This window comes from Mesorhizobium sp. dw_380 (assembly GCF_018588885.1).
Taxonomy (GTDB): domain Bacteria; phylum Pseudomonadota; class Alphaproteobacteria; order Rhizobiales; family Rhizobiaceae; genus Mesorhizobium.
Genome location: NZ_JAFFIW010000025.1, coordinates 1 through 83,785 on the forward strand (window position 1 = coordinate 1; position 83,785 = coordinate 83,785).

The 83,785-nt window shown below is 62.5% G+C and carries 87 protein-coding genes and 1 pseudogene; 48 read left to right on the forward strand and 40 right to left on the reverse strand.

Going from position 1 to position 83,785, the window contains the following annotated elements; genetic code table 11:
• Positions 1-93: 93 nt before the first annotated feature.
• The gene (locus tag JT360_RS21930; RefSeq protein ID WP_214473982.1) at positions 94-705 is read right to left on the reverse strand and encodes an LOG family protein; all 612 of its coding nucleotides are present in this window, start codon (positions 703-705) and stop codon (positions 94-96) included.
• A 123-nt stretch (positions 706-828) separates the two neighbouring features.
• On the opposite strand from JT360_RS21930, the gene JT360_RS21935 reads away from it, so the two are divergent.
• The gene (locus JT360_RS21935) at positions 829-2,175 is read left to right on the forward strand and encodes a LysM peptidoglycan-binding domain-containing protein (RefSeq protein ID WP_214473984.1); all 1,347 of its coding nucleotides are present in this window, start codon (positions 829-831) and stop codon (positions 2,173-2,175) included.
• A 13-nt stretch (positions 2,176-2,188) separates the two neighbouring features.
• Here the strand turns inward: JT360_RS21935 and JT360_RS21940 are convergent, their stop codons facing one another.
• Positions 2,189-2,986 carry an NAD(P)H-dependent oxidoreductase gene (locus tag JT360_RS21940; protein WP_214473986.1) on the reverse strand — a complete coding sequence of 266 codons (798 nt, stop codon included), beginning with the start codon at positions 2,984-2,986 and terminating at the stop codon, positions 2,189-2,191.
• A gap of 93 nt (positions 2,987-3,079) precedes the next feature.
• On the opposite strand from JT360_RS21940, the gene JT360_RS21945 reads away from it, so the two are divergent.
• The 4 genes from JT360_RS21945 (at position 3,080) to JT360_RS21960 (ending at position 6,895) form a co-directional block, all read left to right on the forward strand.
• A complete protein-coding gene (locus JT360_RS21945; RefSeq protein ID WP_214473988.1) occupies positions 3,080-4,012 on the forward strand; it encodes a LysR family transcriptional regulator in 933 nt (310 codons plus the stop codon).
• Between the two features lie 67 nt (positions 4,013-4,079).
• A complete protein-coding gene (locus JT360_RS21950) occupies positions 4,080-4,421 on the forward strand; it encodes an ArsR/SmtB family transcription factor (protein ID WP_214473991.1) in 342 nt (113 codons plus the stop codon).
• A gap of 24 nt (positions 4,422-4,445) precedes the next feature.
• Positions 4,446-6,329 carry an ABCB family ABC transporter ATP-binding protein/permease gene (locus tag JT360_RS21955; protein ID WP_214473993.1) on the forward strand — a complete coding sequence of 628 codons (1,884 nt, stop codon included), beginning with the start codon at positions 4,446-4,448 and terminating at the stop codon, positions 6,327-6,329.
• Positions 6,330-6,547: 218 nt separating this feature from the next.
• Entirely contained in the window at positions 6,548-6,895 is a 348-nt protein-coding gene (locus JT360_RS21960; RefSeq protein WP_214473994.1) for an antibiotic biosynthesis monooxygenase, read from the forward strand.
• A gap of 2 nt (positions 6,896-6,897) precedes the next feature.
• On the opposite strand, the gene JT360_RS21965 is transcribed toward JT360_RS21960, so the two are convergent.
• Positions 6,898-7,761: an SMP-30/gluconolactonase/LRE family protein gene (locus JT360_RS21965; RefSeq protein WP_214474119.1), complete on the reverse strand. Its 864-nt coding sequence runs from the start codon at positions 7,759-7,761 to the stop codon at positions 6,898-6,900.
• Between the two features lie 295 nt (positions 7,762-8,056).
• Here JT360_RS21965 and JT360_RS21970 point away from each other — a divergent pair, with 295 nt between their 5' ends.
• The 3 genes from JT360_RS21970 to JT360_RS21980 all read left to right on the forward strand — a co-directional run bounded on the left by JT360_RS21970 (position 8,057) and on the right by JT360_RS21980 (position 11,159).
• On the forward strand, positions 8,057-9,349 hold the full coding sequence (locus JT360_RS21970) for a DMP19 family protein (RefSeq protein ID WP_214473995.1): 1,293 nt from the start codon (positions 8,057-8,059) through the stop codon (positions 9,347-9,349).
• A gap of 289 nt (positions 9,350-9,638) precedes the next feature.
• Entirely contained in the window at positions 9,639-10,337 is a 699-nt protein-coding gene (locus JT360_RS21975; protein ID WP_214474001.1) for a phosphatidylserine decarboxylase, read from the forward strand.
• Positions 10,338-10,340: 3 nt separating this feature from the next.
• Positions 10,341-11,159 carry a CDP-alcohol phosphatidyltransferase family protein gene (locus JT360_RS21980; protein WP_214474002.1) on the forward strand — a complete coding sequence of 273 codons (819 nt, stop codon included), beginning with the start codon at positions 10,341-10,343 and terminating at the stop codon, positions 11,157-11,159.
• Positions 11,160-11,209: 50 nt separating this feature from the next.
• Here the strand turns inward: JT360_RS21980 and JT360_RS21985 are convergent, their stop codons facing one another.
• From JT360_RS21985 to JT360_RS21995, 3 genes are all read right to left on the reverse strand, one after another.
• On the reverse strand, positions 11,210-11,803 hold the full coding sequence (locus JT360_RS21985; RefSeq protein ID WP_214474003.1) for a TetR family transcriptional regulator: 594 nt from the start codon (positions 11,801-11,803) through the stop codon (positions 11,210-11,212).
• Between the two features lie 13 nt (positions 11,804-11,816).
• Positions 11,817-12,617, reverse strand: coding sequence for an SDR family oxidoreductase (locus tag JT360_RS21990; protein WP_214474004.1), 801 nt, complete (start codon positions 12,615-12,617; stop codon positions 11,817-11,819).
• A gap of 183 nt (positions 12,618-12,800) precedes the next feature.
• Positions 12,801-15,023 carry an AMP-binding protein gene (locus JT360_RS21995; protein WP_214474006.1) on the reverse strand — a complete coding sequence of 741 codons (2,223 nt, stop codon included), beginning with the start codon at positions 15,021-15,023 and terminating at the stop codon, positions 12,801-12,803.
• A gap of 236 nt (positions 15,024-15,259) precedes the next feature.
• Here JT360_RS21995 and JT360_RS22000 point away from each other — a divergent pair, with 236 nt between their 5' ends.
• Both JT360_RS22000 and JT360_RS22005 read left to right on the forward strand, forming a co-directional pair.
• Positions 15,260-15,748, forward strand: coding sequence for an Xre family toxin-antitoxin system antitoxin (locus tag JT360_RS22000; protein ID WP_214474007.1), 489 nt, complete (start codon positions 15,260-15,262; stop codon positions 15,746-15,748).
• The gene (locus tag JT360_RS22005) at positions 15,745-16,251 is read left to right on the forward strand and encodes an RES family NAD+ phosphorylase (protein ID WP_214474009.1); all 507 of its coding nucleotides are present in this window, start codon (positions 15,745-15,747) and stop codon (positions 16,249-16,251) included. The genes JT360_RS22000 and JT360_RS22005 overlap by 4 nt, the downstream gene beginning before the upstream one ends.
• A 13-nt stretch (positions 16,252-16,264) precedes the next feature.
• Here the strand turns inward: JT360_RS22005 and JT360_RS22010 are convergent, their stop codons facing one another.
• Positions 16,265-16,672, reverse strand: coding sequence for a tautomerase family protein (locus JT360_RS22010; RefSeq protein ID WP_214474012.1), 408 nt, complete (start codon positions 16,670-16,672; stop codon positions 16,265-16,267).
• 113 nt (positions 16,673-16,785) lie between these two features.
• Here JT360_RS22010 and JT360_RS22015 point away from each other — a divergent pair, with 113 nt between their 5' ends.
• Positions 16,786-17,649 carry a LysR substrate-binding domain-containing protein gene (locus JT360_RS22015; RefSeq protein ID WP_214474014.1) on the forward strand — a complete coding sequence of 288 codons (864 nt, stop codon included), beginning with the start codon at positions 16,786-16,788 and terminating at the stop codon, positions 17,647-17,649.
• A 166-nt stretch (positions 17,650-17,815) separates the two neighbouring features.
• Here the strand turns inward: JT360_RS22015 and JT360_RS22020 are convergent.
• From JT360_RS22020 to JT360_RS22030, 3 genes and pseudogenes are all read right to left on the reverse strand, one after another.
• A pseudogene (locus tag JT360_RS22020) lies at positions 17,816-18,720 on the reverse strand (DMT family transporter).
• 60 nt (positions 18,721-18,780) lie between these two features.
• Positions 18,781-19,668: a DMT family transporter gene (locus tag JT360_RS22025; RefSeq protein WP_214474016.1), complete on the reverse strand. Its 888-nt coding sequence runs from the start codon at positions 19,666-19,668 to the stop codon at positions 18,781-18,783.
• A gap of 171 nt (positions 19,669-19,839) precedes the next feature.
• Complete coding sequence (locus JT360_RS22030) at positions 19,840-21,357, reverse strand: S10 family peptidase (RefSeq protein WP_214474017.1); 1,518 nt, start codon at positions 21,355-21,357, stop codon at positions 19,840-19,842.
• Positions 21,358-21,628: 271 nt separating this feature from the next.
• Between JT360_RS22030 and JT360_RS22035 the strand changes: the two genes are divergently transcribed.
• Positions 21,629-22,336 carry a helix-turn-helix transcriptional regulator gene (locus JT360_RS22035; RefSeq protein ID WP_352128061.1) on the forward strand — a complete coding sequence of 236 codons (708 nt, stop codon included), beginning with the start codon at positions 21,629-21,631 and terminating at the stop codon, positions 22,334-22,336.
• Between the two features lie 16 nt (positions 22,337-22,352).
• Here the strand turns inward: JT360_RS22035 and JT360_RS22040 are convergent, their stop codons facing one another.
• The 3 genes from JT360_RS22040 to JT360_RS22050 are packed head-to-tail and all read right to left on the reverse strand — an operon-like array spanning position 22,353 to position 24,838.
• A complete protein-coding gene (locus tag JT360_RS22040) occupies positions 22,353-23,456 on the reverse strand; it encodes a polyamine ABC transporter substrate-binding protein (RefSeq protein ID WP_214474019.1) in 1,104 nt (367 codons plus the stop codon).
• Between the two features lie 45 nt (positions 23,457-23,501).
• Positions 23,502-24,608 (reverse strand): agmatine deiminase, encoded by a 1,107-nt coding sequence (aguA, locus tag JT360_RS22045; protein WP_214474020.1) that lies wholly within the window; start codon positions 24,606-24,608, stop codon positions 23,502-23,504.
• A gap of 41 nt (positions 24,609-24,649) precedes the next feature.
• Positions 24,650-24,838, reverse strand: coding sequence for a hypothetical protein (locus JT360_RS22050; protein WP_214474021.1), 189 nt, complete (start codon positions 24,836-24,838; stop codon positions 24,650-24,652).
• Here JT360_RS22050 and JT360_RS22055 point away from each other — a divergent pair.
• A complete protein-coding gene (locus JT360_RS22055; RefSeq protein WP_214474022.1) occupies positions 24,813-25,319 on the forward strand; it encodes an OsmC family protein in 507 nt (168 codons plus the stop codon). The genes JT360_RS22050 and JT360_RS22055 overlap by 26 nt on opposite strands.
• A gap of 159 nt (positions 25,320-25,478) precedes the next feature.
• Here the strand turns inward: JT360_RS22055 and JT360_RS22060 are convergent, their stop codons facing one another.
• From JT360_RS22060 to rpsF, 12 genes are all read right to left on the reverse strand, one after another.
• A complete protein-coding gene (locus JT360_RS22060) occupies positions 25,479-25,697 on the reverse strand; it encodes a hypothetical protein (RefSeq protein WP_214474023.1) in 219 nt (72 codons plus the stop codon).
• Between the two features lie 189 nt (positions 25,698-25,886).
• Positions 25,887-26,627 carry an SDR family NAD(P)-dependent oxidoreductase gene (locus JT360_RS22065; RefSeq protein ID WP_214474024.1) on the reverse strand — a complete coding sequence of 247 codons (741 nt, stop codon included), beginning with the start codon at positions 26,625-26,627 and terminating at the stop codon, positions 25,887-25,889.
• Positions 26,628-26,659: 32 nt separating this feature from the next.
• Complete coding sequence (gene purF, locus JT360_RS22070; protein ID WP_214474029.1) at positions 26,660-28,129, reverse strand: amidophosphoribosyltransferase; 1,470 nt, start codon at positions 28,127-28,129, stop codon at positions 26,660-26,662.
• A gap of 171 nt (positions 28,130-28,300) precedes the next feature.
• Positions 28,301-28,960, reverse strand: a complete 660-nt coding sequence (locus JT360_RS22075; protein ID WP_214474031.1) for a CvpA family protein — start codon at positions 28,958-28,960, stop codon at positions 28,301-28,303.
• 47 nt (positions 28,961-29,007) lie between these two features.
• Positions 29,008-30,426 carry a DNA repair protein RadA gene (radA, locus tag JT360_RS22080; protein WP_214474033.1) on the reverse strand — a complete coding sequence of 473 codons (1,419 nt, stop codon included), beginning with the start codon at positions 30,424-30,426 and terminating at the stop codon, positions 29,008-29,010.
• 236 nt (positions 30,427-30,662) lie between these two features.
• Complete coding sequence (locus tag JT360_RS22085) at positions 30,663-32,153, reverse strand: replicative DNA helicase (RefSeq protein WP_214474034.1); 1,491 nt, start codon at positions 32,151-32,153, stop codon at positions 30,663-30,665.
• A 226-nt stretch (positions 32,154-32,379) separates the two neighbouring features.
• Positions 32,380-33,342 carry a small ribosomal subunit Rsm22 family protein gene (locus tag JT360_RS22090; protein WP_214474037.1) on the reverse strand — a complete coding sequence of 321 codons (963 nt, stop codon included), beginning with the start codon at positions 33,340-33,342 and terminating at the stop codon, positions 32,380-32,382.
• Positions 33,343-33,345: 3 nt separating this feature from the next.
• On the reverse strand, positions 33,346-33,516 hold the full coding sequence (locus JT360_RS22095) for a YnfA family protein (RefSeq protein ID WP_214474038.1): 171 nt from the start codon (positions 33,514-33,516) through the stop codon (positions 33,346-33,348).
• 90 nt (positions 33,517-33,606) lie between these two features.
• Positions 33,607-34,899: a cyclopropane fatty acid synthase gene (locus JT360_RS22100; protein WP_214474039.1), complete on the reverse strand. Its 1,293-nt coding sequence runs from the start codon at positions 34,897-34,899 to the stop codon at positions 33,607-33,609.
• A 165-nt stretch (positions 34,900-35,064) separates the two neighbouring features.
• Positions 35,065-35,649, reverse strand: a complete 585-nt coding sequence (gene rplI, locus JT360_RS22105; protein WP_214474040.1) for a 50S ribosomal protein L9 — start codon at positions 35,647-35,649, stop codon at positions 35,065-35,067.
• A 212-nt stretch (positions 35,650-35,861) separates the two neighbouring features.
• Positions 35,862-36,110 (reverse strand): 30S ribosomal protein S18, encoded by a 249-nt coding sequence (gene rpsR, locus JT360_RS22110; RefSeq protein WP_006203718.1) that lies wholly within the window; start codon positions 36,108-36,110, stop codon positions 35,862-35,864.
• Positions 36,110-36,610, reverse strand: coding sequence for a 30S ribosomal protein S6 (rpsF, locus tag JT360_RS22115; RefSeq protein ID WP_010915168.1), 501 nt, complete (start codon positions 36,608-36,610; stop codon positions 36,110-36,112). The genes rpsR and rpsF overlap by 1 nt, the downstream gene beginning before the upstream one ends.
• Before the next feature lie 452 nt (positions 36,611-37,062).
• Between rpsF and JT360_RS22120 the strand changes: the two genes are divergently transcribed.
• Positions 37,063-38,775: a pilus assembly protein gene (locus JT360_RS22120; protein WP_214474042.1), complete on the forward strand. Its 1,713-nt coding sequence runs from the start codon at positions 37,063-37,065 to the stop codon at positions 38,773-38,775.
• A gap of 48 nt (positions 38,776-38,823) precedes the next feature.
• On the opposite strand, the gene JT360_RS22125 is transcribed toward JT360_RS22120, so the two are convergent.
• Positions 38,824-40,785 carry an LTA synthase family protein gene (locus JT360_RS22125; RefSeq protein ID WP_214474043.1) on the reverse strand — a complete coding sequence of 654 codons (1,962 nt, stop codon included), beginning with the start codon at positions 40,783-40,785 and terminating at the stop codon, positions 38,824-38,826.
• Positions 40,786-41,031: 246 nt separating this feature from the next.
• Here JT360_RS22125 and fabD point away from each other — a divergent pair, with 246 nt between their 5' ends.
• The 8 genes from fabD (at position 41,032) to gmk (ending at position 47,885) form a co-directional block, all read left to right on the forward strand.
• Positions 41,032-41,973 (forward strand): ACP S-malonyltransferase, encoded by a 942-nt coding sequence (gene fabD / locus JT360_RS22130; RefSeq protein ID WP_214474044.1) that lies wholly within the window; start codon positions 41,032-41,034, stop codon positions 41,971-41,973.
• 60 nt (positions 41,974-42,033) lie between these two features.
• Positions 42,034-42,258 (forward strand): type II toxin-antitoxin system RelB family antitoxin, encoded by a 225-nt coding sequence (relB, locus tag JT360_RS22135; protein WP_214474046.1) that lies wholly within the window; start codon positions 42,034-42,036, stop codon positions 42,256-42,258.
• Positions 42,259-42,298: 40 nt separating this feature from the next.
• Positions 42,299-43,036: a 3-oxoacyl-[acyl-carrier-protein] reductase gene (gene fabG / locus JT360_RS22140; RefSeq protein WP_214474051.1), complete on the forward strand. Its 738-nt coding sequence runs from the start codon at positions 42,299-42,301 to the stop codon at positions 43,034-43,036.
• 211 nt (positions 43,037-43,247) lie between these two features.
• Positions 43,248-43,484 carry an acyl carrier protein gene (locus JT360_RS22145; RefSeq protein WP_127851501.1) on the forward strand — a complete coding sequence of 79 codons (237 nt, stop codon included), beginning with the start codon at positions 43,248-43,250 and terminating at the stop codon, positions 43,482-43,484.
• Positions 43,485-43,518: 34 nt separating this feature from the next.
• Complete coding sequence (gene fabF, locus JT360_RS22150; protein ID WP_214474057.1) at positions 43,519-44,781, forward strand: beta-ketoacyl-ACP synthase II; 1,263 nt, start codon at positions 43,519-43,521, stop codon at positions 44,779-44,781.
• A 102-nt stretch (positions 44,782-44,883) separates the two neighbouring features.
• A complete protein-coding gene (mltG, locus tag JT360_RS22155; RefSeq protein WP_214474064.1) occupies positions 44,884-46,158 on the forward strand; it encodes an endolytic transglycosylase MltG in 1,275 nt (424 codons plus the stop codon).
• A 158-nt stretch (positions 46,159-46,316) separates the two neighbouring features.
• The gene (locus JT360_RS22160; RefSeq protein ID WP_214474065.1) at positions 46,317-47,207 is read left to right on the forward strand and encodes a YicC/YloC family endoribonuclease; all 891 of its coding nucleotides are present in this window, start codon (positions 46,317-46,319) and stop codon (positions 47,205-47,207) included.
• A gap of 21 nt (positions 47,208-47,228) precedes the next feature.
• The gene (gene gmk, locus JT360_RS22165) at positions 47,229-47,885 is read left to right on the forward strand and encodes a guanylate kinase (RefSeq protein WP_214474120.1); all 657 of its coding nucleotides are present in this window, start codon (positions 47,229-47,231) and stop codon (positions 47,883-47,885) included.
• A gap of 137 nt (positions 47,886-48,022) precedes the next feature.
• On the opposite strand, the gene rsmA is transcribed toward gmk, so the two are convergent.
• From rsmA to lptF, 6 genes are all read right to left on the reverse strand, one after another.
• On the reverse strand, positions 48,023-48,862 hold the full coding sequence (gene rsmA, locus JT360_RS22170; RefSeq protein WP_214474067.1) for a 16S rRNA (adenine(1518)-N(6)/adenine(1519)-N(6))-dimethyltransferase RsmA: 840 nt from the start codon (positions 48,860-48,862) through the stop codon (positions 48,023-48,025).
• A 25-nt stretch (positions 48,863-48,887) separates the two neighbouring features.
• On the reverse strand, positions 48,888-49,904 hold the full coding sequence (pdxA, locus tag JT360_RS22175) for a 4-hydroxythreonine-4-phosphate dehydrogenase PdxA (protein WP_214474069.1): 1,017 nt from the start codon (positions 49,902-49,904) through the stop codon (positions 48,888-48,890).
• A 13-nt stretch (positions 49,905-49,917) separates the two neighbouring features.
• Positions 49,918-50,850: a peptidylprolyl isomerase gene (locus JT360_RS22180; protein WP_214474071.1), complete on the reverse strand. Its 933-nt coding sequence runs from the start codon at positions 50,848-50,850 to the stop codon at positions 49,918-49,920.
• A gap of 89 nt (positions 50,851-50,939) precedes the next feature.
• A complete protein-coding gene (locus tag JT360_RS22185) occupies positions 50,940-53,378 on the reverse strand; it encodes an LPS-assembly protein LptD (RefSeq protein ID WP_214474072.1) in 2,439 nt (812 codons plus the stop codon).
• Positions 53,378-54,463, reverse strand: coding sequence for an LPS export ABC transporter permease LptG (gene lptG / locus JT360_RS22190; RefSeq protein WP_214474121.1), 1,086 nt, complete (start codon positions 54,461-54,463; stop codon positions 53,378-53,380). Before lptG ends, JT360_RS22185 begins: the two co-directional genes overlap by 1 nt.
• The gene (lptF, locus tag JT360_RS22195) at positions 54,460-55,662 is read right to left on the reverse strand and encodes an LPS export ABC transporter permease LptF (protein WP_214474074.1); all 1,203 of its coding nucleotides are present in this window, start codon (positions 55,660-55,662) and stop codon (positions 54,460-54,462) included. The genes lptG and lptF overlap by 4 nt, the downstream gene beginning before the upstream one ends.
• 357 nt (positions 55,663-56,019) lie before the next feature.
• On the opposite strand from lptF, the gene JT360_RS22200 reads away from it, so the two are divergent.
• On the forward strand, positions 56,020-57,531 hold the full coding sequence (locus JT360_RS22200) for a leucyl aminopeptidase (protein ID WP_214474123.1): 1,512 nt from the start codon (positions 56,020-56,022) through the stop codon (positions 57,529-57,531).
• A 9-nt stretch (positions 57,532-57,540) separates the two neighbouring features.
• The gene (locus JT360_RS22205; protein WP_214474076.1) at positions 57,541-57,990 is read left to right on the forward strand and encodes a DNA polymerase III subunit chi; all 450 of its coding nucleotides are present in this window, start codon (positions 57,541-57,543) and stop codon (positions 57,988-57,990) included.
• Between the two features lie 154 nt (positions 57,991-58,144).
• Here JT360_RS22205 and JT360_RS22210 read toward each other — a convergent pair whose 3' ends face one another.
• The gene (locus JT360_RS22210; protein ID WP_214474078.1) at positions 58,145-58,615 is read right to left on the reverse strand and encodes a carboxymuconolactone decarboxylase family protein; all 471 of its coding nucleotides are present in this window, start codon (positions 58,613-58,615) and stop codon (positions 58,145-58,147) included.
• A gap of 85 nt (positions 58,616-58,700) precedes the next feature.
• Between JT360_RS22210 and JT360_RS22215 the strand changes: the two genes are divergently transcribed.
• The 7 genes from JT360_RS22215 to JT360_RS22245 all read left to right on the forward strand — a co-directional run bounded on the left by JT360_RS22215 (position 58,701) and on the right by JT360_RS22245 (position 63,843).
• The gene (locus tag JT360_RS22215; protein WP_214474079.1) at positions 58,701-59,378 is read left to right on the forward strand and encodes a TetR/AcrR family transcriptional regulator; all 678 of its coding nucleotides are present in this window, start codon (positions 58,701-58,703) and stop codon (positions 59,376-59,378) included.
• A gap of 19 nt (positions 59,379-59,397) precedes the next feature.
• A complete protein-coding gene (locus JT360_RS22220; protein WP_214474080.1) occupies positions 59,398-60,012 on the forward strand; it encodes a hypothetical protein in 615 nt (204 codons plus the stop codon).
• Positions 60,009-60,857, forward strand: a complete 849-nt coding sequence (locus JT360_RS22225) for a 23S rRNA (adenine(2030)-N(6))-methyltransferase RlmJ (RefSeq protein WP_214474081.1) — start codon at positions 60,009-60,011, stop codon at positions 60,855-60,857. Before JT360_RS22220 ends, JT360_RS22225 begins: the two co-directional genes overlap by 4 nt.
• 209 nt (positions 60,858-61,066) lie before the next feature.
• Positions 61,067-61,522 (forward strand): hypothetical protein, encoded by a 456-nt coding sequence (locus tag JT360_RS22230; RefSeq protein WP_214474082.1) that lies wholly within the window; start codon positions 61,067-61,069, stop codon positions 61,520-61,522.
• Positions 61,523-61,653: 131 nt separating this feature from the next.
• Entirely contained in the window at positions 61,654-62,235 is a 582-nt protein-coding gene (locus JT360_RS22235; protein ID WP_214474124.1) for a TetR/AcrR family transcriptional regulator, read from the forward strand.
• Complete coding sequence (locus tag JT360_RS22240) at positions 62,232-63,068, forward strand: EamA family transporter (RefSeq protein ID WP_214474084.1); 837 nt, start codon at positions 62,232-62,234, stop codon at positions 63,066-63,068. Before JT360_RS22235 ends, JT360_RS22240 begins: the two co-directional genes overlap by 4 nt.
• 160 nt (positions 63,069-63,228) lie before the next feature.
• Positions 63,229-63,843, forward strand: coding sequence for a LysE family translocator (locus JT360_RS22245; protein ID WP_214474086.1), 615 nt, complete (start codon positions 63,229-63,231; stop codon positions 63,841-63,843).
• 92 nt (positions 63,844-63,935) lie between these two features.
• On the opposite strand, the gene JT360_RS22250 is transcribed toward JT360_RS22245, so the two are convergent.
• Positions 63,936-64,247, reverse strand: coding sequence for a transcriptional regulator (locus tag JT360_RS22250; RefSeq protein ID WP_214474088.1), 312 nt, complete (start codon positions 64,245-64,247; stop codon positions 63,936-63,938).
• Positions 64,248-64,843: 596 nt separating this feature from the next.
• Here JT360_RS22250 and JT360_RS22255 point away from each other — a divergent pair.
• The 3 genes from JT360_RS22255 (at position 64,844) to JT360_RS22265 (ending at position 66,882) form a co-directional block, all read left to right on the forward strand.
• Positions 64,844-65,194 (forward strand): hypothetical protein, encoded by a 351-nt coding sequence (locus tag JT360_RS22255; RefSeq protein ID WP_214474090.1) that lies wholly within the window; start codon positions 64,844-64,846, stop codon positions 65,192-65,194.
• A gap of 425 nt (positions 65,195-65,619) precedes the next feature.
• Entirely contained in the window at positions 65,620-66,216 is a 597-nt protein-coding gene (locus JT360_RS22260) for a glutathione S-transferase family protein (protein WP_214474092.1), read from the forward strand.
• 324 nt (positions 66,217-66,540) lie between these two features.
• Positions 66,541-66,882, forward strand: coding sequence for a TfoX/Sxy family protein (locus JT360_RS22265; protein ID WP_250888993.1), 342 nt, complete (start codon positions 66,541-66,543; stop codon positions 66,880-66,882).
• A gap of 105 nt (positions 66,883-66,987) precedes the next feature.
• Here JT360_RS22265 and JT360_RS22270 read toward each other — a convergent pair whose 3' ends face one another.
• Positions 66,988-67,647, reverse strand: a complete 660-nt coding sequence (locus JT360_RS22270; RefSeq protein ID WP_214474096.1) for an outer membrane protein — start codon at positions 67,645-67,647, stop codon at positions 66,988-66,990.
• Between the two features lie 412 nt (positions 67,648-68,059).
• Between JT360_RS22270 and JT360_RS22275 the strand changes: the two genes are divergently transcribed.
• From JT360_RS22275 to JT360_RS22300, 6 genes are all read left to right on the forward strand, one after another.
• Entirely contained in the window at positions 68,060-68,824 is a 765-nt protein-coding gene (locus tag JT360_RS22275; RefSeq protein WP_214474098.1) for an SDR family oxidoreductase, read from the forward strand.
• Complete coding sequence (gene uvrC, locus JT360_RS22280; protein ID WP_214474100.1) at positions 68,821-70,890, forward strand: excinuclease ABC subunit UvrC; 2,070 nt, start codon at positions 68,821-68,823, stop codon at positions 70,888-70,890. The genes JT360_RS22275 and uvrC overlap by 4 nt, the downstream gene beginning before the upstream one ends.
• A 98-nt stretch (positions 70,891-70,988) precedes the next feature.
• Complete coding sequence (gene pgsA, locus JT360_RS22285) at positions 70,989-71,585, forward strand: CDP-diacylglycerol--glycerol-3-phosphate 3-phosphatidyltransferase (protein ID WP_214474102.1); 597 nt, start codon at positions 70,989-70,991, stop codon at positions 71,583-71,585.
• A gap of 1 nt (position 71,586) precedes the next feature.
• On the forward strand, positions 71,587-71,844 hold the full coding sequence (gene moaD, locus JT360_RS22290) for a molybdopterin converting factor subunit 1 (protein WP_214474104.1): 258 nt from the start codon (positions 71,587-71,589) through the stop codon (positions 71,842-71,844).
• A gap of 5 nt (positions 71,845-71,849) precedes the next feature.
• Entirely contained in the window at positions 71,850-72,329 is a 480-nt protein-coding gene (locus tag JT360_RS22295) for a molybdenum cofactor biosynthesis protein MoaE (protein ID WP_214474105.1), read from the forward strand.
• Positions 72,330-72,453: 124 nt separating this feature from the next.
• On the forward strand, positions 72,454-73,218 hold the full coding sequence (locus tag JT360_RS22300) for a YbaY family lipoprotein (RefSeq protein ID WP_214474106.1): 765 nt from the start codon (positions 72,454-72,456) through the stop codon (positions 73,216-73,218).
• Positions 73,219-73,222: 4 nt separating this feature from the next.
• Here the strand turns inward: JT360_RS22300 and JT360_RS22305 are convergent, their stop codons facing one another.
• A complete protein-coding gene (locus JT360_RS22305) occupies positions 73,223-73,828 on the reverse strand; it encodes a class I SAM-dependent methyltransferase (RefSeq protein ID WP_214474107.1) in 606 nt (201 codons plus the stop codon).
• Positions 73,829-74,117: 289 nt separating this feature from the next.
• On the opposite strand from JT360_RS22305, the gene JT360_RS22310 reads away from it, so the two are divergent.
• A complete protein-coding gene (locus JT360_RS22310; RefSeq protein ID WP_284731863.1) occupies positions 74,118-74,768 on the forward strand; it encodes a DUF6338 family protein in 651 nt (216 codons plus the stop codon).
• Positions 74,769-75,054: 286 nt separating this feature from the next.
• Here the strand turns inward: JT360_RS22310 and ndk are convergent, their stop codons facing one another.
• Positions 75,055-75,477 carry a nucleoside-diphosphate kinase gene (gene ndk / locus JT360_RS22315; protein ID WP_214474109.1) on the reverse strand — a complete coding sequence of 141 codons (423 nt, stop codon included), beginning with the start codon at positions 75,475-75,477 and terminating at the stop codon, positions 75,055-75,057.
• Between the two features lie 301 nt (positions 75,478-75,778).
• Between ndk and JT360_RS22320 the strand changes: the two genes are divergently transcribed.
• Positions 75,779-76,033 (forward strand): DUF2934 domain-containing protein, encoded by a 255-nt coding sequence (locus tag JT360_RS22320; RefSeq protein WP_214474110.1) that lies wholly within the window; start codon positions 75,779-75,781, stop codon positions 76,031-76,033.
• A gap of 76 nt (positions 76,034-76,109) precedes the next feature.
• Here JT360_RS22320 and JT360_RS22325 read toward each other — a convergent pair whose 3' ends face one another.
• Positions 76,110-76,802 (reverse strand): glutathione S-transferase family protein, encoded by a 693-nt coding sequence (locus JT360_RS22325; protein WP_214474111.1) that lies wholly within the window; start codon positions 76,800-76,802, stop codon positions 76,110-76,112.
• Positions 76,803-76,869: 67 nt separating this feature from the next.
• On the opposite strand from JT360_RS22325, the gene JT360_RS22330 reads away from it, so the two are divergent.
• The gene (locus JT360_RS22330) at positions 76,870-77,382 is read left to right on the forward strand and encodes a DinB family protein (RefSeq protein WP_214474112.1); all 513 of its coding nucleotides are present in this window, start codon (positions 76,870-76,872) and stop codon (positions 77,380-77,382) included.
• 47 nt (positions 77,383-77,429) lie between these two features.
• On the opposite strand, the gene JT360_RS22335 is transcribed toward JT360_RS22330, so the two are convergent.
• Together JT360_RS22335 and JT360_RS22340 are read right to left on the reverse strand one after the other, a co-directional pair.
• The gene (locus JT360_RS22335; protein ID WP_214474113.1) at positions 77,430-78,020 is read right to left on the reverse strand and encodes a GNAT family N-acetyltransferase; all 591 of its coding nucleotides are present in this window, start codon (positions 78,018-78,020) and stop codon (positions 77,430-77,432) included.
• A gap of 64 nt (positions 78,021-78,084) precedes the next feature.
• A complete protein-coding gene (locus JT360_RS22340; protein ID WP_214474114.1) occupies positions 78,085-79,044 on the reverse strand; it encodes a LysR substrate-binding domain-containing protein in 960 nt (319 codons plus the stop codon).
• Positions 79,045-79,156: 112 nt separating this feature from the next.
• Here JT360_RS22340 and JT360_RS22345 point away from each other — a divergent pair, with 112 nt between their 5' ends.
• The 5 genes from JT360_RS22345 to JT360_RS22365 all read left to right on the forward strand — a co-directional run bounded on the left by JT360_RS22345 (position 79,157) and on the right by JT360_RS22365 (position 83,780).
• Positions 79,157-79,990 carry a hypothetical protein gene (locus JT360_RS22345; RefSeq protein WP_214474115.1) on the forward strand — a complete coding sequence of 278 codons (834 nt, stop codon included), beginning with the start codon at positions 79,157-79,159 and terminating at the stop codon, positions 79,988-79,990.
• A gap of 45 nt (positions 79,991-80,035) precedes the next feature.
• Positions 80,036-80,959, forward strand: coding sequence for a DMT family transporter (locus JT360_RS22350; RefSeq protein WP_214474116.1), 924 nt, complete (start codon positions 80,036-80,038; stop codon positions 80,957-80,959).
• Positions 80,952-81,155 carry a hypothetical protein gene (locus JT360_RS22355; protein WP_214474117.1) on the forward strand — a complete coding sequence of 68 codons (204 nt, stop codon included), beginning with the start codon at positions 80,952-80,954 and terminating at the stop codon, positions 81,153-81,155. The genes JT360_RS22350 and JT360_RS22355 overlap by 8 nt, the downstream gene beginning before the upstream one ends.
• A 161-nt stretch (positions 81,156-81,316) precedes the next feature.
• Positions 81,317-81,766 carry a Ros/MucR family transcriptional regulator gene (locus tag JT360_RS22360; protein WP_214474125.1) on the forward strand — a complete coding sequence of 150 codons (450 nt, stop codon included), beginning with the start codon at positions 81,317-81,319 and terminating at the stop codon, positions 81,764-81,766.
• Between the two features lie 136 nt (positions 81,767-81,902).
• A complete protein-coding gene (locus JT360_RS22365) occupies positions 81,903-83,780 on the forward strand; it encodes an ABC-F family ATP-binding cassette domain-containing protein (protein WP_214474118.1) in 1,878 nt (625 codons plus the stop codon).
• Positions 83,781-83,785 lie beyond the last annotated feature (5 nt).

Consider the following 83,785-nt stretch of genomic DNA (forward strand, 5'->3'; position numbering starts at 1 on the left):
GCAGTAGGGCAGTAGGGCAGTAGGGCAGTAGGGCAGTAGGGATAGGCCTCGATGCGCCTTGATTTTCCCCTACTGCCCTACTCCCTTATTCCCCTACATCTTGTCGATCACCGACTGCACGCCCTCGGTCGGCGCATCGACGGACGAGCCTGCCACCATGATGGCGGCGACGATGGCCTCGGGGTCGTTGACCACCAGCGGCTTCACGCGGTGCGCGGTGTGGATGAAGCCTTCGTCTGCCATATGCTCGATGAGCGCCAGCATCGGGTCCCAGAAGTCCTTGACGTTGGCGAAGACGATCGGCTTGCGGTGATGGCCGAGCTGCGCCCAGGTCATGATCTCGACGATCTCCTCGACCGTGCCGATGCCGCCCGGCAGTGCCACAAAGGCGTCGGATTTCTCGAACATCTTGTGTTTGCGCTCGTGCATGTTGTCGGTGATCAGCAGCTCGTCGAGCCGGTCGAGCGCGGTTTCGGTCGCTTCCCTATTGATCAGGAAGCGGGGAATGATGCCGGTCACCTTGCCGCCGGCCTTGAGCGCGCCTTCGGCGACGGCGCCCATAATGCCCTTGGTGCCGCCGCCATAGACCAGCCGCAGGCCCGCTCTGGCGATTGAGCGCCCAAGCAGGTGTCCGGCCTTCGCATAGATTTCATCGCGGCCCGGAGACGAGCCGCAATAGACGCAGACGGATCGAATCGTGTTCATACGAATGATTGGTGATTGGGTCTGAAAGCGGGGTCAAGCCCCAAGGGTCAAGGCCGGGCTTTTTCTTGTCGGCTTTGGCAAAACACGCTAGACCGGCATTAGGTGGCTAAGGGGTAGGGAAATATGGCAATTAATCCATTGAAGGCGTTTCTGTTCGCGGCGGGTGGGACCGTCGCGGCCGCGGGAACCGCCTATGTATCGGGCGCACTCGACCCGTATCTTCATCCAACGCCGCCGGCGCAAGTAGCGGCCTTGGCGCCGAAACCGGCGGATCCAGGCACGCAAGGGCGACTGCCGGCGCCGGCCGCTCCCGCCGCGGCGCCGCAGGCCACCACCCCAGCAGCACCCGCAACCGATGCGGCGGCTCCGGCCGCGCCGGCGACGGCCGGCCCGATCGCGCCGACTTTCGATGTCGTGCGCGTCGAGGGCAACGGATCGATCGTCGTTGCCGGCAATGCGGCGCCCAATTCAAAGGTCGAGATCCTCAGCGGCACGGCCGTGCTTGGCTCGACAGTGGCGGGTCCCGACGGTGCCTTCGTCATCGTGCTCGACGATCCGCTGAAGCCCGGCGACTATACAATCGCACTGCGCTCGACGATCGGCACGGCCGTGACTGCCTCGGCGCAGACCGCCGTCGTCTCGGTTCCGGCCAATGCGGCCGGCCAGGTGCTGGCCATGGTCGAGGAGCCGGGCAAGCCGGCCGAACTGCTGACCGTCCCTGCGCCCGGGACCAAGCCGGCGGCACCTGCCACCGGCGACCAGGCTGCCGCTCCTGCGCCAGCGGCTCCGGCGACCGCTGCTCCAGCGCCAGCCGTCGAAGCAGCACCTGATCCAGCCGCACCGACAACGCCGCCCGCTGCACCCGCGGCCGAACCCAAGATCGTCGTCGAGGCGGTCGAGATCGACGGCCATAAGATCTTTGTCGCCGGCCTCGCCGATCCGGGCCGCAAGGTGCGCGCCTACGCCAACGACATCCTGCTCGGTGACGCGCAGACGTCGGCGGACGGTCATTTCCTTGTCGAAGCGACGCGCGACATCCCGGTCGGCAGCTATACCGTCCATGTCGACGGTCTCGATGCCGATGGCGTGAAGGTTGAGACCCGAGCGGCCGTGCCGTTCGAGCGCGAGCCGGGCGAAACGGTCTCCGCCGTGGCCGCGAATCCCAAGCCCGCGGAAGCAAAGCCGGCCGCATCCCTTGCAACGCCCGAGGTCGTGGCGCCCAAGCTCGAACATGCCGACGGCGCCGTCATCATCCGCCGCAACGACACGCTGTGGCGGATTTCACGCCGCGTCTATGGTTATGGCATGCGCTATTCGACCATCTATCTCGCCAACCAGGACCAGATCCGGAATCCCGACCGCATCTGGCCAGGACAGGTGTTCAAGGTCCCGGAAAAGTCCAAGGAAGGCGAAGCCGCCGACCTCAAGGCAATGGGCGAGCAAGCGACGACGGCGCCGAAGACGCAGTAGAAGCCCACATCGATCAGCCGGCATCGCCTGCGCGGCTGGAGTGAAGCGCGAAACCGGCAGCACTCGGATCGCCCAGTTCAGGGCGGAGATTCATACTTGGGATGACGTAATCTCCGCCATTTTGCCGGCGGTATGGGATGGGCGGCGTCGTTGCCAGTGTCCGCATCCTGTCACGCAGGAGTTCAGCCACGGGCCCGAAGCCGGCATCTTCGAGACGATCGACCTTGTAGACCACGAACGGCGGAAGCACGTCGTATCCAGGGTAATAGAGGATCCCGTGATTGATCGGGAAGAGCAGGTCGTCCATCGGCCCGTTGATCCCGCGCGCAGTGTAGTGTTCCTCCCAGCCGCCGGCGGTCACGATCAGCATCGCGCGTTTCCCGGCGAGGGTCCCCTCACCATAGCGGTCACCCCAACGCTGATCGCTATGCTCGCCAACGCCATAGGCGAATCCGTAGGCGAACACACGGTCGACCCAGCCCTTGAGGATCGCCGGCATGGCGAACCACCAAAGGGGGAACTGGAGGATCAAGGTATCGGCCCACAGGAGTTTCTCGATCTCGGCCTTTACATCGCCGGTCAGCGTGTCGGCCTCGAAACCCTTCTTGGAGGCCGCGACGGGTATGAATCGGGCATCATCTGCCAGCAACGGGAAGTCGGCGCGATCGACCGCGGATTTCCAGCCATCGGCGTACAGGTCCGATACACGCACCTCATGCCCTTGAGCCTCGAGCTCCTTGATGGCGACATCACGAAGGGCACCGCTAAGCGAACGTGATTCAGGGTGAGCGAAGACAAGCAGAACTTTCATGGGTCAGATCCAATATTGAGGGAACTGACGTGAAGGTAGCCAATGCCGATACGATCCACTATATGCAGCTAATGCATAATATTGTGCCGAATAATGGATAAGTCCGACATTACATTCGAGCGTATGCGCACCTTCATTCGGGTAGCCGAGCGTGGCAGCCTGTCGGGGGTCGCGCGGGAGTTTGGAGTCGGCCAGTCGACGATCACGCGGCACGTGCGGGAACTCGAAGAAGCGGTCGGCGTGCCTTTGCTCAGCAGGACGACCCGGCGTGTCACGATGACCGCGGAAGGCAGTCGTTATTACGCCAACAGCGTTCAGATCCTGCGCCTTGTCGAACAGGCCAGCGATGAGGCCCGAGGCACACGTGGCGCGCCCGCCGGCACGATCCGGATAACCTGCACGGCGGCTTTCGGAGTCTTGCACGTCAGCCGGCTGATCTTCGCTTTTCAGGACCGTCATCCCGACATCGGGGTTGACCTCAGCCTCACGGATGAGCGGGTGGATCTCGTCCGTGAGGGCATCGATATCGCGCTTCGCCTGGGGCCGCTCACCGACAGCTCGTTGAAGCTGCGGGCTCTCGGCCAGTCGCGGCGTCTGCTCGTGGCATCTCCGGCCTATCTGGCGGCGCGGGGAAGACCGGCTGCCCCTTCGGATTTGTCTCGGCACGAGGGCATCCGGATGTCGAACGTGGCGGGCAGCGAGACACTTGCTTTGCAGGGCGCCGGCGGCGAACGCCACACGGTGCCTTTCGCGGGACGACTGCGTATCGATCATGGACTTGCCGCCCGGCAGGCCCTGGTAGCCGCTCGAGGGATCGCGCCGGCCCATCGATGGCTTGTGGACGATCTTCTGACGGCGGGCTTGCTCGAGACGATATTGGCGGATTATTCGCTGCCGTCCGTCCCGCTGAACATGTTGATTGTCCCGGAGCGCGCTGGCATCGCAAGGGTCCGCTTGCTGGTCGAGTTTCTGGCGGAACAGATTGCCGATATTCCAGGAATCGAGAAATCCGTCTCGAAGCATTAGCCGCCGTTCGATCTGCCCGGAAGAGCAGCTTGCAGCGGTGCCGTCCATCGTCTATCGCCGATGAACGATGAAAGACAGCCGCTTCGAAGCCTACAAATTCCAGCTTGCGCCGTCGGGCCTCGACAGCCAGTCCGTCGCGGTGAAACTTGCGGCGCTTTCGCACCCCGCGCGCATCGAAATCATCAAACACCTCTCGGCCAGCAACTCCTGCTGCTGCCGCGAGGTCGTCGACCGCCTAGATTTGGCGCAATCGACCGTGTCCCAGCACCTGAAAATATTGGTCGAAGCCGGCTTGGTCCGGTTCGAGCCCGACCGCCAGCGCTCGCGCTACGCGGTTGATCGCGCCGCCCTCGCCGATATATCGGCATCGCTGAGCGCACTCGTCAATTCCTGCTGCTCCGGCCGCTGACCTCTCACCCAAAAGGCAAGAAAATTGGCCGAAAAAACTGTCTCCGCCGACACCTCAACACTCACCACATTGCGCAACCTGTGGCCCTATATGTGGCCTGCCGACCGCGCCGATCTCAGGGCGAGGGTGACCTGGGCGACGCTGCTGCTGGTCGTCGCCAAGGTGACGCTGGTCGCCGGTCCCTATTTCTTCAAATGGGCAACCGATGCACTGGCGGGCGGCTTCAAAACGCCGCCGCCGCTGCCTTCCTTCCTGCTTGCCCCGGTGATGCTGGTCATTGCCTACAATGTGCTGAGGCTCGTCCAGCTCGGCTTCAACCAGCTGCGCGATGCGCTGTTTGCCCGCGTCGGGCAGCATGCGGTGCGCCAGCTTGCGTTCCGCACCTTCGTCCACATGCACCAGCTGTCGCTGCGCTTTCACCTGGAGCGCCGCACTGGCGGCCTGTCGCGCATCATCGAGCGCGGCACCAAGGGCATCGAAACGATCGTGCGTTTCATCATGCTGAACACGGCGCCGACCATTCTCGAATTCGCGCTGACCGCCGGCATTTTTGGCTTCACCTATGGCTGGAAATATGTGGCCGTGGTCGCGGTCACCGTCTGCCTCTATGTCTGGTTCACGGTCAAGGCGAGCGACTGGCGCATCTCGATCCGCCGCGACATGAACGACAGCGACACCGACGCCAACACCAAGGCGATCGACTCGCTGCTCAACTTCGAAACGGTCAAGTATTTCACCAATGAGCACATGGAGGCCGAGCGCTTCGACCGCTCGATGGCGCGCTACGAGATCGCCGCCACGAAGACCTGGACCTCGCTCGGCTGGCTGAACTTCGGCCAGGGCTTCATCTTCGGTGTCGGTACAGTCGTCGTCATGTGCATGTCGGCGCTGGAAGTGCAGGCCGGCACGCAGTCGGTCGGTGATTTCGTCTTCATCAATGCGATGCTGGTGCAGCTCTCCGTGCCGCTCAACTTCATCGGCTTCATCTACCGCGAAATCCGCCAGGGCCTCACCGACATAGAGCACATGTTCGATCTGCTCGACGTGCCGCAGGAGATCGTCGATAAGGCTGACGCCAAAGCCCTGGTTGTCGGCCCCGGCAAGGTCGAGTTCCGCAACGTGCATTTCTCCTATGATCCAAACCGCAAGATCCTGAAAGGCGTCAGCTTCGAGGTGCCGGCGGGCAAGACGGTCGCCATCGTCGGGCCATCGGGCGCCGGCAAGTCGACCATCTCGCGGCTGCTGTTCCGCTTCTACGACGTCCAGGGCGGCCAGGTGCTGATCGACGGCCAGGACATCCGGGATGTCACCCAGGACAGCCTGCGCGCGGTGCTCGGCATGGTGCCGCAGGACACTGTGCTGTTCAACGACACCGTCGCCTACAACATCCGCTACGGCCGCGTCGGCGCCAGCGAGGAGGAAGTGCGCAAGGCCGCCGAACTCGCACAGATCGGGCCGTTCATCGAGAAGCTGCCCGACGGCTATAAGTCGATGGTCGGCGAGCGCGGGCTAAAGCTATCCGGCGGCGAGAAACAGCGCGTGGCGATCGCCCGCACCATCCTGAAAGCACCGCCGATCCTGATGCTCGACGAAGCCACCTCCGCGCTGGACAGCCACACCGAGCAGGAGATCCAGGCCGCGCTCGACCTCGTCAGCAAGGGCCGCACCACGATCGTCATCGCCCACCGCCTGTCGACGGTGATTTCGGCCGACGAGATCATCGTGCTCAAGGACGGCCAGATCGCCGAGCGCGGCACCCATATCGAGCTGATGCGAAAGCATGGCCTTTACGCTTCGATGTGGGACCGCCAGCGCGAGGCGACCGAAGCCGAGGAGCGCCTGCGCATCGCGCGCGAGAGCGACGAATTCGGTGTCATTGTTCGCCGGCGGACGTCCGAGATGTCGTAATCGGTGGAGCGCCAATCTCCCCCCTTGTGGGGGAGATGCCCGGCAGGGCAGAGGGGGGCGCTGTCCCGCGGTCATCTCCGGTTTTTTTCGGAGTAGGCGCCGCTATCTGAGCCTTTCCACAAATCAATCGAGAATCTTGCTTGACCTCAACTTAGGTTGAGATTGTACGCCGTTCCTGGAGCCCGCAGACACCATGATCCAGGAACGGAACAATCGAAATGAACGACGTAAATCAGAACGTTAACGGCGGCAGTGTGTTCAGGGTGGACAAGTTCGTCGTCCCGGCCGCCGCCCGCGAGGAGATACTCGCCAAGGTCAGGACAACGCACGAATTGCTGCGCCAGCAGCAGGGTTTCGTGCAGGATTTTCTGCTCGAGCAATTTTCGGGGCCGGGCGAATTCAACCTGGTGACGATCGTCGAATGGGAAAGCCAGGCGGCTGTCGACAAGGTCGTGCCGATCGTCAAGGCCGCGCATGAGCGCATCGCCTTCAACCCGCAGGAGACGATCACACGGCTTGGCGTGCGAGCCGACATTGCCAACTATCAGCGCATTCCCGGGATATAGGCTTACGGCCAGCCGACACCAGGTGCCGGCGCCTCGACGCTGAGCACCTGGCCGGTGCGGGCATCGCTGACCATGTGCTCGAAGCCGCGCCATTCGGCGGCGACGATGAACAGGGTTTGCCTGGCCGCGCCGCCCAGCATGCAGGCAAAGCAGCCGCGATCGGCAGTGACGGTCTGTAGAACCTTGCCGCCTTCGCGCACCCGCACGCAATGCTTGTTGGGAACATCCGCGTACCAGACCGCCCCTTCGGCATCGAGGCAGATGCCGTCGGGATAGCCGTCGAGTTCGGCCCAGACGCGTCGGTTGGACAAGGTACCGTCAGCGGCGATGTCGAAGGCGCTCAGCCGGTTGGCATGGGATTCGGCAATGATCAGTATCTTGTTGTCCGGGCTCACCGCCATGCCGTTGGCAAAGGCGATGTCTTCCGCCACTTGCCGGACCGCACCATCCGGCGTGACCAGCACGATGGTGCCGGGACCGAAATGCTGGCCCGGAGCCGGCACCGGCCCGCCGCCATTGACATAGATGTTGCCGCGCCCATCGACGACGATCTCGTTCCACGGACTTTTCGAGAGGCCGCGCAAATCCGCATGGGTGACGAGCGTGCCGTCGGGTTCCTGCCGCAGCAGCAAACCTTCGCGGCCCGAGACCACAAGCAGTCGCCCGCCCGGCAGCCAGTCGATGGAATAGGGCAGGACGGCCGGTACGGTGAGCACGACCTCGCGGTTGCCTTCGGGGTTGACGGCGATGATCTCGCCGGTGCCCCAATTGCAGAGCCACAGCCGTCCGTCATGCCAGCGCGGCGACTCGCCGAAAGCGAGGCCAGCGGTGATGAGATGCGTCTTAGGGACTAATGGTTTCTGCATCATGGGAAATTCCTTTTTGTTGCGCGCGCTGCATGGTCGAAGTTTTTGAGACGCTTTCGCCAAGGACGGGCGACAGAGCGCTTTGCCGACAGGCTCTGCATGAGAATTTCTGCTTTGCGGTCGCTACGCTGAGTTCCTCAAGACGCCTCGATGGAATGGTCTTCAAATTGCCCGCAAATCAGACACGGTGAAAATACGTTTCAAGGTGCCTTTTATTTGCTCTTCTAGTTGATATTCTGCCTGAGATAATCTGATCTACCGGTATTGCTTTCCTCCGGGCAAGAAGGCCTCTGGAATGTTCCGAATTTTTTCGCGAAAGAAAAGGCTGCAGCAGTCGACAGCGATTTCGGCTGACCAGCCGGAGCAAGCGACGGCCAGTCCGCGCGTGACTTCAATTATTGTCCCGTTTTCAGCAGTCGAGCGCGCCGCTAAGGAAAACTACGTTGCTGATCTCGTGACCGCAGTCATGGATTTCGTGACCGCAATGTTTGATCAGGGCCTCTACAAAGATCACGAAATACCAGCGTCAGCGAGGCAGTTTTTTCACACTTACCTATACGGCATGGAAGTGGCTAATGGCGGCCATAGCCAGTTTATTCGCAACTACCGTGGTCACCTCGACAAAATTACCTCGGATGCGCGTTTGGCCCTGGATGGAATGCGAGCAGAAAACCATTTAGCTATTTTGGAACAAATGGTTGATTGGGTCCGGGAACATCCCAAGGAGGCGGAGGAACAGACTGGATTCGAAGGTGGCCGCGCTGACTTCCTTGATGGACTCGACGATCTTTTTCAGGAGGAGGAACACAGAGTTCCGCTGCTTGCGCGCGCAGTAGGTTGGATCGCCTCGTGGCCTGAACTGGAGATTGTCGAGGAAGCCGAATGCGAGGAGGCCATTCTCGACATTGTCATGGCCAACCCCAGGCGCGAACCTCGACTGCGCCATCGTTCGGTGTTCCATCTGAAAGCCGTGATGACGAGCCGACTTGAGGTGGGCATCGGTCTCGCCTGTGCGGGATTGCCGCAACCCGAGGTCAAGCTCGGAATTGGCGAAGGAAGGATATTGCACATAGACGGTGGGAAGCAGATGGCTTTTCCTGTCGTAACCAATGCCGGTAGGGCGCTTTTGTGTGTAGTGACGTCGACGCATGCGGCTGCGTACCAGTACCTTGCTGCTGATGGCACGGAACTGCAACTCGACGTTGGACCGGTCGATAGAGTCGATGAGTTACTTGGCGAAGGTGCTCCACGTGTCGGTCTGAAGTTGTCGCATGTCGGCGCTGATTCAATAGCGACCGTCATCAAACTGGCTGATGCCTACCGGGCACCAGCAGCCCTCGACCTCCTATCGCGCAGGGTTGGAATTGATACGGCAGGCGCAGTTGCCTTGCCATCGATGCTGGTAACGAGAGAGGGAGAATCGGTCGTCAGTTGGACAGTTGCTGCTGGCAGTAAACTACTATTTTTGTTGTCCGCTCCCAACGGGAGCGCGCTCTTGAGATCGGGCGCCGAAGATCCGCTGGCGGATGCCCATAGGCTTGAGATCGAAGAACATTTTGTGCGCGCCGAAGCCGACGGTGCCAACTAATCTGGGGTGATCGTCTCGATTGTGCCGCAGTATTTTTCCAGCGCGGGATAGCGTACGCGGACCGTCGATTTCCGGCATTTCATCAGGTCTGTTTCCCATCCAGGCCGGAACTCTGACGGCAATGGCATGGGGCATGCAAGCCGGTCGCGGCTTCACGAACGGCGGAGTGTCCGGCCATCCGAATACGGCGAGCTCTTGACTGTTCGCCCACGCGGCCGATTGTTGCGTTGCGGCCAGGGGGGCTTTCGGCTATTGAGGCCGGACTTGAAACGGAGCCCGCCCCAGGCCGATGAACCTTGTCGATACGGTCAAGAACGCGTTCGTACCGATCCATCGCGAAGGCTATCCCTTCATCGCGGCCTTTGGCGCGGCAACGCTTTTCCTCGGCTATTTCTCTTCGATCCTGTTCTGGATCGGCCTGATCCTGACCGCCTGGTGCGTCTATTTCTTCCGCGATCCAGAGCGCGTCACCCCTGTCGACGATCGCCTTGTGGTGAGCCCCGCCGATGGCATCATCTCGGCGGTCGGACCCGCCGTGCCGCCGCGCGAACTTGGCCTGGGCAATGTCGAGATGACCCGCATTTCGGTGTTCATGAACGTCTTTTCCTGCCATGTGAACCGCGCCCCCGTGCGCGGCCGTATCGCCAAGATCGAGCATCGGCCCGGAAAATTCCTCAATGCCGAACTCGACAAGGCAAGCACCGAGAACGAGCGCAACGGCCTGGTTATCGAGAGCCCCAACGGCACGGTCGCTGCCGTCCAGATTGCCGGCCTGGTGGCGCGCCGCATCGTCTGCTGGGCCGAGGCCGGCGGCTCGATCGGGATCGGCGAGCGTTTCGGCCTGATCCGCTTCGGCTCGCGCGTCGACGTGTTCCTGCCTTTGGCCGCCACGCCGCGCGTTGCCGTTGGCCAGACTGCGGTCGGTGGCGAAACCGTGCTGGCCGAATTCGGCGGCGTCGCCGGCACGCCTCTCGTGCGGATTTCCTGAGCGGTGGGCACGCAGTACAAGAAGTTCGAGGCCCATGCCAGCGGCGGTCCGCGCATCCGTGAGATCCCGATGCGCATGGTGCTGCCCAATCTGGTAACCGTGCTTGCCATCTGCGCCGGCCTGTCCGGCATCCGCTTCGGCTTCGAAGGCCGCTTCGAGCCGGCGGTGGTGATGGTGCTGCTGGCGGCCTTTCTCGACGGCATTGACGGCCGCCTGGCGCGAATGCTCAAGGCGACCTCCAAATTCGGCGCGCAAATGGATTCGCTGGCCGACATCGTCAATTTCGGCGTGGCGCCTGCCTTGGTGCTCTATGCCTTCCTGCTCGATCGCGCCGGCTCGCCCGGCTGGATCGCGGCGCTCCTGTTCGCCATCGCCTGTGGACTCCGGCTTGCCCGTTTCAACGTGCTTGACGACGACAAGGCCGAACGCCCGATATGGCAGACCGAATATTTCGTCGGTGTGCCCGCTCCGGCGGGCGCGGTGCTGGTGATGCTGCCGCTCTATCTCTATTTCCTGCGGCTTGGGCTGGAGCCCAGCCGCCCGGCCGCCTTCGTCGCCACCGGCTTCACCGTCCTCGTCGCCTTCCTTCTGGTCAGCCGGCTGCCGGTCTATTCCGGCAAGAGCATCAAGATCCCTGGCGACAGGGTGCTGCCGGTCATTCTGGCCGTCGTGCTCTATATCCTCTTGCTGATGACCTATCCCTGGTACACGTTGACGGCGTCGGTCGCCGGTTACCTGATTTTCCTGCCGTTTTCCGTGCGCGCCTATTCGAAGCGCGCCAAGCTCGAGGGCGAGAAAGTGCCGCCTTCGGACATCGGCTAAGCCACGGCAATCCTGGCGGAAGGCCGCCAGGCACTTTTCCTGGAAATGCCCTAAATCCGCAGGCGCTGGAGCAACAGATCGCTCCAGGCGGATGCAAAGCGCTCATCGCTGATGTCGATCGCACGTTCGCCCCAGATCGCTTCGAAGACCCGGAACATGGCGACGCTGCCGACGATTACGGCGGCGACAGCCTCGCTGTCATGCGGGCGCAGTTCGCCCTGGCGCTGACGCTCCCGCAGCCATTCGGCGACGGCAAGGTACGTGCTTTGCATGATCTCGCTGCGCGCCGAGGCCTTCAACTCGGGGAAATGCTCCAGATCCCGCCATAGGATCCGAAGCATGTCACGATTGGCGCCGAGTTTTTCAAGCATGCTTTCCACCAGCCGCCGCGAACCCTCATCGAAGGAAAGCACGGTCTCCCCAAGTTCGGCTTGGGCTTGCCGTGCCGTGCCGACAAACTGTTCGACCGCAGTGGCAAGCAGGTCCTCTTTTGAGGAAAAGTGCTTGTAGAGCGCGCCGGAGCCGCGCGACAGGCCTGCCGCCTCCTGGATATCGGGAACGCTCGTGCGGTCGTAGCCGCGTTCGGCAAACAGGCGGATAGCCTCGCGCAGAATACGCTCACGTCCGGTTGTGGGGGGCTTCATGGCGGCTCCTGGCTCAGTGCCCGCGCTCGCGTTGCTGGCAAAGCCACGCCTTCCAGGTCCTTTCGCCAAGCCGTTCGCGGGTTGCCACCAAACCCATTTTGAGGCTCATCTTGCGGCCGATTGGCAGCGGCAGGACGAGACGCCTGAGCCCAAGCGCGTCGCGGTATTGCCGGGCGAAATCCGAGAAAGGCATCGTATCCGGACCGCCTATCTCCAGGCGCACGCCGCGTTTCCCATCGCTGACGGCCTCGGCCAGGTACCTGGCCACGTCGCGTGTATCCACCGGGTTTGAGGGCGAGGTCGGCAGGGGCCAGACTGGCAGCCATTTCAGCCCGCCAAGCATTTGCGCCAAAAGGTAATAGAACGGCGTCGCGCGGATGACCGACCAGGGAAGCGAGGACTTCCGCACAAGCTGCTCGCCCGCCAGTTTCACGCGGGAATAGGGCAAGGTGCTGAATTCGAGGCCGACGATGGACACGAAGATGAAGTGCGAGACGCCGCTGCGCTCAGCGGCGCAGAGCAGATGGCGCGTGCCGTCGACATCGACGCTCGATGGGCTCGAAAAGAAGTCGACCAGCCTCATCCCGCGCCTGGCGATCGGCGAGAGCGTCGCGGCATGAATGACCGTATCAACGCCGTGCAGGGCCTCGTCTATGCCATTTCCGGTCGCGAGATCGCCTGAGGCCCATTCCACGGAACTGTCCTGCCCAGCGCTCCGGGCAAACATCCTTACGGCGTGGCCAGCCCCGGTCAGCGCCGGCGCAAGATCGCGGCCGAGATGCCCAGTCCCTCCGGTGACAAGGATTTTTGACATTCGAGACCTCCTCGCTGTGCCAAGCAGTGTCCGAAGCGGGTGCAATGAAATGCGAAACCAGAGACACACTGCAGCTTCGGACGTGGAAGGGAGTGAATACTCACTCACCGACAATTTGTCGAGAGAGACGGTGCGCGGCGTGAGCGCGCACGTTGGCTCCGCTGGATCGAGATCCAGGGAGGGTCAGGCCGCAATGCCGAGCCCCAGCCTGTCGATCGCCAGCTTGCGGGCAGAGACATAGTCGGTCTTCCCGGAACCCAGCACCGGAATCTCTTCCACCTTGACGATGTCGTTCGGCACCATCAATTCGGCCGCACCCGCCTGTTTGCCGAACTTGCGCAATTCGTCGGGATTGGCGTCGCCGGCGGTGGTGACAAGCACGATGCGCTCGCCGCGCCTCTTGTCCGGTACCGCCACCGCCGCATGATGCTCCTCAGGCCATAGCGACTGCACCAGCATCTCGACGGCGCCCAGCGACACCATCTCGCCGGCGATCTTGGCAAAGCGCTTGGCGCGGCCGCGAATGGTGATGAAGCCTTCGCGGTCGACGGCGACGATGTCTCCGGTGTCGTGCCAGCCGGTCAGCGGCTGCAGCTCACCAGGACGGTCCGCGGTCATGTAGCCCATCATCAGGTTCGGTCCGTCGAGCCACAACTGACCGGCGTCGGAGATGCCTTCGACCGGCTCCAGCTTCATGCGCATCGCCGGCAGCAGTCGCCCGACGGTACCGTCCCGCCCATGGATCGCGGTGTTGACGGCAACGACCGGTGCGGCCTCGGTCAGTCCGAAACCTTCGATGATCTCGGCCTGGAAGCGCTCGCGATAGACGCGGCGCGTTTCCGACTTCACCGCCTCGGCGCCGGCGACGACGAAGCGCAGGCTGGAGAAATCACCGTCCTTGGCGGTGCGTGCATAATTGGCGAGGAAGGTGTCGGTGCCGAACATGACGGTCGGCTTCACCTTGCGCGCGATCTCGGGGATGATCTTGTAGTGGAGGGGCGAGGGGTAGAGGAACAGTTTTACCCCTGTGACCAAAGGCAGGATGGTGCCGCCCGTCAGGCCGAAGGAGTGGAATACGGGCAGCACGTTGAGCAGGATATCGGCCGGCGAGATGGTAATGCGCGCCTCAGCCTGCATGGCGTTGGCGAGAAGGTTCTTTTGCGACAGAACAACCGCTTTCGGCGTGCCTTCGGAACCCGAGGTGAACAGGATGACGCCCGGCTTGGCCGCATCCTGCCGCTGCAGCGGCAAGCGCCACAGCAGAGCGGCGGAAAGCTTGTCCAGCATGGTGACGCTTTCGCGGATATCTTCCAGCCACAAGAGCCTGGCGCCGCCCTTTTCGACCGCTGTGACGATATCGGCCAGGTCCGCCTTCTCGACGAAGGCGCGCGACGAAATGACGGTGCGGATGACGGCCGTGCGTACGGCAGCGGTGACGCTCGCGGGCCCGGCCGTATAATTGATCATCGCCGCCACCCGGCTCGCAGACAGAAGACCGATCAACGACAGCACGACGCCATTGGCATTGGGCAGCATCACCCCGACCGCTTCGCCCGGCGCCGTCGCCGCCTCGAAGCGTCTGCCCAGCACGCGCGCGCCGATGAACATCTTGCGGTAGCTCAGCGCGCCCGAGATGACATCCTCGATGATCGGATGCGAGGCGCCGACTCTGGTTGCTGCGTCGCGCATGGCCAGGAACAGGCCACGGTCGAGATCGGTGCCGAAAAGCCGCGCCTCCGCGACACGGTCGAACAGCGCGTTGGTGTTCGAGGCCTGGTCCGGGTTGCGCGCCACCAGTTCGGCGATGGTCATGGGCTCCAGCACGCTGATCGACATCCGCGGAAACCAGCGCCGTGGCGCCTTGTCCGCCGGCGTCAGCGATACCGGCAGGCTGCGCGCGCTGGCGACGAAGATCGGCACGATGCGGGCGTCGGCCTGCATGGCGATGCGGGTGACGGCGCGAAACAGGCGAAACGTCTTGACGTCGGGTTCGACCGCGTCCGGCAGATAGACGGCGAGCCGCCCCTTGCCCTTCAGCACGCGCACCAGCCGGCGGCTGACGAAGACATGTTCGGCATTGAACGCGATGGTGCGGCCAAGCTCGCGCCATGGTTCGAGCCAGGGCGAGCGCGCCGAGACCTCGTCGAGTATGTGCAGCGTGTCGTCGGGCAGCAGCGACAGCATCAGCGCCGGTTCGAAGCGCGACTGGTGCGAGATGACATAGATGACCGGAACCTGCGCCTTACGCGCGATCCTGATGCGGCTGTCGCTGACCCGGTAGGCAAGCTTGAACGGGACATAGAGCAGCGCCTGGGTGAAGCGCAGGCTGAGGCGGAATTTCTCCACCACGCCGATCAGCAGCCAAGCCAGAACGAGACCCGCAAGCAGCGCCAGTGTCAGGATCATGCCGCATCTCTCCCAACGATTTTTGTCATCGTGGCTCTTTCACGGCCGCTTCAGCGCAGAGCGTAGCGGAAGTGCGAGGAAGGTCAATGTGGGACAGGCTTCAGTGGAAATCGCAATGAGAATTCGATTCCGCGTCGAAGGCCCCCGCTTGGAACGACGGTGCGCGTTCGAAAATCACCACTTGAACTGCCGCGACACATGTCGTAAATAAAGTGACACGTGACGGAGTAGCGAATATGACCAATCCCCCAACGACACTTGCCATGGCGCCGATCGTGGAGACGGAGTTCGAAAAACTAGTCGACCTGTTTGGCGGGCCGGATGTCCTTGGGCAGTCCGTATCCAGCCCGATCGAGGCTCATGAAATGATCTTGCATGGAATTCCAAGCCAAGCCTTGGAAAGCCTTGTCACGCATTTGGCCGTGATCGACCTTGCCGATGCTTTTGAGAATGCGTTCGGCATGAGTGAGCGAACGTTCCAGAGGCACAAATTGGATCACTCCAAGACATTGAGCAAGGAGCAAGGCTCACGAACTTGGAACTTTGCAAGGACACTCACAAAAGCAACATCTGTCCTTGGATCTCAGGAGGAGGCTGAGAAATGGATGATTCAGCCTGCAATGGGTCTGGACAACCGGCGACCGATCGATTTGCTCGCCACTGCGGCAGGCACCGAGCTTGTACAGGAATTTCTGGAACGGCTTGACTACGGTGTCTACGCATGACGCCTTTGCCGGGTTCTCTCGGGAGGGGAGATATCCTCGGCTGGAGACTAGACCAGAAACGCTTCGGGCCCATATGGGACAGCGGCGAGGGCGCATTCAAGCTGGGGGCGAGATGGAACAGCAGGGGCGTCAGGGCGATCTACGCCTCGGCTGACCCCTCAACCGCCATTCTCGAAGTGGCGGTCCACAAAGGTTTTAGGACATTGGACACCGTACCTCATGTGCTAACGGCGTTTGAAGTCATTGATCCGTCGAAGATCCATGTGGTGCAGATTGGCGACGTTCCGAATATCAACTGGCTGCGTCCAGGTATCCCCAGCGCGGGACAGCAGCAATTCGGCGACCGTCTGTTGGCAAGTCATCCCTTCCTTTTGATCCCCAGCACTGTGTCCCAGTATAGTTGGAATCTGGTGTTCGATCCCAGCGGTGCGACCGGTCTCTATAAGCTACGCCTCCAGGAGGATTTTGCGCTGGATACGAGGTTGCATCCTCCTGCGTCATAGCGTTTAGAGATATTCATGCCGGCTTCAGCCGCCCGCTGATGAAGCGAAACTCCTGCGTCTTTCCGCCATAGCCATAGGCGGCGGCAGGCACTTCATGCACGAAGGCATAGCTTTCCTCGTGCACGCCGCCCAGCAGCCGGCCGAAGGCGTCGAAGATCGCCCTGAGATAGGCTTCCAGCTCGAGCTTGGTGTTGGTGCCGTCGACCACCTTGATATCCAGCCAGAACGTGTTGGTGCCATGCTCGGCCAGCGACTTGCCTCCGGCGAACCAATGTTGCGGATCGATGTAGGATACGGCAACGGCGGTGATCGTCGGATCCTTGCGCAGCTGCTTGGCGGTGATCTTGGTGACTTCCCCGGCGATGCTGGCGGACAATGCGGGGTTTGGCCTACCGGTGACGCTGATGTTGATGATGGGCATTTTCCTTCTCCTTGGTCTGAGCGGCGTCTGATCGCCGTTGGAGAGATCATGTCATTATCGCCGAATCAAAAAAATCAAATTGTTTCCTATAAAAGATTCGATAATATCGAACTATGGAAACGCTCGATCCGGATCTGCTCAAAACCTTCCTTGCCTTCGTCGACAGCGGCTCACTGGCGCAGGCGGCTTCAACTGTCGGCCGTTCGCCCTCGGCGGTGACTGCACAGATGCAGCGATTGGAGGAGATCGTCGGCGAGCCGCTTCTGGCGCCGCAGGGGCGGGGACGCGGCCTGACCCCGGCTGGTGAGGACCTTGTCGGCCATGCCAGGCGCATCCTTTCGGTGCATCGCGAGGCGTGGCTGGCGCTGAAGGGCGCGCGCGCCGCAGGCCATGTTGCCATCGGCACGACCCAGGATTTCGCCGACAGCGGCCTGCCGGACCTGCTGCGTGCCTTCGCCGCCAGCCATCCGCGCGTCAGGATCGAATTGCGGGTCGGCCGCTCCACCGAGCTGGCGCAGGCGCTGCAGGCCGGCGGCCTCGATCTGGCGATCGTCATGCGCCAGATCGCGGCGCCGGACGAGGTCGGCGTACTGCGCGAGCCGATGATATGGCTATGCTCGCAAAAGGGACTGGTCTCGCGGCAGGAAGAACTGCCGCTGGCGCTGCTCGATCCCTATTGCGGCTTCCGCGAGGCCGCACTCGCAGCGCTCGATGCCGCCGGCCGCCGCTATCGTATTGCCGCCGGAAGTGCCAGCCTGGCCGGCCTGCGCACCGCAGTGAATGCTGGTGTTGCGTTGACCTTGCGCACCGCCCGCTTTGCCCATTCCGGCCTTGTCGAGGCGCCGCGCGAGCTTGGCCTGCCGCCGGTTCCGATGGCTGAGTTCGCCATTCGGTTGCGCGCCGGCGCCGATACTGCCGCGCGCGATCTGGCGGTACTGCTCAGCGGCAGCCTGGCCCTCTCCGGGCCGCTTGGCTGATTCGCCAAGGCTGTGGGGTCCCGGCTCCCGTTTACGGCAAGAAAAAGCCGACCTTGCGGTCGGCTTGGAGTAAGACGGGCCGAGGGGTTTGGGGGGACTTGGGGGGTGGCCCGTCGCACCAACAATGCCTGAGCGCGATGATGGTTCCGTGACTGCGAAAATTTTTTCAAGAAATATTTGACGGCGCGTGCTGCGAGCGGGCCGCCAGCCAGTCGCGGCCGGCATGGGCAAATACCGCGCAGAGCACGATGGCACGCCGATCATGCTGGCCATCGGCGGTATTTCGGCGAGGAACAGGAAGGCGAACACGATCGCGAACGGCACTTCCGCTGAGCCGAGCAGGCCGGATTCAGGCGCTGGGATAAGCCGTGCGCCTTCCGTCCACAGGATGGAAGCCAGCGCGAAGGACGCGCCGAAGGTGACGAGGAGAACGGCATCCCTTGGCGATACCGCCAGGGGATCGGTGACGAACCAGCCGAGAATGAACAGAAGAAAGGCCGAAACCGCACCGGCCCACACCACGGGCGTGTCGCGGAAGGCGCGCACCATGATCATGTAGAGCGCGCTGCCGATCGTCATCAGCAGCGCCAGCCCGTCGCCGAACAGATTGCCGGTGCCGAAGCCGGACCAGACCATGATGGCCACGCCGCATAGCGACACGGCGGCCGCGACCATGGTCTGCAATCGGAAAGGCTCGCGCACCAGCACCCAGGCTAGTAGAGCGGCAATGAAGGGCGAGGTCGCGTAGATGACCGCGACGTTGGCGACAAAAGTGAACTTGAAGGCCGAAATGAAGGCAATGCTGGCCAGCGCGCCTTCCACAGCCAGCAGCCAGCCGCGCCAGCCAAGGCGCAGAGTGTCGCGGTTGCCCGAGCGGTGGCGGCGCCACAGCACATAAAGGCTGATCAGGATCGAGCCGACAAAGCCGCGCCAGCAGGTGATCGTCAGTGGGTCCGCCTGGATCGACTTGGTCAGAACGCCGGTCAGGCCGAACACCGCAGCCGACGATGACACCAATATGATGCCGAGCGTTCGTTCGGTGGTTTCGGGTGTGGCTGCCATGTCAGTCATGCCGGCAGCCTACGTCGTCCGGTCCTGACATCGTAGTGTCAGCAGTGACCGCCATCCACATCACAGCCGCTTGCGGAAATGCTCGCCGCCGACGATCAGCAGGCCGGCGGCAACGATAAGGGCGGCACCAAGGAAGACTTCACGGCGCGGCACGTCGCCCCAGATCGCAAAGCCGAGCGCGAACGCCCACAGCAGCGAGCTGTATTCGAGAGGGGCAAGGATCGAAGCCGGCGTGCGCTTCATGCCTTCGAAGAGAAGATATTGCGCCATGCCGCCGAGTGCGCCGACGCTTGCAAGCAGCAGCAATTGTGTCAGGTCCAGCGTCTGCCACCACAACAGCGCCGGCACGCTGGAAAACACCAGGAAATAGAAGTTGTTGAGGACGAGCTGGATCATCGAGCGTTCGGCAAGCGCGGTCTTGCGCAGGAGCACGATGGCGATGGCCCATAGAAGAGCGGCCGTCAGCACCAGCAGCACCGGCACGGACAGGCCGAGATGGGTGGGGTCACAAGCGACAAAGACGCCGACAAAGCCGATCAAAACCGCCAGCCAACGCAGCATCGGGACCTTTTCGCCAAGCAAGAACACCGAAAGCACGGTGACGATGATCGGGGCTGCGTAATAGACGGTGGTCAGTTCGGCAAGTTGCAGGCTGCGCGCGGCGTTGTAGTAACAGAGCCAGGCGGCAAGCGTGAAGGCGCTTCGCACCAGCATTGGTCGCACGATCGGCGAGCGCACCGTATCTGTAAACAGCCGCCGCCCGCCGATTGCCGCGCAGGCGCCGAGAATGGTGATGCTGCGGAAGAACATGATCTGCCAGACCGTCATCCCGGTAACCAGCAGCTTGATCGAGGCGTCCTGTGTCGAAAACAGCAAATAGGCCGCGCCGGTCAGCAGGATTCCGGCGAGAACCCTTTCGCGTGTTTCGAGAATGGCGACATCGGCCATAGGCGCGGACCAAAGGTGCGGGAAGCGACAGAAATACGAAGGGCAACTCGAGGACTCTGCGAAATCAGGCCTCGACCCCAAGCTATACGGGCGAAAATGGGCGCAGCGCTACGCCAGCCCTGAGCTTGCGTTGGGGCAGGAGGCCCGTGGCAAGCCGCGAAGTCGCAAAGCTCACTGCGTTGCCTGGTAGAGCTCCGAGGCGGCTTCCTTCAGAGCGCGTCGACCATCGGGTCTAAGATACATCATATGCCCACCCTCGATGACATCGAGATGGATGGGCTTTGCATCGGCGAGCGACGGGATTTGATTCACCAGATAGCGCGAGGTCAGATAGGGCGTGACCAGATCGGTGTAGCCGTTGATGATCACGACGCCGAGCGCAGGGTTCAGCGAGCGCGCCCGCTGCAGATCGTCCATCACCCCGACATAGCCTTGCCGCGAGGCGCTCGTGCCGTAATCCCAATTGTGGCTGATTTCGCCATTGAGCAGCCGATAGCTGATGTCGGTGCGGAAATTCAGTTCGTCGCGGACGTAGCCGGTGAAGGCCGAAGTGAGCGCCGGAACACTGCGGTCGAGCACCGGATCAGGACCGGCGATGCGGGCGCTCTCGGGTGAGATGTCGGCCGTGCCGATCGTGGCGTCATATGGGCTGAGCACCTTGCCGCTGGCGCGGGCGAACTCTCTTGCGAACAGGCCGGTCGGGATGCGGGCTGAGTTCCGCTGCACGAGTTCGAGCGGCAGGCCGGTGATGTCGGCCACACGCTGGCTCGCCAACTGCCCTCCGCGCTCCAGCCCGCTGGTGAGCGCCGTCAGGTAATCGCCCAGCGCATAGTGTTCGACTTCGGCCAGCTTCTGCCGCAACGCATAGCCGCTGACACCTTGCGCGCGCAGGCGCACGGCCGCCAGCGAAGGCAATTCGAGCGCCCAATGCAGCGGCTCGAATTCATCGGGCTGCACCAGCATGAACTCCAGCGCTGGCGAGATCAGCACGATGCCGTTCGGACTGATGCCGATATCTTCCTGCAGCGTCCTGGCGAGCAGCGCCGCACGGAACCCGCCATAGCTTTCACCGGCGAGGAAGAGCGGCGATCCGGTGCGGCCGTTTTGTGCAAGATAGAGCCGGATAAAGGCGCCCATCGACCTGGCATCCTGGTTGACGCCCCAGAAGTCGTGGGTGTCCTGGCCCGGTGCCTCGCGGCTGTATCCGGTTCCGACCGGGTCGACAAAGACGAGGTCGGTCATGTCGAGCCAACTGTCGGGATTGTCCATGAGCCTCTGCGGCGAAGGCAGGAACTCACCGTTGGCTCCCGTCGCTACTATGCGCGGACCAAGCGCGCCGATATGCAGATAGGCGGACGCTGCCCCGGGGCCGCCATTGAACACGAAGGTGATCGGCCGCTGCGGGTCCCTGGCTGCGCTTGCTGGTGGCTCCAGCATATAAGCGACATAGAAGATCTCCGCTGTGACGTCGCCCTTGCCGGAAAGCAGCGGCAAGGTGCCGGCCTTTGCCTGATAGTCCAGCTTGCGCCCGGCGAGACTGATGGAATGCTTGGTGGTCTGCGGCGACGGCAGCAGGGACAGCACACCGCCCGAGGGCGCCGGCCGCTCCGCTGTTTCGGCCAGGACAGGCTGCGCGAGGGCGCCAAGCATCAGCAGGATGAGGGCGATCAGATTGAGCTTGAGCGGCATGATGCCTCCGCGAGAATGGTCCCCGCATAGGTATGGCCTCGGCGATCGAAGTCAAAGCAAATGGCTGTATGGCTGGACAATTGCGGCTGCCGGTTTCTTCACGCCCGTCCTCTGCCGTGCCAGCGTCTCCGGGATCTCTACGGTCTTTCGCCAACCGCGCTGCTCGGCCGGACCGCCATTCGCTCGGTTGAACTTGCAGCGGCTTGCGCTACTGTGAGCCGGAATGCAGCCGAATTTTTCTCTCGAGCAGTTTGGACGCTGGAGTGGCGGCGTGGCCGCTGCGGCCATGGCCGCGACGCCTGAGGAATTGTCGGCTCGCTTCACGGCGGCGGCGAGCGGGCTGCTGGGCTCCGACCGCGTCTATGTCGGCTTCTACCGTCGCGATATAACGTCCCTGACCATCGACGACGCCGGGCCTGATCGCTGGAACCGTGACTACGACGCCCGCCTCTATCGCCAGGATCCCTTCTTCCAGAAGTTCGCCAGCACCCGGCAGGATTTCCTGTTGCCATTATCGGCTCTCCGCAATGGCGACTTCCAGCTCTCGCCCTACTATCGCGAATTCTATGGCCCCTCCGACAGCTTCGACGAGATAACCGGCGTGTTCAATCTCGACAGGCTGACCGCCGGCTATGTCACCTTTCTACGCCGAAACGGGGCATCACCCTTCGGCGAGCGGGATCTGGCGATTGCTTGCGCGGCAAGCAGCACGACGAAGGTTATCCTGCAGAAGTTGCTTCATCTATGCCGTTGCCGGGACAAGAGCGTAACCGTCGGTTCCGCACGATCGCGGTTGAGTAGCCGCGAGAGCGAGATCGCACGGCACCTGATGGATGGCGGCAATGCCAAGACTATTTCGCGAGCCCTCGCCATTTCGCCCGGCACCGTCCGCAATCACATCAAGCGGATCTATCGCAAGCTCGGCGTGCACTCCCAGGTCGAACTGCTGGCGACCATGCGCGAAGTCGTTCAGGACTGACGGCTCCCATACGGCTTTATTGTCCAGTCACGATGCGCGTCCACATGCGGTTTTGCGATCGCAGCAGTTTGGCATCGTTGTTGTCCACCACGAACAGCTTGGCCTTTACGTCATCGGCAGGATAGACGCCGGGATCGCTGGTTATCGCCTTGTCCATCAACGGCAAGGAGTCCGGTATCGCGTTGGCGTAGGAGACATAGCTGGAATTGGCCGCGGCGATATCGGGCCGCAAATTGAAGTTGATCCAGGCCTGGGCGTTTTCGGGATGCGGCGCATCCTTCGGCACCGCCATCATATCGAAGTTGATGAGCGTACCTTCCCTGGGAATGGAATAGGCGATCTCCAGCTTCTTGGCGGATTCAGCGGCGCGGGTTCTTGCCTGAAGTATGTCGCCCGACCAGCCAAGCACGACGCAGATATCGCCATTCGCCAAATCGTTGATGTATTTCGACGAATGGAAATAGCGGATGTAGGGCCGCACCTTGCCCATCAGCTCCTCCACCTTGGCGAGATCGTCGGAGCTGGTCGATTTGGGGTCGATATGAAGGTAGTTCATCGCCATCGGGATGACTTCGGCCGGCGCATCGATCATGGCCACGCCGCAATCGGAAAGCTTCTTGATCACGTCGACGTCGAAGACCATGGCGAAGGAATCCGTCGGCGCGTCCGGCAGCCGCTGTTTGACCGCAGCGACATTGTAGCCAATGCCGTCGGTGACGGCCATGTAAGGGACGGCATGCAGGTTCCGTGGATCGGCGCCGGCGATCAGCGAGAGGGCTTGCGGATCGATCTTCGAGCGGTTCGCAAGCTTCGATGTGTCGAGTTCCAGAAAAGCTCCCGCCTTCACCTGGTTCTTCAGGAACGGATAGGCCGAGGGATAGACCACATCATACCCCGAGCCGCCGGTCAGCAGCTTGGTTTCAAGCACCTCGTTGCCGTCATAGACATCGTAGCGGACCTTGATGCCTGTCTCCTTCTCGAATTTCTCGGCTGTGTCCGGCGCGATATAGTCGGACCAGTTGTAGACGTTGACGACCTTTTCCTCGTCCGCCGACGCCGCGCCTGTGCAGGTGCCACAAGCCAGCCCGGCAAGCACGGTTGAGAAGATCAGAGCGCGCATGAGTGTCCTCCTTTGTCAGCCGGTCCTGCCGGCCTATGTCGTTCGTCACCGTCGTTGTGGCGCGTAGACGGGCAAGGTGATGCAGGCGACATTGCCGCCGCCAAGCAAGATCTCGCGGGAGTTCTCGATGCCGACGATCCTGTGGCCGGGAAACAGCGCGGCCAGCTTCTCCTTGGCCTTCACGTCGAGATCGGAGCCGAACTCCGGCACGACAACGGCGCTGTTGCCCGGATAGTAGTTGATGTAGCTGGCCGCGATCCGGTTCCCGGCGGGTCGTGCCCAGGTCGAATCAAGCCGATCGACGCTTTCGCTTTCTTCCGGCGTCATCTCGATCGGCAAGGGATGGGGCAGCCGATGAACCTCCAGGGCCCGGCCCCGCGCGTCACGAGCCGAACGCAGCACCTCCTCGGCCTCGCGCACGATCTCATATTGGGGGTCGTCCCGGTTGTCGGTCCAGCTCAGCGCGACCACGCCCGGGCGCACGAAGCAGCAGACGTCGTCGACATGGCCGTCGGTCTCGTCGAAGGCAAGACCGCGCGGCAGCCAGATGATGGTGTCGACGCCGAGATAGTCTCCCAGCTGCCGCTCAACCTCGGCCTTGCCGAGACGGGCATTGCGATTTGGGTTGAGCAGGCATTGTTCGGTCGTGATGAGGGTGCCCTGACCGTCGCACTGCAGGCCGCCGCCCTCGGCGATCAGCGGCGCGCGGTAGCGGTCCATCCTTTCGACCTCGAGCACCTTTTGCGCCGCCAGGTCGTCCAGGTCCCACGGTGTGTAGAGCCCGCCATCGAACCCGCCATAGGCGTTGAAGATCCAGTCGACGCCGCGCACCTCGCCATGGTCGTTGACGACGAAATTGGGGCCGCTGTCGCGCAGCCAGGAATCGTTGGTGGACATTTCCACGACGCGCACATGGCTCGGCAATCGCGCTCTGGCATTCTGCCATTGGCGGCTTGATGCGGCGACCGTCACCGGCTCGCTTTGCGCGATCGCCGCGGCGACATCGGTGAACAGCTTTTGCGCAGGCTTGGCGCCCAGGCGCCAGGTGTCGGGACGCTCTGGCCAGATCAGCCAGCAGCCTGATTTGGGTTCGAATTCGCCAGGCGCGCGAAACCCATCCTGTTTCGGCTTCGTCGAGAGGGTACGTGGCATTGCGCGATCACCGGAAGAAGGAGCGAGGGCATTTGCCCCGATCAGACGTTTTTGGGGTCCGGTCCGTCAATGTCCCATTTGGGATAGCGGTGTCCGCGCGCCAGCAGCGGAAACGAATATCGTTTGCCTTCCAGTGCGATCAGGGCGAGTCTTGGCGAGGCGGCGTACGCCGACGACAGGAACAGCCGACGAAGAGGCAGCGGAATGGATGCGACCGGATTGAAGGCCATGCAGGCCCCACTGAAACAGGCCTATCGCGACGACCCTTCGCAGGCGCTGATCACTCTGAGAGCGAAGGGCTCGATCGACGACCAATCGGTCGCCTGCAAGGTGGAGACGGGCAGGGCGCTGGCAATTGCCGGTCTGCATCCGGCAACGGGCGGCTCAGGGCTCGAACTCTGCTCCGGCGACATGCTGCTGGAGGCGCTGGTGGCTTGCGCCGGCGTGACGCTGAAAGCGGTGGCGACGGCGCTCGAGTTCAAGCTCGGCGCCGCCACGGTGGAAGCCGAAGGCGATCTTGATTTTCGCGGCACGCTTGGTGTCGCCAAGGACGCGCCGGTCGGCTTTCGCGCCATCCGGCTCAATTTCGATCTCGACACGGATGAACCGCAGGAGCGCATCGATTCGCTGCTGAAGTTGACCGAGCGCTATTGTGTGGTGTTCCAGACCATCAGCCAGAAGCCGGAATTGACGGTAGGTGCCCGGCGCTAATGATCTCCCTCCTTGAGGGGGAGATGTCGTCGAAGGCGACAAAGGGGTCGGACGTCCTGACGCGACACCACTTTCGCGGCAGAGGAGGTCAGCGCTCCACGCGCGGCGACCCGTCTGGCCCGCCGGCCATCTCCCCCTCAACAGGGGAGATTACGCTCATCACTGCGCCGACGGCATTTCGGCGTCGCCCTCGTCGGTGAAGGGCGAGGCACTCGGCACACATTGTACAGACCAGCCGGCCGGGGTCGGCTGCTTCTGGTATTCGGTGATGGCGGCGGTGCACTGCTCGCGCTTGTCGAAGGTGCTGGGCAGCACAACCATGCCGCCCTGCGGGCCGGCGATTACGAGATACCAGACCAACGCTGCGGTTGTAGCCATGGGAATTTCCTTATTCTGCCCAGCGGGGCGCTTGTTGCGGAGTCGTTTCGATCCTAACAACTCTACGGAAATGACGAAAGCATGGCCGCGGCGCAGCGTTTTCACGCTCAGATCACAGCCGCGTGGCGATGCGGCGGTTCTGTCCGCGGTCTTGGCGTGCGATCTCAGTTTTATTCGGGTTGCCTAGGTTTATTCCGGCTGCCTGTAAGCGACGAAGCGGTTGTGCTTGGCCTGGAAGATCAGTCCAGTCTCTTTCAGGTCGGGGCTGGCCAGCGGCACGATGAGCTTGGCGATCTCCGAAGGATGCGGCAGCGTCTCCGGATCCTCGCCGGGCACGGCCTGGGCTCGCATGGCCGTGCGGGTGGCGCCCGGGTCGGCGGCATTGACGCGTAGCGGCAGACTTTGCGTCTCGTGCGCCCAGGAGCGCATCATGGTCTCGACCGCCGCCTTCGATGCCGCGTAAGGCGCCCAGAAGGCGCGCGCCGAATGCGCTGCGTTGGACGACATGATGATAGCCCGGCCGGCATCCGAAAGCCGCAGCAGCGGGTCGACGGAGCGGATCAGCCGCCAGGTCGAGGTGACATTGATGGTCATCACCTTCTCGAAGGTCTTCGCCTCGACATGGCCGATCGGCGAGATGACGCCAAGCACGCCCGCATTGGCGACGAGAATGTCGAGCTTGCCCCAGCGCTCATGAATGGCGCCGCCCAGCCGGTCGATGCCGGCCATATCGGCGAGATCGAGCGGCACCAGCGTCGCCTGACCGCCGGCCGCCTTGATCTGGTCATCGAGTTCTTCCAGCCCGCCCACCGTGCGCGCCACCGCGATGACGTGCGCACCGGCGGCGGCCAGTTCCCTGGCGATGAAATAGCCAATGCCGCGCGAGGCGCCGGTGACGACCGCAACGCGGCCGGAGAGGTCGAGGGTCATGCGAGAATTTCCGTGAGGTCGGCGTCCGGCACCTATGCCCCGCTCGTCGCCAGCAGCGACAGCGTGCGTACGTTGTCGTGGCCTTCGAAGTCGAGCAGGCGGGTCGGGTACTGGCCGGTGAAGCAGGCGTCGCAGAACTGCGGCTGGTCGTTGTCGCGGCTCGCCTCACCGACGGCGCGGTAGAGCCCGTCGATCGACAGGAATCCGAGCGAATCGACGCGGATGAACTCGGCCATTTCTTCCACCGACATGCGGGAAGCCAGGAGCTTCGACTTCTCCGGCGTGTCGACACCGTAGAAGCAGGAGGCGCTGGTCGGCGGCGAGGCGATGCGCATGTGCACTTCCCTGGCGCCGGCGTCGCGAACCATCTGCACGATCTTCTGGCTGGTGGTGCCGCGCACGATCGAGTCATCGACCAGCACCACACGCTTGCCCTCGATCATGCGGCGGTTGGCGTTGTGCTTCAGCTTGACGCCCATGTGGCGGATCGAATCGCCAGGCTGGATGAAGGTGCGCCCGACATAGTGGTTGCGGATGATGCCAAGTTCGAAGGGAATGCCGGCTGCCTGGGAAAAGCCGATTGCCGCCGGCGTGCCCGAGTCCGGCACCGGCACGACGATGTCGGCCTCGACCGGGTTTTCCTGCGCCAGCTCGGCGCCGATGCGCTTGCGCACCTCGTAGACGTTGCGGCCTTCGACCGAAGAATCCGGCCGGGCGAAATAGACATATTCGAAGATGCAGAAGCGGGTCTTCTGCGGCTCGAACGGGAACAGGCTTTCAATGCCCTTGGAGGTGACGACCACCATCTCGCCGGGCTTCAGGTCGCGCACGAAGCGCGCGCCGATGATGTCGAGCGCGCAGGTCTCGGAGGCGAGGATCCAGGCGCCGTCGAGATCGCCCAGCACCAGCGGGCGGATGCCGAGCGGATCGCGGCAGCCGATCATCTTCTTGGCCGTCATCGCCACCAGCGAGAAGGCGCCCTCGACCTGCCGCACCGCGTCGATGAAGCGCGAGTTGAGGTCGCGCTCCTTGCTGGTCGCAACCAGGTGCAGAAGCGTCTCGGTGTCGGAGGTGGAGGAGAAGATCGCGCCCTGCTTCTGCAGCGCGCGCTGCACCGTCATGGCGTTGGTCAAATTGCCGTTGTGGGCAACGGCAAAGCCGCCATCGGCGAGTTCCGCGAAGAAGGGCTGGATGTTGCGCATGCCGGCGCCGCCTGTCGTGGCGTAGCGCGTATGGCCGATGGCGCGGTTGCCTTGCAGGCTGTCGATGACGCGCTGCTTGGTGAAGGTGTCGCCGATCAGGCCGACATGGTGTTCGACATGGAACTGGGTGCCGTCATAAGAGACGATGCCGGCCGCTTCCTGGCCGCGATGCTGCAGCGCGTGCAGGCCGAGTGTGACGATGGCTGCCGCGTCCTGCCGGCCGAAAATGCCGAACACGCCGCATTCGTCATGGAAATGATCGTCGGCCTCGGCGGAAAGCACGTCGTCTGCGTCTGCCATCTTAAGCTCCGCTAAAATCGCCATATAAGGCGCTCACGCGTCGAAAGCAACGCAAACCGTGCGGTCGTTCATACCATCGTCCGCTCGGGCGCCCGTTCTGGCGCAATTCCAGGAAAAGTGTGAAACGGTTTTCCGTCCGGAATTGCGTCAAAAACAAAGAGCCTAGGCGCGTCAGTTTGCCGGTGCTGCCGGCGCCGGCTTGGCCGTGTTGTCCGCCGGGCCGGTGTCATTGTCGTCGGGAGCCGGCGCGTTGGCATCGTCACCTGTCGCCGGCACATCCGCCGCTGGCGCATCCGGGGCAGCCTGAGTGTCGCCGCCCGCTTTCGGGCTGAGCTTCTTCAGGATTGCGTTTTCGGTATCGGCGGGCAGCAGACTCTCAATCTTGGCGCCAATCGATTCCAGCAGCGGCCGCGACTTGGCCTCTGTCACCCAGGCGGGCGCCTTGGTGCCGGCCAGCCAGTTGAAGAACAGCAGGGCGACCGCGACGACCAGGATGCCGCGCGCGGCGCCGTAGAGGAAACCGAGCGTCCGGTCGAGCGCGCCGATCCGGGAATCGATGATCCAGTCGGCGAGCTTCATGGTGATGACCGAGACAACGATCAGCGCGATGATGAAAACGACACCGGCCGAGGCCGCCATGGCGATCTTCTCATTGTCGATATAGGGCTTCAGATAGGGCAGCACCGGCTTGTAGAAGAAGTAAGCCGCCGCCGCCGCCGCTGCCCACGAGACCACCGACAGGACCTCGCGCGAAAAGCCGCGAACCATGGCGAGCATCGCCGAGACCAGGGTGAAGCCGACGAGAATTCCGTCAAGCAGCGTAATCGGCATGTCTTTCGCCCCACTCCGATCTCTTGTTCACGGCCCGACGAGCCGCGTCACTCTTCATCGTCCACGCGGCTTCGGCGTGAGCCGGATATGCGCGCCACGAGGTCGGCAAGCTCGGTGGGCTGGAAAGCGCCGGCCCCGATCCCCCCGGCCCCATTGGCACCAACAAGTTCCTCGCTGCCCAAGGGCAGAACCGCGCTACCAAACCCCAGCTTTTCGGCTTCCTTGAGGCGCTGCTGCGCATGCGCAACCGGCCTCACCGCGCCCGAAAGGCTGATTTCGCCGAAATAGACGCAATCGGCGGGAAGGGCAAGGCCGGTGAGCGAGGAAACCAATGCGGCGGCGACCGCGAGATCGGCCGCCGGCTCGCTGATGCGGTAGCCACCGGCAACATTCAGATAGACATCATGCTGGCCGAAGCGAACGCCGCAATGCGCCTCCAGCACCGCCAGCACCATCGACAATCGCGCGCCGTCCCAGCCGACCACCGCCCGGCGCGGCGTGCCGAGCTTGGAGGGCGCGACCAGCGCCTGGATCTCGACCAGGACGGGCCTTGTGCCTTCCATGCCGGCGAAAACGGCCGCACCCGGCGATTTCGCATGCCGCTCACCGAGGAACAGCTCCGATGGATTGGAAACCTCGCGCAAACCTTTGTCCGACATTTCGAAGACGCCGATCTCGTCGGTCGGTCCGAAGCGGTTCTTCACCGTGCGCAGGATGCGGAAGTGATGGCCGCCTTCGCCCTCGAAATAGAGCACGCCGTCGACCATGTGCTCGACGACCCGCGGTCCGGCGATCTGGCCTTCCTTGGTGACATGGCCGACCAGCACGATCGCTGCACCCGTGGATTTCGCATAGCGGATCATTGCCTGGGCGGCGGCGCGCACCTGGGTAACGGTGCCGGGCGCCGAATCGGCAAGATCGGTCCACAGCGTCTGGATCGAATCGAGAATGACCAGATCCGGCCGCTTGCCGTCGGCGATCGTGGCAAGAATGTCCTCGACATTGGTTTCCGCCGCCAGCTCGACCGGCGCCGAGGCAACGCCGAGCCTCTGCGCGCGCAGCCTGATCTGGGCGACGGCCTCTTCGCCCGAGACATAGACGATGCGGTGGCCCTTGGAAGCAAGAGCCGCAGCGGCTTGGGTGAGCAGCGTCGACTTGCCGATGCCGGGATCGCCGCCGACCAGCAGCGCCGAACCACGCACAAAACCGCCGCCGGTGGCGCGGTCAAGTTCGCCGATGCCCGAGACGATGCGCGGCGCATCCTCGATGTCGCCCGACAAGGTTGTCAGCACCACCGCGCGGCCTTTGCGGGCATTGCGCGTGTTGGCTGGCCCCGAGCCGATGCCGCCGGACGTGCCTTCCTCGACCAGCGTGTTCCATTCGCCGCAGGCATCGCATTTGCCGGCCCAGCGCTGATGCACCGACCCGCAATTCTGGCAGATGAACTGGACGCGCGATTTAGCCATGGAGCGGCGCCAGTTCGGGAGAAAATGCAAACAACAACAGGCAGGTCGGAGGGACAGGCCCCCCCTCTGGCCTGCCGGCCATCTCCCCCTCAAGGGGGGAGATCAGCAGCTTCGATCCTACCGCCCATCTCGTTAGATTGGCAATTGGGGAAAGCCCGCGTGACATCAAATCTCCCCCCTTGAGGGGTCCGGCAGGACAGAGGGGGGTGGGACGGATCGAGGTCTGTTTCAAGAGGTCACTCAAACCTCTCCGCGATATGGTGCTCCTCAGCCAGATCGGAGAAGCGGGTGAATTCGCCGTGGAAGGCGAGCGTGACCGAGCCCGTCGGGCCGTGGCGCTGCTTGGCGACGATCACCTCGGCCTTGCCGCGCATCTCGTTCATCTCGTTTTCCCACTTGACGTATTCCTCCGTGCCGAGCTTCGGCTCACGGTTCTTGAGATAATACTCCTCACGATAGACGAACATCACGACGTCGGCGTCCTGCTCGATCGAACCGGATTCACGCAAATCGGATAGCTGTGGGCGCTTGTCTTCGCGGCTTTCAACCTGACGCGACAGCTGCGACAACGCGATGATCGGCACGGCCAGTTCCTTGGCCAGCGCCTTCAGGCCCGTGGTGATCTCGGTGATCTCCTGCACACGATTCTGCGAAGACTTGGCGCTCGAACCCTGCATCAGCTGGATATAGTCGATGACGATCAGGTCGAGGCCGCGCTGGCGCTTCAGGCGACGCGCGCGGGCCGACAGCTGTGCAATCGAAATACCGCCGGTCTGGTCGATGAACAGCGGGATCTTCTGCATGGTCTGCGAACAGGCGACCAGCTTTTCGAAGTCCATTTCGGTGATTTCGCCGCGGCGGATCTTCGAGGACGAAATTTCGGTCTGTTCGGAAATGATGCGGGTGGCGAGCTGTTCGGACGACATTTCGAGCGAGAAGAAGCCGACGACACCACCATTGGCCGCCTTGAACGAGCCGTCGGCCTGCTGCGCCGGCTCATACATCTCGGCAATGTTGAAGGCGATGTTGGTGGCGAGCGATGTCTTGCCCATGCCTGGACGCCCGGCGATGATGATCAGATCGGACGATTGCAGGCCGCCCATGCGGCGGTCGAGATCGCGCATGCCGGTGGCTAGGCCGGACAGATGACCGTCGCGCATATAGGCCGCGTTGGCCATGTCGACCGCGGTCTTGACCGCATCGGTGAAGCTCTCGAAGCCGCCATCATAGCGGCCGGTTTCGGCCAACTCGAACAGGCGGCGCTCGGCGTCCTCGATCTGCTCGGAAGGCGACATGTCGACCGGCGCGTCATAGGCGATGTTGACCATGTCCTCGCCGACGGTGATCAGCGCGCGCCGCGTCGCCAGGTCATAGATGGCGCGGCCATAATCGGTGGCGTTGACGACGGTGACCGCTTCGACCGCCAACCGCACGATATATTGCGCAACCGTCATGTCGCCGACCTTTTCGTCGGCCGGCAGGAAGGTCTTTAAGGTGATCGGCGTCGCCACCTTGCCCATGCGGATGAGTTCGGCCGCGATCTCGAAGATCCTGCGATGCAGGGGTTCGTAGAAATGGCCGGGCTTCAGGAAGTCGGAGACGCGGTAGAAGGCATCGTTGTTGACGAGAATCGCACCGAGCAGCGCCTGCTCGGCCTCGATGTTGTTCGGCGCCTCGCGGTAGAGCGGTTGCTCCGCCACGCCGAATTTTCGCGCTGCTTCTGCCATGATGTCCCCGATGTCGATCCCGGCCTCTCGATATCAGAACGGGAAAAGTCGGTGCTGACTTATCTGCAACAGTCCCTGCCCAACCGGCTTTGATGCCCACTGTTCACAGGAGGGGCACACCGTCCACAGGACAGAATTCCCGTGCTCCGATTCCGGTTGACTTGGCAAGGTTGTGATTCGTAGGAGGAATAGAACAAATAAAGAACGAAATCAAGGGATTTAGCCCCTAGGCGGAATCGCCCCAGTCCAGCCGCCGCGCCACCTTGAACAGTTCGCCGTCGCGTTTGGTGAAAAGCCTCTCGCGGGCGCCGCCGTCCGGTTCGCACAGTTTGAGCAGCACTTTGCCGGAACCGGATTTCGGCGGCGCGATCACGCGCGCCGAGCGGACCGGCGCTGCATGCCGCGACGCTGCGACATAAATGAACTTCTCGTCCTCCCACGGCACTTCCGCGTCCTTGGCCAGCCGGTGCAGGCGCGAGCGGGCGACGCGACGGGAAAAGTGGCACCAGTCGGGCGGGTTGAGCGGGCAGGGCGTTTGGTGTGGACAAGGCGCCAGCAGATGCGCGCCGGCCGCGATCAATTGCGCGCGCACCGCCAGAATTCGCTGCCAGCCCGCAGGCGTGCCCGGCTCGACGATCAGCAATGTGTCTGTCGTGAGCTGCCACAGCCGGTCGACCATTCTGGGCAGGGACGCCGGGATGATCTCGTCCAGCACATAGGCGCAGGTGACGAGGTCTGCCGGCTGAAGGCCGGCGAGGTCGATGGTGACGTCGCCGGCCTGCCAGACGGTCCTGGCCGTGATGGCATCGGCGGCAAGCGTTTCGCCGACCTTGCGGACCGCCGCACTCGCTTCCAGCAACAGGGCCCGTTCGAGATCGGGCCAGAGCTCGCAGGTGGCCCAAAGCACCGTACCAGGCCCGGCGCCGACATCGAGCAGGGTTCTCGGCATGAAATCCGGCCGGGCCTCGGCCAGCGCGTCGAGGCTGGCGCGGACCGCGGCATAGGTCGCCGGCAATCGCGTTGCCAGATAGGCTCTAACCGCAAAGTCCTGCGCCATGTGCAGACGGCCGTCGCGCAGTTCGGCGCGGTAGCGGTCCGACAGGGTTTTCGCTGCCTGCTTCAGCTCCGGCAGCGGGATTTTTTCCAGGATACGATCGACGGCTTGTCGAAGAGAGGCCGGCAGCTCCATGCCCTATGCCCCTCGCGGTGCGAGCAGGATCAGCGAAGCGCCGGCGATGCAGAGCGCCGCACCGCCAAAATCCCAGCGGTCGGGCCGCACGCCTTCCAGCCGCCACCAGGCCCATACCGAAAAACAGCCGGCGATCTCGGCCAGTGCCGCGGCGGTGTGGAGGAGATGGGTCATGAAAAGGGACTCGCGACGATCACGAGGCCTTTTTCAGGGCAGGGGCCGGGAATGGCAAGCGCCAAAGGCAACCGGCGTGCCTACGGCATTTTATTCCGCCACCTTGCGGCGGCGGGCGGGCTTGGCGGGCTTCTCGACGGGCGCCGCTTCGCGGCGGCCCAAGTCGCGCATCTCGAGCGACTTTTCGCATTTGGCCATATAGTCGCGGGTCATCGGCAGCGTGTCGTTCTGCTTGGTGATCTGGAACTGGAAGATGACCAGGTCCTGCCAGCGGAAGGCGGCTTCCGAAGCGGCCAGATAAAATTCCCACATGCGGCAGAAGCGCTCATCGTAGATGGCTTTCGCCTTGTCGCGATTGGCGGCGAAGCGCTGGCCCCAGTGCTTCAGCGTGTCGGCGTAATGGAGCCGCAGGATCTCGACGTCCGTGACCACGAGGCCGGACTTCTCGATCGCCGGCAGCACCTCCGACATTGCCGGGATGTAGCCGCCCGGGAAAATGTACTTGCGGATGAAGGCACTCGTCGCCCACGGCACGCCGGAGCGCCCGATCGTGTGCAGGAGCATGACGCCATCGGGCTTCAGCAACGTTGCCGCCTTGTCGAAGAAGGTCCGGTAATGGTTGACGCCGACATGTTCGAACATGCCGACCGAAACGATGCGGTCGAAGCGTTCGTTGAGTTCGCGGTAGTCCTTCAGCTCGAAATGGACGTGGTTTTCCAGCCCTTGCGCATGCGCGCGGTCGGTGGCGACGCCATGCTGTTCGGTCGACAGTGTCACGCCCTGCACGTCGACGTCGAAGGCCTTGGCGAGATAAAGGCCGAGCCCGCCCCAGCCGGAGCCGATATCGAGCACGGTCTGGCCGGCCTTCAGCCTGAGCTTGGCGGCGATATGGCGCTTCTTGGCGGCCTGCGCCTCATCCAGGGTCATGTCCGGCTGTTCGAAATAGGCGCAGGAATACTGCATGTCCTCATCAAGGAAGAGCCGGTAGAGATCGCCCGACAGATCGTAGTGGCGCTGCACGTTGCGGCGCGAGCGCGAGGCGGTGTTGATCTGCTGCAGGCGCCGGAAGGCGTGGCGCAGACCCTCGATGGCCTTCGACCATGTCGCGTCGATGCCGCCGCTGCCCATGTTCTGGAAGGCGATGCGCATCAGTCCGAGCACGCCGCCTTCGAGAATGTCGAGTTCGCCGTCCATGTAGGCTTCTGGCACCGCCAGCATCGGATCGAAGGTGATGGCGCGTTCGGCGTGTCGGGTTTTGATGTGCATGTGCACCGGCTCGCCGCTGCCGTCGCCGAAGGTAATTGTCGAGCCTTGTGGCCCGGTTACCTTGAGACTGCCGGTGCGCACCAGGCGGTCGAGAACGCGCTTCAACAGAATATTCATAGTCCGATGTCCCCTCACGGTCAGACAGGCTGTCCTACTCTGCATCAATATATAGGGTTTCGAAAAGTTCCTTTTGGCACAAAAATGCCCGGGCGAGAGGCCCGGGCATTGGTCCAGTATTGGAAACCGACGATTCGAAGCGCCGGTCCAGCACTCCGTGCGTTATCAGGCGTTGTCTTCGCCGCCTTCGAACTCGGCATTCGGATCGAAGAAGTTTTCCGGCCGCGCATTGTCGTTGATGTCCTCACCATAGATGGCTTCGGCCGTGGTCAGCGTCTCGCCCTTGGCCTGGCGCTCGGCTTCGTCCGCGGTGCGGGCGATGTTGAGCGTGATGGTGACTTCGACTTCCGGATGCAGCGCGATCGCCACATTGGTGAGACCGATGGTCTTGATCGGCTGGTTGAGCAGGATCTGGTTGCGGTTGACCGTAAACCCTTCCGCCGTCAGCAGATCGGCGATGTCGCGCGTCGATACCGAACCGTAGAGCTGGCCGGTCTCGCCTGCCGAACGAACCGCGATGAAGCTCTTGCCGTCGAGCTTTTCGGCAACCTGGCTGGCTTCCGACTTGCGCTCGAGATTGCGGGCTTCAAGCTGGGCGCGCTGGCCTTCGAACTTCTTCTTGTTGGCTTCGTTGGCGCGCAGCGCCTTGCCCTGCGGCAACAGGAAATTGCGGGCAAAGCCGTCCTTGACCTTGACGGTATCGCCCATCTGGCCGAGGCGGGAAACGCGTTCGAGAAGAATGACTTCCATGGTTTTGTTCCTTTTGGTTGGGCGTCCGTCCACAAGGCAGACACCGAATTTCTGGAACAGGTCAGGAAGCAAAAGGCGTTGCCGCCGGTGTCGCTGTCCTGCCTGTCGCGGCAGTTAGAGGTTTTGACCTCAACTCGGGATTTGGTGGCTAAACCGGCATGCCCGTCATGGCCGGAGAAAGGAACGGGCGGCGAACCGCCCGTTCGGGAGAATTAGCGGACCACGTAGGGCAGCAGGCCGAGGAAGCGGGCGCGCTTGATCGCCTTGGCGAGTTCACGCTGCTTCTTCTGGCTGACGGCGGTGATGCGCGACGGCACGATCTTGCCGCGCTCGGAAATGTAGCGCTGCAGGAGACGCACGTCCTTGTAGTCGATCTTGGGTGCGTTGGCGCCGGAGAACGGGCAGGTCTTGCGGCGACGATGGAACGGGCGCCGGGTCGGGATCTGGTTGATGTCGACCATTATTCTGCACCCCCTTCAAAGCCTTCGCGCGGACGGCGCGGACCACGATCGCCACCGGCGTCGCCGAACGAACGCGGCGGACGATCGCCACGGTCGCCGCGATCACGGTCGCCGAACGAACGCGGACCACGATCGCCGCGGTCGCGGTCGCCGAAGCTGCCGCGCTCGGAGCGCTCTTCGCGCTTCTGCATCATGGCCGACGGGCCTTCCTCATGCGCCTCGACCTTGATGGTCAGGAACCGAAGGACGTCCTCGGACAGACCCATCTGGCGCTCCATCTCGTTGAGCGCGGCCGGCGGGCAGTTAAGGTCCATCAGCGTGTAGTAGGCCTTCCGGTTCTTGTTGACCCGGTAGGTGAGGGACTTCAGTCCCCAGTTCTCGACCCGGCCGACGGACCCGCCATTCGCGGAGATGACGCCCTTGTACTGTTCGACAAGCGCATCGACCTGCTGCTGCGAGAGGTCCTGCCGGGCAAGAAACACATGTTCGTAAAGAGCCATTATGTCTTGTGCCTTTCTTCGTTTCTCTCCCGGTTCCCGGCGGCAAAAGCCTCTGCAACTTCTCTGACCCGGAAATCGGGGAAGAAAGGAGCATGACGAGACGGTCGAGAGCGGAGACACGGGAGGCGGAAGCACTTCTGGCTTCACGCGAAGGCTTTTGATAAAACCTCCGGCCCTCCGTTCAGCCCCCAGCTGGGACCGGCAGATTGGCGGCGTTCATACAGCAATCCGCTGATAAGGCAAGGGCAAGCGGCGTCCCTGATGTCGCGGGGAGCTGGAAAAGCAAGCGGCAGCGCCGGCAGGGCGTGGCGATTTTTACAGAAACCGGCCCTTAACCACAATGTCAGGTTGCACGGGGTTGGGTCCCGCCGTCAACCGTCGATTCATCATGGAAGGCGCAAAAGCCCGGGCAGCCCGCGCACGACAGGCGGCAAGCATTTCCGGGGGTAAGAATGCTTCTCAACAGGTTCTGGCGCTCGAAGAGCGGCAATTTTGCACTTCTGATGGGCTTGGGCCTGCCGGCCATCCTGTCTGCCGTGGCCTTCGCGGTTGACGTCTCCACCGTCATGCGGGCCAAGAGCAACCTGCAGAACGCGCTCGACGCCGCCAATCTGGCCTCTTCGCATCTCGGCGATCTCGAAATTAGCCGCACCGACGCGTTCAACCGCTATTTTCAGGCCAACATCGTCGGGCATGGCGAACTCGCGAACGCCCAGGCGACGCTAACCGTCGACAGGGGCGTTAACTTCATCAAGACCAAGGCGGTTGCCTCGGCGGACGTCAATCTGAACTTCGCCTTCCTGTTTGGCCAAAGCAAACACATCGTCGTCGGTGCCTCGGCTGTCGAATCGAACAATCAGCTCGAAGTCGTGCTGGTGCTGGACAACACCGGCTCGATGGCCGGTGCCCGGATTTCTGCCCTGAAGACAGCGACGAACAATCTGCTCAACTATCTCGAAGCGGTACAATCACCAACGCGCAAGGTCCGCGTGGCGCTGGTTCCGTTCGTGACCGCGGTCAATGTCAATGGCGATGGGTTCGATCCGTCCTGGGTCGACATGGATGGCAAGTCATCCACCAATGGGATCAATTTTCCCACCATCAGTAGCAAGCGTCCCAATCATATGGCGCTGTTCAAGCAGCTTATGAAAGATCCCGCCTCGGCTGCCAAGTTGACGGGGTGGAAGGATGACAAAGGGACGGATACGGGGTGGAAAGGCTGCGTCGAGGCGCGGCCTGGTAGCCTTAATATCTCCGACACGCCGCCGGACCCGTCCAACCCCGACACTCTGTTCGTGCCGTACTTCGCACCGGACAGTCCAGGGCTCGGCACGAAACCTTCCAGTAGCTATTCGAACAACGCTTCTTACTACAACAACTCTTTCGTCGACGACACCCCTGATCAGGCCAAGCTTGCCAAGAATGGGGGGCTGAATATCCTCGGAATAGATTTGAGCGGCTTGCTTGGAAGCACCTCCGATCCCTCGAAGAACGATCTCGAAACCGTCGCCAAGTATGTGGCACCGCAGAACATCGGCATTGACACCATCGCTGCCACAAACGATCCAAATGCCTTGCAATTGACGGTAGGGCCAAACCGGTCCTGTCCCTCGCCAATCGTTCCGTTGACGGAAGATTTCACAAAGCTTCGCAAGGAGGCTGGCAAGATGTTTGCGTGGGCAGGGTCCGGCACAAACGTCTCCGAAGGCCTGGCCTGGGGCCAGCGGGTGTTGTCGCCAACGGAGCCGTATACCGAGGGAACGCCATGGAACACGCCTGGAGTGAGCAAGATCGTCATGTTGCTCACCGACGGTGAGAACGTGGTCTACGGCGCCAGCAAGGAGACGACCAGATCCGACTATACGTCCTATGGTTATCTCGCGGGCTCAGCCTATGGCACCGCCGGTCGGCTTGGATCGGACAATCAGGCCACCGCCGCGCGCAATGTCGACGGCTGGACCAAAAGCGTCTGCACGCAACTGAAGAGCCAGGGTGCCGAGATCTACACCATGGTGCTGCAGTCCGACACCGCCGCCAACCGCACGCTCTACAGCGCCTGCGCCTCGGATCCCAGCGACTACTACGCAGTCAACGATCCAAGCAAACTGCCAAATGTGTTCGAGCAAATCGCCAACAAGTTCTCGAAGCTGCAATTGACGAATTGACGCTGGATCTCGCAGGGATCGACCTACATCTGAAGGAAGCCGCATCCGTCAACTCGTATGGGCGACAACCCTGGTGACCGTCTCGGGGAAGAAGTCGGGCGCAGCATGGCGCTTGCCGAACATCATGTCGTACTGAATGAGCCGGAAGTCGCGGATCGCCGGATCGATCTCCTTCTGACGCGACCAATCGGGCGTGGCCTCGCCAGCCGGGGTCAGCAGCAGGTTGCGGTCGACGACGCGATATCGCTCCCGCATCTCGCCCAGGAAGCCCGTGTAATAGGGATGGGTGATGCCCGCGGCGGTGAGGATATGATAGGGCAGGAATGCCGGGCTGACCGTGCCGACGTTCTTGACCGGACCGGAGCGGTTCGACCAGATGATCAGCGGCGTCTCGTGATGCTCCAGTGCCGCTTCCGGCGTCGGCTCCTTGCGTGGCGCGACGTTGTCCTTCAGGAAGCCGGTCTCGACATAGACCGGACCCAGCGGCGGCAGATGGTCACCGAAGAAGGCGATAATCGTCGGGCGCTCGCGCTTCTTGGCCCATTCGATCAGGCGCTCAAGGCCGCGGTCCGCGTCGGCTGAACCCTCTGCGTAGCTCAGCAAAGAGTCGTGTGCCCATTGGCTGATCGGCGCCTGCACCGAGTGGGTCGGGTTGTAATAGCGGTTCGGTTCATAGGGGCCATGGTTCTGCAGGCTGACGGCGAAGAAGAACACCGGGTCGTCGCTGGCGTCGGCCTCGCGGATGATTTCGTCCGTCATCGCCGCGTCCGATGCCAGCGGTCCGCGCTTTTCCATGGCCGGCAGCGTCTCCTCCGACTTGAAATCGTTGAATCCGAAATCGGCGTAGACCGCGCCCCGGTTCCAGAACCAGTTGGTGCCGGGATGGATGGCGCGCGCCTGGTAGCCCTCGCTCTTCAGGAAGGTTGCCATCGAAGGCGTCGGCGTGCGCACATATTGCTGGTAGGGGATGCTGCCGGCGGGCAGGAAGGCGTTGGAAAAACCGGTCAGCGCCTCGAATTCGATGTTGGCGGTCATGCCGCCGAATTCAGGCGAGAACATCGAACCGGAACGCAATGCCCGCACGGTGGGAATAGGATCCGGCGTGATGGCGACGCCGGGCAGCTTGGTTGGATCCCAGAAGGATTCGCTCATCACGACAATGATGTCGGGCTTTTCATTGGGCACCGAGGCGGTCACCTCAGGCTTCCCGATAGCCGCGATCGCCTTGTCGGAATAGCCGGGTGGTGCCGAGACATGCGCCATCGGCACGTTGAGCGCGAAGGCGAGCGCGAAGCCGTTGGAGGCGTAGTTTTCCTTTTGATCCCACATGATCGGGATGATCTGCAGCCGGTCCCTGGTCCACGAGAAGGTCGCGTAATCCATGATCGAGACAAAGAAAGCGAGCAGCGGAACCGCCAGCGTCAGCCGGGCAAGGCGGCCCTTGCGGCTGAGGGCGGGGACCCTGCGGCGCCACAGCCGCCAGCCATAGACGAGCAGCGACAGGCCGGCGACGATGCCAACGACCATGGCCAGCGCGGTCATCGGACGTTCCCGCACCAGCAGCGGCAGCAACGCGAAGATCTGGCGGGCGTAGAGGAAATCCGTCGGATAGAGCGGATCGCCGAGATAGTGCGATTTCTGGTGGCCGACAAAAGCCAGCGACAGGGTCAAGGGCGCGACGATCATCAGGCTCTGATGGCTCCGGCCGAGCACGGCGTCGAGACCGATCAGGAGCAGCGCGAATACGACGATCGTGGTCCAGCCCGGCTTGAACGGCTGCAGGAAGAAGGAAACGGTGCCGGCGAAATCGCCGCGCACGATAAGTTCGACGGCGAACACCAGGATAGCCGAGATCACCAGGCTGATCAGCCCGTAACGGATAACCGGCCATCTCCGCCCCGGCAGATAGCCGGTGGACGGATCGTCTTCCAGGAATTGCGGCGCAGCCTTGCCGCCGCGTTTCAAACTCTTTGCCACTTTGATTTCCCACCCAGCGACAACCCACGTCACTCGATTGTCATACAATTGTCGCGCAAAGCTAGCGCCTGTAGCGGAAATAAGAAGAGCCAGCGAACGATTCGTGAGCGGTTTTCATCAGGTGTGATCAAGTAAAAGCCCTTTCGGAACAGGTGCTCGGCGCACCGTGCGGACCTCGTGCCGGCTTGAACTGGGCTTGACTTGGCGGGCTGCCTTGCGCCACAGGCAGGGAAAATTCGTATTCTCAGGCAAGCACAACAAGTCTTCGGGAGCCCTCGCATGGCCGTTGCATTCACCTTTCCGGGACAAGGCAGCCAGGCTGTCGGCATGGGCAAGGATCTCGCCGAAGGCTTTCCCGAGGCGCGCAGGATCTTCCAGGAAGTCGACGACGCGCTCGGCGAAAATCTGTCGAAGCTGATCTGGGAAGGTCCGGAAGAGACGTTGACGCTGACGGCCAACGCGCAGCCGGCGCTGATGGCGGTGTCGCTGGCTGCGATCAGGTCGCTGGAAGCGCGCGGTTTCTCGCTGAAGGACAAGGTCGCGTATGTCGCCGGCCATTCGCTGGGCGAATATTCAGCTCTTGCCGCCGCCGGTTTCGTTTCCGTCGCCGATGCCGCGCGGCTGCTGCGCATCCGCGGCAACGCCATGCAGGCGGCGGTGCCGGCCGGCGAGGGCGCCATGGCCGCGATCATCGGGCTGGACCAGGCGGATGTCGAAGCTGCGTGTGCTGAAGCGGCGAAAGGATCGGTCTGCCAGGTAGCCAACGACAATGGCGGCGGCCAGTTGGTGATTTCGGGAGCCAGGGCGGCGGTCGAACTGGCGGCGAAACTTTGCACCGAAAAAGGCGCCAAGCGGGCGCTGATGCTGCAGGTCTCGGCGCCGTTCCACTCCGCGCTGATGACGCCGGCTGCCGAGATCATGCGCGAGGCGCTGGCTGGTGTTGCGAAGGCCGCACCGGTGGTTCCCATCGTCTCCAATGTCACCGTCACTCCAACCAGCGATCCGGACGAGATCGCGCGGCGCCTGGTCGAGCAGGTGGTTGCCCGTGTGCGCTGGCGCGAGACCGTGGAGTGGTTCGGCGCGAACGGCATCACCACGCTTTACGAGATTGGCGCCGGCAAGGTGCTTTCAGGATTGGCGCGGCGCATCAACCGCGACATCGCCACCGCGGCCGTGGGCTCTTCGGCCGAAGTCGAGGCGGCATTAGCGGCACTTGCTTGACTTGCGCAACTTGAATTCACCGACGCGTGGCCACATACATGCATCGTAACGAGGTGCGCCATGCCAACATCGATCCGTCTTTCTTATGAAGTCGAGCGACGGCTGGATTCGCTTCCGGCCAAAACCGGTCGCAGTAAGGCTCACTATCTCCGCGAATTCATTGAGCGGAGCCTTGAGGACGTAGAAGATTGCCATCTTGCCGCCGAGGTGCTGGTGCGGATCAGAAGCGGCGAAGAAGGTATTTTGAAAGCCGAGGACTTCTGGAACAGCGACGTCTACAGATAGCCAAATGTGACGGCTGTCCGACTTGAGAGAAGGAAAAGACATGTTCGAACTGACCGGCCGCAAGGCGCTCGTCACCGGCGCATCGGGAGGCATCGGCGAGGCGATCGCCCGCGTGCTGCATGCACAGGGCGCTATTGTCGGCCTGCACGGCACCCGCATCGAGAAGCTGGAGACCTTGGCGGGCGAACTCGGCGATCGGGTAAAATTGTTTCCGGCCAATCTATCGAACCGCGACGAGGTCAAGGCGCTCGGCCAGAAGGCGGAGGCCGAGCTCGAAGGCGTCGATATCCTGGTCAACAATGCCGGCATCACCAAGGACGGCCTGTTCGTGCGCATGTCGGACGCCGACTGGGATACAGTGATGGAGGTCAACCTGACCGCCGTGTTCAGGCTGACCCGGGAACTGACCCATCCGATGATGCGCCGCCGCCATGGCCGCATCATTAACATCACCTCGGTGGTTGGCGTGACCGGCAATCCCGGTCAGACCAATTACTGCGCCTCCAAGGCCGGCATGATCGGCTTCTCCAAATCGCTGGCGCAGGAGATCGCCACCCGCAACATCACCGTCAACTGCGTCGCCCCGGGCTTCATCGAATCGGCCATGACCGACAAGCTCAACGACAAGCAGAAGGAAGCGATCATGGCGGCGATCCCAACGCGCCGCATGGGCACCAGCGCCGAAGTTGCGTCCGCGGTAGCCTATCTTGCCTCCAACGAGGCAGCCTACGTCACCGGCCAGACCATTCATGTAAATGGCGGCATGGCGATGATCTGAACGGGGTCGGGCCGCGTTGCGCCCGGCCTGTGAAAAGAGAGCATTTCGCCTTGGACCTCAGCCATTTTTCGTGTAATGCGGCCCGCAACCCGGCGGTTCGGGCAAAAACCGGTCCGTGGCCGTGCGTTTCCGGCAGGACCATCTTTCAGCTTGATTAGCGGCATTCTGCCCGCTAACGAAGACAGACAAACAAAAGACGAGGATGCCCCAAATGAGTGATACCGCAGAGCGCGTCAAGAAGATCGTCATCGAGCACCTTGGGGTCGATGCCGAAAAAGTGACGGAGCAGGCGAGCTTCATCGATGATCTGGGCGCTGACAGCCTCGACACGGTCGAACTCGTCATGGCGTTCGAAGAAGAGTTCGGCGTCGAGATTCCCGACGACGCGGCCGAGACCATCCTGACCGTCGGCGATGCGGTGAAGTACATCGATAAGGCTTCGGCCTGACGCTTTCAGCAGTCATCACCGGGGAGGACCTGCGATGAGGCGTGTCGTCGTCACGGGCCTTGGATTGTTGTCGCCGTTCGGCATGGGCTTCGAGCACAGCTGGAAGGAACTTCTGACCGGCCGCAGCGCCGCCAAGCGCATCACCGAGTTCGAGGTGGAGGATCTTGCCTGCAAGATCGCACACGTCGTTCCACGTGGTGACGGCAGCAATGCCACCTTCAATCCCGAGGCCGTGCTCGAGCCGAAGGAATTGCGCAAGATCGGCGACTTCATCCTATACGGGATTGCAGCCGCCGACGAAGCGCTGAAGGATTCCGGCTGGGAACCCAAGACCCACGAAGAACAATGCGCCACCGGCGTTCTGATCGGTTCCGGCATTGGCGGCATCGAAGGCATCGCCGAGAACGCGATGATCCTCAAGGAGCGCGGCCCACGCCGCATCAGCCCCTTCTTCATCCCCGGCCAGATCATCAATCTCGTCTCTGGCCAGGTTTCGATCCGGCACGGGCTGAAAGGTCCGAACCATGCCGTCGTCACGGCCTGTTCGACCGGCGCGCACGCCATTGGCGACGCGGCCCGGCTGATCATGTGGGGCGATGCCGACGTCATGGTCGCCGGTGGCGCCGAGGCACCGGTGACAAGACTGTCGATCGCCGGCTTCGCCGCTTGCCGGGCGCTGTCGACCGAGCGCAATGACGCGCCGCAAACGGCATCGCGACCCTATGACCGCGACCGCGACGGCTTCGTCATGGGCGAGGGGGCCGGCGTTGTGGTGCTGGAAGAACTCGAGCACGCCAAGGCGCGCGGTGCGAAAATCTACGCTGAGGTGACCGGCTATGGTCTCACCGGCGATGCCTATCACATAACCGCCCCCGCGGAGGACGGCGACGGAGCTTTCCGTTGCATGACGGCGGCATTGAACAGGGCCAAGCTTACACCCGCCGATGTCGACTACATCAACGCTCACGGCACCTCGACCATGGCCGACACGATCGAACTCGGCGCCGTCGAGAGGCTTGTCGGCAATGCCGCGTCGAAGATTTCGATGTCGTCGACCAAGTCGTCGATAGGACACTTGCTAGGGGCGGCGGGTGCCGCCGAAGCGATCTTTTCGATCCTCGCCATCAGAGACAATGTCGCGCCGGCGACCATCAACCTCGACAACCCGGAGCGCGAAACCGCGATCGACCTGGTGCCGAACAAGCCTCGCTCCCGTCAAATCGACGTGGCGCTGTCCAATTCCTTCGGCTTCGGCGGCACCAACGCTTCGCTTGTGTTCCAGCGCTACAATGGCTGATCGCCCGGTTGCCGGGCGATGCTTCGGCACGTCGTCAATTTTGCCATATTCGCCCCTACTCTGCCGCAGGGGATTCGTTGAGAGATCAAACGGCAGGGCGAAATGAACACAGATCCGTCGGGCAACGGAGAATTCGGGCAACGGCCGGCGAGCACCGGACCCATTGTGCCGAAGACAGCCAGCGAGGCCTTGCGGCCGGAAGCCGGAACGCCGCCGCCGAAGCGCTCGCGCGCTTCGCGCAGCCAGGTCGTCGTGTTCATGAACTTCGTCATCTCCTCGGTGATGCTGATAGTTCTGGCGGCGGGCGTGGCGCTCTATTTCGGCAAGCAGGAATTCACTGAACCCGGTCCCTCGGCCAATGGCGACACCTTCCTGGTCAAGCCGAACACCGGCGTCCAGGACATCGCCGACCAGCTTGAGCGCCGCGGACTGATCAGCGATGCTCGTGTCTTCCGCCTTGGCGTGCGTGCCTTCGGCAACGATTCCGCGCTCAAGGCCGGCGAATACGAGATCAAGCCCCGCGCCTCCATGCGCGATATCATGGAGCTTTTGAAGAGCGGCAAGTCGGTGATGTACTCGCTGACGATCCCGGAAGGGCTGACCGTCGAGCAGGCCCTGCAGCGTATCGCCGACGAACCCGCCTTGAGCGGCGACATGCCGGCCAAGACGCCCCCCGAGGGCAGCCTTGCAACCGACACGCTGCGCTTCACGCGCGGCGCGACGCGCCAGCAGATGATCGACAAGCTGCTGGCCGATCAGAAGAAGCTGGTCGACGAGGTATGGCAGCGGCGCGCGCCGGACCTGCCCCTGGCCAACATCGAGGACTTCGTCACCCTGGCTTCGATCGTCGAGAAGGAAACCGGCAGGGGTGACGAGCGTTCGCGCGTCGCCGCCGTCTTCCTGAACCGGCTGGCCAAGGGCATGCGCCTGCAATCCGATCCGACCATCATCTATGGTCTGTTCGGCGGCAAGGGAAAGCCCGCGGACCGCCCGATCTTCCAGTCGGACATCCAGAAGCAGACGCCTTACAACACCTATGTGATCGGCGGCCTGCCGCCGACGCCGATCGCCAATCCGGGCCGTGCAGCGCTTGAGGCCGTGGCCAATCCATCGAAGACCGACGATCTGTATTTCGTCGCCGACGGTACAGGGGGGCACGTCTTTGCCGCGACGCTGGACGAGCATAACGAGAATGTCGCCCGTTATCGTGCGTTGCAGAAGAAGCAGGCCGACGACGCCGCCAAGGCCGCCGCTGCCGCTGGTACCGGCGGCAATGCCGACACGCCTGCTGCCGACAAGCCTGCCGACAATGGCAACAGCGACAGCACCGGTGGCGACAGTGGCGACGCCGGCGGCGATGCGGGCGATGCCCAGTGAGGCAAAGAAAGACGTTGCCCGGAAGGCGATAGCCTGACATTTGAAAAGAACGCCATACGTCCGATTTCGACGTACCCGCGGCGTGGTCATTTTAAGCAGCACTTGCCCCTGTCCGGAAAACTGGCTTCGGGGTAATGCGCCAGGGGTGTGCAGGCGACATGAATTTGCAGAGCATGACCGGATTTGCACGCGCCGTCGCCGAGCATGACGGCACCTCGATCGCCTGGGAGGTCAAGTCCGTCAACGGCAAGAGCGTCGAGGTGCGGCTACGGCTGCCGCAAGGTTTCGAGCGGCTGGAGCCGGCGGTCAGGCAAACGCTGCAGAAGCGTTTTGCCCGCGGCAATTTCCAGGCGACGCTGACCATCGGCCGCGCCGCCGGCGCGCAGGCACAACCCGTCGTCAACGAGGCGTTCCTGAAGGACCTCGCCGGCCTGGCCAAGCGGCTGCAGGAGCAATTCGGCGTTGCCCCCGCGACGGCTGACGGGTTGCTGTCGCTGCGTGGTGTGCTCGACATTCCCGAGACCGTCGAAACCGAAGAGGCGCGCGCCGTGCTCGACATCGCCATCATGGCTGCGCTCGACTTCGCGCTGGAAGGGCTGGAGCAGGCACGGCAGGGCGAGGGGGCGGCACTGGCTTTGCTGCTGTCTGGCCACATCGATGTCATCGAGGCGCTGACGCTGCGCGCCGAGGCGGATCCCTCACGCGAGACGGCGGCGATCCGTGAACGCATCGTCGAGCAGGTCAGGCTGCTGATGGACGCGTCCGCCAATCTGGATGCGAGCCGGCTGCATATGGAGGCGGCGTTCCTTGCGACCAAGGCTGATATCCGCGAAGAGATCGACCGGCTGAAAACGCATGTCGCGTCCGGGCGGGCCCTGCTTGAGGGCGGCGGAGCCGTCGGCCGCAAGCTCGATTTTCTGGCACAGGAATTTAACCGAGAATCGAATACGCTGTGCTCGAAGTCGAACGCCGCGGCCGTCACCGCGATCGGGCTGGAACTGAAGGCCGTGGTCGACCAGTTTCGTGAACAGGTCCAGAATCTGGAGTAGCCGATGGTTGCCAAGGAACCGATGGTTCCCAGGGATTTGGGGTCCCGCATTCGCCGCCGGGGGCTGATGCTCGTCCTGTCGTCGCCATCCGGTGCCGGCAAGTCGACGATCGCGCGCAACCTTCTGGAAAGCGACTCCAGCCTCGAACTGTCGGTCTCGGTCACCACCAGGCCGCGCCGCGGCAGCGAGATCGAAGGTGTTCACTACCATTTCCGCACGATGCGCGAGTTCGAACGGCTGCGCGATTCCGATGCGCTGCTCGAGTGGGCGGAGGTGCACGGCAATTGCTATGCGACACCGCGCGAACCAGCCGAACTGGCGCTGGCGCAAGGCCGCGACATGCTGTTCGACATCGACTGGCAAGGCGCCCAGCAGCTCAAGGAGAAGATGCGCGCCGATATCGTCTCGATCTTCATCCTGCCGCCGTCGATGAAGGAATTGAAGGCACGGCTGAAGCGCCGCGCCGAGGACCAGGAAGCGGTGATCGAGACGCGGCTGAAGAACGCCCGCAACGAGATCGAGCACTGGAAGGAATATGATTTCGTCATCGTCAACGACGATCTTGACCGCGCCTTCGCCGAGGTGCGCGGCATCGTTGTCGCCGAAAGATTGCGGCGGGACCGCCGGCCGGGCCTGTTCGACTTCGTCTCGGGGTTGTTGGACGAGAAGATCGAGTGATGTCTCTTCCTTCTCCCCGTTCACGGGGAGAAGGTGGCCCGTAGGGCCGGATGAGGGGCGGCGCCATTCCTTCGTTGGTTCGTGCTGCCCCTCATCTGCCTGCCGGCATCTTCTCCCCGTAAACGGGGAGAAGAAAGCTAAACCGCATTGGTCAGCCGCACGAATTCCTCCACGCTGAGCGTTTCGGCGCGTCGGGTCGGATCGATGCCGGCGCGTTCGAGCAATGCCTCCCCGCCGAGGCTTTTCACGCTCTGCCGCAGCATCTTCCGGCGTTGGCCGAAGGCGGCTTCGGTGACGCGGCCGAGTTTCTTCACATCGGCCGCCAGGGGTGTGGCGCGCGGCTCCAGATGCACCACCGAAGACGTGACCTTGGGCGCCGGTGTGAAGGCCTGGGGCGGCACATCGAAGGCGATCCTGGCCCGCGTGCGCCAGCCGGCCAGCACGCCAAGCCTGCCATAGGCGTCGCTGCCGGGCGCGGCGACGATGCGCTGGGCCACCTCGCGCTGGAACATCAACGTCATCGAGGCGTAGAAGGGCGGCCAGTCCACGACCGTCAGCCATCGCACCAGCAGTTCCGTGCCGATGTTGTAGGGCAGGTTGGCCACGATCCGCACCGGACCACTGTCCCCGGCGGCCGCCGAGCCGAGGGCAGCGAAATCGGTCTTCAGCGCGTCGCCGGAAACCACCTCCAGCCGGCCGGGATAATGAGCGGAGACTTCGGCCAGTGCTGCCAGGCAGCGCTCGTCGCGCTCGATGGCGACGACCCGGCGCGCACCGTTGGAAAGCAGCGCCCTTGTCAGCCCTCCGGGCCCGGGCCCGACCTCGATCACCGTGGCGTTTGTCAGATCGCCTGCGCTGCGAGCGATCTTGCCGGTCAAATTGAGATCGAGCAGAAAATTCTGGCCGAGCGCTTTCTTCGCTTGCAGCCCATGGCGCTCGATGACGTCGCGTAGCGGCGGCAGCCCGTCGATGCTCATGCGTTCGGACCCGATACGCGAGCGCTCATAAGGCCGCGGCCTTTTTGTCGATGTCGGCGAGCCTTCTGGCGAGCTTCAGGGCCGCAATCAGGCTGTCGGGCCGCGCAATGCCCTTGCCGGCAATGTCGAAGGCGGTGCCGTGGTCGGGCGAGGTGCGGATGAAGGGCAGGCCGAGCGTGACGTTGACCGCCTCGTCGAAGGCAAGCGCCTTGGCCGGGATTAGTGCCTGGTCGTGATACATGCAAAGTGCCGCGTCGTAGCCTGCCCGCGCCCGGGGATGGAACAACGTGTCGGCCGGCAGCGGGCCGAAGGCATCGATGCCGTCGGCGCGCAGGATGTCGACTGCGGGGCGCACGATGCGCTCATCCTCCAAGCCCATGGAACCGCCTTCGCCAGCATGCGGATTGAGGCCGGCAATGGCGAGCCTTGGCCTTGCGATGCCGAAGCGGCCGACGAGGTCGGCCGCGGTGATCCGTGCGGTCGCGACGATCAATTCGGTGGTCAGTACCTTCGGCACGTCGGCCAGCGCGATGTGGATGGTAACGGGAACGGTGCGCAGGTCGGGGCCTGCCAGCATCATCACCGGCATCACCTCCACGCCACTATGCAGGGCTGCCAGGTGCGCCAAATATTCGGTGTGGCCGGGAAAGCGGAATCCGGCATCATAGAGCGGCTTCTTGGCGATCGGGCAGGTGACCACGGCAGCGGCGTCGCCGGTAAGGCAGGCGGCGACAGCGCGGTCGATGGCCTCGATGGTACCGGCCGCATTGGCCGGGTCGGGCCGGCCGGGACTGTCGATGAACCGCGCCGCCAGCGGAACGATCGGCAGAGTATGGGCGAAAACCTGCGCCGCTTGCGCGGGCGTCGTCTCGACCATTGGCACCGACACGCCCACCTGGCTTGCCCGCGAGGCGATCAGTGCCGGATCGGCCAAAAGATAGAAGGCGGGCAAGCCGACTGCCTCGCGCGCCAGGAAGGCGGCGATGGCGATTTCGGGGCCGATGCCCGAAGGATCGCCGACGCTCAGCGCCAGCGCGGTCATGGCGCTGCTCACGTCAGCGCTTGACGACGCGGGCTTTCGCCTTCAGCTCGTCGACATATTTCTTGCTGAGGTCGTCGGCGGCCTTGTCGTTGGAGCCTTCGCTCTGGAACACCATCTGGGCAGTCTTGTCGTCGGACACTTCGCGCGATGAGCAGATGCCGATGAACTCGACGCCGCGCTCGGTCTCGCGCGTGACGGTGGCGCCGCCGACCTTGGTCGCCTTGATCTGCTCGGCCCAGTCCGGCGGCAATTGCGGCGCCAGCACCCGGCCCAGATCGCGAACGGTGACGTCGATCAGGCCCTTGGCGAACTCGCGCGTCGTGGTGCAGCCGTTGAAGCGGGCGCGCATGGCGTCGGCCTCGCGCTTGCGCTTGGCTAGCGTCGCGCTGCGTTCGGAGGCGGGCACAACGAAGATGACTTGCTGCAGCATGTACTCGGTGGCGCTTGGTTTTGCTCCGCCCTTGTCAAGCATGCGCCTGACCGCATCCTGTTCGGTCACGCTGCCGCCTTCGCCGGAACGGTAACGTGCGCTCAAGGCCTGGTTCCAGGCCATCTGGGCGCGGATGAACTCCTTGAAGTGATCCTTGCCGACACCGGATTTCTCCATCACGCCGTCAAGCTGGCCGAGCTGCATCTTGTTGTTGCTGGCAAAGCGCTGATAGGCCGCCTCGACCTGGGCGTCGCTGATACGGATGCCAAGCCGTCTGGCCTCGGCGACGCGCAGCGTCTGGTCGATCATTTCCTGGCCGGCATCGCCCTTCTTGTGCTGCAGTTTCAGGAAGGCGGCGCGGTGCGCGATGTCACCAGTGGTGATTGGCATGTCGTTGACGACATATTTGATCTCACTGGCGAAAGCCGGCGGCGTCATGATGGCCATCGACACGGAAGTCGCCGCCACAAGCAGCGCGAACCCTGCTGAAAAGAGGTATTTCCTCATCGTAAGCATCCCAATTCTATCCCGGTTCCGCCCAATTTCGTCCTCTTTCCGGGTGCGCGAATCCGTGCCAGCCCTATGCGGCGAAACGATGTCGCCGGCTACTGGATGGTGTCGACCGCGTTGGTCGACGAGCCGAAGTCGCCGAGGGTGCGGAACGACAGGTTGAAGCCGATGCTCTGCGTCACTTCCCTGGTGTTCAGGTCACGCGACTGCGAGTACGTCATCAGATAGGTGAAGCAGGAATCGTTGTAAGCGAAGCCGACCCCGTCCTTGACCAGCAGGCTTTCCTGCAGGTCGTAGGTTCCTGTCCCGAACACGCGCCAATTCTCGGCAAGATGCGTGGACGCACCGAGCGTCACCTCATGGCGGTCGGTCGTGAAACCATAGAGCGGCTGGGCTTGGATAAAGGCGTATTTGGCGCTGAGTGAGACCGGCAGGCCCGAATAGGCGGCTTTCACCTCGGCGCGGCGAATCTCGAAGCTTTGTTCATCGAAGCGGCCGCTTACCGAAGCCGCGAACCCATTGGGGCTGTTGATGCCAAAAAGGCCGACATAGTCGGACTTGGAGTTTTCAAGCCCTGAATTGGCACCGACATTGACCAGATCCGGCGCGGCGAAGGAGTTCTCGCCGCCAATCTGGTAGGACTGGCCGAAAATGGCGTTGGTGCCCCAGCCATTGATGTACGAGCCGGAATAGCGCAAGCCGACATTGGCGCGCGAACCGCCTTCCACGCGGTCGTAACCGGAGAACTTGTCGCGTTCGAACAGGGTGGTCGCATCGAAGACCATGCTCTGGGCGTCTTCGTTGGGGACGGCGAGACCGCCGACATATTGCTCGTTGGGGCGCATAAAGACCTGCGCCATCGGCTCGAAGACATGGCTGGATCCGCTGGCCATCGAAAACAGCAGCGGCCAACGCATTTCGAGGCCGGCGGTAGCCATGTAGCGGGCGAACGAGGAGCGCATGTCGTCCTGCTCACCCAAATTCGTCGCCATCTGGTTGATGGCGGCGAGCGAGCCCGATGATGCGTTGAGATAGTCGACGTCGCCCTGCAGCGCCAGCAAGGGTGTCAGCACCAGCCCGTCGTCGGTGACGAATGTCCGCTTCCACTCGGCCTCGGCGGTGAGGCGCCCGGATTCGCCTTCGATGCCGCGCACGCGCTGCGTGCCTGAAGCGGGCACGTAAGGGGTGAAATAGGTCTCATCGAGATCGTCGCGACGGATGACCCGCGTATTGACATTGAGCGACAGCTGACCGCCGGCGACCGACGCGTCGGGAATATAAGCGTAGTCGAGCGACGGCAGCACCCAGGGCTGCTGGCCGCTTCGCGCGGCGATATTGTCGTTCGGCGTATCTTCCTGAACCTCGAAATGCATGGCGCGCACGTCGAAATAGTTACGGTCGTTGAGACCCGTCAGATAGACCGACGACTGGTGGACGGCGGCATTGTACTTGTTGATGTTGTAGGTATTCGAGAAGTTCTTGTCGGTCTGCAGCAGCACGTCCCAGCCGAAATTCCAGCGCTCGTTGATCGCGAACTGCCCCTGCGTGCCCATCATGCCGCGGAATTTGTTCGGATCGCCTAACGCGCCCGAATCGACATTGTGGCCGGCGGTGGAGGGGAAAGCGGTGGTATCGAGGAAGGCGTCCGGATCCTGCTGCTGAATCCCGGCGATCTTCAAACTGTACTCGCCATTGTTGAAGCGCTGTCGCCACTCGGCCTCTCCGAGGAAGCCCTGCTTGGTATAGCCGCTTCCCGTCACCGTCAGGTCGTATGTCGGCGAAAGTGCGAAATAGTAGGGAATCTTGACGCTGTACCCCAGGTGGCTGTTGTAGCTGATGCTGGGGATCAGGAAGCCGCTCTTGCGCTTCACCGTCGGGTCGGCGATCTCGAACGCCGGCAGGTAGGCGAGCGGAAAGCCGAAGAATTCGAAATTCGCATTCTCGAAGCGAACCGTCTTCTTCTCGCCGTTCCAGATGATCTTCCTGGCCTTCACGCGCCATGTCGGCGCCTTGTCGGGCTTGTCCTCGCACGGTTCGCAGGCAGTGTAGACGCCATTGTGGAAGGTGGTCAGCACGCCGCCCATGCGTTCGGCGCTTTCGGCGGCGAAATAGGCCTTGTCGATGGTTTCAACGCGCAGCGCGTTGACGAAACCGTCGGCGAAATCGTCGGTGATGTCGATATGCTGCGAGTTGATCTTGGTGCCGTCGCTGTTGACGATTTCGACATTGCCGCTGGCAACCATCCGCTTGGTGTTGCGGTTGTATACGACCTTCTGGGCGACGAGGCGGTTGCCGCCATAGTCGATCTGCACGCCGCCGATGGCGGTCACGGTCTGGTTGTCGTTGTTGTACTCCAGCGTGTCGGCGGCCAGCAGCATCTGCGAGCCGGACGGAACCTTGGCCGCCATATTGCCGACTTCCTGCGCGAGCGCCGGCAACGGCATGCCGCAGGCAAACAGGCACGCCAAGGCGCTCGCCGCATAAAGGCGCGCCAAATTGGCCTGCCTGCCGCTGGGCAAAAACGCCTCCCTCACTAGCCGTCTTCCTTGTATAGCAGGAAAGTCACCCCGAAGAACATAGCTACCACGACCGGTACCGAGGCGGCTATCGCAGTCGGCACGAATCCCGCCACGCCGAACGCCTTCACCAGCACCGAAACGACATAAAGCAGAAACCCGGCAACGACGCCACCCAGAATCATCGTTGCCGATTGTCCCATCCTCGCAAATCGCATTGAAACTGTTGCCGCAATCAGCGTCATGGCGACGAGGAGGAACGGCAACGCCACCAGCGAATCAAACTGCATGGCAAACGCATTTGCCTTGAGGCCGAAGGAACGGGCAACCTCGATTTTTCCGGGCAGGTCGTAGAACGGAATGGTCTCCGGGCGCGCCAGCCGCTCCTGCACGAATTCGGGCCTCAGATTGGTCGGCACACGATCGCTTGCCGTCGGCTGGATGGTGCCGTTCCTGAAGGTCTTCACATCCTGCAATTCCCAGTAGCCTTCCCGCAGGTAGGCACGCGCGGCGTCCTTGCGTTCGACGATATTGCCTTGCTGGTCGAGGATGAAAAAGACGGCGTCGGCCATCTCCAGGCCCTGGTTGAGGATGGCCCGCGCGCCGATGATGGTGTCGCCGGAACTGGTTTTCTGGCGAATCCACGGGGCGGCATCGGCCGAAACCGTATTTGATTTGCCGGAGCGCAACTGGGTCTCGATCTGCTCGGACAAGGAGAAGGCGTGCGCGGCGAGTGGGTTGATGAGCCCGACCGACACGATGCCGAACAGCAGCGCTCCGATGCAGCATGGCAAAAGAAATTGCCAGGCGGAAACGCCGGCGGATCGCGCGATGACCAGTTCGTAGCGGCGGTTGAGTGAAACCAGCGTCGCCATCGCCGAGAACAGGCCGACAAACGGTACCGTCTGCAGCATGATCATTGGCATGCGAAGGCCCGAAATGGCCATCGCCGTTCCATAGGTGAAGCCGGGCAGGCCGGTGGTGCGGCCGGACAGTTCCGTGAAATCGATCAGGAACACCAGCGCCAGCAGGCCGATGAAGAACCAGATGGTGATCGCCACGTAGCGGAAGAAGAAATAACGGCCCAGCGTCCAGCCCATCAGCCCGCTCCCTGACCTGAGGTGCCGCGCCTGGACAAACGCAATTTGAGAGCATTCCAGCCGTCACCGGCGCGGCTGGCCAGATTTGTTATCCAGTCCGCCCAGGCCACCGGCAACTCCATGGTCCGATTGGAGACGATGAACCAGATCGCCACGGCGGAAGCCGCGATCGGCACGCCATAGACCATATAGGAGTATTGCGGAATCTCATCGGCCTTGCTGGCGGCGAAGAAACCCAGCCAGCGCACGAACAGGGATATGGCGATTGCCGTGATCAAAGGATTGACGCGCGCCTCGCGGTGGGAGCGCGCGTCGCCCGCGACCGCGAGTGCGATCAGCGCGAAGACCATGGAATAGGTCCATTCCGAAAACCGCTGGTCGATCTCGGCCCGGTATTCCTGGGGCCTTTGCTGAAAATTCTTGTCGTTGGCGCTTGGATTGAGCAGGTACTGGGTTGTCTGGTCCTTCGGCAGGAGCGTCACTTCGGAAGCCGCCGCCATGAAGGCCGACATGTCGAAGGCATAGGAGGTGAACCGGATGACACTGAGGTCACCGGTCAATGTTTTGCGGTGAATGACGCCGTCATTCATCATCAGCACCTTTTCGCCACCGCGTTCGACGATGCTGCCGGTCTTGGCGTAGTAGACGAGATTGACGCCTTCCTCGCGCGAATCGGCGACGAAGATACCGCCCAGCCGATTGTCTGGAAGCCGCTCGCCAATCTGCAGGAACAGCCCGTCCTCGATCTTGCGGAAGGTGCCTTCCTGGATGATCAGCGACAACAGGTCGGCGCGCGACTCCGCCACCAAGGCGCGGTTCTTCTGCCGCGCGTAGGGGTCGATGCCGTTGTCGACGGCAAAGGAAAAGACGCTGGCCGCAAGGGCGAGGAGCATGATCGGCCGCACGATCGTCCAGCGCGAGGCGCCCGCGGCGTTGACGACGGCGAGTTCGGAATCCGAATTCATGACACTGAGTGTCTGGGCGACCGCCACCACCAGCGCGAAAGGCACGACGATCGGGATGATCGAGGGAAGAATGAGGGAGGCAACCTCGAAGAAGGTCAGCGACGACTGGCCACTGTCGGTGACCAGATCGATCTTGGCCAGCACCTGCGTGGTCCACACGATGGCCAGCGTCCAGACCAGCGCTGCCATGAAGACCACGAAAGCGCGGCGCATGATGTAGCGTTCAACGACCTTCATGAAGGCTTTACTCGATTTTCTCGAACGGCATCATGCCACCACGTTAAGGGTAGCTGTCCGGCGACGGCCGCACAACTGGCTCCGATGGGCTCGAACAGGCAGGCGATCCGGTTCCCGTCCCACGTCGCATGCCGCAATGGGCGGAGTGTCGGCGTGAATGGATAAGAAAGGGCGAACATCGATGGTTAACAACAGGTTGCGGCATGAAGCGGGGCCGTGCCGCGACGAATCGCCATCGATTCCATGTGTCATATGGGTAGCCATTTTGGCAAAGTCTTGCCAAATGCCGGAAAACGACCAAATGTCGCGGATCGCTTCCCTCGCGCATCATCGCGCAATCCCCGAAAGCAGGACATGATGAATCCGAGACCATCGATCGCCTTTGCAAAATTCGCCGCGCCTCAGACGGCGGCGAACAGGAAGGGCACGGTCTTCGTGCTGTCGGCGAATGACGATGGCCTGAGCGAAAACGCCCGGGCTTATGATCCGGGCAAGACGCTGGAACGCGCTTTCCCAGTCGCCGAGTTCACGGGCAAGTTCGCCGGCGTCGTCGAAGTTCTGGCGCCGCAAGGAACGTCGCTCGACAGGTTGGTCGCGATCGGCGCCGGCAAGGCGGCGGGGCTCGATGAATATGCCTGGCTGAAGCTGGGCGGCACCATCGCAGCGTCGCTGCGAAAGGCAGCCGACGTGGCTGTGGTGCTCGACCTGGCCGGCGCCTCGGCCGATGGCAAGGATGCCGCCAACCTCGCGGCGGGTATTCTCCTGCGCAGCTATTCCTTCGACAAGTATAAAACCAGGAAGGACAAGGAAGACGCCAAGGCCGATCCGAAAAAGCCGGTCAAGGTAACCATCCATACCGCCGACCCGGCAGGCGCCAGGAAGGCCTTCGCGGATGCCGAGGCGGTGGTCGACGGCGTGCTTCTGGCGCGCGATCTGGTCAACGAACCGGCAAATGTGCTGGGACCGGTCGAGTTCGCGGCCCGCGCCAAGGAACTCGAGGCGCTGGGCGTCAAGGTCGAGATCCTGGCCGAAAAGGAGATGAAGAAGCTCGGCATGGGCTCGCTGCTCGGCGTCGCCCAGGGCTCGCCTCGCGGCGCCCGCATGGCGATCATGCAGTGGAACGGCGGCAAACCCAAGGACGGCCCGATCGCCTTCGTCGGCAAGGGCGTCACCTTCGACACCGGCGGCAATTCGATCAAGCCGGCGTCGGGCATGGAGGATATGAAGGGCGATATGGGCGGTGCCGCCGCGGTAACCGGGCTGATGCATGCCTTGGCCGCGCGCAAGGCGAAGGCCAATGTCGTCGGCATCATCGGCCTTGTCGAAAATGCCGTCGATGGCCATGCCCAGCGCCCAGGCGACATCGTCACCTCGATGTCGGGTCAGACCATCGAGGTGCTCAACACCGATGCCGAGGGGCGCCTCGTGCTGGCCGACGCGCTGTGGTACTGCAACGACCGCTTCGAGCCGAAATTCATGGTCAATTTGGCGACGCTGACCGGCGCCATCATGGTTGCGCTCGGTCTGCACCATGCAGGCCTGTTCTCCAACAATGACGAATTGGCGCAAAGGCTGGCGGCGGCGGGACAGGCGACGCAGGAGCGGCTGTGGCGCATGCCGCTCGGCAGCGAATACGACAAGCTGATCGATTCCAAGAATGCCGACATGAAGAACATCGGCGGCCGTTACGGCGGCGCGATCATCGCCGCGCAGTTCCTGCAGCGCTTTGTCAAGGATACGCCCTGGGCGCATCTCGACATCGCCGGCACAGCGATGGGTTCGCCGTCGAGCGAGATCAACCAGTCATGGGGTTCAGGCTTCGGCGTGCGGCTGCTCGACCGGCTGGTGCGCGATCACTACGAGAGCTGACCTCGATCCATGGCCGATGTGCTGTTCTACCATCTGACCGAATCGACGCTGGAGGATGCGCTGCCTGGCCTGCTCGAGCGCAGCGTCGATCGTGGCTGGCGCGCCGTGGTGCAGACCGGCACCGAGGAGCGGCGCGACGCGCTCGACCAGCATCTGTGGACCTTCCGCGATGATTCGTTTCTGGCGCACGCGTCCGATCGCGAGGCTTATCCCGGCGAACAACCGATCCTGTTGACCACCGGCGACGGCAATCCAAACGAGGCCAGGATAAGGTTCCTCGTCGACGGAGCGGTGCCGCCCGACCTTGCCGGTTACGAGCGTGCCGTGTTCCTGTTCGACGGCCATGACGCCGCCCAGGTCGAGGCGGCCCGGGCGCATTGGAAGACAATGAAAGACGCGGGCCACGCCGTGACCTATTGGCAGCAGACGTCGGACCGCCGCTGGGAGCGCAAGGCCTGAAGAAGGCCGCGCCTTCGACGCTACATCAGCGGTTGAGAGATGGCAGCGACGACCCGCAAACCGGGTCATCGCTATTTGCGTTTTCGTAACTGTCCGCCCATTTCCTCCTTGCCTGCAGGCTTACTGCCCGCCCATTTCCTTCTTGCCGGAGGGCTTACTGCCCGCCCATTTCCTTCTTGAACGTGTCGAAATCGACCTGCATGCCATTGAAGATGGTGCTCCAGTGGCGGGTCAGCGCGGCCATCGCCACGGCTTCCTGGATCTCCTCGTCGGTGGCGCCGGCGCGCTTGGCATCCTGCGTGTCCGACCAGATGCAATAGGTGCACGGAATCTGCGCCGCCACCGCCAGCGAGATCAGCGACTTGACCTTCGGCGGCAGCGCCGTCTTTTCGCTGAGCTCGATGGCCTTGACCTCAGCCCATGCTCCGGGCAGACCGGATTTCGGAAATTGCTTCACAAAGCTCGGCACGCCGCCCATGGTCGACTGAATGTCCTTGATTGTCGCATCATAGTCGTCGGCGTGCACGGGCGCCGTGGCGAGCGAGAGGATGCAGGCCGAAGCGGCGAGCAGGGACGCATGGCGGATGGAAGAATGTATGGATGAAAGACTGCGATAGGCAGACATGGTTTTCTCCTCTGGTCTTCGTTAGCCTTACGATGTAAGGTGACGTGGAAAATGAACCTTACAGTGTAAGTTGTCAAGCGGCGCCATGGACTCATCGATCAAAAAAAAGCGAGCGCGCGGGCGGCTGTCCCGCGAGATGATCGAGGACGCGGCCTTCGAAGTGATCGAGCGGGAGGGGCTTTCCGGCTTTTCGATGCGCAAGCTCGCGGCCGCCCTCGGCTGCGAAGCGATGAGCATCTATCATCACTTCCCGTCGCAAGCGCATCTCTATGAAGCGCTGGTCGATCGACAGGTCAGCACGATGGTGATTCCCGACGACAGCATGCCTTGGCGCGAGAGAATCCGTATCGCGATGCAGGAGTTCCGTCGTATCGCGACAGAGCATCCGGCCTTCGCGCCGTTCCTTGTCGTCTACCGGATGAATTCGCCGCCCTGTCTTGCCATGTTGAATGGCGTCATCGGCCTGTTCGAGGCAGGCGGCTTCGGTCCGGAAGTCAGCGCCCGGCTGTTCCGCACCGCCAGCTATTATCTGTCTGGTGCGATCCTCGACGAAACCGCGGGCTACGCCAAGGGGCCTTCGGCCGTAACCACCGTCGGCGACGAGCGGCTGGCGAAGGATTTTCCCAGCGTCATGAGAGCTGGAGCCTATTTCGGCACCGCTGGTTTCGACAAAACGTTCGAGATTGGTCTCGACATGCTGCTGGACGAGATGGAACGCCTGCGCGAGGGTGCCAACGCAAGCCCGCTGTCCGGCAAGGGGTGATTGCAAGGTGGCTGCCTGGATGCGCGTTCTATTTGTTCTGATCCTGCTCGCCGGCGCCGGCATTGGCGTCATCTATCCCTGGGCGATGACCAATTTTTCCGGTCGCGAGATCGGCGCCTGGCGTGTTTATGAACAAGGCCGCTTCAAGCCGCTGACCGTGTCGCTCTCAGGCCGCGATGCACCGGTGCGGGTGCTGGTGGACCTCACCGCGAGGGCCGAGCGCATCGTTTCGCAGCAGCGCACGGTGCTGACGCTGACCGCCGCCACCAACGGCCGCACGGTGCTTGCCTCGACGCTGCAGTTCAACCATGTGGACAATCCGCGCCAGGCCAGTCCTCAGCTGCCCGACAAGATCTTTCGCGACGAGGCCGGCTTGATTTCGACTGTCGGCCCTGGCCCCTATGTCTTCACCGTTGGCCCGGGCGATGCCGAGGATATCCCGATGCGGGCGGTCGATCTGATCTTGCGTTCCGGTGTCGGCGACACCGACGGACGTGCGCGGCCGGTCGGTTTCTCCCTGATGGCGATCGGTTTGATCGGCTTTCTGCTGTCCCTGCGTTCCGGCGGCGGCGGCCGGCCGGAAAATCCGAACTCGCAACCGCCGCCGCCGCGCTGGGGCAGGGGGCCCAAGTGAACTACCGCCACGCCTACCACGCCGGAAACTTTGCCGATGTCGTCAAGCATGTCGTGCTGACGCGCCTCCTCGAATATCTGAAGCAGAAGGACAAGGCGTTTCGCGTCGTCGACACCCATGCCGGCATGGGCCGTTACGATCTGTCGTCGCTCGAGGCGCAGAAGACCGGCGAGTGGCAGGGCGGCATCGGCAGGCTGATCGACGCCTCGTTCGACGCGAGGGCGGCGGCGCTGCTGGCGCCCTATCTGGACACGGTGCGGTCGCTTAATCCCGAGGGCGGCGTGAAGAAATATCCGGGCTCGCCGCGGCTCGCGCGCCATCTGCTGCGCAAGCAGGACCGGTTGTCGGCGATCGAGCTGCACCCGAAAGACGCCGTGAAGCTGAAGGCGGAATTCGCCGATGATTTCCAGACCAAGGTGATGGAACTCGATGGCTGGCTGGCGCTCGGGGCGCATCTGCCGCCGAAGGAAAAGCGCGGCCTGGTGCTCATCGATCCGCCATTCGAGGAGGAGGGCGAGTTCGGCCGGCTCGTCGACGGACTGGTGAAGGCGCACAAGCGCTGGCCCGGCGGCATCTATGCGCTGTGGTACCCGATCAAGGACCGCAAGGCGGTCATCGCCTTCAGGAAGGCGCTGAAACAATCCGGCATTCCGAAAATCCTCGATACTGAATTCGAGATCAGGCCGGCCTCTTCGGAACCCAGCCTCGATGGCAGCGGCATGGTGGTGGTCAACCCGCCCTTCACGCTGGAAGGCGAATTGCGAACACTATTGCCGGCGCTGCACAAATTGCTTGCCGTGGAAAAGCCGGCACACTGGTCGCTGGAATGGCTGGCCGGGGAATAAGGTCGCGGCAGCCTTGTCGCGGGCAATGGCATGCGAGGAGGCGGGCTTCTGAATGAACGGACGCGGCTCCGCTGAGGTCAAATGTTCCCGGGCCGGGCCATCCAAGGTCCTCCCCGTGGTTTCAAACCGGGAAACCATTGTTTCGACAACCGCTTGACCGACGCCAAGCGAATCCGCACAGTGCGTGCAGTCGACCTTGAGAGGCTGCCATGACTCGCTTCGCCAAATCCGCACTTGCTGCCCTGATTTCGCTCTGCACCCCGCTTGCCGCGCCCCTCGGCCTCACCCAGGCTGTACAGGCGGCCGACCTTGTTGGCGTCTATTCCGAGGACGACGGCGGCGTCTGCGGCCAGCCCTGGGTGCTGAACAAGATCACCCACCGCTTCTCCTACCAGGTGCATCATGTGCCGCATCTGCCGGACGTGCAGATCACCGATTTCCAGCGTATCCATCAGCACCGCTATCTGCCCGCCAACGACACCTGGCCGATCGGCCGCCGCTATTGCGGCGCCACAGTCAGTCTCTCCGACGGGCGCGACCGCACCATCTGGTATCTGATCGAGGAAGGCCAGGGCTTTGCCTCGATCGGCGACAATGTCGAGTTCTGCGTCTCGGGCTTCGACCGCTGGATGGTCTATAACGGCCGCTGCCGCGTCCTGCGCTGAACGCAGCGTTCCATTCTCGATTGCTTTAACGCCTGCAGCTTAATCAGCCGCAGGCGTTATTTGTTGTGTTGACAGAAAATGCGATCCACTGCACTTTGATGAGACAGACCTGTCTCATCACCTGGTGCATCATGACATCGTTACCCGCTTCCGGCAAACGTCAGCATGTCGTCGAAACCGCCTATGCGCTGTTCAAGCGCGCCGGCTTCCATGCCACCGGCATCGACCGGATCATCGCCGAGGCCGACGTGGCCAAGATGACGATGTATCGCCATTTCCCCAGCAAGGACGAGTTGATCGTCGCGGTGCTCGACTACCGCGCCAGGCGTTTTGATGATCAGCTCGACCGGCTCGCCCGGGAGAGCATCACGCCGGAGCAGAAAATCGCCAGGATCTTCGACTGGCATGGGCGCTGGTTCCGCAGCCCGGATTTCCACGGCTGCCTGTTCGCCCATGCGTTGGCCGAGTTCGGCGATCCCCAGCATTCCGTCTTCAAGGCGGTCGCGAAGCAGAAGAATGGCCTCAGGCAGCGCATGCAGTCGATCCTCGCGCCGGCGATGCCGCGCGGGCGGGCCGAGAATGTGTCCGCGACCCTGTTGATGCTGATCGAAGGTGCGACCTTGATGGCGCAGATGGGGCAGGCGGATACCGCACTTCGTGAAGCCCGCAAGGCTGCCCTGGACATCATCGCCGCCTCGCGCAGGCCGCAATGAGCCCGCTGGTCATCGGGCTCGCGCTCTTCGCGGCGATCCTGCACGCAAGCTGGAACGCCTTCCTGCGGACGGGCGCCGACAGGCTGTGGACCGTCACCGTCATGAGCTTCTCCAGCACGGCGCTCGCCATCCCCTACGCGATCCTCAACGGCTTTCCAGCCGCGCCCGCCTGGCCTTATGTCGGGCTCTCGGCGTGCCTGCAGGTCGGCTACAGCGTGTTTCTGGTTGCCGCCTACAGATATGGCGAACTGGGACAGGTCTACCCGATCGTTCGCGGCAGCGTGCCTCTGCTCGTCACGCTCGGCGGCTTCCTGCTGGCCGGCCAGCAGCTCACCGCCCTGGAAACCATAGGCGTTGCCCTGGTCGGTGGCGGCATCATGGGTCTTTCGCTCGGACGAGGAAGAGCCGCCACGACATCGATCCTCTATGCACTGGCGACGGGCGCAATCATCGCCGCCTATGCGACGGTCGATGCGATCGGTGTTCGTGCGGCGGGCAATGTCGGCGCCTACACGGCCTGGGTTCTGCTGGGCTACGGCGCATTGCTGCCGGCGGCCTTCGTCGCCTGCCGCGGCCGGCTCGCTGTCGACCCGCGGGCGCCGGAAACCTGGAAGGCGCTGGGCGGCGGCCTGTTCGCGCTTCTCGCCTATGGCGTCGTGGTGGCGGCGTTCGCCTTGGGCCCCGCTGGTCCGATCACCGCCATCCGCGAGACAAGTGTCGTCTTCGCCGCCTTTATCGGCCGGCTGTTTCTCGGCGAGACGCTGACGCCCCGGCGGGTCGGCGCCTGCGCCGTAGTCGCGATCGGCGCCATCTGCCTCGGCTATCAGCCGTGACGAGAATGCATGGGCCTCAGGCGACGCTCGGCCGGTGCGGTCTTGGCGCTTCCTGTCGCAACCCAAAATGAGAGACGATCCTGATTTTCCCTGGTGTCGGCGACGGCCGGATCGGGTAGACTGAACTCCCGAAAGCCACAAGCCACTTTCGGGAGCCTTCATGGACCTTGCCACCATCCTCGCCTTCGCGGCCGCCTTCTTCGTATTCGCCGCCAGCCCTGGTCCCGACAACATGACGATCATCGCCCGCACAATCTCCAGCGGTCCGGCGTCGGGCATCGCCTACGGAGCCGGCACGGTGATCGGCATCCTCGTCTTCCTGATGCTCGCCGCCTTCGGCCTGTCGATCATCGCCGCCAAGATGGCGTTCGTCATGACGCTGCTTCGCTATGGCGGAGCGGCCTATCTGATCTGGATGGGCATCAGGCTCTGGACGGCCGTGCCCGTCGTGCCGGAACTGCAGCCCGTCTCGGACCGACGCGGTTTGTTGACGATCTTCGCCACCGGCATAGCTCTCAACCTCGGCAATCCGAAAATGCCGCTGTTTTACATGGCGCTGCTGCCGAACGTCGTCGGAGCCTCGCTCACATCGGCACATCTCGGCATCCTGATCGCGGTGATCCTGGTTGTCGAATTTGTGGTGATCGGCGGGCACGTCATTCTCGCCGGCCGCGCCCGCGGTCTGCTGCGAACGCCCAGGATCGTGCGACGGGTCAATCGTGCGGCGGGCGGTGTGATGATCGGTGCCGGCGTCGCCGTGGTAGCGACGCGCTAAAGCATCCCAAGAAAAGTGGTGCCACGGTTTTCCGTCCGGAATTGCGTCAGCGAGAGCGCAACAGTTGGAGCGGCTGTTTCGCACACCCCGTGCTACTTCCTGCGTGGCGTCGCCTCGGCCAGATCGATGATTTTGCGAAGAAAAGCAACGTGGCCGCGAAAGGCCCGCCGCCCGATCGTTGTTGCCTTGACCCGGGTCCGCGGTCGTCGCCCGACGAAAAGCTTTTCAACATCGACATAGCCCGCCCTGGCCAGCGTATCGATGTGCGCCCCGAGATTTCCGTCGGTGGCTTCGACCATGGCCTTCAGCTGCGTGAACTCCAGCGCCTCGCGCCTTTCCAGCGTGTTGAGGATGGCCATGATCCTGAGCCGTGTGCTCTGGTGGATGATGTCGTCGGCGCTCATCAATGGACTCCGCTGCGGCAAAGCCTTGGGCTGTCGCCACTTGGCTCGGCGATCTCAAGCACGCTTCTTGTGCAGAATACTCTGCAATACAGAGTCATCTGTCAACAAGCATCAGGCGATGTAAGCGCGCTTGACAAGGTGATCTTCAGGTCGATCGTCGCATCGCGCTCGTGATCTGCACGGACCCGGCGGCTTGCGAAAGATGATCGCCTCGATGAAGTGGCAGGTCAGTGATATTGATGCCGCGGATCACGCGCGAAGTTGCTCGCTGGTCTTCTGAGCTTCATGATGGTCTCGCATCGAGAATGCCGGTGTCAAATTGTCGGCGCTATCAGAAGATCAGCAGCAAATTTTTGCGATGATGAGTGCGATCTTGTGTCGATAGCAACCAAAATTTAAGCTGAGAAAATCATACCATTGCTTCGCTGGCTAGCGAGCCGCGAGTCAGATATGCATTGCGCGCCGGGGTCATTCACGGCCATCGGCATAACGTGAAGGGGCATGACATGGCTAAGCAGTCATCTAAAGCGCCGGCATCCAAGGCACCGGCAAAGAAAGCACCCGCAAAAGCAGTCGCGGCGAAGGCCGCAACGGCAGTGAAGAAAGCAGCGCCTGCGAAGGCGGCGGCAAAGCCCGCGGCGAAGGCCGCACTGGCCAAGAAGCCGGCAGCCAAGGCTGCGGCGAAACCGGCCGTGAAGAAGGCGGCGCCCGCCAAGGCGGCGGCAAAGCCGGCAGCGAAGGCAGCACCGGCGAAGAAGCCTGCGGCCAAGGCAGCGGCAAAACCCGTGGCCAAGAAGGCGGCGCCGGCGAAGAAGCCAGCGGCCAAGGCTACGGCAAAGCCAGCCGCGAAAGCAGCAGCAGCCGCGACCAAGCCAGCGGTGAAGAAAGCCGCCGCGCCGAAGGCCAAGGCAGCGCCTGCGAAGGCGAAGGCTCCGGCCAAGAAGTAGACCGGGCCGTTGGGGCGTCGCGTGTCCTTCGGGGCTCGGTAAGGACGCTCTGACGCTCTGGATCGAAACATATTCGGCAGCGGGTTCAGCCTCCTTGGGCTGAACGTCGGCAAGGGACCGAGGGGCAAGCAAAGCGAGGCGCCGGTAAGGCTGCCTCGCTCGCTCTATAGGATTGTCTTCTTGCCGCGACGGCCGGAGATCCCGGCGCAATAATACCTAATCTCGCGAGGCGTGACCGCAGGGCTGAATTCCGTCAGCCTGCTGTCGTCGCTTGCCTGTGTTTCCAACGTAGAATCTGTTGGCTTGTCATCACGCCTGGAACGGAAACCGCGGCCGGTTTCTGGCAGCTGTTTTTTTGCGCTCTGGCGATTGATCGCAAGAGCCTGTCCAGTCAACACTGGATATCCGCAAACAGGAAACCGATCATGCCCAAGCTGCTCTACGCATCCACCTCTCCCTACAGCTCCAAGGTAAGGATGGCCGCGGCCTATGCTGGGATCGTGCTCGAACAGGTGCCGGTCAAGACCGAGGACAGATCGGCCGAACTGATCGGTGCCAATCCGCTCGGCAAGATCCCGGTGCTGGTGCTCGATGATGGTCGTTCGATTCACGACAGCCGCGCCATCACCCAGCACCTCAATCGGATTTCGAAGAACGCCCTGTTTCCACGCAATCCCGACAAGCGGCTAGAAGCGGAAGTGCTGGAGGCGTTGGCCGACGGTGTCTGCGATTGTGCGCTGTCGATGGTCTATGAGCGCCGCACCCGGCCTGAGGAGATGGTCTATCAGCCCTGGCTCGACCGGCAGTGGGCGAAGATCACCACCGCACTCGATCTGCTCAACGCCAATCCGCCGAAACTGCCGAAGAAGATCACGGTCGGTCAGATGGCGTTGCGTGCCTGCCTCGGCTATCTCTCTTTGCGCTTTGCCGGGAAGTGGGAAAAGGGTCGTGGCCGGTTGACCCGTTGGGCAGCGCGTTTCGACGAAAAATTCCCGGAACTGAAGTCGGCGGTTCCGGGCTGAGGACAACGTCAGGCCGCCTGGCGCAAAAGCTCTTCGACGATTGGCGGAAGCGGAAGCAACGGCCAATCTTCCCATTGTGGTGGAGATTCCCGGCAAAACAGAACCGTTCCCGCAACCGGTCCATCGGTTTGGTCTCCTGCACCGCCCCTGTCGAGAGACGATAAGGGCCGACGAGAGTTCCTTCGCGCCCCTCTGTCTTGCTGGACATTTCCTCCGCAAGGGAGAGGTTGGCAGCTTCGCCGTTTCGTGTTTCCCTAATGTCGCGCAAATTGCAAGCGGGCGGTGAACATGCCGAAATCAGCCAGCAATAGCACGGTGGATCCAATGCTCGAGCGTTTGCGCGCCGCCCTTGCCGGACGCGACTTCAGAGAACAGAGGATGTTCGGCGGCACCTGCTTCCTGATCAACGGCAACATGCTTGTCGGAACTTCGAAGCGCGGGCTTCTGGTCCGGGTCGGCAAGGCGGCGCATGCTCTGGCCGTCGCCCGGCCGCATGCGCGTCCGATGGAGATGGGCGGGCGTTCGATGGAGGGCTACGTCCATGTCGCGCCGGAGGGCACCGCGGCAGCAGCCGATCTTCGCGGCTGGCTCGATCTCGCGCTCCGTTTTGTCGAGACGCTGCCGGCTAAGGCCAAATCAGCCGGATCGCGAAAGAAACCGGAGTAGGGGTAGACGCCACACACACGCTCGCCGCGCCAACTGGTTGTTGCCTTCCGGCCATAAAAAAGCCGGGCGCGAGGCCCGGCTTTTTCGTGTCGTGGCTTGAACGACTTAGAACTTCATACCGACGCCGAAGGTGACGCGGTTGTCGGTGGCCTTGACCTTGCCGATGCCACCACCGAAGTCCTTGCTGCCGAAGTCGGTGTAACGGTACTCGACACGGCCGAAGACATTGTCGGTCAGCTTGATGTCGGTGCCGAGACCGGCCGTCCAGCCGATCATCGTAGCGGTGTCGCTGCTGAGAAGGACGCTGTCCTCCACCTTCAGGCTCCTGCCGGCAAGACCGCCGGTGCCATAGAGCAGGATTTCCGGGGTCACGGCATAGCCGAGACGAGCACGCAGCGAGCCTTCGAAGCCGCCTTTGGAGTGGATGCCGTTGTCGTCGCCCTTGACGCCGTCGTAGCCGAGTTCGGCTTCACCGCCGTAGACGAAGTTCTCCTGCTGCCACTGGTAGCCGCCGAAGACACTGCCGACGAAACCCTTGGTATCGGTCGAAACGCCGAAATCCTTTTCCTTGGTACGGCCGCTGAAGCCATAGCCAACATTGATACCGGCATAGGGGCCGGCCCAGGATGCGACGGGCAGTTCGGCAACCGGAGCGGGTGCCGGCGGCTCTTCCTGGACCACGTCCGCGGCATAAGCGGTACCGCCGAGGGCGAAGAGCCCGAGCGCAACGGCCAGCGGCCGTGCGAATTTGAGATTGGCTTGCATTATTCTTTACTCCTTAAGCCACAGGACACAGGCTTGTTTCTCACGATCGCCATCAACCCGTCCGGGGGGTGAAACGGATCTGGCGTTCGTCGGTTCCAAATGTCGTGTCAAAATACGGCTGAACCGAACCTGAACTTGGGTCATTACCCGGCACGAATGAGGCAGAAACTTGACGTTGCATCTTCGCAACAGCGAAATGTCAGCAACAACTCCGTGCTGCGCTGCACACCGCTTGGTGCAAGGAGTCCAGCATCCTATATTGCGATCCAGCGGTTCCGAGTCCAAGACGGGTTGGTTACCGAACCGGGCGCTTCGCCACAATGTTGCCGCAGGTGCGAACGCCGTTTAACGCATGCCGGGCCATATTTCGTCGGCATCCTGTTTTCGGACCGAAATTGAGGATTGACAGAAGATGAGCAAAGCCACTGCCGCGGCGCTGGTGACCGGCGGGGCGAAACGGATCGGCAAAGCGATCGTTGAAGATCTCGCCGGCCATGGTTTTGCAGTCGCCATCCACTCCAATCGCTCGCACGATGAGGCGGATGAATTGGCCGCGGGGATTAACCAGTCTGGCGGTCGCGCCGCCGTGGTTGGAGCTGATTTGACCGACATGGACGCCGTCAGCGATCTCGTCGGCCAGGCGGAAGCCGCGCTCGGGCCAATCTCGCTTCTGGTCAACAACGCTTCTCTCTTCGTCGATGATTCGGTTGATGATTTCGACTGGCAGGCCTGGGACCGCCACTTTGCCATTCACGTGAAAGCTCCGGCACTATTGACGCAGAACTTTGCCCGCTCGCTGCCGGAAGGGCAGGAGGGGCTGATCGTCAACATCATCGACCAGCGTGTCTGGCGGCCGACACCGCGCTATTTTTCCTATGCGCTGTCGAAGTCGGCATTGTGGACCCAGACTCAGATGTTGGCGCAGGCGCTCGGCCCGCGCATTCGGGTCAACGCGATCGGTCCGGGCCCGACACTGAAGAACATGCGCCAGGATGATTCCGATTTCGATGCGCAGGTGGCGGGCCTGATCCTGAAGCATGGCCCGGAATTGCCGGAATTCGGCGCCACCATCCGCTATCTCTGGGATGCGCGCTCGGTCACCGGCCAGATGATCGCGCTCGATGGCGGCCAGCATCTTGCATGGCAGACGCCCGATGTGACAGGCATGACGGAATGAGTCCTTTGGATCACAAAAACAAGGCGCGCGGCGGCGCCGATGATCTTCCTCCCGAGATCGACATCGAGGACGAGGCGCTCGAGGAGATCGTCGAACCGGCCGGCCCGGACGTCGCCTTCACGGCCATCGACTGGACGCCGCATGCCGGCGATGCCGAAGGCATGGTCGGCGCCGAGGTGATCCAGACGCTGGTCAAGCGGCTGCCCAATGCGCCTGGCGTCTACCGGATGATGAACGCCGCCGGCGACGTGCTCTATGTCGGCAAGGCCCGCAGCCTGAAGAAGCGCGTCACCAACTACGCGCAAGGCAGGTTCCACACCGCCCGCATCGGCCGAATGGTGCGCGAGACGTCGACTATGGAGTTCGTCGTCACCCGCACCGAGATCGAAGCGCTGCTGCTCGAAGCCAATCTCATCAAGCGCTTGCGGCCGCGGTTCAATGTGCTGATGCGGGACGACAAGTCGTTCCCGTACATTCTGCTGACTGGCGACCATGTCTCGCCCGGCATCTACAAGCATCGCGGCGCGCGGTCGCGCAAAGGCGATTATTTCGGCCCCTTTGCCTCGGCCGGCGCCGTCGGCCGCACCATCAATTCGCTGCAGCGCGCCTTCCTGCTGCGCAGCTGCACAAACTCCTTCTACGAGAACCGCACGCGGCCGTGCCTGCTCTACCAGATCAAGCGCTGCGCCGGCCCCTGCACCGGCGAAATCTCGCATGAGGGCTATGCCGAGCTGGTCGCCGAAGCGAAGGATTTTCTGTCGGGCCGCAGCCAGAAGGTGAAGACCGAGATCTCGGCCGCCATGCAGCAGGCCTCGCAGGATCTCGATTTCGAGCGCGCCGCCATCTATCGCGACCGGCTGGCGGCCCTGTCGCATGTGCAGAGCCACCAGGGCATCAACCCCGCGACCGTCGACGAGGCCGATGTCTTTGCCATCCATCAGGAAGGCGGCCAGGTTTGCATCCAGGTGTTCTTCTTCCGCACGGGCCAGAACTGGGGCAACCGCGCCTATTTCCCCAAAGCCGATCCCGCCCTGGAGGCGGCCGAGGTACTGGGCTCGTTCCTGGCGCAGTTCTATGACGACAAGCCGACGCCGCGCGCTATCCTCCTGTCGCATGGCGTGGAGGACCAGGAGTTGCTGGCCGAGGCGCTCTCCACCCGCGCCGGCCGCAAGGTGGCGATCTCGGTGCCGCAGCGCGGCGAGAAGAAGGACTTGACCGACAACGCCCTTCAGAACGCCCGGGAGGCGCTTGGCCGCCGGCTGGCCGAAACCTCGACGCAAGGCCGGTTGCTTGCCGGTTTCGCCGAGACCTTCGGTCTGGCAAAGCCGCCGGTGCGCATCGAAGTTTACGACAACTCGCACATCATGGGCACCAATGCGGTTGGCGCCATGGTCGTCGCGGGACCGGAAGGTTTTGTGAAAAACCAGTATAGAAAATTCAATATCCGCTCGACCGAGATCACGCCGGGAGACGATTTCGGCATGATGCGCGAGGTGATGGAGCGGCGCTTTTCGCGGCTGCTCAAGGAGCATGGCGATATTGCCATGCCCGACGATGCGGCGGCAGGCGAGGCGACCGATGATATCGAGGATGATATTTCTGGCAGCTTCCCGGCCTGGCCCGACGTCATCCTGATCGATGGCGGCCAGGGCCAGATGACGGCGGTGCGCAAGATCCTCTCGGATCTCGGCATCGAGGACCGCGTCGTGGCCATCGGCATCGCCAAGGGCCAGGACCGCGATGCCGGCCGCGAGCGCTTTTTCGTCAAGGGCAGGGACTCGTTTTCGCTGCCCGTGCGCGACCCCGTGCTCTATTTCGTCCAGCGCCTGCGCGACGAGGTCCACCGCTTCGCCATCGGTTCGCACCGGGCCCGCCGCAAGAAGGAAATGGTCAAGAGCCCGCTCGATGAGATCGCCGGCATCGGCCCCGGCCGCAAGCGTGCGCTGCTGCTGCATTTCGGCACCGCCAAGGCGGTCAGCCGCGCCGCCATCGAGGATTTGAGGAAAGTCGACGGCATTTCCGAACAGGTGGCGAAACTGGTCTACAATCATTTCCACGAAAGTTGAAAAATCCGGCAGTTTCGGCTGGTCAGTCGAATCTGGCCTGTTGACCCCCTACATTTGCATCTGATTTGAGTACGCAGGCGAAAAGAGTTCCCCCAGACATGGCCCAGCGCGCATTCAACCTGCCTAATATGCTCACCTACGCCCGCATTATCGCGGTGCCGCTGGTCGTGCTGTGCTTTTTTCTCGAAGGACACCTGAAGTCGAGCGACTTCGCCCGCTGGTCTGCGCTGGTCATTTTCCTGCTGGCGTCCATCACCGATTACTTCGATGGCTATTTTGCGCGCGCCTGGCAGCAGACGTCCAACATCGGCAAGATGCTCGATCCGATCGCCGACAAGCTGCTGGTCGCCACTTGCCTTCTGCTGCTGGCGGCCGACACCGATCGCCATGCCGGCATCGCCGGCTGGTCGCTGTGGGCGGCCATCATCATCCTGTGCCGCGAGATTCTGGTTTCGGGCCTGCGCGAATATCTGGCGGCGCTCAAGGTCTCGGTGCCGGTGACGCAGCTTGCCAAGTGGAAGACCACCATCCAGATGGTCGCGATCGCCTTCCTGCTGGCGGGGCCGGCCGGCGACAAGATCTTCCCGCTGACCACCCAGACCGGCCTGGTGCTGCTGTGGGTCGCAGCACTCGTGACGCTCTACACCGGCTACGACTATTTCCGCGCCGGCCTCAAACACATCATGGACGAGTGAGATGACGACCCGCCTGATCTATTTTGCCTGGGTTCGCGAACGGATCGGCATGCCTGAAGAGGATGTCGAATTGCCCGCTGGCATCGACACCGTCGCCGATCTCTTGCGCTGGCTGCAATCGCGTGGCGAGGGCTACGAGCACGCGCTGCAATATCCCGACGTGATCCGCGTTGCCATCAACCAGGAACATGTCGACCACCGCGAGAAGATTTCGGGAGCGCGCGAGATTGCACTGTTCCCGCCGATGACCGGGGGCTGAGGCTCATGTCGGCCGTCCTGGTGCCGACCGTGCGCATCCAGCGCCAGGATTTCGACGTTGCCGCCGAGATTGCCGGCCTGACGCAAGGCCGCGCCGACATTGGTGCGGTGGTCACCTTCTCCGGCCTCTGCCGCGATGAGCAGGGCGCGCTCTCGGCACTTGAACTCGAACATTATCCCGGCATGGCGGAGGCCGAGATCGGCCGCATCGCCACTGAGGCGGTTCAGCGCTGGCCGCTGCAAGGCCTCACCGTCATTCACCGCCATGGCAAGGTTCGACCTGGCGAGAACATCGTGCTGGTGGTAGCCGCCTCGGCGCATCGCCAGGCGGCGTTCGAGGCGGCGAACTTCCTCATGGACTATTTGAAGTCGCGTGCACCTTTCTGGAAGAAGGAGCATCGCACCGACGGTTCAGAGGGTGGCTGGGTCGAGGCCAAGGAAGCCGACGCCCAGGCGGCCGGACGCTGGAAGTCGCCGTCCGAATAAATCTCCGCAGCCATGCATTGACCGCAATCCTTTGGCCAATTGAGCGCGGTTGGTCAGACTGGGCTTTGCAACCTGGGGTCATTGGCAGCCTGGGCATTGGCAGCCCGGGGCAAGGGAGATGATCATGCTGGACAGGCTCGCGGAGTTCTTCGTCTTCGGTTTCGTGCCTCTGGTCGTCGGCATCCTTGCGGTGCCGGAATCGTCCGTGGCCGCCGAACAGGCGGTGAGGGGCGAGGTGATCTATCGCGAGCGCATCGCCCTGCCGCCCAGCGCCGTGCTTTCTGTTCAGCTTGCCGATGTCTCGCTGTCCGATGCGCCGGCCAGGATCATCGGCGAGCAGACTGTCAAGCCGGCCGGCCAGGTGCCGATCAGTTTCGAGATCAAATTCGATCGGTCCGTGATCCGGTCGCGGATGACTTATGCGCTGCAGGCTCGCATCGCTGTCGACGGCAGGCTGATGTTCATCTCCGATGTGCGCCATCAACTCGACCCGCTGACCGACGCGCCGCAGACCATTGTTCTGAAGATGGTCCCGCCAGGTACCGAGCCGACGGCTTCCGTCTTTGGCCAGATCTGGGTGGTCGACTATGTCGACGGCATGGGCGCCATCACCGCACCGCAGGCGACGTTCACGGTCAGCGAGGCTGGCAAGGCCGGCGGCAGCGGCCCCTGCAACACCTATTTCGCCACAGCCAAGGTCGATGGCCATGCGATCGCGATCAGCGATATCGGCTCGACCTACAAGGCCTGCGCGCCCGAGGTGATGGCCGAGGAAAAGGCGCTGTTCGATGCGTTGGCCAAGGCAGCGTCATACAAGGTCGACGCCGGCAAGCTCACCATATCAGACAAGGACGGCCGCGAGATCCTGCGCTTCAGCGCCGCGAGTTGAACTCTCACTCCGCCGGCTCGAACACCGCCCCATAATGATAGGGCGGCACCTCGACCAATTCGGCAAACCTGAGGCCGCCCGCTTCGGCATCGGCGATGGTCTGTTCGGGCGACAGCCTGAGTTCGGTTCGCGGTCCGCGCGGTTCGCCCAGCACCATTGTTTTCTCTCGCGGCTGCTGGTGCCAGTTGACGACGGCAAAGCGTCCGCCGGGGGCAAGCGCCTCGCGCACGGCACGCGCCAGCCGCGGCCGGTCGGGCACGCCGTGGAAGGCGTTAGCCATGAAGACGAAGTCGACAGGCCGGGATATCAGGCTGGCGAGTTCATAGGCATTGCCCGCCACGAGATCGAAATTCTTCATGCCGCTTTCGGTCAGCCGGCCGCGCGTGACATCGAGCAGCTCCGCATCGATATCGATGGCGACGACATGCCTGGCCAATCTGGCGATCGGCAGCGTGAACCAGCCGTCACCGCAGCAGAGATCGATCACCTCCATGCCCGGCTTGATGCCTGTTGCCGAAAGCACGGCGGCGGGGTCGGGCCACAGCGCCTCCCACCAGCCGCTATCGGGCATCTCGGTGCCCTGGAAGAAACCTGGAATGCTACTGGTCATGCAGAGGTCGGCTCCATTGTCGGCATGTATGGCTCAAATCGTAAGGCTCTGCTACGAGGTCGGCGCCATCGGCTGCTATGTCAATGCTGCGGTCTCCTTGACCATGGCCTTGCCGATCTCGATGGCCTGGTCCTCGGCCGGAAACAGCATGTCGAGGGCAAGTTCCGCCAGCGTCACGTCATTGGGTGTGCCGGACGAGGAGGGGCGCCAGCGAGAACGACGTCTTTGTCAGGTTGTTCAATCTTGCCTTTGCCTGTAAGAAAATCGTTCTTGTCGTTTTGGGGGAACGATGACACCAAGTCCATTCTTGCTTCAACTAGCGATACTACTGTTGCCGGGCGTGATCTGGGCGCACATGGATTCGCAGTATGCAGCTCGAAGCAAACCGTCTCAGGTCGAATTTATTGTCCGCTCACTTCTATTTGGGTTGGCGAGCTATGCGGTCACCTACGGCATATTTATCGAACTGGGATGGCAATTCGAGTTTGTCGACCTCGAAAAGGTCGCTGATGCAAGCGTTTTGACTCAACAGATAGTCAAGCAAATCGGATGGGCGACATTCGTCGGGTTTTTGCTCTCCGTTGGTTGGCTTTACGGATCGCGCTATAAGCTACTTACCCGATTTCTCCAGCGGATCAGAGCAACAAATGCATTCGGTGATGAAGACGTTTGGGATTTTACGCTAAACTCGCGCGACGCGGCATCCGAGTATGTCAATTTTCGCGACCTCGACAACCAATTGGTCTACTCTGGCTACGTCGGAGCATTTTCTGAGAGCGGGAAAATGCGTGAGATGGTACTCACCGAAGTGGAGGTTTTCAATTTCGAGGGGCAGAAGCTGTTTGAGATTCCCCGTGTCTATCTTGCGCAGAAGGCGGATAACATCCACATGGAGTTTCCGTATGTTCCTGAAGAGCCATTCCCAAGGAAGCCAAAATGAGCAAATCCTATACGGGCGGCCACGTTAAACCCCTGAATGAGGGCTATGATCGGAAAGGCGGGCAGAACGCCACTACCAGCATCAGAGATCGGCCTCCGCCACCTCCGCCCATGAAGCCATCTAACCCAACCCCTAACCGCCCCGCTCCACCGAAGGACGGTTCACGACGCGGGTAGCAATTAGTTCTGTATGAAAACGACCTACAGCACTCACTACCTGCCGGCCAAAGCATCATGAAAAGGCCGGCAAAACGCCGGCCTTTTCATGAAAGGTGACGGGTGTCGGCTCAGCCGACGATCTCGGTGTCCGAGAACCAGTACTTGATCTCCTGCGCCGCGGTGTCCGGCGCGTCGGAGCCGTGCACCGAGTTCTCGCCGATCGACAGCGCATGCACCTTGCGGATAGTGCCTTCGGCGGCATTGGCCGGATTGGTGGCGCCCATTACTTCGCGGTTCTTGGCAATGGCGTTCTCGCCTTCCAGCACCTGGACGATCGTCGGTGCCGACGACATGAACTCGACCAGTTCGCCGAAGAACGGGCGGTCCTTGTGGACGGCGTAAAAACCTTCCGCCTCACGGCGGCTCATCCACACCCGGCGCGAGGCGATGACGCGCAGACCGGCGTCTTCGAGCATCTTGGTGATGGCGCCGGTGAGGTTGCGCCGCGTTGCGTCCGGCTTGATCATGGAAAAGGTGCGTTCGATCGCCATGGGTCGTCCTTGTCTGAGAAAATGGAATTGAGAGTGGCGGGCTCTATACAAGTCGCTCGGCCCATTGCCAAGGGGTGAGGAACGCTCCGCTAAGCGGACTGAAAGCCCATCGCGTGGCGTTTCCGAGTGTCGAACGACCGGAGCGAGCGCGAAGGGCCGGGACGATGCGCGTTTCTGGGTCAGGCCGGTGCTGGAGAGGCGCGCCGGAGGGTGAGATCAGATGGCTGCACTGCAACGTTTTGCTTGCTATAGTCGCGTGTCGGCGCCGCGCTGAAGTCGGCCCGCATGGAGACATCAGACTATGGCAGACGATCGTCAGGAACGCATTCGCAACCGGGCACATCAGATCTGGCAGGAAGAAGGGCAACCGGCCGGCCAGCATGAGCGCCATTGGCACCAGGCAGCAGCCGACATCGACCGTGAGACGGCAGGCAAGCCAGCGGCGGCCAAGAAGGCATCTGGCGCGGCCAAGGCAAAACCCGCTCCCAAGGAACAAAAAGCCGCCGCTAAAGCCAGCAAGCCGACGACCAGCAAGCCAAAGAAGGCGGCCAAGTAAGGCCAGCCATCCCGCCGCTGATTTTCGCAACGGAGTGCTCAAGCTGCCGCTCGGGCAGGGTTGGCGTTTGCGGCTATCACGCCGCCGCGGCAACCTTTCGTCCCAGCCCGCCATGCAGGTCGAGGCAGCGGGCAAACCATTGCGCCACGACGTCGCTCTCGTCGAGCAGCCGATAGGGCGAGGCGATGCGCGCCCATTGCAAGGCGCCGAAGACGATATAGTCGGCAAACAGCGGCGAGGCCCCGCCGATGAACGGCTGATAGCTCAGCATCGAGCGCAGCGGCTCAAGCGAAGCCCGAAATGCCGCCAACCCGGCGTCGCGGGCCGCGACGACGTCTTCCAACTGCTTGCCGAAGCGCTGCTCCCGGCTATGCCGGAAATACACGGCGTTCTCCTCGTCCTGCATGGCATGGAGGTCGATGATCGCCGCGGTGGTGACATAGGGGTGGATGATCAATTGCGACCAACGCTCGATGAATCGCGCCATCGCCTTGCCCCCGTCACCGCCAAACAGCGTCGCCCGATCCGGGTAGGCGTCGTCGAGATAGAGCGCGATGGCAAAGGAATCGATGACGACCTTGTCGCCGTCGCGGATCACCGGAACGGTTTTCGAAGCACCGCCCTCGATGGTGGGCACCTCGAGGAAACGCGTCGGCGCGGTCGATATATCGAGCCCCTTGTGGGCCAGCGCCATCGTTGCCTTCCAGCAATGCGGACTGAACGGACGGCTTTCGTCACGCCCGACGAGATCATAAAGCAGAATGGTCATTGGCGCGGGTCCCTTTGCGGTCTAGGTATCGCTCCCGACGCTCGAAGCGGGCGCGGCGAGAGAAAAGATGAAACAGCACTTCATGATGTTTGCGGCCTACAATCAATGGGCCAATGGCCGCATCTACGATGCCGCCGCCGATCTCGACGAAGAGGAATTCAATCGCGATGTCGGCGCCTTTTTCGGCTCGCTGATGGGAACGCTCAACCACCTGCTCGCCGCCGATCGCATCTGGATGAAGCGCTTCACCGGCGAGGGCGAAGCGCCGACGGCGCTGGACGCCATATTGTATCGGGCCTTGTCCAATCTGAGGACGGCGCGAGAGGCGGAGGACCGGCGGATCGTCGACTGGCTCGGCGGCTTGAGCGACAAGGCACTGTCGGGCCGCTTCACCTATATGACCCTGTCGGACATGCGCACCGTCTCGCAGCGTCTGGCCCCCGCGCTGGCTCACGTCTTCAACCACCAGACCCATCACCGCGGCCAGGCACATATGATCCTGACGGTTCTGGGCCGCCCATCCGTGCCGCTCGATCTGGCGCATTTCCAGCGCACCGAGGAGGGCAGGGCTTTCGCCTGATTCCGGATCGTTTTGTTCTGGATTCGAGGGTGAGTGGCCCGCGCAGGCTATCGTCGCATTTTCTGCTGCAGCATGGCCTTCACGTCAGGCCACTCGGAATCGATGATGCTGAACCGAACGGAATTGCGTTTCCGGCCGTCCGGCATGATCCGCTCGTTGCGAACGATCCCTTCCTGTTTTGCCCCTATGCGCAAAATAGCCGCCCTCGACGCTTCGTTGAGTTCATCGGTGGTGAATTGCACACGAACACACCCCATGACCTCAAATGCATACGTCAGGAGAAGGTATTTAGCCTCGGTATTGACCCCCGATCGCTGGACTGAACCGCTGAGCCATGTGTGTCCAATCTCCAACTTTCTGTTCGTGCGATCGATCTTCCAGAACCGCGTACTGCCGCAAATCGCTCCCGTGCTGCGCAAGACGATTGCATAAGGCATGACAGTCCCGGCATGTCGTCCCGCCAAGGCGCTGGCAATATAGCCATCGACCGTATCTAGCCGAGGGACTACCATAGTCTTCAAGTTCCACAGCTCGCCATCCGCGGCCGCACTCAGAAGTCCCCGCGAATGTTCCGGCTGAAGGGGCGTCAGCTCAATAATTTCGCCGATCAAGGCGCATTGCCCGGATTGGACGTCCATTGAACAATGGTCCTCGATTTTTGGCCGGCGGTCATCGGGAGACAAATAAGGGCCGCTCCGAACTTCAGACAGGTTCAGAAACCAAGCTGCTGATTTCGTTGTCCAATTGTCCCTGCGTCAAAGCCGCCTCCGCCATGACCCACTGTTTGAACAGCAGCACCTTGCGTGCGGCAAGGCTCTTGTGGGGGGAGACGAAATACCATCCGGCATTATTCGGATGGTGGACGGCGAAGGGAGCGACCAGCCTCTCGGCGCGGATATCACTGGCCATATAGGCTCGGTTGGCGACGGCGAAACCCATTCCGGCGTTGGCCGCTTCGTAGGACATCATGCACGAGTCGAAATAGATGCTTTTGGTCTCGCTGAGCACGAAGCTGGCGCCGGCGAAACCAAGCCAGGATTGCCAGTTCTGGGTGCAGGTGTCGGAATGCAGTAGCGTGAAGTGCTTGAGGTCGTCCGGTATGACCCTGGACAGCGGCCTGTCGCCGAGAACCTCATGAAACAGCTTGCGGCTGCACACCGGCGTCAGGTCTTCCCGAAACAGCAGATCCGACGGCAGCCCGTGGAAATGGCCGTCGCCATAGCGGATTTCGAGATCGAACTCGGACGTCGTGAATTCATGCGTCGCGTATGAGGTCGAAACCCGCATCACGATATCGGGATGTTGCCGCTGGAACAGCGGCAGGCGCGGAAACAGCCAGCGCGCGGCAAAGGTCGGCAGCACGGATATCTTCAGCACGTGCTCCTGCGATTGCCCGGTCGCTTCCATGCTGGCGGCGACGATCCGCTCCAGCGCCTCACGAACGCGCGAGACATAGGTCTCGCCCTCCGGCGTCAGCGACACCGCGTTGCCGCCGCGCTGGAAAATCTTGAAACGCAGCTGATCCTCCAGGCTCTTGACGCGCTGGCTGACGGCTGAAGCGGTGATGAACTGCTCTTCGCCGGCTCGCGTGAAATTCCCGTGCCTCGCAGCACTCTCCACGATTTTCAGCGAATTGAGGTTGACCTGACTGAGCAGACGCACGGGTTTCGACCTTAAGCTGGGCTTACGGTAGCACTAGCATTCCTAATTTTACAGGGGGTGCTAATTTAATCGACTGTTAACCAAGTGTTTGCCCCCCACTTGGAGAAGTACAATGAACGCACATACCATACCCGAACTGCGCTATGCGATGAGCCGCGAGGCCATTATCGGGCACGAAACCGCCTGGAAAGTGTCGAGTTTCGGCGTCGCGCAGTATCTGCACGGCTATGACCCGGCACTGCTTGCCGCGATCGAGGAAGCCGCCCTGAAGCTCAAGGCCAGCCATGCCGTGCACAAGCACCTCGATCTGACCTTCATCACCGGCGCCGACCGTTTCATCCCGGAAATCAAGGAGTTGCTGCATGACAAGCTGCGCCTGGAGCGGCTTTCCGACATGATGGGCACGAAGCTTGAGCCCTATCCGCTGTCGATCGTCGGCTCGACGGTGACCTTCATGAACCCCAGGGACGGTGCCGTGGATTGGCATTGCGACGGCGTACCGGTCACCGAACTCATTCCATTGTCGATCAGCAATCCGCTGGTCGGCGGCCATCTCGAAATCTATTGCGACGACTCCGAGACCGGCCGCGCCATCCTTGAATCCGGACGCGAAATCCCGCGCAACCGCGTCATGCGCATCGATCACAAAATGAACTACGCGACGCTCGGCCAGTTCCTTGGCGTCCTGCATCGCACGGCGCCGATCCGGTTTGGCGAGCGCGTCACCCTCGTGCTCAACCAGCGCTCGGTGGCCAAGCCCTATGTCGACGACAACCGCATGTTCTATCTTGCCGCCGACAACGATCACGACCGCGAATGGGTCAACGAACTGGCCGAAGACGTCTGGAGCAACCAGTTGCCCGCCTATCGCCGGTTCGAGGCGGAGCACCCGACGCCGGCCGCCGTTGAAGCACCGGTTGCGGGCGGAGCGAGGGACACATGGTAGCGGCCTTTGATGCCGAAAAGTGGCAACCGGTTTTCGGACAAGATCATGGGCAAACACAGAGATAGAGCCCCTGGCCGGCTCTTTCGGCATGGATCGGGCTCGATATCCGCGCTGGTCTTCGCAGCCGGCGCGGTGGCTTTGTGGTCGACCAATGCGCTGGTCGGCAAGTCCCTCTTGGCGAACCATCCGGTGTCGCAGGTGCAGTTCCTGCAATGTGCAGGCGCCGCACTGGTCTTCGCCTTTGTTCGGTTCATGAGCCGGGAAAAGGCCGCGCCGGTCGCCGGGGCCGCACTGGCACCGCTCGCGGTCGGCTTTGTCGGTCTGGTCGGCACCATGGTGCTGCAATATATTGCGTTCGCCTCGATGCCGGTGATCGAAGCCAATCTCGTGGCCTACACCTGGCCTTTGATGGTTGCCGCGGCCGTGATCGCCTTCGAAAATCCCCGGCGTCCGGCCGTGCTCGGCCTTGCCGCGGCTCTTGGCTTCGTCGGCGTCGCGCTGGTGATTTCGGGAGGGCGCGACCGCACTTGGTTCCAGGGCGATCTCGCCGGCTATTTCGCCGCATTCGGGTCCGCGCTTTGCATGGCTTTCTATTCGGTGATGGTGGGACGGCTCGCCACTTCGCCCGACCGCCTGCTGTTGCCGTCATCGCTGATCGGTGTCGCCTTGACGCTCGTATGGTCCGCTCGCGAAGGCGTCGCCTGGCCCACCGGCGTGGATCTGGCCCTCGGGCTCTATCTCGGCGCCGGCCCAATGGGCCTGGGTTATTACTTCTGGTCGCGCGCCCTGAAGCTCGAAGGCAGCGGCAGGGTCGCTATCGTCGCTTATCTCACGCCGATCGCATCGACGTTGCTGCTGACGCTGTCCGGCGAAGGGTTGACGGCGACCGCCATTGCCGGAGCCGTCCTCGTCATCGGCAGTTGTGTCGCGGTCGGCCTGGAACGTTCGGAGGCGCAAGATTATGTTTGACGAAAATGAACGTCTCGCCAGGCAGGAAGCACATTGGCTGATCAAGGAATTTGGCGCCGAGGCACCGCTTTACGCGGCGATGAAGGCCGAAAAGGCGATCGAGCAGAAGGATTTCGGGCGTTGTGCCCGCTGGAAACGTATTCTTGAGATATTGGCCGATGGCAGGACAACCAAGTCTGCCGCTTCGAAGTATTAGATTTTCTAATTTGCGCGACGTCGATTTCCCATAAAAATAGTTGACGTCAAGTCTTGATTCGTTTTGCGACTTGGCGGTCCGTTGGGGGACGCGGTTAAAGAGATACATCGACAAAAGTCTTCGCTGGGGTGGACGACTTCGTCGCAGATAGGGTGAAAGAATTGTCAAATATCGAGGATAAGACCGTTATCGAGCTCACCGCCGATATTGTCTCTGCCTATGTTGGCAACAATCCGCTTCCGGTTTCCGGCCTGCCTGACCTGATTGCCAGTGTCAGCGCTTCTGTTCGAAAGCTGGCTGGCGCGGCTGTCGCTGAAAGCCCGAGCCTGGTTCCTGCCGTAAATCCGAAAAAGTCGGTGTTTCCCGACTATATCGTCTGCCTGGATGATGGAAAGAAGTTCAAATCGCTCAAGCGACATCTCAGGACAGACTACGGTTTGAGCCCGGATGACTATCGGGCTAAATGGGGTCTACCGCCGGACTACCCGATGGTCGCTCCGAATTACTCGGCGACCCGGTCGGCGCTGGCGAAGTCGACAGGGCTTGGGCGCAAGCCGGCGGCACCGGCCACCGTGGCCAAGGCGACAAAGCGCGGCAAGGCCACTGTCTGAGGCCTGTTGGCCGGTATGGCAAGCCACTGATCGGCTGCTGTGACCGCACGGTTGCGGCTGCCGTTTCCAGACCTTGTGCGGCCAACCGGCCCGCAAGGTCTTGCGAAGCGTTGATGTCCGGTGCAAAAGCGCGGCCATGCTTATCATCAACGACCTTTCGCTCCGCATGGCCGGACGCCTGCTTCTCGATCATGCCTCGCTGACCTTGCCGGCCGGCACCAAGGCCGGCCTTGTCGGCCGCAACGGCACCGGCAAGACGACGCTGTTCAAGGCCATTACCAGTGACCTCGCCTCCGAGACCGGCTCGATCAGCCTGCCCAAGAGCACGCGCATCGGCCAGGTGGCGCAGGAAGCGCCCGGCACCGAGGACCCGCTGATCGAGATCGTGCTCAAGGCCGATCTCGAACGCACGGCGCTCCTCGAAGAGGAAAAGACCGCAACCGATCCGCACCGCATCGCCGACATCCACATGCGGCTGGCCGACATCGACGCGCATTCGGCCGAGTCCCGCGCGGCGACCATCCTGGCCGGCCTCGGCTTTGATGACGCGGCGCAGCGCCGTCCCGCCTCGTCCTTCTCCGGTGGCTGGCGCATGCGCGTGGCGTTGGCCGCCGTGCTGTTTTCCGAGCCGGATCTCCTGCTGCTCGACGAACCGACCAACTATCTCGATCTCGAAGGCACGCTGTGGCTGGAAAATTATGTGTCGAAGTACCCGCACACGGTGCTTCTGATTTCGCACGATCGCGACCTGCTCAACCGCGCCGTCAACTCGATCGTCCATCTCGACCAGAAGAAGCTGACCTTCTGGCGCGGCGGCTACGACCAGTTCGAGCGCCAGTATACCGAGCAGAAGGAATTGCAGGAGAAGGGCCGCGTCAAGCAGGAAGCCGCCCGCAAGCATATGGAGTCCTTCGTCGAGCGTTTCCGCGCCAAGGCTTCCAAGGCAAGGCAAGCGCAGTCGCGCATCAAGGCGCTGGAGAAGATGAAGCCGATCGCGGCGATCGTGAATGATTCGGTGCGGCCGTTCTCCTTCCCCGAGCCGGTGAAGACGGTGGCGTCCCCGATCGTGGCGCTGAACAACGTCAATGTCGGCTATACCGAGGGCCAGCCGATCCTGAAGAAGATGACGCTGCGCATCGACGCCGACGACCGCATCGCGCTGCTCGGCGCCAACGGCAACGGCAAGTCGACCTTCGCCAAATTGCTGTCCGGCCGGCTCAGGCAGGAGACCGGAACGATGACGGTGGCGCCTGGCCTCAAGGTGGCGATATTCGCCCAGCATCAGCTTGATGATCTCCGGCCGGAGGAAAACGCCTACGAGCATGTCCGCCGGCTGATGCCGGAGGCGCCGGAATCGAAGGTGCGCGGCCGCGTCGCGCAGTTCGGCCTCTCCACCGAGAAGATGAATACGCCCGCCAAGGACCTTTCCGGCGGCGAGAAGGCGCGCCTTCTGATGGGCCTGTCCGCCTTCGAGGGGCCGAACCTGTTCATCCTTGACGAGCCGACCAACCACCTCGACATCGACAGCCGCGAATCGCTGATCCATGCGCTCAACGAATTTCCCGGCGCCGTCATCCTGATCTCGCACGACCGCCATCTGCTGGAGGCGACCGCCGACCGGCTGTGGCTGGTCAAGGACGGCGCGGTCAATCCGTACGATGGCGATCTGGAGGACTATAAGACGCTGGTTACCGGCGTGTCCGGCGACCGCCGCGGCAAGCGCGAGGCGGACAAGGCGTCAAAAGCCGACCGCCGCCGTGACGCGGCCGCACGCCGCGCTGCCTTCGAGCCGCTGGCCAAGGAGATCCGCGCCACCGAAGCGCTGATGGACCGCATCCGCAAGCGCATCGACGGCATCGAGGATGAACTGGCCAACCCGGCGGTCTATGAAAAGGATCCATCGACGGCAACGCGGCTGGCCAAGGAACGCTCGCAGCTCGCCCAGACGCTGGCCGGCCACGAGGAAAAATGGCTGACCATGTCGACCGAATATGAGGAAGGCACGGCGGAGTAACTACC

Bases quoted from the DNA above. Each gene is read 5' to 3' on its own strand.
- JT360_RS21930 (WP_214473982.1), bottom strand. From the start codon at position 705: ATGAACACGATTCGATCCGTCTGCGTCTATTGCGGCTCGTCTCCGGGC.
- JT360_RS21935 (WP_214473984.1), top strand. From the start codon at position 829: ATGGCAATTAATCCATTGAAGGCGTTTCTGTTCGCGGCGGGTGGGACC.
- JT360_RS21940 (WP_214473986.1), bottom strand. From the start codon at position 2,986: ATGAAAGTTCTGCTTGTCTTCGCTCACCCTGAATCACGTTCGCTTAGC.
- JT360_RS21945 (WP_214473988.1), top strand. From the start codon at position 3,080: ATGGATAAGTCCGACATTACATTCGAGCGTATGCGCACCTTCATTCGG.
- JT360_RS21950 (WP_214473991.1), top strand. From the start codon at position 4,080: ATGAAAGACAGCCGCTTCGAAGCCTACAAATTCCAGCTTGCGCCGTCG.
- JT360_RS21960 (WP_214473994.1), top strand. From the start codon at position 6,548: ATGAACGACGTAAATCAGAACGTTAACGGCGGCAGTGTGTTCAGGGTG.
- JT360_RS21965 (WP_214474119.1), bottom strand. From the start codon at position 7,761: ATGCAGAAACCATTAGTCCCTAAGACGCATCTCATCACCGCTGGCCTC.
- JT360_RS21970 (WP_214473995.1), top strand. From the start codon at position 8,057: ATGTTCCGAATTTTTTCGCGAAAGAAAAGGCTGCAGCAGTCGACAGCG.
- JT360_RS21975 (WP_214474001.1), top strand. From the start codon at position 9,639: ATGAACCTTGTCGATACGGTCAAGAACGCGTTCGTACCGATCCATCGC.
- JT360_RS21985 (WP_214474003.1), bottom strand. From the start codon at position 11,803: ATGAAGCCCCCCACAACCGGACGTGAGCGTATTCTGCGCGAGGCTATC.
- JT360_RS21990 (WP_214474004.1), bottom strand. From the start codon at position 12,617: ATGTCAAAAATCCTTGTCACCGGAGGGACTGGGCATCTCGGCCGCGAT.
- JT360_RS21995 (WP_214474006.1), bottom strand. From the start codon at position 15,023: ATGATCCTGACACTGGCGCTGCTTGCGGGTCTCGTTCTGGCTTGGCTG.
- JT360_RS22000 (WP_214474007.1), top strand. From the start codon at position 15,260: ATGACCAATCCCCCAACGACACTTGCCATGGCGCCGATCGTGGAGACG.
- JT360_RS22005 (WP_214474009.1), top strand. From the start codon at position 15,745: ATGACGCCTTTGCCGGGTTCTCTCGGGAGGGGAGATATCCTCGGCTGG.
- JT360_RS22010 (WP_214474012.1), bottom strand. From the start codon at position 16,672: ATGCCCATCATCAACATCAGCGTCACCGGTAGGCCAAACCCCGCATTG.
- JT360_RS22015 (WP_214474014.1), top strand. From the start codon at position 16,786: ATGGAAACGCTCGATCCGGATCTGCTCAAAACCTTCCTTGCCTTCGTC.
- JT360_RS22025 (WP_214474016.1), bottom strand. From the start codon at position 19,668: ATGGCCGATGTCGCCATTCTCGAAACACGCGAAAGGGTTCTCGCCGGA.
- JT360_RS22030 (WP_214474017.1), bottom strand. From the start codon at position 21,357: ATGCCGCTCAAGCTCAATCTGATCGCCCTCATCCTGCTGATGCTTGGC.
- JT360_RS22040 (WP_214474019.1), bottom strand. From the start codon at position 23,456: ATGCGCGCTCTGATCTTCTCAACCGTGCTTGCCGGGCTGGCTTGTGGC.
- aguA (WP_214474020.1), bottom strand. From the start codon at position 24,608: ATGCCACGTACCCTCTCGACGAAGCCGAAACAGGATGGGTTTCGCGCG.
- JT360_RS22055 (WP_214474022.1), top strand. From the start codon at position 24,813: ATGGATGCGACCGGATTGAAGGCCATGCAGGCCCCACTGAAACAGGCC.
- JT360_RS22050 (WP_214474021.1), bottom strand. From the start codon at position 24,838: ATGGCCTTCAATCCGGTCGCATCCATTCCGCTGCCTCTTCGTCGGCTG.
- JT360_RS22060 (WP_214474023.1), bottom strand. From the start codon at position 25,697: ATGGCTACAACCGCAGCGTTGGTCTGGTATCTCGTAATCGCCGGCCCG.
- JT360_RS22065 (WP_214474024.1), bottom strand. From the start codon at position 26,627: ATGACCCTCGACCTCTCCGGCCGCGTTGCGGTCGTCACCGGCGCCTCG.
- purF (WP_214474029.1), bottom strand. From the start codon at position 28,129: ATGGCAGACGCAGACGACGTGCTTTCCGCCGAGGCCGACGATCATTTC.
- JT360_RS22075 (WP_214474031.1), bottom strand. From the start codon at position 28,960: ATGCCGATTACGCTGCTTGACGGAATTCTCGTCGGCTTCACCCTGGTC.
- radA (WP_214474033.1), bottom strand. From the start codon at position 30,426: ATGGCTAAATCGCGCGTCCAGTTCATCTGCCAGAATTGCGGGTCGGTG.
- JT360_RS22085 (WP_214474034.1), bottom strand. From the start codon at position 32,153: ATGGCAGAAGCAGCGCGAAAATTCGGCGTGGCGGAGCAACCGCTCTAC.
- JT360_RS22090 (WP_214474037.1), bottom strand. From the start codon at position 33,342: ATGGAGCTGCCGGCCTCTCTTCGACAAGCCGTCGATCGTATCCTGGAA.
- JT360_RS22095 (WP_214474038.1), bottom strand. From the start codon at position 33,516: ATGACCCATCTCCTCCACACCGCCGCGGCACTGGCCGAGATCGCCGGC.
- JT360_RS22100 (WP_214474039.1), bottom strand. From the start codon at position 34,899: ATGAATATTCTGTTGAAGCGCGTTCTCGACCGCCTGGTGCGCACCGGC.
- rplI (WP_214474040.1), bottom strand. From the start codon at position 35,649: ATGGAAGTCATTCTTCTCGAACGCGTTTCCCGCCTCGGCCAGATGGGC.
- rpsR (WP_006203718.1), bottom strand. From the start codon at position 36,110: ATGGTCGACATCAACCAGATCCCGACCCGGCGCCCGTTCCATCGTCGC.
- rpsF (WP_010915168.1), bottom strand. From the start codon at position 36,610: ATGGCTCTTTACGAACATGTGTTTCTTGCCCGGCAGGACCTCTCGCAG.
- JT360_RS22120 (WP_214474042.1), top strand. From the start codon at position 37,063: ATGCTTCTCAACAGGTTCTGGCGCTCGAAGAGCGGCAATTTTGCACTT.
- fabD (WP_214474044.1), top strand. From the start codon at position 41,032: ATGGCCGTTGCATTCACCTTTCCGGGACAAGGCAGCCAGGCTGTCGGC.
- relB (WP_214474046.1), top strand. From the start codon at position 42,034: ATGCCAACATCGATCCGTCTTTCTTATGAAGTCGAGCGACGGCTGGAT.
- fabG (WP_214474051.1), top strand. From the start codon at position 42,299: ATGTTCGAACTGACCGGCCGCAAGGCGCTCGTCACCGGCGCATCGGGA.
- JT360_RS22145 (WP_127851501.1), top strand. From the start codon at position 43,248: ATGAGTGATACCGCAGAGCGCGTCAAGAAGATCGTCATCGAGCACCTT.
- fabF (WP_214474057.1), top strand. From the start codon at position 43,519: ATGAGGCGTGTCGTCGTCACGGGCCTTGGATTGTTGTCGCCGTTCGGC.
- mltG (WP_214474064.1), top strand. From the start codon at position 44,884: ATGAACACAGATCCGTCGGGCAACGGAGAATTCGGGCAACGGCCGGCG.
- JT360_RS22160 (WP_214474065.1), top strand. From the start codon at position 46,317: ATGAATTTGCAGAGCATGACCGGATTTGCACGCGCCGTCGCCGAGCAT.
- gmk (WP_214474120.1), top strand. From the start codon at position 47,229: ATGGTTCCCAGGGATTTGGGGTCCCGCATTCGCCGCCGGGGGCTGATG.
- rsmA (WP_214474067.1), bottom strand. From the start codon at position 48,862: ATGAGCATCGACGGGCTGCCGCCGCTACGCGACGTCATCGAGCGCCAT.
- pdxA (WP_214474069.1), bottom strand. From the start codon at position 49,904: ATGACCGCGCTGGCGCTGAGCGTCGGCGATCCTTCGGGCATCGGCCCC.
- JT360_RS22180 (WP_214474071.1), bottom strand. From the start codon at position 50,850: ATGCTTACGATGAGGAAATACCTCTTTTCAGCAGGGTTCGCGCTGCTT.
- lptF (WP_214474074.1), bottom strand. From the start codon at position 55,662: ATGAAGGTCGTTGAACGCTACATCATGCGCCGCGCTTTCGTGGTCTTC.
- JT360_RS22200 (WP_214474123.1), top strand. From the start codon at position 56,020: ATGAATCCGAGACCATCGATCGCCTTTGCAAAATTCGCCGCGCCTCAG.
- JT360_RS22205 (WP_214474076.1), top strand. From the start codon at position 57,541: ATGGCCGATGTGCTGTTCTACCATCTGACCGAATCGACGCTGGAGGAT.
- JT360_RS22210 (WP_214474078.1), bottom strand. From the start codon at position 58,615: ATGTCTGCCTATCGCAGTCTTTCATCCATACATTCTTCCATCCGCCAT.
- JT360_RS22215 (WP_214474079.1), top strand. From the start codon at position 58,701: ATGGACTCATCGATCAAAAAAAAGCGAGCGCGCGGGCGGCTGTCCCGC.
- JT360_RS22220 (WP_214474080.1), top strand. From the start codon at position 59,398: ATGCGCGTTCTATTTGTTCTGATCCTGCTCGCCGGCGCCGGCATTGGC.
- JT360_RS22230 (WP_214474082.1), top strand. From the start codon at position 61,067: ATGACTCGCTTCGCCAAATCCGCACTTGCTGCCCTGATTTCGCTCTGC.
- JT360_RS22235 (WP_214474124.1), top strand. From the start codon at position 61,654: ATGACATCGTTACCCGCTTCCGGCAAACGTCAGCATGTCGTCGAAACC.
- JT360_RS22240 (WP_214474084.1), top strand. From the start codon at position 62,232: ATGAGCCCGCTGGTCATCGGGCTCGCGCTCTTCGCGGCGATCCTGCAC.
- JT360_RS22245 (WP_214474086.1), top strand. From the start codon at position 63,229: ATGGACCTTGCCACCATCCTCGCCTTCGCGGCCGCCTTCTTCGTATTC.
- JT360_RS22250 (WP_214474088.1), bottom strand. From the start codon at position 64,247: ATGAGCGCCGACGACATCATCCACCAGAGCACACGGCTCAGGATCATG.
- JT360_RS22260 (WP_214474092.1), top strand. From the start codon at position 65,620: ATGCCCAAGCTGCTCTACGCATCCACCTCTCCCTACAGCTCCAAGGTA.
- JT360_RS22265 (WP_250888993.1), top strand. From the start codon at position 66,541: ATGCTCGAGCGTTTGCGCGCCGCCCTTGCCGGACGCGACTTCAGAGAA.
- JT360_RS22270 (WP_214474096.1), bottom strand. From the start codon at position 67,647: ATGCAAGCCAATCTCAAATTCGCACGGCCGCTGGCCGTTGCGCTCGGG.
- JT360_RS22275 (WP_214474098.1), top strand. From the start codon at position 68,060: ATGAGCAAAGCCACTGCCGCGGCGCTGGTGACCGGCGGGGCGAAACGG.
- uvrC (WP_214474100.1), top strand. From the start codon at position 68,821: ATGAGTCCTTTGGATCACAAAAACAAGGCGCGCGGCGGCGCCGATGAT.
- pgsA (WP_214474102.1), top strand. From the start codon at position 70,989: ATGGCCCAGCGCGCATTCAACCTGCCTAATATGCTCACCTACGCCCGC.
- moaD (WP_214474104.1), top strand. From the start codon at position 71,587: ATGACGACCCGCCTGATCTATTTTGCCTGGGTTCGCGAACGGATCGGC.
- JT360_RS22295 (WP_214474105.1), top strand. From the start codon at position 71,850: ATGTCGGCCGTCCTGGTGCCGACCGTGCGCATCCAGCGCCAGGATTTC.
- JT360_RS22300 (WP_214474106.1), top strand. From the start codon at position 72,454: ATGCTGGACAGGCTCGCGGAGTTCTTCGTCTTCGGTTTCGTGCCTCTG.
- JT360_RS22305 (WP_214474107.1), bottom strand. From the start codon at position 73,828: ATGACCAGTAGCATTCCAGGTTTCTTCCAGGGCACCGAGATGCCCGAT.
- JT360_RS22310 (WP_284731863.1), top strand. From the start codon at position 74,118: ATGACACCAAGTCCATTCTTGCTTCAACTAGCGATACTACTGTTGCCG.
- ndk (WP_214474109.1), bottom strand. From the start codon at position 75,477: ATGGCGATCGAACGCACCTTTTCCATGATCAAGCCGGACGCAACGCGG.
- JT360_RS22320 (WP_214474110.1), top strand. From the start codon at position 75,779: ATGGCAGACGATCGTCAGGAACGCATTCGCAACCGGGCACATCAGATC.
- JT360_RS22325 (WP_214474111.1), bottom strand. From the start codon at position 76,802: ATGACCATTCTGCTTTATGATCTCGTCGGGCGTGACGAAAGCCGTCCG.
- JT360_RS22330 (WP_214474112.1), top strand. From the start codon at position 76,870: ATGAAACAGCACTTCATGATGTTTGCGGCCTACAATCAATGGGCCAAT.
- JT360_RS22335 (WP_214474113.1), bottom strand. From the start codon at position 78,020: ATGGACGTCCAATCCGGGCAATGCGCCTTGATCGGCGAAATTATTGAG.
- JT360_RS22345 (WP_214474115.1), top strand. From the start codon at position 79,157: ATGAACGCACATACCATACCCGAACTGCGCTATGCGATGAGCCGCGAG.
- JT360_RS22350 (WP_214474116.1), top strand. From the start codon at position 80,036: ATGGGCAAACACAGAGATAGAGCCCCTGGCCGGCTCTTTCGGCATGGA.
- JT360_RS22355 (WP_214474117.1), top strand. From the start codon at position 80,952: ATGTTTGACGAAAATGAACGTCTCGCCAGGCAGGAAGCACATTGGCTG.
- JT360_RS22365 (WP_214474118.1), top strand. From the start codon at position 81,903: ATGCTTATCATCAACGACCTTTCGCTCCGCATGGCCGGACGCCTGCTT.